This window comes from Glutamicibacter sp. St.4D3 (genome assembly GCF_059728615.1).
Window position 1 is genome coordinate 3,134,508 of the sequence record NZ_AP039380.1, and the last position, 114,803, is coordinate 3,249,310.

At 63.5% G+C, this 114,803-nt stretch carries 100 protein-coding genes, 2 pseudogenes and 1 riboswitch (2 of these 103 cut by a window edge); of the genes and pseudogenes, 56 read left to right on the forward strand and 46 right to left on the reverse strand.

Features of this window, described 5'->3' with window-relative positions; all coding sequences use genetic code 11:
- Positions 1-172, forward strand: the 3' portion of a protein-coding gene (locus AC6I21_RS14435) for a response regulator transcription factor (protein ID WP_497762723.1). Its footprint begins 524 nt before the window's first position; 172 of the gene's 696 nt are visible here — the last part of the coding sequence; its start codon lies beyond the left edge, outside the window; its stop codon occupies positions 170-172.
- Positions 173-188: 16 nt separating this feature from the next.
- Complete coding sequence (locus AC6I21_RS14440) at positions 189-1,241, forward strand: sensor histidine kinase (RefSeq protein ID WP_497762724.1); 1,053 nt, start codon at positions 189-191, stop codon at positions 1,239-1,241.
- 111 nt (positions 1,242-1,352) lie between these two features.
- Here AC6I21_RS14440 and AC6I21_RS14445 read toward each other — a convergent pair whose 3' ends face one another.
- Entirely contained in the window at positions 1,353-2,414 is a 1,062-nt protein-coding gene (locus AC6I21_RS14445) for a 2,3-butanediol dehydrogenase (protein ID WP_497762725.1), read from the reverse strand.
- A 314-nt stretch (positions 2,415-2,728) separates the two neighbouring features.
- On the opposite strand from AC6I21_RS14445, the gene AC6I21_RS14450 reads away from it, so the two are divergent.
- Complete coding sequence (locus AC6I21_RS14450; protein WP_497762726.1) at positions 2,729-3,292, forward strand: very short patch repair endonuclease; 564 nt, start codon at positions 2,729-2,731, stop codon at positions 3,290-3,292.
- Positions 3,293-3,515: 223 nt separating this feature from the next.
- Positions 3,516-5,228 (forward strand): DNA cytosine methyltransferase, encoded by a 1,713-nt coding sequence (locus AC6I21_RS14455; RefSeq protein ID WP_497762727.1) that lies wholly within the window; start codon positions 3,516-3,518, stop codon positions 5,226-5,228.
- 496 nt (positions 5,229-5,724) lie between these two features.
- Here the strand turns inward: AC6I21_RS14455 and AC6I21_RS14460 are convergent, their stop codons facing one another.
- The gene (locus tag AC6I21_RS14460) at positions 5,725-6,054 is read right to left on the reverse strand and encodes a hypothetical protein (RefSeq protein WP_497762728.1); all 330 of its coding nucleotides are present in this window, start codon (positions 6,052-6,054) and stop codon (positions 5,725-5,727) included.
- Between the two features lie 760 nt (positions 6,055-6,814).
- Between AC6I21_RS14460 and AC6I21_RS14465 the strand changes: the two genes are divergently transcribed.
- Genes AC6I21_RS14465 through AC6I21_RS14475 form a run of 3 tightly spaced genes read left to right on the forward strand, consistent with a single transcriptional unit; the run spans position 6,815 to position 10,315 of the window.
- Positions 6,815-8,701, forward strand: coding sequence for a hypothetical protein (locus AC6I21_RS14465; RefSeq protein ID WP_497762729.1), 1,887 nt, complete (start codon positions 6,815-6,817; stop codon positions 8,699-8,701).
- Positions 8,698-9,564, forward strand: coding sequence for a hypothetical protein (locus AC6I21_RS14470; protein WP_497762730.1), 867 nt, complete (start codon positions 8,698-8,700; stop codon positions 9,562-9,564). The genes AC6I21_RS14465 and AC6I21_RS14470 overlap by 4 nt, the downstream gene beginning before the upstream one ends.
- Complete coding sequence (locus tag AC6I21_RS14475) at positions 9,557-10,315, forward strand: DUF6339 family protein (protein WP_497762731.1); 759 nt, start codon at positions 9,557-9,559, stop codon at positions 10,313-10,315. The genes AC6I21_RS14470 and AC6I21_RS14475 overlap by 8 nt, the downstream gene beginning before the upstream one ends.
- Before the next feature lie 97 nt (positions 10,316-10,412).
- Here AC6I21_RS14475 and AC6I21_RS14480 read toward each other — a convergent pair whose 3' ends face one another.
- Complete coding sequence (locus AC6I21_RS14480; RefSeq protein WP_054820681.1) at positions 10,413-10,700, reverse strand: antibiotic biosynthesis monooxygenase; 288 nt, start codon at positions 10,698-10,700, stop codon at positions 10,413-10,415.
- Positions 10,701-10,940: 240 nt separating this feature from the next.
- On the opposite strand from AC6I21_RS14480, the gene AC6I21_RS14485 reads away from it, so the two are divergent.
- Entirely contained in the window at positions 10,941-12,173 is a 1,233-nt protein-coding gene (locus tag AC6I21_RS14485) for an MFS transporter (protein ID WP_497762732.1), read from the forward strand.
- 103 nt (positions 12,174-12,276) lie between these two features.
- Complete coding sequence (locus AC6I21_RS14490; RefSeq protein WP_138176369.1) at positions 12,277-12,831, forward strand: type 1 glutamine amidotransferase domain-containing protein; 555 nt, start codon at positions 12,277-12,279, stop codon at positions 12,829-12,831.
- Between the two features lie 146 nt (positions 12,832-12,977).
- Here AC6I21_RS14490 and AC6I21_RS14495 read toward each other — a convergent pair whose 3' ends face one another.
- Genes AC6I21_RS14495 through AC6I21_RS14505 form a run of 3 tightly spaced genes read right to left on the reverse strand, consistent with a single transcriptional unit; the run spans position 12,978 to position 15,134 of the window.
- A complete protein-coding gene (locus AC6I21_RS14495; RefSeq protein ID WP_346922246.1) occupies positions 12,978-13,469 on the reverse strand; it encodes a hypothetical protein in 492 nt (163 codons plus the stop codon).
- On the reverse strand, positions 13,462-15,009 hold the full coding sequence (locus AC6I21_RS14500; protein ID WP_497762733.1) for a sodium/proline symporter: 1,548 nt from the start codon (positions 15,007-15,009) through the stop codon (positions 13,462-13,464). Before AC6I21_RS14500 ends, AC6I21_RS14495 begins: the two co-directional genes overlap by 8 nt.
- Positions 15,006-15,134 carry a hypothetical protein gene (locus AC6I21_RS14505; RefSeq protein WP_279402284.1) on the reverse strand — a complete coding sequence of 43 codons (129 nt, stop codon included), beginning with the start codon at positions 15,132-15,134 and terminating at the stop codon, positions 15,006-15,008. Before AC6I21_RS14505 ends, AC6I21_RS14500 begins: the two co-directional genes overlap by 4 nt.
- 100 nt (positions 15,135-15,234) lie before the next feature.
- Between AC6I21_RS14505 and AC6I21_RS14510 the strand changes: the two genes are divergently transcribed.
- Complete coding sequence (locus AC6I21_RS14510; RefSeq protein ID WP_497762734.1) at positions 15,235-16,845, forward strand: PucR family transcriptional regulator; 1,611 nt, start codon at positions 15,235-15,237, stop codon at positions 16,843-16,845.
- On the opposite strand, the gene ftsW is transcribed toward AC6I21_RS14510, so the two are convergent.
- Positions 16,842-18,011, reverse strand: a complete 1,170-nt coding sequence (gene ftsW, locus AC6I21_RS14515) for a putative lipid II flippase FtsW (protein ID WP_497762735.1) — start codon at positions 18,009-18,011, stop codon at positions 16,842-16,844. The genes AC6I21_RS14510 and ftsW overlap by 4 nt on opposite strands.
- Before the next feature lie 294 nt (positions 18,012-18,305).
- On the opposite strand from ftsW, the gene AC6I21_RS14520 reads away from it, so the two are divergent.
- The 3 genes from AC6I21_RS14520 to AC6I21_RS14530 all read left to right on the forward strand — a co-directional run bounded on the left by AC6I21_RS14520 (position 18,306) and on the right by AC6I21_RS14530 (position 22,038).
- Complete coding sequence (locus tag AC6I21_RS14520; RefSeq protein WP_175419446.1) at positions 18,306-19,247, forward strand: LysR family transcriptional regulator; 942 nt, start codon at positions 18,306-18,308, stop codon at positions 19,245-19,247.
- Between the two features lie 178 nt (positions 19,248-19,425).
- A complete protein-coding gene (locus AC6I21_RS14525) occupies positions 19,426-20,847 on the forward strand; it encodes an LCP family protein (RefSeq protein WP_175419447.1) in 1,422 nt (473 codons plus the stop codon).
- Positions 20,848-21,294: 447 nt separating this feature from the next.
- Positions 21,295-22,038: an SDR family NAD(P)-dependent oxidoreductase gene (locus AC6I21_RS14530; protein ID WP_497762736.1), complete on the forward strand. Its 744-nt coding sequence runs from the start codon at positions 21,295-21,297 to the stop codon at positions 22,036-22,038.
- A gap of 101 nt (positions 22,039-22,139) precedes the next feature.
- Here AC6I21_RS14530 and AC6I21_RS14535 read toward each other — a convergent pair whose 3' ends face one another.
- Positions 22,140-22,523: a DUF3817 domain-containing protein gene (locus AC6I21_RS14535; protein WP_497762737.1), complete on the reverse strand. Its 384-nt coding sequence runs from the start codon at positions 22,521-22,523 to the stop codon at positions 22,140-22,142.
- A 262-nt stretch (positions 22,524-22,785) separates the two neighbouring features.
- On the opposite strand from AC6I21_RS14535, the gene AC6I21_RS14540 reads away from it, so the two are divergent.
- Together AC6I21_RS14540 and AC6I21_RS14545 are read left to right on the forward strand one after the other, a co-directional pair.
- Positions 22,786-23,385 carry an NADPH-dependent FMN reductase gene (locus AC6I21_RS14540; protein ID WP_497762738.1) on the forward strand — a complete coding sequence of 200 codons (600 nt, stop codon included), beginning with the start codon at positions 22,786-22,788 and terminating at the stop codon, positions 23,383-23,385.
- A gap of 52 nt (positions 23,386-23,437) precedes the next feature.
- Positions 23,438-24,799 carry a cytochrome P450 gene (locus tag AC6I21_RS14545; RefSeq protein WP_497762739.1) on the forward strand — a complete coding sequence of 454 codons (1,362 nt, stop codon included), beginning with the start codon at positions 23,438-23,440 and terminating at the stop codon, positions 24,797-24,799.
- Positions 24,800-24,835: 36 nt separating this feature from the next.
- Here the strand turns inward: AC6I21_RS14545 and AC6I21_RS14550 are convergent, their stop codons facing one another.
- The 3 genes from AC6I21_RS14550 to AC6I21_RS14560 all read right to left on the reverse strand — a co-directional run bounded on the left by AC6I21_RS14550 (position 24,836) and on the right by AC6I21_RS14560 (position 26,530).
- Complete coding sequence (locus AC6I21_RS14550) at positions 24,836-25,231, reverse strand: hypothetical protein (RefSeq protein ID WP_497762740.1); 396 nt, start codon at positions 25,229-25,231, stop codon at positions 24,836-24,838.
- Positions 25,232-25,317: 86 nt separating this feature from the next.
- On the reverse strand, positions 25,318-26,046 hold the full coding sequence (locus tag AC6I21_RS14555) for a glycosyltransferase family A protein (protein ID WP_360027402.1): 729 nt from the start codon (positions 26,044-26,046) through the stop codon (positions 25,318-25,320).
- A complete protein-coding gene (locus AC6I21_RS14560) occupies positions 26,033-26,530 on the reverse strand; it encodes a DUF2238 domain-containing protein (RefSeq protein ID WP_497762741.1) in 498 nt (165 codons plus the stop codon). The genes AC6I21_RS14555 and AC6I21_RS14560 overlap by 14 nt, the downstream gene beginning before the upstream one ends.
- A 383-nt stretch (positions 26,531-26,913) precedes the next feature.
- Here AC6I21_RS14560 and AC6I21_RS14565 point away from each other — a divergent pair, with 383 nt between their 5' ends.
- A complete protein-coding gene (locus tag AC6I21_RS14565; RefSeq protein WP_497762742.1) occupies positions 26,914-28,635 on the forward strand; it encodes a thiamine pyrophosphate-dependent enzyme in 1,722 nt (573 codons plus the stop codon).
- Positions 28,636-28,714: 79 nt separating this feature from the next.
- The gene (locus tag AC6I21_RS14570; protein ID WP_497762743.1) at positions 28,715-29,110 is read left to right on the forward strand and encodes a hypothetical protein; all 396 of its coding nucleotides are present in this window, start codon (positions 28,715-28,717) and stop codon (positions 29,108-29,110) included.
- Positions 29,111-29,557: 447 nt separating this feature from the next.
- On the opposite strand, the gene allB is transcribed toward AC6I21_RS14570, so the two are convergent.
- From allB to AC6I21_RS14600, 6 genes are all read right to left on the reverse strand, one after another.
- Positions 29,558-30,937, reverse strand: a complete 1,380-nt coding sequence (allB, locus tag AC6I21_RS14575) for an allantoinase AllB (protein ID WP_497762744.1) — start codon at positions 30,935-30,937, stop codon at positions 29,558-29,560.
- Between the two features lie 54 nt (positions 30,938-30,991).
- Complete coding sequence (locus AC6I21_RS14580; RefSeq protein WP_497762745.1) at positions 30,992-32,143, reverse strand: glycerate kinase; 1,152 nt, start codon at positions 32,141-32,143, stop codon at positions 30,992-30,994.
- Between the two features lie 214 nt (positions 32,144-32,357).
- Complete coding sequence (gene gcl, locus AC6I21_RS14585; RefSeq protein WP_138176334.1) at positions 32,358-34,151, reverse strand: glyoxylate carboligase; 1,794 nt, start codon at positions 34,149-34,151, stop codon at positions 32,358-32,360.
- 377 nt (positions 34,152-34,528) lie between these two features.
- The gene (locus AC6I21_RS14590; RefSeq protein WP_138176332.1) at positions 34,529-35,413 is read right to left on the reverse strand and encodes a 2-hydroxy-3-oxopropionate reductase; all 885 of its coding nucleotides are present in this window, start codon (positions 35,411-35,413) and stop codon (positions 34,529-34,531) included.
- Positions 35,414-35,478: 65 nt separating this feature from the next.
- A complete protein-coding gene (locus AC6I21_RS14595; RefSeq protein WP_497762746.1) occupies positions 35,479-36,276 on the reverse strand; it encodes a hydroxypyruvate isomerase family protein in 798 nt (265 codons plus the stop codon).
- A 545-nt stretch (positions 36,277-36,821) separates the two neighbouring features.
- Entirely contained in the window at positions 36,822-37,994 is a 1,173-nt protein-coding gene (locus AC6I21_RS14600) for a glutamate--cysteine ligase (RefSeq protein ID WP_138176328.1), read from the reverse strand.
- Positions 37,995-38,356: 362 nt separating this feature from the next.
- On the opposite strand from AC6I21_RS14600, the gene AC6I21_RS14605 reads away from it, so the two are divergent.
- The 4 genes from AC6I21_RS14605 (at position 38,357) to AC6I21_RS14620 (ending at position 42,991) form a co-directional block, all read left to right on the forward strand.
- Positions 38,357-40,045: an HNH endonuclease gene (locus AC6I21_RS14605; protein ID WP_497762747.1), complete on the forward strand. Its 1,689-nt coding sequence runs from the start codon at positions 38,357-38,359 to the stop codon at positions 40,043-40,045.
- A 297-nt stretch (positions 40,046-40,342) separates the two neighbouring features.
- Positions 40,343-40,480, forward strand: coding sequence for a hypothetical protein (locus AC6I21_RS14610; protein ID WP_171021197.1), 138 nt, complete (start codon positions 40,343-40,345; stop codon positions 40,478-40,480).
- A gap of 220 nt (positions 40,481-40,700) precedes the next feature.
- Positions 40,701-42,227: an NCS1 family nucleobase:cation symporter-1 gene (locus tag AC6I21_RS14615; protein WP_138176324.1), complete on the forward strand. Its 1,527-nt coding sequence runs from the start codon at positions 40,701-40,703 to the stop codon at positions 42,225-42,227.
- 17 nt (positions 42,228-42,244) lie between these two features.
- On the forward strand, positions 42,245-42,991 hold the full coding sequence (locus tag AC6I21_RS14620) for an aspartate/glutamate racemase family protein (RefSeq protein WP_138176322.1): 747 nt from the start codon (positions 42,245-42,247) through the stop codon (positions 42,989-42,991).
- 55 nt (positions 42,992-43,046) lie between these two features.
- On the opposite strand, the gene AC6I21_RS14625 is transcribed toward AC6I21_RS14620, so the two are convergent.
- A complete protein-coding gene (locus AC6I21_RS14625) occupies positions 43,047-43,259 on the reverse strand; it encodes a hypothetical protein (RefSeq protein ID WP_138176320.1) in 213 nt (70 codons plus the stop codon).
- A 932-nt stretch (positions 43,260-44,191) separates the two neighbouring features.
- Here AC6I21_RS14625 and AC6I21_RS14630 point away from each other — a divergent pair.
- The 5 genes from AC6I21_RS14630 (at position 44,192) to AC6I21_RS14650 (ending at position 48,966) form a co-directional block, all read left to right on the forward strand.
- Positions 44,192-45,181 carry a siderophore ABC transporter substrate-binding protein gene (locus tag AC6I21_RS14630; protein ID WP_138927061.1) on the forward strand — a complete coding sequence of 330 codons (990 nt, stop codon included), beginning with the start codon at positions 44,192-44,194 and terminating at the stop codon, positions 45,179-45,181.
- Between the two features lie 93 nt (positions 45,182-45,274).
- Positions 45,275-46,255, forward strand: coding sequence for an ABC transporter permease (locus AC6I21_RS14635; protein ID WP_497762748.1), 981 nt, complete (start codon positions 45,275-45,277; stop codon positions 46,253-46,255).
- A 4-nt stretch (positions 46,256-46,259) separates the two neighbouring features.
- Positions 46,260-47,312 carry an iron chelate uptake ABC transporter family permease subunit gene (locus tag AC6I21_RS14640; RefSeq protein WP_138176314.1) on the forward strand — a complete coding sequence of 351 codons (1,053 nt, stop codon included), beginning with the start codon at positions 46,260-46,262 and terminating at the stop codon, positions 47,310-47,312.
- On the forward strand, positions 47,309-48,064 hold the full coding sequence (locus AC6I21_RS14645) for an iron ABC transporter ATP-binding protein (RefSeq protein WP_054821034.1): 756 nt from the start codon (positions 47,309-47,311) through the stop codon (positions 48,062-48,064). Before AC6I21_RS14640 ends, AC6I21_RS14645 begins: the two co-directional genes overlap by 4 nt.
- Positions 48,065-48,114: 50 nt before the next feature.
- Positions 48,115-48,966 (forward strand): ABC transporter permease, encoded by an 852-nt coding sequence (locus AC6I21_RS14650; protein ID WP_138176312.1) that lies wholly within the window; start codon positions 48,115-48,117, stop codon positions 48,964-48,966.
- On the opposite strand, the gene AC6I21_RS14655 is transcribed toward AC6I21_RS14650, so the two are convergent.
- The 5 genes from AC6I21_RS14655 to AC6I21_RS14675 all read right to left on the reverse strand — a co-directional run bounded on the left by AC6I21_RS14655 (position 48,924) and on the right by AC6I21_RS14675 (position 52,997).
- Positions 48,924-49,499 (reverse strand): CDP-alcohol phosphatidyltransferase family protein, encoded by a 576-nt coding sequence (locus AC6I21_RS14655; protein WP_138176310.1) that lies wholly within the window; start codon positions 49,497-49,499, stop codon positions 48,924-48,926. The genes AC6I21_RS14650 and AC6I21_RS14655 overlap by 43 nt on opposite strands.
- 283 nt (positions 49,500-49,782) lie before the next feature.
- Positions 49,783-50,679: a dihydrodipicolinate synthase family protein gene (locus AC6I21_RS14660; protein ID WP_138176308.1), complete on the reverse strand. Its 897-nt coding sequence runs from the start codon at positions 50,677-50,679 to the stop codon at positions 49,783-49,785.
- Positions 50,680-50,758: 79 nt separating this feature from the next.
- Positions 50,759-51,190 (reverse strand): DUF6069 family protein, encoded by a 432-nt coding sequence (locus AC6I21_RS14665; protein WP_346921227.1) that lies wholly within the window; start codon positions 51,188-51,190, stop codon positions 50,759-50,761.
- Between the two features lie 284 nt (positions 51,191-51,474).
- The gene (locus tag AC6I21_RS14670) at positions 51,475-52,167 is read right to left on the reverse strand and encodes a phosphonatase-like hydrolase (RefSeq protein ID WP_497762749.1); all 693 of its coding nucleotides are present in this window, start codon (positions 52,165-52,167) and stop codon (positions 51,475-51,477) included.
- 68 nt (positions 52,168-52,235) lie between these two features.
- Positions 52,236-52,997 carry a GntR family transcriptional regulator gene (locus AC6I21_RS14675; RefSeq protein WP_138927054.1) on the reverse strand — a complete coding sequence of 254 codons (762 nt, stop codon included), beginning with the start codon at positions 52,995-52,997 and terminating at the stop codon, positions 52,236-52,238.
- A 165-nt stretch (positions 52,998-53,162) separates the two neighbouring features.
- Here AC6I21_RS14675 and AC6I21_RS14680 point away from each other — a divergent pair, with 165 nt between their 5' ends.
- The 5 genes from AC6I21_RS14680 to AC6I21_RS14700 all read left to right on the forward strand — a co-directional run bounded on the left by AC6I21_RS14680 (position 53,163) and on the right by AC6I21_RS14700 (position 58,515).
- Positions 53,163-54,347, forward strand: a complete 1,185-nt coding sequence (locus tag AC6I21_RS14680; RefSeq protein ID WP_497762750.1) for a TIGR03364 family FAD-dependent oxidoreductase — start codon at positions 53,163-53,165, stop codon at positions 54,345-54,347.
- 92 nt (positions 54,348-54,439) lie between these two features.
- Positions 54,440-55,360, forward strand: a complete 921-nt coding sequence (locus AC6I21_RS14685; RefSeq protein WP_497762751.1) for a phosphate/phosphite/phosphonate ABC transporter substrate-binding protein — start codon at positions 54,440-54,442, stop codon at positions 55,358-55,360.
- Entirely contained in the window at positions 55,360-56,163 is an 804-nt protein-coding gene (locus tag AC6I21_RS14690) for a phosphonate ABC transporter ATP-binding protein (protein WP_138176296.1), read from the forward strand. The genes AC6I21_RS14685 and AC6I21_RS14690 overlap by 1 nt, the downstream gene beginning before the upstream one ends.
- Positions 56,160-57,035, forward strand: a complete 876-nt coding sequence (gene phnE, locus AC6I21_RS14695) for a phosphonate ABC transporter, permease protein PhnE (RefSeq protein ID WP_249354469.1) — start codon at positions 56,160-56,162, stop codon at positions 57,033-57,035. Before AC6I21_RS14690 ends, phnE begins: the two co-directional genes overlap by 4 nt.
- Positions 57,036-57,231: 196 nt before the next feature.
- Positions 57,232-58,515, forward strand: coding sequence for a dicarboxylate/amino acid:cation symporter (locus AC6I21_RS14700; protein ID WP_497762752.1), 1,284 nt, complete (start codon positions 57,232-57,234; stop codon positions 58,513-58,515).
- Positions 58,516-58,601: 86 nt separating this feature from the next.
- Here the strand turns inward: AC6I21_RS14700 and AC6I21_RS14705 are convergent, their stop codons facing one another.
- The 3 genes from AC6I21_RS14705 to AC6I21_RS14715 all read right to left on the reverse strand — a co-directional run bounded on the left by AC6I21_RS14705 (position 58,602) and on the right by AC6I21_RS14715 (position 61,713).
- Positions 58,602-59,084, reverse strand: a complete 483-nt coding sequence (locus AC6I21_RS14705; RefSeq protein ID WP_175419462.1) for a DUF6069 family protein — start codon at positions 59,082-59,084, stop codon at positions 58,602-58,604.
- Between the two features lie 126 nt (positions 59,085-59,210).
- Entirely contained in the window at positions 59,211-60,488 is a 1,278-nt protein-coding gene (locus tag AC6I21_RS14710) for an acyl-CoA dehydrogenase family protein (protein ID WP_497762753.1), read from the reverse strand.
- Positions 60,489-60,564: 76 nt separating this feature from the next.
- The gene (locus AC6I21_RS14715) at positions 60,565-61,713 is read right to left on the reverse strand and encodes an acyl-CoA dehydrogenase family protein (RefSeq protein ID WP_497762754.1); all 1,149 of its coding nucleotides are present in this window, start codon (positions 61,711-61,713) and stop codon (positions 60,565-60,567) included.
- A gap of 147 nt (positions 61,714-61,860) precedes the next feature.
- Positions 61,861-61,950, reverse strand: a riboswitch (SAM riboswitch).
- Between the two features lie 338 nt (positions 61,951-62,288).
- Here AC6I21_RS14715 and AC6I21_RS14720 point away from each other — a divergent pair.
- Positions 62,289-63,773 (forward strand): FAD-dependent oxidoreductase, encoded by a 1,485-nt coding sequence (locus AC6I21_RS14720; protein ID WP_497762755.1) that lies wholly within the window; start codon positions 62,289-62,291, stop codon positions 63,771-63,773.
- Positions 63,774-63,793: 20 nt separating this feature from the next.
- Here AC6I21_RS14720 and AC6I21_RS14725 read toward each other — a convergent pair whose 3' ends face one another.
- Together AC6I21_RS14725 and purU are read right to left on the reverse strand one after the other, a co-directional pair.
- Positions 63,794-66,319, reverse strand: a complete 2,526-nt coding sequence (locus AC6I21_RS14725; RefSeq protein WP_497762756.1) for a GcvT family protein — start codon at positions 66,317-66,319, stop codon at positions 63,794-63,796.
- 52 nt (positions 66,320-66,371) lie between these two features.
- On the reverse strand, positions 66,372-67,280 hold the full coding sequence (gene purU, locus AC6I21_RS14730) for a formyltetrahydrofolate deformylase (RefSeq protein WP_497762757.1): 909 nt from the start codon (positions 67,278-67,280) through the stop codon (positions 66,372-66,374).
- 121 nt (positions 67,281-67,401) lie between these two features.
- On the opposite strand from purU, the gene AC6I21_RS14735 reads away from it, so the two are divergent.
- Positions 67,402-68,079 carry a GntR family transcriptional regulator gene (locus AC6I21_RS14735; RefSeq protein WP_497762758.1) on the forward strand — a complete coding sequence of 226 codons (678 nt, stop codon included), beginning with the start codon at positions 67,402-67,404 and terminating at the stop codon, positions 68,077-68,079.
- 48 nt (positions 68,080-68,127) lie between these two features.
- Here the strand turns inward: AC6I21_RS14735 and AC6I21_RS14740 are convergent, their stop codons facing one another.
- The 3 genes from AC6I21_RS14740 to AC6I21_RS14750 all read right to left on the reverse strand — a co-directional run bounded on the left by AC6I21_RS14740 (position 68,128) and on the right by AC6I21_RS14750 (position 70,457).
- Positions 68,128-68,676, reverse strand: coding sequence for a hypothetical protein (locus tag AC6I21_RS14740; protein ID WP_497762759.1), 549 nt, complete (start codon positions 68,674-68,676; stop codon positions 68,128-68,130).
- A 315-nt stretch (positions 68,677-68,991) separates the two neighbouring features.
- Positions 68,992-69,963, reverse strand: coding sequence for a cation diffusion facilitator family transporter (locus tag AC6I21_RS14745; protein ID WP_497762760.1), 972 nt, complete (start codon positions 69,961-69,963; stop codon positions 68,992-68,994).
- A complete protein-coding gene (locus AC6I21_RS14750; protein ID WP_138927043.1) occupies positions 69,960-70,457 on the reverse strand; it encodes a transporter substrate-binding domain-containing protein in 498 nt (165 codons plus the stop codon). The genes AC6I21_RS14745 and AC6I21_RS14750 overlap by 4 nt, the downstream gene beginning before the upstream one ends.
- Positions 70,458-71,541: 1,084 nt before the next feature.
- Here AC6I21_RS14750 and AC6I21_RS14755 point away from each other — a divergent pair.
- The 7 genes from AC6I21_RS14755 (at position 71,542) to AC6I21_RS14785 (ending at position 79,067) form a co-directional block, all read left to right on the forward strand.
- Positions 71,542-72,564, forward strand: a complete 1,023-nt coding sequence (locus AC6I21_RS14755; protein WP_497762761.1) for an ABC transporter permease — start codon at positions 71,542-71,544, stop codon at positions 72,562-72,564.
- Entirely contained in the window at positions 72,564-74,276 is a 1,713-nt protein-coding gene (locus AC6I21_RS14760) for a dipeptide/oligopeptide/nickel ABC transporter permease/ATP-binding protein (RefSeq protein ID WP_497762762.1), read from the forward strand. Before AC6I21_RS14755 ends, AC6I21_RS14760 begins: the two co-directional genes overlap by 1 nt.
- Positions 74,273-75,061, forward strand: coding sequence for an ABC transporter ATP-binding protein (locus tag AC6I21_RS14765; RefSeq protein WP_497762763.1), 789 nt, complete (start codon positions 74,273-74,275; stop codon positions 75,059-75,061). Before AC6I21_RS14760 ends, AC6I21_RS14765 begins: the two co-directional genes overlap by 4 nt.
- 20 nt (positions 75,062-75,081) lie before the next feature.
- Complete coding sequence (locus AC6I21_RS14770; RefSeq protein WP_497762764.1) at positions 75,082-76,257, forward strand: serine hydrolase domain-containing protein; 1,176 nt, start codon at positions 75,082-75,084, stop codon at positions 76,255-76,257.
- A 54-nt stretch (positions 76,258-76,311) separates the two neighbouring features.
- Positions 76,312-77,907 carry an ABC transporter substrate-binding protein gene (locus AC6I21_RS14775; protein ID WP_497762765.1) on the forward strand — a complete coding sequence of 532 codons (1,596 nt, stop codon included), beginning with the start codon at positions 76,312-76,314 and terminating at the stop codon, positions 77,905-77,907.
- Positions 77,908-78,236: 329 nt separating this feature from the next.
- On the forward strand, positions 78,237-78,629 hold the full coding sequence (locus AC6I21_RS14780) for a hypothetical protein (RefSeq protein WP_497762766.1): 393 nt from the start codon (positions 78,237-78,239) through the stop codon (positions 78,627-78,629).
- Positions 78,630-78,896: 267 nt separating this feature from the next.
- Entirely contained in the window at positions 78,897-79,067 is a 171-nt protein-coding gene (locus AC6I21_RS14785; protein ID WP_497762767.1) for a hypothetical protein, read from the forward strand.
- 466 nt (positions 79,068-79,533) lie between these two features.
- On the opposite strand, the gene AC6I21_RS14790 is transcribed toward AC6I21_RS14785, so the two are convergent.
- Positions 79,534-80,616 (reverse strand): LacI family DNA-binding transcriptional regulator, encoded by a 1,083-nt coding sequence (locus AC6I21_RS14790; protein ID WP_497762768.1) that lies wholly within the window; start codon positions 80,614-80,616, stop codon positions 79,534-79,536.
- Positions 80,617-80,778: 162 nt separating this feature from the next.
- Between AC6I21_RS14790 and AC6I21_RS14795 the strand changes: the two genes are divergently transcribed.
- The 6 genes and pseudogenes from AC6I21_RS14795 to AC6I21_RS14820 all read left to right on the forward strand — a co-directional run.
- The gene (locus AC6I21_RS14795; protein ID WP_497762769.1) at positions 80,779-81,642 is read left to right on the forward strand and encodes an ABC transporter substrate-binding protein; all 864 of its coding nucleotides are present in this window, start codon (positions 80,779-80,781) and stop codon (positions 81,640-81,642) included.
- 59 nt (positions 81,643-81,701) lie between these two features.
- On the forward strand, positions 81,702-82,481 hold the full coding sequence (locus AC6I21_RS14800) for an amino acid ABC transporter permease (protein WP_497762770.1): 780 nt from the start codon (positions 81,702-81,704) through the stop codon (positions 82,479-82,481).
- Positions 82,478-83,224, forward strand: a complete 747-nt coding sequence (locus AC6I21_RS14805) for an amino acid ABC transporter ATP-binding protein (protein ID WP_497762771.1) — start codon at positions 82,478-82,480, stop codon at positions 83,222-83,224. Before AC6I21_RS14800 ends, AC6I21_RS14805 begins: the two co-directional genes overlap by 4 nt.
- Position 83,225: 1 nt before the next feature.
- The gene (locus tag AC6I21_RS14810; protein ID WP_497762772.1) at positions 83,226-84,263 is read left to right on the forward strand and encodes a Gfo/Idh/MocA family protein; all 1,038 of its coding nucleotides are present in this window, start codon (positions 83,226-83,228) and stop codon (positions 84,261-84,263) included.
- 53 nt (positions 84,264-84,316) lie between these two features.
- Positions 84,317-85,489, forward strand: coding sequence for an NAD(P)/FAD-dependent oxidoreductase (locus AC6I21_RS14815; protein WP_497762773.1), 1,173 nt, complete (start codon positions 84,317-84,319; stop codon positions 85,487-85,489).
- A gap of 105 nt (positions 85,490-85,594) precedes the next feature.
- Positions 85,595-85,828 (forward strand): annotated as a pseudogene (locus AC6I21_RS14820) (IS3-like element ISAar44 family transposase); the annotation flags it as partial.
- Between the two features lie 304 nt (positions 85,829-86,132).
- On the opposite strand, the gene AC6I21_RS14825 reads toward AC6I21_RS14820, so the two are convergent.
- Entirely contained in the window at positions 86,133-87,530 is a 1,398-nt protein-coding gene (locus tag AC6I21_RS14825) for an exonuclease domain-containing protein (protein ID WP_497762774.1), read from the reverse strand.
- Positions 87,531-88,035: 505 nt separating this feature from the next.
- On the reverse strand, positions 88,036-88,848 hold the full coding sequence (locus AC6I21_RS14830; protein ID WP_497762775.1) for a FadR/GntR family transcriptional regulator: 813 nt from the start codon (positions 88,846-88,848) through the stop codon (positions 88,036-88,038).
- A gap of 114 nt (positions 88,849-88,962) precedes the next feature.
- Here AC6I21_RS14830 and AC6I21_RS14835 point away from each other — a divergent pair, with 114 nt between their 5' ends.
- The 4 genes and pseudogenes from AC6I21_RS14835 to AC6I21_RS14850 all read left to right on the forward strand — a co-directional run bounded on the left by AC6I21_RS14835 (position 88,963) and on the right by AC6I21_RS14850 (position 93,561).
- Positions 88,963-89,877, forward strand: coding sequence for a proline iminopeptidase-family hydrolase (locus tag AC6I21_RS14835; protein ID WP_497762776.1), 915 nt, complete (start codon positions 88,963-88,965; stop codon positions 89,875-89,877).
- A gap of 50 nt (positions 89,878-89,927) precedes the next feature.
- On the forward strand, positions 89,928-91,364 hold the full coding sequence (locus AC6I21_RS14840; RefSeq protein WP_497762777.1) for an APC family permease: 1,437 nt from the start codon (positions 89,928-89,930) through the stop codon (positions 91,362-91,364).
- Between the two features lie 2 nt (positions 91,365-91,366).
- Positions 91,367-92,293: an acetamidase/formamidase family protein gene (locus tag AC6I21_RS14845; RefSeq protein WP_497762778.1), complete on the forward strand. Its 927-nt coding sequence runs from the start codon at positions 91,367-91,369 to the stop codon at positions 92,291-92,293.
- A gap of 224 nt (positions 92,294-92,517) precedes the next feature.
- Positions 92,518-93,561 (forward strand): annotated as a pseudogene (locus AC6I21_RS14850) (PDDEXK nuclease domain-containing protein).
- Between the two features lie 135 nt (positions 93,562-93,696).
- On the opposite strand, the gene AC6I21_RS14855 reads toward AC6I21_RS14850, so the two are convergent.
- The 5 genes from AC6I21_RS14855 to AC6I21_RS14875 form a co-directional block, all read right to left on the reverse strand.
- Entirely contained in the window at positions 93,697-93,999 is a 303-nt protein-coding gene (locus tag AC6I21_RS14855) for a hypothetical protein (RefSeq protein ID WP_497762779.1), read from the reverse strand.
- Positions 94,000-94,719: 720 nt separating this feature from the next.
- Positions 94,720-95,871: a dipeptidase gene (locus tag AC6I21_RS14860; RefSeq protein ID WP_497762780.1), complete on the reverse strand. Its 1,152-nt coding sequence runs from the start codon at positions 95,869-95,871 to the stop codon at positions 94,720-94,722.
- A gap of 11 nt (positions 95,872-95,882) precedes the next feature.
- Positions 95,883-96,995 carry an S-methyl thiohydantoin desulfurase family protein gene (locus AC6I21_RS14865; protein ID WP_497762781.1) on the reverse strand — a complete coding sequence of 371 codons (1,113 nt, stop codon included), beginning with the start codon at positions 96,993-96,995 and terminating at the stop codon, positions 95,883-95,885.
- A gap of 31 nt (positions 96,996-97,026) precedes the next feature.
- Entirely contained in the window at positions 97,027-98,580 is a 1,554-nt protein-coding gene (locus tag AC6I21_RS14870; protein ID WP_497762782.1) for a hydantoinase/oxoprolinase N-terminal domain-containing protein, read from the reverse strand.
- Positions 98,577-99,941: a purine-cytosine permease family protein gene (locus AC6I21_RS14875; RefSeq protein ID WP_497762783.1), complete on the reverse strand. Its 1,365-nt coding sequence runs from the start codon at positions 99,939-99,941 to the stop codon at positions 98,577-98,579. The genes AC6I21_RS14870 and AC6I21_RS14875 overlap by 4 nt, the downstream gene beginning before the upstream one ends.
- A 198-nt stretch (positions 99,942-100,139) precedes the next feature.
- Between AC6I21_RS14875 and AC6I21_RS14880 the strand changes: the two genes are divergently transcribed.
- Positions 100,140-101,237, forward strand: coding sequence for a DUF917 domain-containing protein (locus tag AC6I21_RS14880; RefSeq protein WP_497762784.1), 1,098 nt, complete (start codon positions 100,140-100,142; stop codon positions 101,235-101,237).
- Positions 101,234-102,922: a PucR family transcriptional regulator gene (locus AC6I21_RS14885; RefSeq protein WP_497762785.1), complete on the forward strand. Its 1,689-nt coding sequence runs from the start codon at positions 101,234-101,236 to the stop codon at positions 102,920-102,922. The genes AC6I21_RS14880 and AC6I21_RS14885 overlap by 4 nt, the downstream gene beginning before the upstream one ends.
- 626 nt (positions 102,923-103,548) lie before the next feature.
- On the opposite strand, the gene AC6I21_RS14890 is transcribed toward AC6I21_RS14885, so the two are convergent.
- From AC6I21_RS14890 to AC6I21_RS14915, 6 genes are all read right to left on the reverse strand, one after another.
- On the reverse strand, positions 103,549-104,214 hold the full coding sequence (locus AC6I21_RS14890; protein WP_497762786.1) for a pentapeptide repeat-containing protein: 666 nt from the start codon (positions 104,212-104,214) through the stop codon (positions 103,549-103,551).
- Positions 104,215-104,308: 94 nt separating this feature from the next.
- Complete coding sequence (locus AC6I21_RS14895; protein WP_138176248.1) at positions 104,309-105,061, reverse strand: SDR family NAD(P)-dependent oxidoreductase; 753 nt, start codon at positions 105,059-105,061, stop codon at positions 104,309-104,311.
- A gap of 68 nt (positions 105,062-105,129) precedes the next feature.
- Positions 105,130-106,542, reverse strand: a complete 1,413-nt coding sequence (locus tag AC6I21_RS14900) for an MFS transporter (protein WP_497762787.1) — start codon at positions 106,540-106,542, stop codon at positions 105,130-105,132.
- 10 nt (positions 106,543-106,552) lie between these two features.
- On the reverse strand, positions 106,553-107,776 hold the full coding sequence (locus tag AC6I21_RS14905; RefSeq protein ID WP_497762788.1) for a M20 family metallopeptidase: 1,224 nt from the start codon (positions 107,774-107,776) through the stop codon (positions 106,553-106,555).
- A complete protein-coding gene (locus tag AC6I21_RS14910) occupies positions 107,773-109,005 on the reverse strand; it encodes an aminotransferase-like domain-containing protein (RefSeq protein ID WP_497762789.1) in 1,233 nt (410 codons plus the stop codon). Before AC6I21_RS14910 ends, AC6I21_RS14905 begins: the two co-directional genes overlap by 4 nt.
- Positions 108,926-110,215, reverse strand: a complete 1,290-nt coding sequence (locus AC6I21_RS14915; RefSeq protein WP_497762790.1) for a M24 family metallopeptidase — start codon at positions 110,213-110,215, stop codon at positions 108,926-108,928. The genes AC6I21_RS14910 and AC6I21_RS14915 overlap by 80 nt, the downstream gene beginning before the upstream one ends.
- A 161-nt stretch (positions 110,216-110,376) precedes the next feature.
- Here AC6I21_RS14915 and AC6I21_RS14920 point away from each other — a divergent pair, with 161 nt between their 5' ends.
- From AC6I21_RS14920 to AC6I21_RS14930, 3 genes are all read left to right on the forward strand, one after another.
- Positions 110,377-111,273, forward strand: coding sequence for a LysR family transcriptional regulator (locus tag AC6I21_RS14920; protein WP_497762791.1), 897 nt, complete (start codon positions 110,377-110,379; stop codon positions 111,271-111,273).
- Positions 111,274-111,283: 10 nt separating this feature from the next.
- Positions 111,284-112,204 carry a LysR family transcriptional regulator gene (locus AC6I21_RS14925; RefSeq protein WP_497762792.1) on the forward strand — a complete coding sequence of 307 codons (921 nt, stop codon included), beginning with the start codon at positions 111,284-111,286 and terminating at the stop codon, positions 112,202-112,204.
- A 284-nt stretch (positions 112,205-112,488) separates the two neighbouring features.
- Positions 112,489-112,698, forward strand: coding sequence for a hypothetical protein (locus AC6I21_RS14930; protein ID WP_497762793.1), 210 nt, complete (start codon positions 112,489-112,491; stop codon positions 112,696-112,698).
- Between the two features lie 42 nt (positions 112,699-112,740).
- Here AC6I21_RS14930 and AC6I21_RS14935 read toward each other — a convergent pair whose 3' ends face one another.
- Complete coding sequence (locus AC6I21_RS14935) at positions 112,741-113,355, reverse strand: TMEM175 family protein (protein WP_497762794.1); 615 nt, start codon at positions 113,353-113,355, stop codon at positions 112,741-112,743.
- 325 nt (positions 113,356-113,680) lie between these two features.
- On the opposite strand from AC6I21_RS14935, the gene AC6I21_RS14940 reads away from it, so the two are divergent.
- Positions 113,681-114,803: the 5' portion of an aminotransferase family protein gene (locus AC6I21_RS14940; protein WP_138176232.1), read on the forward strand. The gene runs 179 nt beyond the window's last position; the window shows 1,123 of its 1,302 coding nt (coding positions 1-1,123); the start codon lies at positions 113,681-113,683; its stop codon lies beyond the right edge, outside the window.

Sequence of the window (114,803 nt, forward strand, 5' to 3'; positions counted from 1 at the left end):
GGAACGAGCATGGGATGAGAATGCCGATCCCTTCACCAATGCGGTGCGCATTACGGTCTCAGCCTTGCGGAAACGTCTGGGCGAACCGTGGGTGATCGCACCAGTTCCAGGGGTCGGATATTGCATCGAAGCCCCGGACAGTGAAGTACCTATGGTGTTGGACAGTGAATAAGCCAAAAGGGCTGAGCGTGCGACTGAAGCTCACTTTAAGCTACGTCGGTTTTCTGATGTTGGCTGGCGCGCTGCTGCTCACCGCCGTCTGGGTTTTCCTGCTGCGTTATGTTCCCGAGGGGAACATCGACAGCGCTAGAGGTTTCGTCCCGAACCGCTCGGATCTACTTGATGCCTTTGGACCCGCGGCCACCGGCGTGCTGCTCTTCCTGCTGGGTTTTGGGCTCATTGGAGGCTGGTTCCTCGCCGGTCGAATGCTTGCCCCCTTGGATCGCATCACGCAAACCACCCGCGCCGTGGCCGAGGGTGACCTCGCCCGTCGGATTCACCTCCCTGGTCGCAACGATGAATTCGGGGAGCTTGCTGAAGCCTTCGACACCATGCTGGAGGAAGTGGAAGCACACGTCGCGGAGCAGCAACGATTCGCCGCCAATGCGTCCCACGAATTGCGCACCCCATTGGCCATCACCCAAACACTGTTGGATGTCGCCGGCAAAGAGACGGACATAGACACCGGTGAGCTCCTCCAGCGGTTGGGGACAGTCAACAAGCGGGCCATCGAACTGACCGAGTCGTTGCTGTGGCTGACCCGAGCCGGACAGAAGTCCTTTACCCCAGAAATAGTCGACCTGTCGTTGCTGGTCGAAGAAGCCACGGAAACCCTGCTGCCCCTGGCAGAAAAACGCGTCGTTGGTTTGGAAGTCGCCAGTGAGGTTGCGATCGCCCACGGCTCTCCCCCGCTGCTGCAACAGCTGATCATCAACCTGATTCACAACGCAATTGTGCACAATCTGCCTGAGAACGGAACGGTGTGGATCACCACTGGAAACGCGGCAGGAAGGGGCATTTTGACGGTGGAGAATACGGGCGAGCACCTGCCGCCCGAGCTGGTGAACACACTGACAGAGCCATTCCAGCGTAGCGCCAAGCGCGCACGATCAGACGACGAGGCCGGTGTCGGCCTGGGACTGGCGATCGCCGCCAGCATTGTCAAAGCCCACCACGGTTCGTTCTCATTGACGGCGCGTACTTCTGGCGGTCTGCGGATTGTCGTTGAGCTGCCGGATTAGCGTTGCAGAGCCGGTCATTTGAAAGACCGTGTAAGTGCATAAGAGGCGCGGAAGCAAGGAGTTCTTGCTTCCGCGCCTCTCTAAAAGGCCGGCTTAGTTGCCCGGTAGGGACTAGGCCCGGGGGTTCACAATGATCTTCACGTGATGCTCATTGTTGTTGATGAGCTGGTCAAAGCCTTCGGAGACCAGCTCGTCCAGGCCAATGCGTCCGGTAATGAACGGAGCCAGATCAAGCTTGCCGCTGGAGACCAACTCGATGGTGTCCGGGTGATCGTTGGCGTAACCAATGGTTCCGCGTAGATCGATTTCCTTCAGCACCAGGTTCGGCATATCGACCTCGGGCTTGCGACCCCAGATCGAGACGTTCACAATCACGCCGGCTGGCCGCACGGCGTCGATCAGCATGTCCAGCACCACTGGCACCGAGGAGCACTCGAAACCGACGTCAGCACCCTTACCGCCGGTCAGTTCACGGATCTCTTCCGCAACATCCACCTCGCGGGGATCAAAGATCTCATCGGCAACGCCGGTTTCCCGAGCCTTGGCCTTACGGGCTTCGGAGAGCTCGGAAATGTATACGGTCAAGCCTTCGGCCTTCAGCACTGCGGCGGTCAGCAGACCGATCGGACCTGCACCGCCAACGATAGCGACCTGTCCCGCCTTTGCACCTGAACGAACGAACGCGTGATGTCCCACAGAGAGCGGCTCGATCAAGGCTGCTTGATCCAGCGGAATGTCACCGACTGGGTGTACCCAGCGGCGTTCCACCACGATCTTCTCTGCCAGACCACCACCGCGGCCACCCAAGCCAATGAAATTCATGTTCTCGGACAGCTGGTAGGGCTGGCCCTCACTGGTATCTACATCGTCACCGATGATGTAGGGCTCAACAACCACATTCTGTCCCACTTCGAGGTCCGTGACCCCTTCGCCCAGAGCGGCAATCGTTCCCGAGAACTCGTGGCCCAGGGTGACTGGAGCGGATTCGCCGGAAATCGGATGCGGATGTCCTGCGGGAGGAACGAAAATCGGTCCTTCGAGGTACTCATGCAGGTCGGTACCGCAGATGCCGCACCATGCAACATCAATGGCTACAGTCCCCGGTTGCAGCCTCGGTTCATCGATATCCTCGATGCGGATATCCTTGCGGTCGTAGTAGCGCGCGGCCTTCATTCTTAACTCCTTAGGAGCCGGAGGATGGGCGCAGATTCTGTACTGCGTCGCTGTCGTATTAGACACCGTACTCCGTTTTCTACATTTAGAGAAGAAAGCGAGCAAGCCCACAGCTGGGGTTATCGCATTTGGAGAAGAACACGCCTCCCCATGAGAAGCTCCTAGTAAGTCGACCCATAAGCATGAGACATAACTGCCGAGCAGCCTCGTCATCGAATTTTTGCTACCCTGAAATGCCCTTCCTCGCCCATGGAAATTTCCTAACGTAAAGGGAAGCAAAAACGACTGCTTTGTATCTTGAACAGGAGACCCGGATGGATTCTCTAAGCAGAGCTCGGCGATCATACAATATGTCGCAGATCAAAGGGAGGAACACAAAACCAGAGCTCTTGTTGCGCAGCGCTCTATTCGCTAAGGGCTACCGCTTTCGACTGCATGGAGAGATCGGATTGGGCGCGCTTCGTCAGCTTAAAACGCTTCATTCGTCTGTCAAATTTCGAGGCGGGAGGCTGCCGGGACAGCCTGATATCGTCTTCACCGCAAAGAAGCAAGTCCTGTTTGTCCACGGCTGCTTCTGGCACGGCCACGAATGCAGAGTCGGACTTCGACGCCCAACTTCAAACTCACTCTTCTGGTCGAACAAACTCGAAGCAACAAGAGAGCGTGACCACAAAGCGATCGAGTTACTCTACGAAATCGGGTGGCAATACATGGTGATCTGGGAGTGCGAACTTACCGATATGAGCGAAGTTATCGATAGAGTTTCATCATTCCTCGGCCCTCCCCGTTCCTCGAGGACCCGGCGGGCTGTTCGGGAAGGACATACAGATCAAGGCTCCAATATGGCGTGCCATTTGAAGGGTGTCTCAGAAGCATAGCTCTATCCACGCCTAGAGTCGGGGAGTACGCACAAAAGGACATCCTGCGAAAACAACTACAATTTACTAGTACTGTTCTCCGCCGCAGCATCGACTCGAGAAAGTGCACTAGAGCAATGAGGCCGGGGAAGGACTGCGGGCTCCTTAAAAGACCTGCACATCTATATTGTCGGGAATACTTGGTAGCCTGGAGCCATCACAAGAACGGAAGTAGTAGTTGGAAATGATTCCTGTCATCGATGTCTTCGCGGGACCTGGAGGCCTCAACGAGGGGTTCTCCAGCGTCAAAGATGACAACGGCACCCTTGTCTTTGAAACCGTTGCCTCTTTTGAAATGGAATCTTCTGCCGTCCAAACCTTGCGGCTTCGCAGTGCATTCCGACACGCGAGACGTTTCGGGTGCAGTGAAGCACAGCAGGCTCTAGACGACTATCTAAATAAACAGATCACTTTTGAAGTATTAATAAGGGCCACCCCGTTCTCTGCCTCATACCAGCATGCATGCCGAGAAGTCCACGAGCTAGAACTTAGCCCAGAAACAAGAACTAGATCGGACAAAATCATAAGTGAAGCGCTAGGGAAACGCACGGAGCCTTGGGTCCTCATTGGCGGCCCGCCCTGCCAAGCCTATTCTCTGGCGGGTCGCTCTAGAAGAACTCACGATGAGACCTTCGAAGATGATCACAAGCATTTCCTATACCGGGAGTATCTGCACATTATTCAAGAGCACCGGCCGACTGTGTTTGTCATGGAAAATGTCAAAGGACTTCTTTCTTCCGTCAACAGAGGCGTAAGAATGTTTGATCTAATCTGCAAGGACCTCCAGCACCCGACTACCGACCTGGAATACACATTGCATTCGATGGTCGTTCAAAAAGATGACTCGTTCACCCCAGAGGATTACCTCATCCGCGCGGAGGATTACGGGATACCCCAAAAGCGCCACCGCATCATCATCGTGGGTATCCTTAAAGGCTCAGGGATCCCTTCCCCCGGGGTGCTCTCACCAGCACCTCAACTTACAGTCGGCGAAGCTATAAGCGACCTGCCACCGCTTCGCTCACGAGTATCCAGAGAAAACGACCCGTTTGGGCTTTTATGGAAACAAACGCTAAATGTCGTCGACGAATATTTAGATGACGATTCGAGCAAAATATGTTATTATAAAAACTTAACAACACATTCTACTGCAAGCCCGACGAAGCGCCCTATTTCCGACAACCCTTCTGTCACTAAATACTTCAATTTTGTCCGACCAGAAGATTCTGCATATCGGGTAACATGGAACCATGAATCCCGAGCCCATATGTTAACAGATCTTGTACGTTACGGCGTACTAAGCGCAAAATCTAAAATTGCAGGCAAAAGCCTTAAAATCAAAGATCTTGATGATAGACATTGGCCCGCTCATAAGAACATAGACTCTAAAGTCGTACCATTTGCCGATCGATTTCGAGTCCAAGTCGAAAATTCTCCTGCCACGACGATAGTTTCTCATATAGCCAAAGACGGGCATTATTATATTCATCCGGACCCGTCGCAGATGCGCAGCTTAACGGTTCGCGAAGCCGCCCGTCTTCAAACTTTCCCTGACGACTACGTTTTTCTAGGAAGTCGAACTCAACAATTCACACAGGTCGGCAACGCTGTCCCACCTTTGCTAGCTCAGATGATCGGGCGAGAGATCTGCTTAGCTATTAATCGTGCTGAGGAATCTTATATCGATGAGGTCCATCCAGATGAACGTACGCGCAACAAGTGCGCCATCGAGACGTACTGCGATTCGGAATACTTTGAAGTGTCCCTCGCGTCGCAGTTGCCTGCTCGGGCTACACCCACGGGCGAAGCTTCCTCGTGTACGTCTACTCGAGTTCGATTAGCTGAAAACAGCGCAGCAGGACTCAATCCCTCTGAAACGCGAAATTCTGTACTGTAATCGCTTTTCTAACTACAGAGTCAACCAGCTCTCGAAAGTTAAGCGTAGTGCAATATGCTCAGCGCGGGTGTCACCGGCCGTGCACAACAATATCTGTGAGTCTTGAGGTAGCTGGCCTGGGACTAGCGGGCAGGATAAGAACCTGCCATCCCACCCCTGGATGTGACTCAAACAATATCTGACCTGCCACAGCGTCGTGCTTTGGACTTGTCCATCTACCTGGGATGGGTCGGCCGGGAGCAATCCGGCCCATCACGCTAGCTTTATCAGAAGAATGCCCACCCCGCTGGGGCGTGACTCATCACCGTTCTGTTCTGTGATGACCCTTACCCGGACTGGTGCCGGCCGTTCACGGCCGACCACGGAACCCCGGAAAGGAAAGTACGGTGGCCGCCATGTCGATCGTCGCTCATTCTCATCCGTTTGTCCTGGGTGTCTGCACTCACCCACACAATCATTTATACGTCATTACTGACTCCGGCAACGGCGCTTTGCTTCATGCCCAATCGTTTCCAGTAAGCAGTAGTGGGATCAACAGGGCAATTAACTGGGCTGCTCGACGCACCGACGGTAACGCATACACCCTTTGGGGCGTTGAAAGAGCTGCCACATACGGAGCGATTCGTGCTGGCACCATTGCCGACCACGGATCCCCCATCTCTGAAGCGCGACCGTGAACAAGAAGCAGAACCGCGGCGTAGGCAAAACCGATACCTTGGATGGCCACCGAATGGCTATGGCTTCCCTGCCGCTGCCGGTAGACAAGTTGCGCCGTCCGCGGCTGCAAATAGGTATTCGTCAGCGGCGGCATATCCTTGAAGTTCACTGCTCATCTCCTGAACAAGCTTCTGCGAAAGCCGTGTAGTGATTCGAGCACGGTACGGCAGTTGGTCGGTGGTCTGCACGAAGGAACGTCGGGCGCATGCTGATTTCAGTCAGGTCCGGCAGAGCTTGCACCGGCACGTGAAGGAGAATGCTTCCTCTGCCCGGTAACAATAGCCGAATCGCAGGTGCGAGTCATAGGACCGGCAAACATCTCTTAAAGTTGCAGGGCCCTAACCGCTTCATCGCATACTCGCGCCCGCCTTCTTCTGCTGCGCGAACGCTCCCGCTCATTTGCTTCAGAATCGACACTCCCGCCAAAGCGCCCCAGGCTTTAGAGTCCCTCTCGTCACGCAAGTGCGCAAGAGGAGAGCAGCCGTGAGCCTGGCGGCAAAGGCGCGTCCACGGAAACCGCTGCTCCTAGGCTACTGAAGTCGTGTGAGACCAGTAGATCTCGTCACAAAAAAGTTTCTTAAGACGGTGGCGTAACCTACATTCATGGAATATAGTCGAGGTATAGAAGCGCTCCTGGGGAGAAAAATGACACAAGAATCGCGGAACGACAGGTTTCGCAGATTAGCGAAGACGCGCGGAGACCGTCTGATCCGAGAGATTTCGCTGCTCGGCAACCTCGCAAGTCGCAAAAATTACGAGTACACGCCGGAAGAAGTAGCAGCTTTGTTTCGCCCCATTGAGGCGGAGCTTGAAGCTGTCAAAGCCCTTTTTGATCCACAGTCACCTTCAACGAGAAAGGTTTCCTTTAGATGAAGTACGACGGTTATGGGTTTTATTTCGATCGTGCCGGCCTGACAGCAACTCAGGGAGCGATTTCTCCCGCGGAACAGTTTTTCGAGGGTTCTCGCGCGGAGGCTTCCCTAGTTCGAGAAACCGGGCAAAACTCGATCGACGCCTGCGCCGGCGAGGGGCCCGTTATCCTCGAGTTTGAACTGGCGCAGATGCGTACTGCTGATATCCCGGGGATATCTGAGCTACGAGAACATTTGGATGTTGTCGCTAAGGAGACTTTAGGATCTCAAGGACACGCGAGCATGGAACTCGCGCGAAAAACGGCCCTGCAGGAAACGATCCCCGTCTTGCGTATCAGTGACTATGGAACTTCCGGCCTAGGTGGCTCCGAGTCGATCAATGACCCAAAGTCGCCTCTTAGTGCCCTTACACGAGGAGCCGGAGTTTCAGCGGATGACGGGCAAAGAGGTGGATCATTCGGAATTGGTTCTGCAGTCGGTCCGATGGCTTCAAATATGAATACAGTGCTCTACACCACACTGACACCACTTGGTTCTGACGTTGTTTTCGCAGGCTATAGTTGCTTGGCAACACATAAGTTCAGCGACAATGTGTGGCGCTCGGGTGATGGTTTCTTCACTGAGCTGGATTCCGATGACTTTCACTACTTCCGGAACCCCAGCCCCCTCGGACCATTCGAGAAACGCACCACACCTGGAACCGATATTTACATCCTTGGATACCGAAATGCAGAAGAAGACGCTGGACTTGAGCGTATCAAAATAGAAGCCATGCGAAACTTTTTTCTGGCAATTGACCGCGGACAATTGATAGTCACCGGGAAAACTGAGCATGACAGCTGGAGGTTGGACGCTTCAACTCTTGCAGGTGCGACCAAAGAGGACGAAGAATCGAACGCTTACTACATGGCTGCCAAAGACCCAGAACCTATTATTGGGCATGATCCAGACCTAGGTGAAATTCGTTTGTACATCAACATCGACGACAACCTAAGCCGACCACTCCACACGATTACTGTTCGCAGGCCTCTGATGAGAATCGATACTTTTCGCCACACTTCAGTGCAAGTGAAGTATGCGGCCGTACTCGAATGTTCAGACGAAGCAGGAAATACCTTCCTAAGGCAGCTCGAGCCGCCGCAACACCACAAATGGGATCCGGGAAGAGCTGAAGGTGGCCAACGAGTCATCAGGACTTTGAAAAAATTCGTTCTAGAAGGACTCAAGAGCAGGATTAAACAGCAAATCGGAGACCAAATAGAAATTAAGGGTCTGTCAAAGTTCTTACCCGACGATCTGATCTCCAATAGAGATATTCACTCGCACAGTCGAGGAACAACACTTGGTCAAGGTGTTGGGTCCATGATCGAATCAAGCAGAATCCAGGGACGAGAAAACAAGACTCAAACAACCGAAGTTCGACTTGGTAAATCTGTGAAGGTACAGATGAGAAGAGATGCAGATGGCGACGGCAATGAGGAGATTGTCCGCGGCAAAGACCGAGGTGGAGGAGGTAATCGGCACTCGCAGGGAGGTTACCTGCCCGATAGCGGGTCGGAAGGGCCTGGTGGCGGCAAGATCTCGGCCGGGGATGTTTCTTTCCGCAGCTGGTCCGACGCAAAAACTGGAGAAATCATCATTTCCCTTTCAGCATCGGAAGACATCTCAGGTGATTTAACCCTCGTGGCATTGGGGCCGCAGGGGAGCGCTGAAACAGATTATCTCATTCCCATAACTGATGTTTACCGTGTCGAAAACAATACGCGTACTCCTGTCGCGTTCAAAGGAAACAATCTAGTTAATGTCGAACTGAGCGCAGGGTCCACAACCCACTATCGCTTGCGACTCTCTTCCAACAACCGTTACCGCTTAGGAATCAAATGACAAGCTCAGCCAGAGGTTCTTATCCTCATCCAGTTCTCGATGACTCCGATGATGTAGATGCAAAGTTCGAGATAGCGACGGTATCAGTTACTCCCGGCGTAAACGATGTCGAAATCAAATTTAGAGTTCGACTTACAGAACCTTACATTCGCCAGCTGATCACCGAGGGAAAGGCTTCCTACAGTTTTCGCTGGAGTTGCAGTTCCACCATTGCCTTGGGCCTGCTTAACGCTGAGGCTGCATTTCATCACGCCGATGGGACGACCTTTGTGGGTTGGATCGATCAAGAAAGTATTCGCGGCAAAGTTCGCATCGAATTTAAAGTCGTCGCAACTCAGAATATCAACAACTATAGACTAGACACCCAACATCTCGATTACGGGTCAGCATCCTTCAATTTGCTTGCCGGTGATGTGCTGGCTGATGCAGGCTTCACAGAATTTGCCGCAGATAAACTTTACGATCCACTATCCCCTCCCATTGGGTCTTGTTTTCAGTTCAATGCAAAGAACACGATGAAACGGGGTATAGATGTAAATTTTATGAACGAGGACTATGTGATGGTGAATTTTCCACCAAAGCTACTGGAAAAACTGGGAATGCTTCGAGAACGGCAAGATCTCCAAATCGGTCTAGTCGTACTACCAGCCCTAATGGAGACTATTAACTTTATACGTTTACACGATAGCGATCCGGATGCTGGTGATGATCTGACAGATTTCGCGTGGTATCAGACTGTTAAGCGTCTCATGCCCGAGGATGAGAGCCTCCCTGTCCTTGAGGTTGCGCAGAGGATTCTCGATCATCCCATCGACCGTTCCCTAAATGAAGTTTCATTGGAGGAAGAAGCAGACAATGACTAACGCGACGGCTACCATCATCAGTTCACAAGGCTTGTCTGAACTAAAGGAAGCACTCGAGGTCGCAGAGACGCCTGAGGATTTTCTTAGCCATGCAGCTGCCCTTTTTGCTGATGCAAGTTACCTTCTTGCGCTTCCACTATCGCTCGGAACCGCTCAGCCGCTAAGTACGGGCGCTTCAGCAGGTGCCGACCAAGATAACGGGCCTCTAGTGTACGAGTTTTTGGGCGCTCTTGATTTGGCTAATGCAGCCGACGAACGTCTGTGGACCACGTTGGCGTTCACTACCTATCGAGACTACATGGAAGAACGCTGGTCCATTCAAGGACTCCGCACTTGGAAAAAAAGGGTCCGTAGCCGTTGGATTATGGGAAAACCATCACGTGGTCGATTAATACGCCACGGAATTGCACGGCTTTGGTGGGTTACAAATTTAACTTACGAACTTCCAACGCCGGAGACTCGCGATGGTTTCGATCCTTTCCGTTACTCGAGAGAAGTCCTTAGCCGCGAAGACAGATTGAACTCTATTTTCGATCGTGAAGCAGGTGCTATTCCTAATGTTATTAAGGCAGTGCTGGACCTCGCTGCCCAAGGTGGTATTTTCGCTTCTGACAATCATCTTCGAGCTGTAATGAAAGAGATCACTCTAATCTACGGGTACCGCGACATATCGGCTCTTCCCCTGGCCTCAACGCACGATCTGGTCTCTTCTGTGTCTGCGCAGATCCTTGAGGTGAGATCGACAGCATGACTGAGTTTGGCTTATCCCTATAAGTAAAAATAGCATTCGACGCAGCAAGGAAAGCATTCCCGTATAAGTTAGTTTTGAAATTAAAATAATAGCGGGTCTAGAGCTCCACAACCTCAAACTCAAGAAGCGCGTTGTCAGAAGCTACCGGCTTCTGCTTGGAGTGGTCGTGGCCGGCGCGGTTGTCTCGCCAGGTCTCGTAGTCCTCGCGGGTCGCCCACTGGGTGTAAACGAAGTAACGGCTCTCTCCGGCAACTGGACGCAGGAGCTTGAATCCTTCGAAACCCGGAGCGCTATCCACCGAATGCTTGCGTGCCGCGAAGCGCGCTTCGAGTTCCTCTCCGGCACCTTCCGGGACGTTCAAGGCGTTGATGACGACGACAGACATGTCTCTCCTTTCGGCCCCCTTTTTGGGGCAACCAGTGGTAGTTTCAGCCTACTCTTCCTGACTCTTCCTTGGCGGTGAGCCGCTTCACATGGTTCAGTAGGTGACCCAAACCGATTAGGACAGGCCCCCTTTCCTCAATGAACGGGACAGTCATCGGCATCTTGCCGCGCGTATGGAAGAATCCCGTTCGATACGGCCGCGATGGTGAGCCGATTATGCAATGGCGCGAAAGGGTCTTTGGTGGCTGAAACGAAAGAATCGCTGGGCTCCCAGCGATCCGATGTTGCCTGGGTGGTCATCGTCTTCAGTGGGGTGATGGCCGCCCTGCACATCTGGAAACTCCCCTCAGCAATCCCGGTGCTGCAAAACGAACTGGGCATCTCTCTACTCATGTCCGGCGTGCTGCTCGGCGTGGTTCAAGTGGCTGGCATGGTCAGCGGGTTGGCCATGTCTCTTGTCGCAGAACTGATCTCCCAAAGGCACACCATGGTTCTGGGGCTGCTCTTACTGTCCGTGGGATCGGCGGCCGGGTCCTTGTCACAGGACGCGACCCTGCTCTTGATTACCCGCATCATCGAGGGTGCGGGTGTCATCATGGCCAGCGTGATGGGTCCGGGACTGGTGCGTGCCCATGCACCGCTGCACCGCATGAATGTCGCCGTGGGCTGGTGGGCCGCATTCATGGGCATTGCCACCTTTCTGGGCGTACTCGGAACCGCTATCGCACTGCAGTACACCACCTGGCAGACGTGGTGGCTGTTCCTTGCCGCCGCGACACTCATCCCGGTGGCGTTGATTCTCAAGGTCGTAGCACCCGACCATCCCGCTGGCAGCGCCGGAGCGAAGGCAGCCCTGACCCGGATCATCGCGACCGCCTCCTCCGGCCGCGTGTGGCTCAGCGGCCTCATTTTCGGCTGCTACACCGTGCAGTGGATGGCCATCGTTGGGTTCCTGCCCAGCATTTACCGCGAAGACGGACTTTCCCCGGTGATGGGCGGTCTCTTTGCTGCAGTGGTTGGTGGATTGAACGGCATCGGAGCCATCTGCACCGGCAACCTGCTGCAGAAGGGATTCTCGGCCAAGAAGCTGCTCCTCGCCGCGTTCCTCATCATGGCGGTGACTTCCGTGCTGACCTTCGCCATCGACTACCCGCCAGAATTGATGCTGCTCCAAGTGCTCAGTGTCGGCTTGTTCTCCCTGTGCGGGGCCATGGTGCCAGCGACCATGACGCGCATAGCGGTGGATCTGGCGCCCGAGGGCGGTTCGGCACCCGCGGCCATGGGATTGATGCAGCAGATCTTCAACATCGGAAACTTCACCGGCCCGATGCTGGTGGCCTGGCTGGTGGTGGTGACCGGCAGCTGGTCCTCCTCCTGGTGGGTCAGCACGTTCTTTGGGGCGCTGGGCATTGGGGCCACCTTGGTGCTGATGCGCAAGGGTTCCCCGTTGCACCAAATCCAGCACGCCCGCTAGTCCCTACTAAGTGCCACGACCTGAATAGTTGCTGACCCCCTCTTGCGTGCCACGTCCACGAGTGCAATCGTGGCCAGTGGATCCCAACGAAAGGAGCAAGACCATGGCCGATTTGTCAGGCAAGAAGGTTCTCGTGGTGGTATCCAACCGCGGAGTGGAGCAGGATGAGCTGAAGAGCCCGGTGCAGACGCTGAAGGATGCCGGCGCCGAGGTCACCATCGCATCCCAGAAGACCGGTGAGGTGCAGAGCCTCGTCAGCGACTGGGATCTGGGTGAGGCTTTCCAGGCGGACGCTGCACTGTCCGAGGTGAATGAAGCGGACTACGACCTGCTGCTGGTGCCCGGCGGCACGCTGAACGCGGACAACCTGCGACTGGATGAGGACGCCCAGCGCATCGCCAAGTCCTTCGCCTCCGGTGGCCGTCCAATCGCCTCAATCTGCCACGGCCCGTGGCTGCTGGTCGAGACCGGCTTGGTCAAGGGCAAGACCCTGACCTCCTACAAGTCCGTCAAGACCGACGTCATCAACGCCGGCGGCACCTGGAAGGACGTTGAGGTATTCCGTTGCCCGGCTGAGAACTGGGTGCTGATCACCTCGCGCAACCCAGGTGACCTTGACGCATTCAACGAGGCGATTATCAAGGAATTGAGCGCCTAGAACTCTTTTGTTTCCGGCCATGTCGGAAAGAACTCCAAGTGGAGGAGCCACCGTCACGGTGGCTCCTCCACTTGTCTTTATAGGTGTCCTTCCGCTTCCGGAGCCCTTCGCGCCCTAACAAGGGACAGGGAGCTTCGTCCCGTGGACTATCCCCCAATCACGAAGTACCCGCCATTTAGGCCATCCACCATGATCCGGTAGTCCTGGTCGGCAATTCTTGCCTGCAGCATCCAGTTCGGCTTCCAGACCGTCCGCACACAGGACTGCTCCTTGACTCCCCCGCGCCAGGCAAGCTTCGCCTTGCGCATCGATGCGGTGCGCACCAGCGCCGCCGCCTTGTGTCGGGCGGTTTCAAAGTCAATGGTGTTCCACTTCGGGTCCTTGACCTTCGCCAGGTCCAGGCCCGCCGCGTCCTCCAGGCGCCACGGGTCACTCAAGAACGCCTTGCCGGAGTAGTAGTCCACCAGCACGTGGGCGGCGCGCTGCCGCCTGGCCGGCTGCGGGACCTGGAACTGGAACCCGGCGAAGGGGTGGTGCAGCAGGCGCGCGCTGCCGGCGTGCAGCTGCGGCGCCTTGGACTTCAGCACCCGCCAGGCGTCCTGCTCATCCACCAGGGTCGTAAGGACCACTTCACTCATGGCGGGCCGCCACTTCCGCCTGGGCCGCCAGGTAGGCGTCCTGGTTCATCAGCATGCGGGCCGGGATGGGGCCCACCTTGGCGGTCTGCTCCAGGGCACGGGCAATGTGCTCGGGCACCGGATGGTTGCGCTGGCTGGCCAGCGAGCCGACGATCATGGCAATGGTGGAGGCCAGGATGCCGGTGACCATCGGGTCGATGCCGGTTGAATCCGGCAGTCCGGACAGCTGCCAGCCCACCGATACCACGGTGCCGGCAATCATTGAGGAAATCGCGCCCACGGTGTTCGCCTTCTTCCACCACACGGCGCAGACATACGCCGGAACGAAGGCGCTGCCCAACACCGTGGTGGAGAAGATGACCACCGCGGCGACCGCCGGCGGGTCGAAGGCGGCGATCACGTAGCCGATCACGGCCAACAGCAGTACGGTGATGCGCGAAACCCACACCATCTGCCCGTCGGTCATCTTGCGGTTGATGAACCGGGCATAGATGTCCTGCCCGGCAATCGTGCCGGCCTGCAGCAGCAGGGCATCGGCGGTGGACATGATCGCCGCCATGATCGCGGCCATCACGATGCCCACCGCGAAGCTGGGCAGCACCGCGTCGGCGACCTCGAAGATCGCGATCTCCGGGTTGGCCAGGTTCGGCAGCAGCAGCAGCGCGAACATGCCCACCAGGTAGGGGCCGGGGATGAACAGCAGGTTGAAGATCATTGAGTATGCGCCGGCGGTGCGGGCCACCGATGGTTTCTTCATGGCCATGTGGCTGACCACCACGTGCGGCCAGCCCATGTAGCCGATGGAGAAGACCAAGAGCGCGCCGAGGATGACGCCCCACTGTCCCTGGAAGCCGAGGTCCGCACCCCACATGGTCAGCAGGTTCGGATTGATCTGCCCCACGGCCTCGTTGCCGGCGGTGAAGCCGCCGATGGCGATCAAGGTGGCGATCAGGATCCAGACCATGCCGATGACCATGATGATGGCCTGCACGAAGTCGGTGTAGGCCACCGCCAGGTAGCCGCCGAGGAACGTGTAGAGCACGATCACGCCAATGGCGATGGCCAGGGCGAGCGGGAAGGACACCCCGGTCACCATCTCCAGGCCACGCCCGCCGGCAATGAACTGGGCCAGGACATAGAAGAACATGCAGAACAGCGCCACCGGTGCGGCGATCAGCCGGATCCACTTGGATGGGTAGCGGTGTTCCAGGTATTCAATGGAGGTGATCGAGCCCAGGATCTGCGAGAGCTTGCGCATCCTGCGGCCCAGCACGGACAGGTTCAGGATGCCGCCGCCCAAGTCACCCAGGGCGTACCACATGCCGAAGTAGCCCTGCGTATAGCCCAGCGAGCCGGCGCCCATGAACATGTAGCCGGACATGGAGGAGCTTTGCAGGCGCAGTGCGGTGACTCCGGGGCCCAGGCTGCGCCCGCCCAGCAGGTACCCCTCCGAGTCGGACTGCCCGCGCTTCATCGCCCAGAAGCCGATGCCGGCCATGGCGAGGAAGTAGACAACCAGGAAGGCCAGTTCCAGGCTCATTTCTCCCCTCCCAGGTCCTCGCGCTTCCAGTTGCGGCTGAGCCACATGAACGTGGCGGTGTAGATGACCCAGAACGCCGGAACGCCCAGGATCACCACGACGGTGAATGTCGGCAACCCAAACATCAGCAGTATCCTCCTCGGTACAGCACAACCTGTATGGTGTGAAGGGCATCACAAAATACACTGTGACCGCTAGCTTCGCACAGATGGGAAGGAACTGACAGTGACACACGGTGCGGAATTCGCTTCCAGCCGGACACTTTGTCCGGCCGATGGCATGCCGACCGTTGCCCAGGTGCTCCAGCTTCCACCCGTGCTGACCGGGGATCCCCAGGTGTTCGCGGACCAGCAGAATCTGGCCCGGCCCATCCGATGGGCCCACGTTCTGGAGAACATGATGCCGCGCGACCACCTGCGCGGCGGCGAAATGGTGCTGACCACCGGCATTGGCTGGGGCCCGGCCCCGGATTTCACGCGCTATGTCAGGGACCTGGCCCTGTGCGACGTGCCGCTGCTGGTCTTGGAGCTTGGCACCCCGGTCAGCGAGGCACCGCAGGAACTGGTGCAGGCCTGCCGCGAGGCGGGGCTGGCGCTGGTGATCATGCACCGAAAGGTCGCGTTCGTGGAGATCACCGGCGCCCTGCACGAATGGTTGTTCTCCGAGCAGACCCGACGCATTGAAGCCGGCGGCACAGTGACCGTGCTGTTCACCGCCTTGATGCAGCGCGGCGCCCCGACCGATAGCATCCTGTCCACCTGCGCCCAGCTGCTGGGAACACCGGTGATCTTGGAGGATCAGGGGTACCATGTCCTGCGCTACGCCCCGAGTTCCACGGCGCCGCAGCAGATATTCGAGTCCTGGCAGGAGCATTCGGGCCGGGAACACCGTGCCGGAAACCCGGGACGGCATGCGGTGCCGGTGACCCTGCACGGCAAGCATTTCGGTTCCCTGATCTGCTCGCTTCAGGCCCAGCATCCCGCCGGAGTGCACCATGTGCTGACCATGGCGGCCGTGGCCATCGGCGTGGACCTGCTGCAGCGTCCCGGGTCCGCGCGCTGGGAACTGGGCACCGGACAGCAGCTGCTGGATGACCTGCTGGTGCACAAGAAGGTCTCCGCCACCGAACTTGTCCCCCGCTTTGAAGCCTCCGGCCTGCCAATTCGCGGCAGGATCCTGCATGGTTTCGCCGTAGCCCTCACTCCACAGGCGGATCCGGGGCTCGCGGCCGAAAGCCTGCGGGAGGCCTTCGCGCCGCATCAGGCCACGGTGGCCCATCAGGTGGTCAACGGGCGTTCACTGCTCTTCGGCTTGCTGTCGCTGCAGGAGCAGGCCGTGCCTTTCGCGCAGGAAGCCTTCGAACCTGGCGAACAGCTGCGGGGGCCGCTGTATCTGGGCCCCGGCTGCCATGAACTGCAGGCAGCGGCCGATTCTCTGCGCCAGGCGCGGGCCGGTTTCGAACTGCATCTGGGAGCGGACGGCGGCAACGTGGTGCACACGGCCGCCGAACCATTGGCCCTGCTCGCCCACGAGCTGCGCCATGAACCGTCCCTGCAGCGCCTGCCCCGGCAGGTGCTGGCTCCAGTCCTCGACCTGCCGCAGGCGCAGCGCGCGGAATTCCTGCGGATCCTTGAAGCCTGCGTGGCTCATCCGGCGAACCGGTCACTGGCCGCCAGGCACAGCCTGTTCTCCCGCTCGGTGTTCTACCAGCGCCTGTCACGGCTGGAGGAGCTGCTGGGCATCAGCCTTGATGACCCGAGGCTGCTGACGGTGCTCTCCCTGGCGTTGGCGGTGCACCGGCAGAGCCAGCGATCCGGTATGCCACCACACCCTTAAGCCGCACCTGTTTCCTTGGACACCTGGAGTTGCGGGTCCGGCTGGCGGCCGTTGTCCCGGGCCACCGCCAACATCACCCCGATCGCCGCGAGGGAGGTGGCCAGGGAGGACCCACCAAACGAAATGAAGGTGAGCGGCACCCCGGTGACCGGGACCAGCCCGGCCACCATGGCGATATTCAGCACCGCCTGGGCGATCAGCCATATCAAGGTGACCGTACAGAAGGAGCGGGCAAAGACGGAGGTTGAACGCTGCGCAATCCGGTGGATGGACACGGCCAGGAAGGCGAAGATCAGCAAGAAGAACAGCGAACCGATCAGCCCCATCTCCTCGCCGATGACGGCGAAAATGAAGTCGGTGTGGGCTTCTGGGATCCAGTGCCATTTCTGCCGGCTCTGTCCCATGCCCACGCCCCACAGCCCACCGGAGGCCAATGCGTACTGGCCCTGTAGGTTCTGGTGGCACAGATCCATCCCGTCATCGCAGGCCCGGTTCGCCCAACTCATCAGGCGCACCATGCGGTTCGGGCTGATCAGCGCCGCAATGATCACCACAACGCTGACCCCGCCGAGTACCACCAGCAGTTTGCGCAGCTCCACCCCGGCAATGAAGAGCGTGGCCAGGGTGATCAGCATCAGCACGGCGGCGGTGCCCAAGTCCTTCTCCAGCAACACCAGGGCGATAAACAGCCCATTGCCGAGCAGATAAGGGATGGCCAGGTGCTTCCAGTCGTGCAGCAGCCTCCGCTTGGCATCCACAATGTGGGCGGACCACAGCACGCTGGTGAACTTGGCCAGCTCCGAGGGCTGGAAGGTCACCGGCCCCAAACCCAGCCAGCGCCGCGCCCCGTTGACCTCCACCCCCAGCGGTGTCAGCACCAGCACCAGAAGCACCAGGGTCAGCAGGAAGGCCGGCCAGCTCAGCTTGCGCAGCACCCGAACCGGGAAGCGCGACAACACGAGCATGGCCGCAACCCCCAAGCCCGCGGCCACCGCCTGTGTGGTCAGCAGGCGGTATGGCGAGGACCGGGTGCTCACCCCGGACGCGGATAGCACCATGACCAGGCCCATGACCGTGAGCAGCAAGGTCATCCCGATGATGATTTGGGCATCGTGGCGGCTGGCCCGTGAGATCCGGGCCGGGGAAGCGGCGGCCTGCCTACTCATTGGCGCACCTCTTCCCGGGCACGGTGCCAGCGGCTCGCCCTGCCGCTCAGAGGGATCTTCGGGACACTGCCAAACACTGCCGCAACCAGCCGCCAAGGTGAAGTACGCATAACCATTCACCCTACTGAGCCACGGGTTAAGCCACTAATAGCCCCGACGGTATGACGCATGCACTTCCCACATAGATCAGAAAATTATCCACGCGGACCAGGCGCTCAGGACCGGGCAGCGTTCGGCGCCTGCATGATACGGTGAGGCCTTGCTCGCCCCCACTGCCTTGTAGAGGTGCCATCCTTGACCCCCGACCATGAGCCGCTGCTGCTCCCGCCCGGACCGTTGACGGGCCCACGCCTGTCCTCCGGCATCACCATCGCCCAGCTGGATGCGATGATCGCGGTCGTGGATTACGGCTCATTCACCGCGGCGGCCGACATACTGGGCATCTCCCAGCCTTCGTTGTCCCGTCGAATCCGTGCGCTGGAGGATGTCCTGGGGATGGCGGTGTTCATTGCATCGGGCCGGAACATGGTGCTCACCGAACTGGGCCGGGACCTGGTGCCGGCCGGGCGGCGGATTCTTGCGGAGATCGCCTCGATTGACTCCACCATCCACGCCCACCGCAACCTTCTGGCCGGAACACTCAAGGTGGCCGGGCTGCCCTCGCTGATCTCCACGGTGTTGCCGCCCTACCTGGGCCGCTTCCACCATCAGTTCCCCGAGGTGCGGGTGGAAACCTTCACGGTTGAGGATTCGGAGGAGCTGGCCGAGGCCGTGCGGCTTGGCCGGGCCGATTTGGGGTTTGGGGTCAATGAAACCGTCCCGGAGCAGCTGGCTGCCCTGCCGCTGAAGGACCAGAATTTCGCCGCCGTGCTGCCCGAGGCGGCGACCAACGGTTCTGCCGACGTCCTTGACGTGGCGGACCTGCACGGACGCACCCTGGTGACCCTGCCAGAAGGCACCTCCATCCGCGCGGTGACCGAAGGCGTCTATGCCGACTACGGCGTACAACCGGAACAGGTCATCACCACCACTCAACGTGACGCGCTGGTTCAGCTGAGCATCGCGGCCGGCGGCATCACGATTGTGCCCGAGGTGTTGGCTCATTCCGCCTCCTTCCTGGGCGGCCGGGTGGCCCGGCTGCGGACCCCGGCCCGGCGGTCCATCAGCGTGGTCTACCGCGATGAGCGCCACCACGGCCCTGCGCTGACGAATTTCCTGCAGCTGCTGCGGGACTGACTGCTTGTTTCCGGCGTTGATCTGCTCCCCGCGACACTCTGGATGGGATGGGTTTTCCACTCATGCGCGCCACGCATGGAAGCTGCCCCTCCGGCTATTGGTGCCGCCCCGTCCACCCGTGATGCCATGGAAATTCTGACTTTGACCAGAGGTGTGTGGACGGAAGGACCCGGCGAGCGTGAACAACCCGCAAGGCATGAAGCGCGGAAGAGCAGCAGAAGGACGGAACCGGGTTCACGCTCCGCGCCGGCGGCGCGCGTTGATCAGCATCATTGTTGCGGTGCTGTTCTGCGGCCTGGTCGGCACCACCGCGATGGCGGTGCTGCACCTGCAGCGCAACATCACCACCGCTCCCCTGGGGTCCCGCTTCCCGGCCGAGGACCCTGTTCCGGACGGTGAGCGCAATATCCTGCTGCTCGGGTCCGATGCCCGCGACGAGTCCTCCACGGCCTACGGCTCTGATCACGGGTCGCGGCGCAGTGACGCCATGGTGCTGGTACATTTCGCGGCCGAGAACGAGCGCATCGATGCGGTGCAGCTGCCGCGCGACACGCTCATGCAGTTGCCGGCCTGTGAGGATCACGGGCACGGGGCCTATCCGGGCGGCTATGGGATGATCAACTCGGCGTTGAACTATGGCCCGGCCTGTTCGGTGACCGCGGTCGAAGAGCTCAGCGGGGTCAGGATCGATAACTTCATCGAGCTGGATTTCGAGGGATTCATTACCGTCGTTGACGCCTTGGATGGCCTGCCGGTGTGCCTGCCCGAGGCGCTGAAGGACCCGAAGGCGAAGCTGGATCTTCCCGCAGGCCAGCAGACCGTCAACGGCAAAGATGCGCTGGCCCTGGCCCGGACCCGCCACGCCGTCGGGGATGGCAGCGATATCGCCCGCATGGATCACCAGCAGATGGTCATGTCCGCCATCGTGCAGCATGTGACCAGCCGGGAGGTGCTCACGCGCCCCGACCGGCTGTACTCCTTCCTGGATGCCGCCACTTCCGCGATGACCGTAGATCCCGGCCTGGAATCACTGAGCAGTCTGGTTTCCCTGGCCCGGCAGCTGGCCGACGTTCCCACCTCGCAGATCTCGTTCTTGACCATGCCGTGGAGCCCGGCACCGCAGAACCCGAACCGGGTTGTCCCTTCCGCTGAAGCCCAGACGGTTTTTGCGTCGCTGCGCGCTGACCGTCCACTGTCCGGCGAGGAGAAGAACGCAAAGAAGCAGAAAACCAAGCCGGCGCGGTCGGCGCCGGTGAGGATCACGAACGGTGCCGGGCTCAGTGGGCTGGCCGCAGAGTATTCCGCCGAGGTCAGCGCCCTGGGCCACACCGTCAGTGGGATCGACACCGCACGGCAGCTGCAGGCGTCCACGGTCCTGCTGGTTGACGGCAGCGACGCGGCCTTGGTGACGGCGAAGACCCTGGCCAGTGACCTGCATCTGGACCTCACGCCCCAGGTGGGCGCGGCAGCAGGAGTGCAGCTGGTCCTGGGCCAGGACATTGACCAACTGGATCAAAAGACCGCCGCACCGCAGAGGACCCCCGAAGCAAAGGAAGGGCCCACCCCACGCTCGGCCGACGCCGGATTGTGTTCCGGTTAGCAGGTCAATGACCACCGGTGGTAGGCACCCCGAGAGGCAGGAATAGCAGGGTTTCGGGGTTTGCGGAAGGCTTCACGCAGTGAGAATAACCCGGTCCAGAATCGACCCGTAGACAAGATGCGGTGGGTACTGTGGGCAGTACAGGGATACCCGGGATCTGACGTTCCGGGAAGGTTGAAAGTCCCTGTTGCCCGAAGTAGGTGCCATGGTGAAGTTCATCCGCATTCGCCGCGATGTGCGGCGGCCATGCCGTCATGGGTCCCCGGCCGCAGTACGGCTGCTTGGCATGCGACAGGGCACCAGCAGCAGGCACGCTCGCGCCTCTGACCCTTGGGCCGTCTGGCAAGGGTTTCCCGACGCTGCCGCTTCCCCTTCCAGCACGCTGTGCCACCTCACCGTCCACCACCGGGCATCCCGCCATCCATCAGCATCAAGGGAGTAGTACATATGCAGTTCAGCAACCAAGTAGCCCTCGTCACCGCAGCCGGTGCAGGCATCGGCCGCGCCATCGCGCTGCGCCTGGCCAAGGACGGGGCCGCCGTCCTGGTTTCAGATGTCAATGACGCGGCCGGCGCAGAAACCGTGGAACTGATCGAGAACGCCGGGGGACGTGCCTCCTACCTGCACGCGGACGTCTCGGTTCCCGAGGAGGTCAATGCGCTGGTTCCCCGCGCCCTGGAGGTCTTTGGCCGTTTGGACATGGCGGTGAACAACGCCGGGGTGGGTGCCATGCCCAAACCCATTCAGGATGTCACCACCGCTGACTGGGAGCGTTCCATCAACATCACCCTGACCGGCACGTTCCTGGCCATGCAAAGCCAGGTCCGGCACTTTACCGAACAGGGGCAGGGTTCCATTGTGAACATCGCTTCCCTGGCGGGAATCAGCGCCACCCCGCAGCTGACCCCATATGGTGCGGCGAAGCACGGGGTCGTTTCCCTAACCCGCAGTGCCGCGAAGGAAAACGCTGAAGCGGGCATCCGCGTCAATGCGGTGGCCCCCGGCGCCATTGAAACCGCGGCCCTGGCATCCCTGCCGGAGGAGGCGAAGGCCGGATATGCGGCAGAGATCCCCATGAAGCGACTGGGTCAGCCGGAGGACATCGCCAACGCCACCGCGTTCCTGCTTTCCCCGGAAGCCAACTTCATCACCGGTGTGGTGCTGCGCGTGGACGGCGGCACCGAAGCCTAAACCCGGCAGGCGCCAAGCATGGCGCCGGGTGAAAGCAACGGCGGACGGCAGGAAGGATCTTCCCGTCGCCCGCCGTTGTCTTGGTTATGCCCGCTGGGAGGTCAAGCGTCCGCGTTGACCACGAGCCGCCCGGACTTCGCCATCCACCGCTCAAAAGGCAGGGTCAGGAACGGTAGGGTGGAGGCCGCCGCGCCAACAACCAGCACCCAGATCTTCCAGCGGAACGTCACCGCAGTCACCACCGCAGCAGCCAGATAGCACAACCAGGTCACGCCGTGCGCCCATCCGAAGATCGTCACGCCAATGCCGTTGCCGTTGATCAGGTACTTAAAGGCCATGCCGGTCAGCATCCCCACCCAGGTGAAGCACTCGACAATCGAAACCACCTGGAAGAACCGGCGGATCGCCGTTTGCCAGGCAGCCGTACCCAACGGCCGCTTTTGTTCGGCGGCAACAGGGTGGGTCGACGACTCAATGACGGACACGGCGGCTCCTGCATTCAATGATTCAAAAATGGCAATCCCACCCACCCTATCCCTCACCCCAAACCAATACTTGACTTCGTAAGCAACACCACTGGAGCGTCTTAAAAAGCGGATCTGCGTGCAAGTGCGAAATGTTTACTGGTTCATCAACCCTTGCCCTGCATCACCGGAAACCTTTTTCTTCGTCCAGTTCCACTGCGCATTTGCTCAAAATCGCCGCCAACCACTCGATTCCGGGGAGCCCGAGTGATGGACTAGCGCCATGGCTACTTACAACATCGGGTACATCGTTGGTTCGCTCTCCAGCAAGTCCATCAACCGGATTCTTGCCAAAGCCCTGATCAAGCTGGCACCGGACTGCCTGGAATTCACTGAGATCCCCATCGGGGATCTGCCGTTGTACAACCGCGACCTGGACGAGAACTATCCAGAGGCGGCCACCAAGTTCAAGAAGCAGATCGAAGCTTCCGATGGCCTGCTGATCGTTTCCCCGGAATACAACCGCTCCATCCCAGGCGCACTGAAGAACGCCTTGGATTGGGGGTCCCGCCCCTGGGGCACCAACTCCTTCGCAAGCAAGCCCGCAGCCGTCATTGGAGCTTCCACCGGCGCCATTGGCACCGCCCTGATGCAGTCCTCAATGCGCACGGTCCTTGGGTTCCTGGACGCGCCCCAGCTCAATGCCCCAGAGGCCTACATCAGCTTTAAGCCCGAGGCCTACGAGGAGGACGGAACCGTCACCGACGAGTCCACCCGCAAGTTCCTCCAGCACTACGTCGATGAGTACACCGCTTTCATCCAGCGCGTGCTGGATGCAAGCGCCGAAGGCCACATCGGAGATCCGGGGTCGCCGCAAAAGTAGCGTCCACCCGCCGCGCGATTATCCACTCACTTCACCAACCCAGGAGATGTCGTTGACCGAGCCGGAGCTGACCCAGTCTTCACTTAATGCCACACAAAATCCACTGCCGCGTCCCACCTGGCCCGAAACAGCCCAGATCGTGGCGGACATTTTTGCGCCGGTGTTGGCCAAGGGACCAATTCGCCGGCGGCCGAAGGTCATGGCGGTCGCCGAGCGCCTGGACATTGAGCGTCGCGGGGTGAAGCGGATGCAGGCCCTGGTCGACAAATACGGCCCAGGTCCCCTGCAGCTGAAGCTGTTCGGCCGGGAGTTCTCGCTGATCCTGGATCCACAGGACGTGCACCGTGTCCTGGACCAGACACCTGAACCCTTCACCCCCGCCGAATTGCTCAAGCGCAAAGCCCTGGAACACTTCGAACCGCGTTCCTCACTGATCACCCGCGGACCACAACGGGCCGGACGCAGGGAATTCAACGAAAAGGCGCTCGGCTCGGATCACCCGATACACAAGATGGCCAGTACGCTGCTGCCAGCGGTGCGAGAGGAAGCCAAGATCCTCTTGGACGAGGTCGGAGCCGAGAGTGGCACCCTGCGTTGGGATGACTTCAATCGCGCCTGGTTCCGCATGGTTCGCAGGGTCGTGCTCGGGGATTCGGCCAGAAATGACGATCGGCTGATCGAGCTGATCGAGTCGCTGCGGTCCAGGGGCAACCTCGCTTTTCTTCGGCCGCTGGACCGGGTCACCCGTGACGACTTCCACGACACACTCAAGGAGATCCTCGACCGCGCGGAGCCCGGGAGCCTGGCTGCGTTCATGCAGAATATGGGGCCTTCCGATACGGAACCCGCGGATCAGGTTCCACAGTGGCTCTTTGCCTTTGATCCCGCCGGAACCGCCGCATGGGCCGCCATGGCACTGCTCTCCAGCGATGAGCCGAAGATGGACGAGGCCCGTGAGGAGGCATTGGTTCAGGCTTCGGACCCGGCCCCACTGTTGCCAAAGTTGCGCCATGCCGTACTCGATACCCTGCGCCTGTGGCCCACCACGCCCTTCATCCTGCGCCAGGCCACCCGCTCGGTGGAATTCACGCCGGGCATCATGCCCGAGGGCAGCTCGGCGCTGATTTTTGCGCCCTACTTCCACCGGGACGACAGGCACCTGGAGTACGCCAACACGTTCAGCCCACACATCTGGGATGCTGAACGCACCAACACCGACTGGCCGCTGGTGCCCTTCAGTGACGGCTCAGGCATTTGTCCCGGACGACACCTGGTCCTGATGCTGACCAGCAATTTCATCGCCGAGCTCGTCCGCGCGCACGAGGTGCGGCTGCTCCAGCCGAGCCTGGACCCCCGGAATGTAGCCAGCACGTTCAACACCTATGGCGCCGAATTCCGGGTTACCTCTCGTTGAGCCAGCAGCGTGACGGCCTGTCTCGCCTGATCTCGGCTAACGCGACAGCGTGAAGCTGTGCGTCGGTCGGGAGGATCCGGGCCCGGTGAAGTGAACGTTCAGCGACCCGAAACCGGGCAGCACCGTCACCATGATCCGGGGGCTCGACGTTGCGGATGCGGTACAAACGAAACGGTCCGGGCCCAGCCAGCTGTTGCTCTTGCGGCATCCGTCCCCGGCATCCGCCCAACCCCACAACAGGCTGTCGGTGGCGAGCGTGACCTCGAAGGCCTGGCAATCGGGGAGGTTTGAGGTCGTGAGCGCGAATTCGTAGGTCGAAGTCAGTCCGTGAGTCACACTATGCAGGCTGACCTCTACCTGCGGTTCGGTAGTACCAGGTACCGGATCGCTGGGCTCCGGGGCGGGGTCGCTGGCCAACTGCGGGAGCATCATCTTCGCTGTCACCGGTTAAGAGTGGGCGGGCGGTGAATCGTGACGGGGTTGTCGAAAGATTTCCTAAAAGTTTTTCGTGCCCGTTCTTACCGCAGGTTCAGGCGTTCCTTCCACCGGCGGTAGACGGCCCGCCGCCCACCATGGGCGGCGAAGGTTCGCCACGCCATGCTCACCACCCGCAGGTGGCTGCGCGGGCTGGACAGGCTGCGGCCCGCCACTCCCACGACCAGCCCAAAATCCAGCCGGACTTTTGCTTTTGACGGCAGCACACAGGAAAGATCCATGTCATCATGCAGTTCGGGGGCCTGGCGGTGCACCCGGGGTGAGGCGTACTGCCAAACACGCTGGCGCATCGCCATGTTCGAGCCCCACAGCGGCACCCTGGCCAGCGCGGCGCCGATGGCAGCATAGTAGGCCCCGAAATAGTACGCGGCTGCCACGGTCCGAGCCCACTGCGGCAGGTCATAGAAGACGCCCAGCCCGGTGACTGCGTCCAGGCCCGGGTTGCGGGAGAAGTTTTCAAGGATGCGCGACACCCACCGGGCGTCGGGCCGGCTGTCCGCGTCGCAGCGGGCAATGATGTCCCCTTCGGCGGCGTCGTAGCCGGCGGCCGCGGCGGCGGGAATCCCGCGGCGCGGCTCGCTGATGACCCGCACCCCGGCGGCCTGGGCGAGCTGCCGGCTGTTGTCCGTGGACCCGTTGTCCACGATGATGATTTCAAAGGGCTTATCCCGCTGCTTCTTGAGCAGTTCAAGCAGCACCGCCAGGTGCTGCTCATCGTTCAGGACCGGCACGACAACGCTAACCCGGTTCATTCTCACCCCGCCCTGCGCCGCGCAAAGCGCGATCGGTCCGGAAGACGCCTGAGGCTGCCAGCGCGGAGCCGGCGAGCCCGGCCAGCAGGTCCCCCATGGTGTCGTCGTAGCCTACCCCGATGCGTGGGTCCAGCAGCCGATAACCGGCCCATTCGCCGATTTCCCACAGCACCGCCAGCAGGGCACCGAGCGCCAAGAGGATTACAAAGCGCCACCACGCTCCCCCGGGATTTATCCCGTTCATCAAACCCGTTGTGCGCAGTGCGCCGTGGAGCAGGCCGACCACAACGCCCATCAGCAGCCCGTGAACCGCAAGGTCGAGCCACTCGATGAGCTCGTAGGCCCCCAGGGCACTGAAAATCGTGGCGCCCAGCAGGACGAGTTGGCCCAGCGCATCCCACCAGCGGGTGGACGCGAAGTAGCGAAGCGCCCATTGCCCGCCCCAGGACAACGCGGCCGCCAGGAAGGCGGCAGACCCGGCCACGGCATAGGCCCAGGGCAACAGCAGCAGGCCGATCCCGCGCAGCAGGTCGGTGGCGTGGGGAACAAAGGAGTCCTCATAGGCGGCGGCCCTGGGTTGACGTTCGATCGTGACCTCCTTTTCGCTAGAGGATACAGCGCCAAACCCTCATTCCACGGCCGCGGTCACTCTCCGCACAGGATCAAGCATGCTAGCGCTCCCCCGTGCCCGTCTCCGGTGGGCCGCCTAGGTTCGTCCGTCTTCAATTCTCAGCACCTGAGCGCTGGCTGAAGGGCCCGGATTTCGCCCCGGCGGCGTGCCATCATGGGCACAGACCTGAAGGACAAGCACGCCTGGTGCTCCGGCAGCGATGCGCCGGGCCGTGGCGCCGTCGAAAGGAGTCCCGCATGAAAACCGTCAGCAAGCTGATCGTCGAATCCCTGGCAGAGTACGGGGTCACCCACGCCTGGGGCGTGGTGGGAGACGCCCTGAACCCCATTACGGATGCGATCCGGCAGGAGCCGGGCATGGAATGGATCGGGGTGCGCCACGAGGAGGTCGCCGCGTTCGCCGCCGGCGCCCAGGCGCAGCTGACGGGGAAGCTGGGATTGTGCATGGGAACGGTGGGCCCGGGCTCGATTCACCTGCTCAACGGGCTGTACGACGCGAAGAAGTCCCACGCCCCGGTGCTGGCCATCTGCGGCCAGGTGCCCTCCTCGGAGATCGGCAGCAGCTTCTTCCAGGAAGTCAACAACGATGTGCTGTTCAGCGACGTGGCCGTGTTCGCGCACACCGTCACCTCCGCCGACCAGATGCCGCAGCTGCTGGAGCAGGCGGTGAACGCGGCCGTCTCCCGCAAGGGGGTTGCGGTGCTGACCGTGCCCGGGGACGTGGGCGGCATGGAGCTGGAGAAGAACGTGCGCCGCGCCCGATTCGTTCCCGAGGCCGCGCAGTCCGCCGCCCCGCGGGCGCAGATCGAGGCGGCGGCCAAGGTGCTGCAGGACGCCGCGAAGGTCACCCTGCTGGTGGGCGTAGGCGCCCGGGAAGCACGTCCCGAGGTACTCGAGCTGGCCGAGCGGCTGCAGGCCCCGATGGTGCTGACCCTCAAGGCCAAGGAAGGCCTGGAAGAGCAGAACCCCTACCAGGTGGGGCAGACCGGGCTGATCGGCAACCCGGCGGCGGCCAAGGCGCTGGATGAGGCCGAGGTGCTGTTCCTGGTGGGCACCGACTTCCCCTACCGGGACTGGTACCCCACCGGCAAGACGGTGATCCAGCTGGACATGCGCGCCGAGCACATTGGCCGGCGCACCCAGGTGGCCCATTCCCTGGTCGGGCACGTGCAGCCCACCCTGGCCGAGCTGCTGCCGCTGCTGAACACCTCGCGCGAGGGCAAGCACCTGAGCGCCATGCGCAAGGACTACGAGCACTGGATGCAGCGTCAAATGAAGATCACCGACCCGCAGCGGGACCGCGGTCTGATCGGCAAGGTGCGCAGCCTGGTGGACAACCCGGATGAGCTGATCCGCCCGGAGGCGGTGGCCGCCGCCCTGGACGCCCAGGCGGACCAGGACGCGATCTTCACCAGCGACACCGGCATGTCCACCGTCTGGCTTTCCCGGTTCATCACGATGAGCGGGACCCGGCGGCTGCTGGGCTCCTACAACCTGGGCTCCATGGCCAACGCCATGCCCCAGGCGCTGGGCGCCCAGGCCCTGGACCGCACCCGTCAGGTGATCGCCAACTGCGGGGACGGCGGGCTGATGATGCTGCTCGGGGATTTGCGCACCGCGGTGACCTACAACCTGCCGGTGAAGTTCGTGGTGTACAACAACGGGCGGCTGGGCATGGTGAAGCTGGAGCAGGAGCAGGGCGGGCTGCAGGAGTTCGGCACCGAGCTGGACAACCCCGACATTTCCGCGGTGGCCCAGGCCATGGGCCTGAAGGTGCAGCGGGTCACCGACCCCCAGCAGCTGGATGCCGCCGTCGCGGCCGCCCTGGCCAGCGAAGGCCCCTACCTGTTGGACATCCAGACCAACCCGCAGGAGATTTCGCTGCCGCCCAAGGCCACCGTCTCGGACGCGTGGGGCTTTGCGATCGCCAAGTCCAAGGAGGCCCTGGAAAGCGCCTAGCTGCAGCAGCATATACCAGACGAATAGCGCTCACCGATTGTATGACGAGGACCCCATGGAAAGGACGTGGACTGATTAAGTGGCAGCACGCGCAACGAGTCGACACCAACAAGGCATGAAGTGGGGCCCTGCGCTAACCGAGCTGCTGGTCGGATTGATTTGCCTGGGAATCGCGGCATTGGCCCTGCTCTGGGTTAGCGGCGTCGTTCAGCCGCCTGAGGAGCTTCCCGGCGTTCGGCGGCCGTGGCATTTCACGTCCTTCACTGTACTGGAGCAGTGGCTCTGGCTTGCATTTTGGACGGCGCTTTCCGTCATGGTGCTCTCCGATGCGATCCGGCGAACCATCGCCACCGTCTGCAAGCGACGGAACCGGGAGTGGGAAGAGCAGGAAACGGATACCGGGTCTGCCTCGGGACGCAAGCGGATAAAGGCAGAAGCGCCACTTCTGCATTCAAAGCACAGGCGTCGACGCTAAGTGTAGTGCTCGGTGAGGCGCGTTGAATTGCTCGGCGGATGAAGACCTCCTGACATGGTGTGGAGCTGTCCAAGTAGCCGCTTCGCAATTGGAAGGCCGCCATTGCCGAACTAACGCAGCGCTGATCCTAAGGCGCGTTTGCCGCTGACCTTGCTCGTCGCCGTCCGCGGCAGGAGCACGAGCGCAGGAATCTCCTTCTCGCCCCTGTACACCCTGGCCTTCATCGCCCTGCCGGGCACCTGCCTGAGTGTTGCCGGGCGCACCTGGGGGGGCGCACCACAACCAGGAGCTAGGCAAGGCATCACGAGCCTTCTTAGCATCGCCGTGCGGGTAACGGTTTACCTCGATTTGAGAAGCACTGACCTAGCTCGCGGGAAAAGTAACAGCGCCTCCCCTCACTTCGAAGTTATCTCGTGAGGGGAGGCGCTGGCTGCTGCGGCAGGCTTCCTACGCCTCGCCGCGGCGGATCAGCTTGCCCTTCGGCGTCTGGAAGTCCACGTCCACCCCGCCGACCATGGCCGAGCGGATGACCCCGGCCAGGGTCTTGCCCTCGTAGGGGCAGATCGGGTTCTTGTGGTGCAGCTTCTTCACGTCCACCACGAACGCCTCATCCGGGGCGAAGAGCGCGAAGTCGGCGTCGTTGCCCAGGGCGATGGCGCCCTTGTTCTTCAGCCCGGCCAGTTCGGCCGGCTTGGTGGACATCCACGCAATGACCTGTTCCAGGCCGATGCCGCGCTGCTTGGCCTCGGACCAGATCAGCGGCAGGCCCAGCTGCAGGGAGGCGACCCCGCCCCAGGCGACGCCGAAGTCCCCGTTTTCCACGTCCTTCAGGTCGATGGTGGAGGGCGAGTGGTCCGAGACGATGCAGTCGATGACCCCTTCCTCCAGGCCCTTCCACAGCAGTTCGCGGTTGGAGGCCTCACGGATCGGCGGGCAGCACTTGTAGGCGGTGGCGCCGTTGGGGATTTCCTCGGCCAGCAGGGTCAGGTAGTGCGGGCAGGTTTCCACGGTCAGCTTCACGCCGTCCGCCTTGGCGCTCTTGATCATGGCCAGCGCGTCCGAGCTGGACAGGTGCAGCACGTGGGCGCGGGCCCCGGTCCAGCGGGCGCGCTCGATCACCTGGGCGATGGCCACGTTTTCCGCGCCGCGCGGGCGGGATTTGAGGAACCGCTCGTACTGGTCGCCCTCGGCGTCCGGGGCGCGGTCGATGGCGTGGGAGTCCTCGGCGTGCACGATCATCAGCGAGTCGAAGGACTTCAGCTCCTCCATGTCCTCCTCCATCTCCTCAACGGTGAGGGAGGGGAACTCGTCCACGCCGGAGTGCAGCAGGAAGCACTTGAAGCCGAACACCCCGGCGTCGTGCAGTTCGCGCAGGTCCTTCTTGTTCCCCGGGATGGCCCCGCCCCAGAACCCGACGTTGACGTACGCCTTGGTGCTGGCGGCCTCGCGCTTGATTTCCAGCGCCTGAAGGTTCACGGTGGGCGGGATGGAGTTCAGCGGCATGTCCACGATGGTGGTCACCCCGCCGGCGGCGGCGGCCTTGGTGGCCGATTCGAAGCCTTCCCATTCGGTGCGGCCCGGCTCGTTGACGTGGACGTGGGTGTCCACCAGACCCGGCAGCAGCACCTCATCGGCGCCGACCTCGATGACCCGTTCGCCGCGCAGGTTGTTGCCCAGCGGTTCGATGGCCACGATCTTCCCGTCCTTCACGCCCACTTCGCGGGCGGTGATTCCGGCCGTGGTCAGGATGCGTTCGCCGCGCAGCACCAAGTCGAACTCGGTGGTCGTCTCGGTGCCGGTGGCGGCCTGGGTGGTTTCGGTGCTCACAGTTCGTGCTCCTGATTCCTGATGTGTGATTCCTTGGGTGCGGGTGCCGGTTGCCTACCGGCGGCCCACGGTGGTGCTCGCGGCATGCTCTTGCGCGATGGTCTTGGCCAGCCGGGTGCCGGCCTCGGTGACCAGTTCGGCCGAGCGGGTCATGGCCTCGCTCGGATCCTTCACCAGGTCCACCAGCGCCACGGTGTGGCGGATGCCGGCGTTGGCCAGCTGTTCGGGGTCCAGCGTGGTGCGCCCGCACACGGCGTAGACAGGGATGCGGTGCGCAGCGGCGGCCTGGGCCACCCCGATGGGGGTCTTGCCCTCCAGGGACTGGCTGTCCAGGCTGCCTTCGCCGGTGATGACCGCGTCAGCGTCGGCCAGGGCCTGGTCCAGCCCGGTCAGCTCAAGCACCACGTCGATGCCGCGGCGGCGTTCGGCCCCCAGCAGCGCGATGGCCGCGTAGCCCATGCCCCCGGCCGCCCCGGCGCCGGGCTGCTGGCGGTATGCGGTGCCCAGTTCGGCCTCGAGCAGGTCGGCGAAGTGGGTCAGCGCCGCATCCAGTTCGGCCACCTGTTCGGCGCTGGCCCCCTTTTGCGGCCCGAAGACCGCCGCGGCCCCGTTGGCCCCGGTCAGCGGGTTCTCCACGTCGGCGGCGAGCACCACGGTGGTGTGCCGCAGGCGCTCATCCAGTCCGGTCAAATCCGCGGTGGCCAGCTGCGCCAGGGCGGCGCCGCCGCCGGGCAGTTCCCGGCCCTGCGCATCGCGCAGGGAGGCGCCCAGCGCCTGGAGCATCCCGGCCCCGGCGTCGGTGGTGGCCGAGCCGCCCACGCCCAGCACGATCCGGGTGGCCCCGGCCGCCAGCGCGTCGCTGATCAGTTCGCCGGTGCCGTAGCTGGTGGCGGTCAGCGGCTGTCGGGTGCCGCCGGGCAGCAGGTCCAGTCCGGAGGCGGCGGCCATTTCGATCACGGCGGTCCCCTCGTGCAGCGCGTAGCTGGCCTCCAGCCGCTGGCCGGTGGGCCCGGTGACCTGGGTGCGGCGTTCGGTGAACCCGGCGGCCAGGGCCGCGTCCACGGTCCCCTCCCCGCCGTCGGCCACCGGCACGGTGACGCTTTGCAGCGGGTCGATCACCCGGGATAGCCCGGTGTGCAGGGCGGCGGCCACCTCGGCCCCGGTCAGGGTGCCCTTGAACTTGTCGGAGGCGATGACGATCTTCATCCCGCGGCCCGCCTTTCCCTCATGGTCCTGCTGACGTTGTTGTTCTTGGCCCGTCCCCGGCGCCGGTGGGGCCCGGGGATGGGTGTGGCCCGCCGGGTGGCGGGCCGTGCCGCCAAGGCGCGCAAGGCGTGCGGCGGATCACAGTCTCCTGTATCCATTGTGCACGCTTTGCGCACCTCGGGGTGTTCCGGTTGGGTGAGTGTGACGACTGACCCTAGCCGAGTACTGCGGTCCGCTCGCTCAGCGGCACCAGGGCGGTCGGCGCGTCCCCGGCCTCAAGGGCCAGGTCCTCGAACTCGTTGACCGCGTCGAGCCCGGCGCCCATCGAGATGTTGGTGACCCGCTCCAGGATGACCTCCACGACCACCGGCACCTGGTGCTCGTCGGCCAGGCGGTTCGCCTCGGCGAAGCCGGCGGCCAGCTGGGAGGGGTCCTCCACGCGCACGGCCTTGCAGCCCAGGCCCTCGGCGACCTTCACGTGGTCCACGCCGTAGCCGTTCATCTCCGGGGAGTTGATGTTCTCAAAGGCCAGGGAGACGTGGTAGTCCATCTCGAAGCCGCGCTGGGACTGGCGGATCAGGCCCAGGTAGGAGTTGTTGACCACCACGTGCACGTAGGGCAGCTTGAACTGCGCGCCCACGGCCAGTTCCTCGATCATGAACTGGAAGTCGTAGTCCCCGGAGAGGGCCACGACCTTCTCGCCCGGCTTGCCGCGCACCACGCCCAGCGCCGCCGGCCCGGTCCAGCCCAGCGGGCCGGCCTGTCCGGCGTTGATCCACTTGCGCGGGCCGAACACGTGCAGCATCTGCGCGCCGGCGATCTGGCTCAGGCCGATGGTGGACACGTAGGTGGTGTCCTGGCCGAAGGCGGCGTTCATCTCCTGGTAGACGCGCTGCGGCTTGATCGGGATGTTCTCGAAGTTGGTCTTGCGGTGCCCGGTGCCCTTGCGCTCGGTGCACTCGGCCGACCACTGGGAGTAGTCCGGCACCCGGCCGGCGGCCTTGCGCTCGCGCACCACCTCAAGGATGGCCTCAAGCGCGGCCCCGGCGTCGGAGGTGATCCCCAGGTCCGGGGAGAACACGCGCCCGATCTGGGTCGGCTCGATGTCCACGTGCACGAACTTGCGTCCGGCGCGGTAGGTGGCCAGGTCCCCGGTGTGGCGGTTGGCCCAGCGGTTGCCGATGCCCAGCACGAAGTCGGAGGCCAGGAACGTGTCGTTGCCGTACTTGGTGTGGGTCTGGATCCCGACCATGCCCGACTGCAGGCGGTGGTCGTCCGGGATCGCGCCCCAGCCCATCAGGGTCGGGGAGACCGGGATGTCCAGTTCCTCGGCCAGCTGAACCAGCGCGGCGCTGGCGTTCGCGTTGATCACCCCGCCGCCGGCGATGATGATCGGGCGCTCATGGCCGGTGAGCAGGTCCACGACCTTCTCCGCCTGGGCGCGGGACATCTGCGGGTTCTGCACCGGCAGCGGCTCGTAGGCATCGATGTCGAAGTCGATCTCGGCCATCTGCACGTTGATCGGCAGGTCGATCAGCGCCGGGCCGGGACGGTTCGAGCGCATGATCTGGAAGGCCTTAGCGAAGGTGCCCGGCACCAGGCCCGGCTCCAGCACGGTCACCGCGTACTTGGTGACCGGCTTGGCGATGGACTCGATGTCCACGGCCTGGAAGTCCTCCTTGTGCAGCACGTTGGTCGGCGCCTGGCCGGTGATGCACAGCATCGGGATGGAGTCGGCGATCGCGGCGTACAGCCCGGTGATCATGTCGGTGCCGGCCGGGCCGGAGGTGCCCAGGCACAGCCCGATCTTGCCGGTGGCCCGCGAGTAGCCGTCCGCGGCGTGGCTGGCGCCCTCCACGTGGCGGTGCAGGGTGTGGCGGATCCCGCCATGGTCCTTCATGGCCGAGTACAGCGGGTTGATCGCGGCCCCGGGCAGGCCGAACGCCTCGGTGGCGCCTTCCTTCTCCAGGATCTGCACGATGGCATCTACGGTGCGCATCTTAGGCATGGGAATCACACTTCCTTGCTGGTCCGGCCGCTGGCCGGGGTCTTTCGAGAAAAGTTTGGATCCAGCCGGCGTTGGTCCGGCTGGGGTGGATAGACCTGCGACGGGACCCGCGGCTGGCACCACACGGAGCAATCACGTGGTCCTTTGCGTGGGGTCCTCGGCTCATCACACCGGCCATCCTGGCTTCCATGAGCACGTGGGGGCCCGGGCAGTCGAAGACTTCGAGCTTCGGGACGATCTGTCAGGGAATCACTGATGTCGCTTCGACCCGGGCGCCCCTGGAGCAGGACGGCTGCGGATCCCAGGACCGCTGCGTGCGGTCTGCGGATCCCGTCACAGGAATCTTTGGGCCAGGCCGGTGTTCCCGGCCCGGGCGGCTACTCGGACTTGCCCGACAGGCGCTGTACGCCGCGGAAGAGTCCGGAGTGGTCCAGCGAGCCGTCGCCGCTGGCCACGGTGGAGCTGACCAGCTGGGCCACCAGGGCGCCCAGCGGCAGGATGACCCCGGCCTCGCGGGCGGCGGAGGTGACGATGCCCATGTCCTTGTTGTGCAGCGCCAGGCGGAAGCCCGGACCGAATTCGCGGTCCAGGATCTTCTGGCCCTTCTGGTCCAGCACCTTCGAGCCGGCCAGCCCGCCACCGAGCACCTGCAGCGCCGAGTCGGTGTCCACGCCGTAGGCCTCCAGGAAGACCACGGCCTCGGACAGCGCCTGGATGTTGGAGGCGACGATCAGCTGGTTCGCGGCCTTCACGGTCTGCCCGGAGCCCGAGGGGCCGACCAGCACGATGGTCTTGCCCACGGCCTCCAGCACGTCCTTGGCCTCGGAGAAGTCCGCCGGCTCGCCGCCGACCATGATGGACAGCACCCCGTCGATCGCGCCCTGCTCGCCGCCGGAGACCGGGGCGTCCAGCGGGCGCAGCCCGGCTTCGCGGGCGGCGTCGGACAGGCGCACGGCCACGTCCGGGCGGATCGAGGAGTTGTCGATCCACAGGGCGCCGGACTTCGCGTTGGCGAAGACGCCGTCCTCTCCGGTGACCACGGCTTCCACGTCCGGGGAGTCCGGCACCATGGTGATCACCACGTCGGCGTCCTTGACCGCCTCGGCGATGGTCTTGGCCGCGGTGCCGCCGGCGGCGGCCAGTTCCTCGGCCTTGGCGGCGCTGCGGTTGTAGCCGGTGACCTTGAAGCCGGCGTTGACCAGGTTCTTGGCCATGGGCAGGCCCATGATGCCCAGTCCGATGAAGGCGATGTTCTTGCTCATTTGTCCTGTTCTTTCAAAGCTGTCGAAGGCGGTGCCGGCGGGGCCGGCCTCGTGCGGGAGGTGCGCTAGGCGGAGGTGCTGGCGGTTTCCAGCCAGTTGAACGCGGTCTCGCGCTCCTGCTTGTACTCCAGGGCGACCTTGCCGGTGTAGCCCAGTTCGCGGGAGCGGTCGATCCAGTCGAACAGCGGCAGGTTGCCGGTGCCCGGTGCGCCACGGCCCGGGTTGTCCGCGATCTGGATGTGGCCGAAGTCCTTGGCGTGCTGCTCGATCACCGCGGCGACGTCATCCCCGTTCACGGCCAGGTGGTAGAAGTCGGCCAGCAGGGCGATGTTCTGGTTGCCGGTGGCCTTGACCTTGTTGATGACCTCCAGCGCGTCGGCGGCGGTCTTCAGCGGGTAGGCCGCGGTGCCGGAGACCGGCTCGATCAGCACGGTGCCGCCGATGGGGGCCACGCCCTCGGTGGCGGCGACCAAGTTCTTCAGGCCCAGCTCGTCCTGCTCGGCCGGGGTGTATTCCTCCTGGCGGTTGCCGTAGAGCGCGTTGAAGGCCTTGCAGCCGGTGGCCTCGCCGATCGCGGCGACCACTTCCACGTTCGCCTTGAACTCGGAGCAGCGGCCCTTCCAGGACACCAGCCCGCGGTCGCCACCGGGCATGTCACCGGCGTAGAAGTTCAGTCCGTCCAGCTGCACGCCGGCGTCCTTGAGGGAGGCGACGAACTTATCCACGTCCTTGTCGCCCGGCACGGCCTCGGCGAACGGCCACCAGAATTCCACGCTGTCGAAGCCCGCGGCCTTGGCGGCGGCTGCGCGTTCCAGGATCGGCAGTTCGGTCAGCAAGATCGAGCAGTTCAGTGTGTAGGACACGTCGTTCCCTCCTTGAAGTCTTTCCATAATTTCAACATGTGGAAACTATGTTTTGGTTTATGGAAACTTTATGGCGAGATCTGGGTCACTGTCAAGGGGGTTGCGTAACGCGGCGAACATCTGGGGGCGGGGCCGGGAAATTCCGTGGCGAACCCGCCGGCGACCGGTCAAGGACAGGGCGAACGGCGGCTTGCCTTGAGGTATCCGGCCCGTGAAGCCCGCCGGATCACGCGGCAACGGGACGACCATCGCGCGCACCGCGGGCACCACGGCACCCCTTCACCCGCCCTGTGGCATTGCGGAGTATTTTTCCGCATCGCAGAAGGCAGACACTCCGCCTGACGGAAAACCAGTGGTCAATAGTTATCGGCATCCGGAGAAATTCGCCCCGTGGGACGTTGCGGTACCCCGCTGCTGTCCAGGGTGGGGACCGCGGCGATATTCAGGCGATCCTGTCCGAACGCATGAAGCCATACCGGAACCGTGAACTACCACCGCAGCAAGGTTGAAGCCGGCCGCATGCCGCCCTCACCGCCCAGCCGCGCTCAGGCCAACCAGCGCTGGGCTTGGTCCGGCGCCGAAGGGCCGCCGCCCTCGGGGCGCAGCACCGGCAGCACCCCGGGCGGCACCGGCTGGTGGACGTGGGTGCGCTGCAGGGCTGCGGCCACCACGTCGTACACCGAATGCCGGCGTGCGTACGCCTGGCGCTGGAAATGAGCGCCGCTGCCGTGGCGCAGGATCCCCTGCACCCCCTGGCGCACCGGATCCAGCTCACCGAGCTCCTCCAGCACCGGGCGCACCGCGCGCAGCAGCCCGGCCACCACCTCGGTGGCCGGGGCCGGCGCGCCGCTGGCCGGGTCGACCAGCGCACCGCTCACCCCTGCCCGGCTGGCCTGAAAGCTCCACAGCCGCAGTTCGGCGGCCGGAACCTGCACCGGCGGCCGCTGGGTGTCGCGGGCCGCGGTTTCCACCAGGGCGCGCACGAGGGTGGCGATCACCGCCGCGTGGGCCGGGTCAAGGCAGACGTCGGTGATGCGCACCTCCACGGTGGGCTGGTGCTCGCACACCCGCACGTCGAAGTACAGCATCCCGGCATCCAGCGGCACCCCGGTCCTCAGCAGCGCCTGCTGGTGGCGTTCATAGCCCTGCACGGAGCCGAACAGCTCGCTGGGCCCGGAGGTGGGCCAGCGCGACCACACCTGGTAGCGGTAGGAGCCGTACCCCGAGTCCCGGCCCGCCCAGAACGGGGAGTTCGCGCTCAGCGCCAGCAGGGTGGGCAGCCAGATGCGGATCCGGTCCACCACCGCCACGGCCTCCTCGGGCGAATCGATCTCCACGTGCACGTGGAAGCCGTTGGTCAGCTGCTCGTCGGCGGTGATGCCGAACAATTCCTCCATCTTACGGAAGCGGGGCTTGGGCACCAGGTGGGAGACCAGGCGTTGCGGCGGCACCGGCAGCGCCACCACCTGCCCGCCCACATTCGCGGCGGCGCTGGCCGCCAGGGCGCGTCCGGTGCGGATCGCCTCCAGCTGCCCGGCCAGGCTCGTCTGCGGCGGACACACGATCTCCAGCTGTTCCTGCTTCAGCTCCACGGTCAACTGGTGTCCCGTTGCGGCCGTGCCGGGCGCCGAAGCCACGGCCTGCTCGGCCGCCGCCAGCGGCTCCAGCGTGAGCCCGTCGACCAGCAGCAGTTCTTCCTCCACACCAAATGTGCGCATCAGCCGGCCCTCCCCGTCTTGCTTGACGATGCCGCCCGGCTCCCCGCGCCGTGCGGATCCGAACCGTCCGGAAGGCCATGGCCTTGGCCTGCCGCGTCCTTGGCCGGCAACCGGCACGACCAGCAGGAGACCTGGTGGCATCTTGGTGCAGTGAACACTAATAGCGGCCCCGACATCCGTGGGGTTTTCCCCAAAAGTCTCAGGTCACATCCAGCCGACTGGCCTTGCGCATCGCTCACCGCCTACCGCTGAAGGCAGCCTTCCCCGCTGCCGGAAGCACACGTGAAGAACGACCTCCCACGGCTTTCCCCATCTGGTTGTGGTCGGGGTCATAGTGTCGGTGGGGGTTGGGATGATGGGGTATGGGCAGAAAAGAGATCTTCGATTCCGGGGATGACGTCCACCGGTTACCGATCCTGGCCAGCGGTTTTCGGGACCACTGGGGCATCGACGGGGTGCTGTATGCCGGGATCGATTACAAGCTTGCGTGCCAGCCCCTGACCTCGGCCGTGACCGATGAGTTACTGGCGGCCGCGCCGGGGTCCCCGGGTGAGGTGCTGGAGCGGTTGGGAACGGTGGGGCGGCTGCGTTCGATGCTCGATGCCGTTGAGGCGGTGTTGCTGGCCGAGGGGCTGGAGCTGTCGTATTTGCAGGACCGGCAGAAGGGCATCACTGATCCGCTGCAGTTGGCCAGTATCCAGAAGTACGGGGTGAAGCCGGGCTCGGAGCAGGTGATCCGGCAGAATTTCGTGGCCGAGGCGTCCTTGGCCACCCGCACCACTGAGTACTCGACCAATGCGCGCCTGTTGGTGGCCGAGGGGTTGCGTCAGTTGTGTCCGCGCACCTTGGAGGCGTTGCGGCAGGGGCAGATCACTACCCGCAGCGCGATCACGGTGATTCGTTCCAGTCAGGATCTGCAGCCGGAGCAGGTGGGACAGTTGGAGCAGAACCTGTTGCCGGTGGCCCGGCGGGATACTGATGCGCAGGTGAGTAAGCGGGCGAAGAAGCTGCGCACCCAGATGCTGCCCGAGGCCCCGGCCACCCGGCGTGAACGCCGGGTGGAGGAGCGCTATGTGCGGTGGTGGGCCGAGCCTGATGGGATGGCCGCGTTGCAGGCGTGCCTGCCGGCGGAGGACATCATGGCGATCATGAAGAACATCACCGCGCACGCCAATGAGCACCGGGAGCCGGATGAGCAGCGCAGCGACGCGCAGCTGCATGCCGATGTTTTCCGGGACGTGCTGATCCAGGGGTGGCCGGAGAGGCCCGGGCCGGGGGTGCGGGTGAAGCTGCACGTGTTGTTGCCGGCCCTTCAGTTGTTGGCCGCCCCGGGGACCGCGTTGGCCGAGTTGCAGGGGTACGGGCCGATCCCGGCCGGGGTGGCGTTGGCGTTGGCCCGGCACGCCCCGTCCTTTGCCCGGGTGCTTACCGATCCGTGGGACGGGGCCCCGATCGATGTGGGCCGTACCCGGTACCGGCCTCCGGCGGCGTTGCAGGAGCTGGTGCAGTTGCGTGATGAGCATTGCCAGTTCCCTGGGTGCCGGCGCCCGGCGGAGCGGTGCGAGATCGATCATGTCAAGGACTGGGCCAAGGGCGGGACCACCACCCGGGATAACACCAAATTGTTGTGTACCCGGCATCAGATGTTCAAACACGCGTTGCGGTGGCAGAGCCAGTTCCTGCCTGATGGGTCGGTGCGCTGGGAATCCCCGAACGGGTTGGTGCACTTTTCCGATCCGGGCAGCCTGACCACCGTGAATGGCCGCTCCAACTACACGATGAGCGCTCCTTCACGACAGGCGGTGTATGTGGATGAGAAGCTGCGTGAGGTGTTGGCGTTGCATGAGATACCGCCGGGCACTCCGGGGTATTGGCATGATCCCAGCGACCCGGACCTGACCTCGCAAATCCCCGGGGACCCGCCACCGGGCGCCGGGAACCGGGCACCACCCGGCCCACCGGGCGACGACCTCGACCCGCCGGGCGATGACCCGGAACCGCCGGATGCCACCTTGCCCTGGCATGCCGGGGATGAGCTGGAACCTGGCTAATCCCATCGGTCCGTGATGCGCCGTCGGCCTGTGGCCGCCCCACCCCGGGACGGCCACAGGCGCCAGCGATGTTTGTTCAGACCGCGACCCTGATTCCCTTGGCTCAAGTTCCACCTCGCAAGCTTGTTTCCAGCCTCTATTCCGCTGGACAGAATGAATTCATTCCGCAGGGCAAGAGGAATCCCTTCCGTATGCTGGAAGCGAATTATTTGCTTGCGGAATCAGCATGGCACCACTACAGTAAGAGCACCATTAGTGATGTGGCACACATCTCGGAGTTCTTTCTCAGGAGCAGCCATGATCAGTCTCGATCTGATTCTCTGCAGCGCCCATATGGGCCGGCAGTGGATTCGCCGTTCGCACTACGCCGCGAAACGCAACGCGGCGCTGGCCGGCCACTATGCCGGCTACAAAGATACTTTTCTGCGCGTCTGAGATTTCCTTTTTCCTCCGCACGCCCCGCCCATGATTTTGGCGCTGGCGTTTCCGGAGAGGCACCCTTTGCCTGCGGCCCCTGTCGCTCTGACCACTTCGCCGCAACCTTCCATACCGAATCAGCTCATTTGCCCTCGGTTCTCCTTAACTTTTGCAGTCCGCTTTGCGCTGCCCGCAGCCGCTGCCTTGGCCTGCCATAAATCTCAGAGGATCCTGACCAATGTCTATCCCCAACGCCGTAACGGCGCCTCAAAGCACCCCAACCACTGATGTCCCATTGGGCATCGACCCCTCCAATCCGCACCAGCTGTCCGCTTCGCTCTACAACGAAGACCTGGCACCGACCGCCCAAAAGGGCAGAACGTGGAACGCCTACAGCATCTTCACCCTCTGGGCCAACGATGTGCACTCACTGGGCAACTACACATTTGCCATCGGCCTCTTTGCCCTGGGCATGAGCGGATGGCAGATTCTAGGCGCGTTGGGAATCGGAGCCATCTTGCTCTTTGCCCTGTTGACCCTCTCCGGATTCATGGGAGAGAAGACCGGCGTTCCCTTCCCGGTCATGAGCCGCATTGCGTTTGGCATCACCGGCGCGCAGCTTCCGGCGCTCCTTCGCGGCGCGGTCGCCATCGCCTGGTTCGGCATCCAAACCTTCCTGGCCTCCCAGGTCCTCAGCGTCATGGTGATCGCCTTGGCCCCGGGGGCTGCTTCCCTGCAGGAAACCAGCTTCCTCGGTCTCGACGTGCTGGGCTGGATCTGCTTTGTTTCCCTGTGGATCCTGCAGCTGGTCATCGTCAGTTATGGGATGGAGATGATCCGCAAGTATGAGGCCTTCGCCGGTCCGGTCATCCTTGTCACGTTCCTTGCCCTGGCCGTGTGGATGCTGTTCGAATCCGGGTTCAACATCGCGCTGGATGCCGGCACTCCCCGCAGTGGGCTGGACATGTGGATCGGCGTGTTCGGCGCAGCAGCGCTGTGGGTCTCCATCTACGGCACCTTCGTGTTGAACTTCTGCGATTTCACCCGCGGCGCGATCTCTAAGAAGGCAATCGTGCGCGGCAACTTCTTTGGAATCCCGCTGAACATGCTGTTCTTCGGTGCGATTGTGGTGGTGCTGACCGGCACCCAGTTCTCCATCAACGGAACCATCATTGACTCCCCGTCAGATGTCGTTCAGGCCATTCCGAACACGGCGTTGCTGTTGCTGGCATCCGGCGCCCTGTTGGTGCTGACCATCGCGGTGAACCTGATGGCGAACTTCGTCGCACCCACGTACGCCCTGAACAACCTGTTCCCCAAGCACCTGAACTTCCGCCGGGCTGCGCTGATCTCTGGGGTAATCGGGTTGGTCATCCTGCCGTGGAACCTGTACAACTCACCGGAAATCATCAACTACTTCCTGGGCGGCCTGGGCGCGCTGCTCGGCCCGCTGTTCGGGATCATCATGGCCGACTACTGGCTGGTGCGCCGGGCACGCATCAACGTCGTGGACCTCTACCGCACCTCCCCCAACGGCACCTACTACTTCACGCGTGGCGTGAACTACCGTGCCGTGGCAGCGCTGGCCATCAGCTCCGTGGTGGCCCTGCTGCTTGCTTTCCTTCCTGCCCTGCATATTGTCGGTCCGTTCGCCTGGTTCCTGGGCTCGGGCAGCGGCGCACTGGTATACCTGCTGCTCGCCAAGCGACAGCATGACCTGGCGGATATCGATGGCGAAGCCATCGCCGTAGTGGCAAAGCACTAGAGGGAAGGGAAAAGACCATGCGAATTCTCGTCCTGAACGTGAACACCACTGCCTCAATGACCACCGCCATCGGAGACTCCGCGCGCGAAGTGGCCTCCCCCGGGACGCAGATTATTGAGCTCACCCCCGATTTCGGCGCCGACAGCTGCGAAGGAAACTTCGAAAGCTACTTGGCGGCGATCGCCGTCATCGACAAAGTGGTCAACTATCCTGAGCCGTTCGATGCGGTAATCCAGGCTGGCTACGGGGAGCACGGCCGTGAAGGCCTGCAGGAATTGCTGGAAGTGCCGGTCGTGGACATCACCGAGGCGGCGGCGTCCACGGCCCAGTTCCTCGGGCACAAGTACTCGGTGGTGACTACGCTGGATCGGACGGTTCCGCTGATCGAGGACCGGCTGAAGTTGGCCGGGCTGACCGACCGGCTCGCCTCGGTGCGGGCCAGCGGACTGGGGGTCCTGGAATTGGAGTCGGATCCGCAACGCGCCATCAAAGCCATCGTCGATCAGTCCCGGCGTGCGGTGCAGGAGGACAAGGCCGAGGTGATCTGCCTGGGCTGCGGCGGCATGGCCGAGCTCGAGCACCAGGTCCGCGAAGCCACCGGCGTTCCGATCGTTGACGGCGTGCGCGCTGCGGTCACCATCGCTGAGTCAATGGTCCGAATGGGCCTGTCCACCTCAAAGGTGCGCACCTACGCCCCACCGCGGCCCAAGCGGGTCATTGGCTGGCCCCTGACGAGGTTGACGGAAGTCAACGCCGCGTCCTGATAGAAACTCACTGCGGGGCGGTCCAAAGTGCCGGACCGCCCCGCAGTGAGTGCCTTCAGGTGATTTCTTTGCCGCGGGCCTTCAGGAGCATCTCCCTTAAGCCTTGAATCTCATTCGCCCGGGATTCCCAATAGTCGGCATCGAGCCCGAAACCCATGGAGGCTTCTTGAGCTTGCGCCTTGAAATAGTCTCTGTAGTCTTCCAAAGCGTCGTTCAGATCGGCTAACTGGTCATCGCTTAGTTCAAGGAGCAGCGTCCTCACTTCCATAAGCAACCTCCTTCAGCACTGTAGGTGGCGGGCCCAAGGCTCTCAAGGCTAGCGCTTGCAGTTTGAAACTCCCAGCCCCGCGTCCAGCCCTTTGCGCAATCTCTAACGTGGTGCCCTGCTGGCTCTCGTGATTCGGCACCCGCCAGTACATCATTAGTGCACCCCAAGCGCTCCCTAAGCCGATCCAGGACATGGCGGAAGCACGCCGCCTAAATCACCGAGCCCAGCTCAATGTCCTTTCCGCCGTAGGCTCAGCGGTGACCAAAGTGGCCGCCGATGGAGTGAGGTCGGCAGGGAATTCTTGAGCAGCCAGCTCCTGGTTCAGCACAAGGCAGACGGCACTTCTGTCCGGCGTTCGGAAGCCGGGCACCGCGCCGCCCTTGCACAATGACTTCAATGTCAGCGTCACCCAAAACTACCGACGGGGCCTTTCCGCCGCGGTGGCGGCGCTCCCCATTCGGGGGCAACGGCCTCGCCACTGACCGGGTGCCAACTAACCACTCTGCGTCCCCCTCGCAACTGCTTCGGGCTGGAAGCCGGGCGCGAAAGTGCCGCCCGGGCCCACCAAGAACTAATTCTCCAAGGGGCCGGCGTGAAGCACGACGGAAGGTAGCCCGCCCCCGGCGGCCAAGTGAATGTCGGGAGTCGAAAGCCGGGCACAATACCAGCCGCCAGGAGCCTTCGCCAACGAAAATGTCCCGGAATTCTCTTTTTCTCGGATTCCGGAAACAATTTGGTTCGTTATTCAGGCAGGCGCGCCTTGTTGTGCGCGGAAAAATCCTTGAAAACCCGCACTTTCGGACTTTGTACCCCATTAGGTGTGATTTGAATAACCATATCTGCGGAGTGCAGAGCACATGGAGCTTAGGCTAAGCTAATTTCAGATCAACCTCGCTGGCCGCCGCTCGGTGGCCCCGGAACGATAGGAAATCATGGCCTCTGTGAAACTGCGCGCCGCTGCGCTGCTTGGCATCGCCGCTCTGTCCCTGACCGCCTGCGGTTCGAACGCCTCGACCCCAGAGTCGAGCGCTTCGTCCTCCGAGGGCGCCTCGACCGTCACGTTCGAGGACAACAACGGCGAGCACACCATCGATGTCCCGGCAAAGTCCGTGGTCGCCACCGACAACCGCACCTTCGAGACCCTGGACTCCTGGGGCGTGGAGCTCTCGGCCGCAGCGGTTTCGCTGATGCCGGACACCATCGGCTACACCAAGGACAAGGACCTGATCGACCTGGGCAGCCACCGCGAGCCTGACCTGGAATCGGTCGTCGCCGTGGAACCGGACCTGATCATCAACGGCCAGCGCTTCACCCAGTACGAGAAGGACTTCAAGAAGCTGGCCCCTGAGGCCACCATCGTCTCCCTGGACCCGCGCGAGGACAAGCCGTTCGGCGAGGAACTCAAGCGCCAGACCACCGTGCTGGGCCAGATCTTCCAGAAGGAAGACGAAGCCAAGAAACTGACCGACGAGTTCGACAAGGCCGTCGAACGCGCCAAGGCCGCCTACAACAAGGACCAGAAGGTGATGGGCGTCATCACCTCCGGCGGCAACATCAACTACTCGGCACCGTCCACCGGCCGCACCCTTGGCCCGCTGTTCGACCTGCTGGATCTGACCCCGGCCCTTGAGGTTGACGAGTCCTCCACCGACCACCAGGGTGATGACATCTCCGTTGAGGCCATCGCCAAGTCCAACCCGGACTGGATCCTGGTCATGGACCGCGATGCCGCAGTGGCCGCCGATGAGCCGGACTACAAGCCGGCCGCCGACCTGCTGAAGAACTCGGATGCGCTGAAGAACGTCACCGCCGCCAAGGAAGGCAACGTCCTGGTGATGCCGGCTGACACCTACACCAACGAGGGCATCCAGACCTACACCGAATTCATCAATGACTTCGCTGATGCGCTCGAAGGCAAGTAGCCCCAACGCGCACTGACCCAGTGGTGGACGCAGCCAACCGGCGGCGTCCACCACTGTGGCGTCTCACCACACCTTCGCAGTAACGGCAGGACCATGACCAGCACCGTCACCACACAGCCGCCCCGGGGCAGGCTCTTCGAACCCAAGCTGCTGCTTGGGATCCTTGGAGTCCTGATCCTGCTGGGCTTTTCGCTTTTTACCGGCGTCTACGACATTTTCGGCGCCGAGGATGGTGGGGACATGTTCGCCATCACCCGCATCCCGCGCACCATCGCCCTGGTTCTGGCTGGCGCGGCCATGGCCATGAGCGGGCTGGTGATGCAGCTGCTGACCCAGAACCGGTTCGTGGAGCCCACCACCACCGGCACCACCGAATGGGCGGGCCTGGGCCTGCTCACGGTGATGATCCTTGCCCCGAACGCCGGGATCCTGACCAAGATGAGCGTGGCAGTATTATTCGCGTTCATCGGCACCATGCTCTTCTTCCTGTTCCTGCAGCGGGTTTCACTCAAGGCCTCGCTGACCGTGCCGATCGTGGGCATCATGCTCGGCGCCGTGGTCGGGGCGGTCTCCACGTTCCTGGCGCTGACCACCGACATGCTCCAGTCCCTGGGGATCTGGTTCGCCGGGTCCTTCACCTCCGTGCTGCGCGGACAGTACGAGGTGCTGTGGATCGTGGCCCTGGTGGCGGTGGCGATCTTCCTGGTCGCGGATCGCTTCACCGTGGCCGGGCTGGGTGAGGAGATCGCCACCAATGTGGGGCTGAACTACCGCCAGGTGATGCTCATCGGCACCGGGCTGATCGCAATCGCCACCGGTGTGGTGACCGTGGTGGTGGGCAACCTGCCGTTCCTGGGGCTGATCGTGCCGAACATCGTCTCCATGTTCCGCGGCGATGACCTGCGCAGCAACCTGCCGTGGGTGTGCCTGCTGGGCATCGCGATCGTGACCGTCTGCGACCTGATCGGGCGCACCATCATCATGCCCTTCGAGATCCCGGTCTCGCTGATCCTGGGTGTGGTCGGTGCGGTGGTCTTCATCGCCCTGTTGTTGAGGCAGCGTCGAAATGGCTAGTCTGATGAGTGAGAACCCGACGATGTCCCAATCCATGCCCCCAAACTTCGCCCCGCTGCGCCAGTCCGGCGCGCTGCCCTCCAAGAAGGTGCGCACCCGCTACTGGGTGATCCTCTCGCTGCTGATCCTGGCGGCCCTGGGCTTCAGCTACGGCTTTTTGGCCCTGGACAACCCGATGCCGGTGGGCAGTGAGGGCTTCTGGCGGATCGCCGAACTGCGCGCCACGTCGCTGACCACCATGGTGATCGTGTCGATCTGCCAGGCGGTGGCCACCGTCAGCTTCCAGACGGTCACCAACAACCGGATCATCACCCCCTCGATCATGGGCTTTGAATCCCTGTTCGTGGCGGTGCAGACCTCCTCGGTGTTCTTCATGGGCGCGGCCGGGATCGTGGCGCTGCAGGGGGTGACCCAGTTCGTGCTGCAGGTGGCGATCATGGTCGCCCTGTCGGTGGCGCTGTACGGTTGGCTGCTCTCGGGCAAGTTCGGCAACATCCAGATCATGCTGCTGATTGGCATCATCATCGGTGCGGGCCTGGGCTCGGTGTCCACGTTCATGCAGCGCATGCTCGCCCCCAGCGAGTTCGACATCCTCACCGCCCGGCTCTTCGGCTCGATCTCCAACGCGGACGTGAGCTACTTCCCGGTGGCGATCCCGCTGATGGCGGTCTCCGCGCTGTTCCTGATCCTGTCCTCCAAGCGGCTGAACGTGGTCGCCCTGGGCCGGGACACCACCATGAACCTGGGCATCAACCACCGCGGCGAGGTGATGCGCACCCTGTTCTTCGTCTCGATCCTGATGGCCGTGTCCACCGCGCTGGTGGGCCCGCTGACCTTCTTCGGCTTCTTGGCCGCGATGCTCTCCTACCAGCTGGCCGACACCTACGACCACCGCTACATCTTCCCGATGGCCGCGCTGACCGGGTTCGTGATCCTGGCCGGGGCCTACTTCATCATGAAGAACGTCTTCTACGCCCAGGGCGTGGTGGGCATCATCATTGAACTGGTTGGCGGCACCGCATTCCTCATCTTCGTCCTCAGAAAGGGCCGGCTGTGATTACCCTCAAAGACGTCCGCAAGCAGTACAGCAGCGAAGTGGCCATCGGGCCGGTGACGCTGCAGATCCCGGCCGGGGGCATCACCGCGCTGGTGGGCCCGAACGGCGCGGGCAAGTCCACCATGCTGACCATGGTCGGGCGCCTGCTCGGCCTGGATGAGGGCACCATCGAGGTGGCCGGCTACGACGTGGCCTCCACCGCCTCGAAGGACCTGGCCAAGATCGTCTCGATCCTGCGCCAGGAGAACCACTTCGTCACCCGCCTGACCGTGCGCCAGCTGGTCGGCTTTGGCCGCTTCCCACACTCCAAGGGGCGGCTGACCCGCAAGGATGAGGAGATCATCTCCCAGGCGATCGACTTCCTGAACCTGAACGACCTGGAGGACCGCTACCTGGACCAGCTCTCCGGCGGTCAGCGTCAGCGCGCCTACGTGGCCATGGTGCTGGCCCAGGACACCGACTACGTGCTGCTGGATGAGCCGCTGAACAACCTGGACATGAAGCACTCGGTGCAGATGATGAAGCACCTGCGCAAGGCCGCCCAGGAGCTGGGGCGCACGATCGTGATCGTGTTGCACGACATCAACTTCGCCGGGCACTACTCGGACTACATCTGCGCCATGAAGAAGGGCCAGGTCGTGGAGTTCGGCTCCCCCGAGGCGATCATGCGCGATGAGGTGCTCTCCGCCGTGTTCGACACCCCGGTACGCGTCATCGAGGGCCCGGAGGGCCCGCTGGCGGTCTACTACTAAATCCCCGCATGGGGCCGCAGCGGCCCCCTTGGATCCCGAAAGGCCGACCGATGAGCCAGGACTCAACCCTGCTGCACACCGGCTGGCCGATGTGGGTGATGCTGGTGCTGGTGACGGGGATCGCCGCCCTCTTCGCCCAGCGCTTTCTGCTGCTGCCGGCCCGCCAGATCCTCACCGCGGTGTTGCGCGCCCTGGCGCAGATGCTGGTGGTGGCGCTGGCGATCTCCCAGCTCTCCCGGTCCTGGTGGCTGACCGTCCTGTTCCTGCTGCTGATGTTCGCGGTGGCCGCATTGACCAGTACCCGGCGGATCGGCGCCTTGGCCTGGTGGGGGCCGGGCATCGCCATTGGCGCGGGCGTGCTGCCGGTGGTGGGCGTCATGCTGGCCTTTGGGGTGCTGCCGTTCTCCTCCCTGGCCCTGGTGGCGGTGGTCGGGCAACTGATCGGCGGGGCCATGAGCGCCACCTCGCTGGCCGGACGCCGCATCCGGCAGGAGCTCAAGCAGCGGCACGGCGAAGTGGAGGCGGCGCTCGCCCTGGGTCTGCCTCCGGCTCAGGCCCGCAGTCTGGTGGGCCGTCCCGTGGCTGCCGAGGCGCTGTTTCCCGGGCTGGATCAGACCCGCACCGTGGGCACCGTGACACTGCCCGGGGCCTTCGTCGGTTTGGTGCTGGGCGGAGCCAGCCCCCTGGATGCCGGGCTGGTGCAGCTGATCATGCTGATCAACCTGCTCGCGGTGCAGGCGGTGGCGGTCACCGTGGTGGCGGTGCTGGTTGAACGCGGGACCGCGGACCGGCCGGAACGGACACCGGGCGCCAAGCGAGCCGTAGCAGCCCACGAAGACCGGCCAGTTTCCGCCGCGGCTCAGCCGGCTTCCCCGCGCGGGGCCCGGGCCAGCAGCCGGTAGATGTAGCCCAGCCCCGCCAGCGCATGCAGCACGGCCCCGAGCCCGGTCAACAGCACCGCCGGCTCGGCCAGCGCCTGCCACTGCGGCACCCGGGCGATGAGCACCAGGACCAGCCCCACCATCAGCACCGCGGTGCGCACCTTGCCGATGATGCTCACCGAAAGGCTGCCGGGATCCTTGGCGAAAAACAGGCTGACCGTCACGGCAAGATCCATCAGCAACGTCAGGACCGCAATCCACCAGGGCAGCAGACCGCCAATGGTCAGGGCCACCAGGATCAGGGCCACCCCGATGCGGTCCGCGATGGGGTCCAGGATCTGGCCGAAGCGGCTGGTCTGATTCAGGCGCCGGGCCAAGAAGCCGTCGACCCAGTCGGTGGTGCCAAAAATGGCCGCGAGCACCAGGGTGAGGACCGGCTGCCCGCCACTGATGATGAACCCGCAGATGGGAAGAATCAGCAGCAAGCGCAGCAGCGTCACCAGGTTCGGGATGGTGCGCCAGTCTCCGGGGCGCAGCTGAAGGATCTCGCTCATCACGCTGCCCTGCCGTCAGGGGAAATTCTTGGCCACGGCGCCCGGGGGCCGGTGAAGCGTGGGGGCAGGGCAGATGCAGCCTGTGCGCGGTATGGTGCTCGGCTCATCTCCAGCGCCTTCCTCTGGTTCCAGCGGCCCCTCCCGCCGCGGCAGCGACACGGAAGGCCTCTTGCCTATGAGCGTAGTGAACCGGGTGCCGCAAGTACACGGGTGCCCGGCATCAGGGCATCCAAGGTTCGCCCGGGCACCCATTTGCCCAAGCCAGCACTATATGCCGTTGCGGTTATACATCGTCCTCGAGCCGCGCAGCGGCCAGGAACTCCCGCAGCCGCTGGCGGGCTGGGCCGGGAACGCCCTGCAGGGGCAGCGGCAGGCTCGGCGCGGAGACCAGACCGAGTTCCTCGGCCAGCGCGCTGACCACACGCAGGCTGCCCAGGCTCCGGAAAAGATCCCACAGCGGCTCCAGGCGGCGCGAGAGGTCCAGCGCCTCGGCGTGCCCTCCGGCCTGCGCGGCCCGGGTGATCCGCAGTGCGGTGCCGGGCAGTACGCCGGCGATCACCGAGTACCAGGTGTCGCACCCGGCGCCCAGTCCCTCGGCGGCCATCCAGTCGCCGCTGATGCCAACCCCGTAGCCGCTTGGGACCACGCGGCGCAGCTCGGCGATGCGCCGGCGAGCGCCATCTGCGGCCGGCGGCGGAATCTTCACCCCGCTCACCCCTTCCAGCCCGGCGATGCGCCCGTGCAGCTCATCGCTGAAGCTGAACCCGGTGGTGCCCGGGTTGTCGTAGACGATGATGGGCAGATCACTGGCCCGGCTGACAGTGCGGTAGAGGTCGAAGACCTCCTGGTCGGTCAGCTTCTGGTAGGACACCGGGGCCAGCAACAGGCCCTGGACGCCGGCGGCCTGCGCGTCAGCCACATGGCCCAGCACATCCCGGGTCCGCAGCGCCCCAACCCCGGCCAGCACCGGTGTCCCCTGGGCGGCGGAGATGCTGGCGGCCAGGACCTCCCGGCGTTCCCCCGGATCAAGGTAGGCGTAGTTGCCGGTGGATCCCAGCACGCCCAGGCAGTCCACCCCGACGCCGGCCGAGCGGGCCACCAGACGGGCCACGGCGTCAATGTCGACCCGTTCCCCCGCCATCGGCACCAATGGAAAAGCGGAAAGTCCCGCGAACTTCATTGTCTCCCCCTCGCTGTGCGCGTTCTGGGGTCTACGTTAACTGAAGCCGCGGGGCTGCCCGCTGTTTATGGCCGGCTGGTTACCGCAACGCGTAGGCCGGGACCGGCTGGTTGTTGTTCGTGCGGCGTACCGCCACGAACCAGGCTGCCGCCACGACCAGGTGCATCAGGGCCAGGGCAATGCCGGTGGCCGCGTCGGTGGCGTGCAGGATCGGGTTGATGATGGAGACGACGGCCACGATCGCGCCAAGCCACTGGGCGATGCGGCAGAAGCCGGGCTTGGCGCTGCCGATGGCGAAGGTGAGCAGCCCCAGGATCATGATCGGTGCGAGGGTGAAGCCCAGAACCTGCGCGAACTGCACGTGGTCCACCAGCCCGCCGTTGAACACCATGGAACCGCCGGCGGATTCACTGACGAAGAAGACGATGACGTTCAGGTAGGCGGCACCCAGGGCCAAGATCAGGACCTGGACGAAGTTGAAGGGGCTTTTGTACTGGATTTCAGCGCCCATCGGCTGAATTCCTCCTCGGATAGTTGAAGATTGACAACTGATTCTACGTCCAGTAGAAGCCCACAGGAAATACGGGAAGCACGTGAAATAAGCGACATTTTTGCGCCTTCAGCGAGACAACGCGGTGCTTTCTGCACGGATGCGCCCGAGGATTCGTCGCTTTGGCGCCGGCCGGCGGGACGGGACGCCCCCGGCACCATGGCCCGCCCGCACCCGGCACGACAAAGCCGGCGGGTTCCCATGAAGGTCACCCACCGGCTCGGCCGCGGCGTCGGAAGTGTTGTCTAGACGCTGACCGCATCCAGCGAGGCGAGGTACTTGGGCAGGTCCTTGACCCCCTCCAGCACGGCATCATGCGGCTGCTCTTCCAGCTCGGCGCGCTGCAGCTTGCCGGTCAGCACACCCACCGCGTGCACGCCGGCGTTGCGGGCGGCCAGCAGGTCGTTGACGGTGTCCCCGGCAGCCAGCACCCGGGCCACGTTCTGGACCCCGGTCTGCTCCATGGCGCGGTGGATCATGTACGGCGCCGGGCGGCCGGCGGCCACCTCGTCGGCGGGCACCGCCGCGTCCAGCAGTTCGCCCTCCCCGACGTTCCAGCCCAGCACGCCCAGCAGCACCTCCATCACGTCGCGGGAAAACCCGGTGCTCAGGGCCACCTTCACGCCGCGGGCGGAGAGCTCGCGCAGCGCCTGCTCCACGCCGGGCAGCGCGGTGGGCGGGTTCTGGGTGTAGTAGCCCAGCAGCAGCTCACGGAAGCGCTCAAAGGCCTTGTCCACCTTCCGGGGCTCCGGTTCCCCGCCGCCCAGGCGGATCAGCTCGGTGATCGCCTCACGCTTTTCCGCGCCCATCCAGGTCTGCAGGTCGTCGGCGGCAACCTCCACCCCGGTTTCGCGCACCGCGTTCTCCAGGGCACGGTAGACATCCCCGTGCTCATCAACGGTGGTTCCGGCCATATCGCAGACGATCAGTTCAATCATGTCCATCCCTCTTATCTGTCGTGGTTCTTGAGTCTAGGTTGTGGTTCGTGGTGTGGGGCGGCGCGGGGCTAGGCGGCCGAGATCGGCACACGGACCAGGGCGGCGCGGTGCGCGCTGGTGTTCTCGATGCTGAAGTTCGCCAGCTGCGGCAGGTAGCGGTCATCGGAGTACTCCAGCAGCTGGCCGGCGTGGGAGGTGGTCAGCCGGCGCTCGCGCAGCAGCGGGGCACCCAGCGGCACCTGCAGCAGCTGGGCATCGCGCTCATCGGCGGCCACCGCGTCGATGGTGTGCCGCCCGCGGTCCAGAGCGATCCCCTGCTCGCGCAGGTAGCCGAAGATCGAGCCGGAGTCGGTGTCGAAGTCAAAGAGCAGGCGCCCGACCGGCAGGGTGAAGCTGGTGCGTTCGACCATGGCCGGCACCCGGTCCAGCAGGCGCAGGCGCAGCACCTGGATGACCGGCGCCCCCTCCTCCAGATCCAGCTGCCCGGCGACCTCGGCGTCCGCCGGACGCTTGGCCAGCTCCAGGGTCTGCTGGCCCGGGACGCGGCCGGTGGAGCGCGCCCATTCGGTGAACGACATGAACGTGGTGAACGGCTGGGAGGCCACGGCGCCGGCGACCACCGGCGGCTTGCCCTGTCCCCCGGTGATCAGCCCCTCAGCGCGCAGCGCGGCCAGCGCGTGACGCACCGTGCCGCGCGAGGCTCCGGCCTGTTCGCACAGCTGCGCCTCGCTGGGCAGGCGGTCGCCCTGGCTCCATTGGCCCGAAGTGATCCGCTCCCGCAGTTCCCCGGCCAGCCACTCATGCTTGGGTTGGTTGTTCTTCTGGTTCACAACTTGATCATACAAGTGGGATTTCCCGGAAAATCAACGTTCCGGGGCCTTTGAGGTGAACATCAGGTGAAGTGAAAACCACCGAGTTGAACAGTGGGGAAACTTGTCCACACAAGTGCCATTTTGGCTTGAACCACGGTCGGACGACGGGCAATGATCGATGCCGTGAACAACGAATTTGAAGCGGAAAACACCACTGGAACCCACAGCGACGTCCTGGTCGTCGGCGCCGGCATCATCGGCCTGGCCCACGCGGCCCGGGCGCTGGACCGGGGCCTGACGGTCACCGTCATCGACCGCGACCACCGCGCGGTGGGGGCCTCGGTGCGCAACTTCGGCCACTGCTGCATCACCGCCCAGTCCGGTGAACTCTACGACCTGGCCCAGGGCGGGCGCGAGCTGTGGCTGCACTACGCCGAGCAGGCCGGCTTCTGGGCCGCGGAAACCGGCGCCGTGGTCGTGGCCCGCACCCAGACCGAACTGGATGTGCTCACCGAACTGGCTGCGGTGCGCGAGCCGGGTCAGATCGTGCTGCTGAACCCGGACCAGCTGGCCCAGCGGCTCGGCCGGCAGGACGTCTCGGGCCTGGTCGGCGGGGCGTGGCTGCGCGATGACCTGCGCGTGGATCCGCGCACCACCGTCGCCCGGCTGGCCGCCTGGGTGGACGAGCAGCCGGCCGGGCGGGTGCGCTGGAACACCAGCGCCCTGCAGGTCCAGGCCGGCACCACCCGCCGCGCCGCCGTGCGCACCTCCCGCGGCACCTACGAGGCCGATGAGGTGTTCATCTGCGTGGGCCACGACGTGGACTACCTCTTCCCCCGGCTGGCCGAAACCCACCGGATCCAGCGCTGCGCGCTGCAGATGGCCCGGGTCAAGGCGCCCGGCCAGCTGGAGCTGACCCCGGCGGTGCTCACCGCCAGCTCGATGCTGCGCTACCACGCGTTCACCGAGGTCCCCTCGGCCGCGCGGCTGCGCGAGGAACTGGGCGCCAGCCACCCGCAGCTGCTGGAGATCGACGCGAACCTGATGTTCACCCAGCGCCCGGACGGGAGCGTGCTGATGGGCGACTCGCACAGCTACGCCGCCACGCAGGACCCGTTCCTGGCCGAAACCACCTCCCAGACCCTGCTGGAGGCCGGCGGCCAGGTGCTGGGCACCGAGGCGCTGCAGGTGGTCGAACGCTGGCAGGGCGTCTACGCCTCCAGCGAGCTCGGACCGCTGCTGGTCGCCCCGATCCGCGAGGGCGTGCAGGTGGTCTCGGTGACCGCCGGGGTGGGCATGACCGTGTGCTTCGGGCTGGCCGAACGCAACACCGCCCACCTTCCCGTGCGTGAGCTCGCCACCCGCTAACCCCGCTGCCGCCGCCTGCGGCGCCGTCCCCACTCATCATCCACTGTTCCTCCCCGCTCCAACCGGAGCCCACCGCAAAGGACACACCGCTCATGAAGCACACTCGCCCACTGACCCTGCTGGCCACCGCCGGCGCCCTGCTCGCCCTGACCGCCTGCGGTTCGGCCACCGCAGACACCGGGGCCAACCCCGAGGCCCCGGCCTTCTGCGCCGACGGGCCGATCAAGTTCGGCATCGAACCCTTCGAGGACCCGGCCAAGCTGGAGCCGGCCTACGGGGTGCTGGCCGATGCGCTGGAACGCGAACTGGGCTGCGAGGTTGAGGTCCAGGTGGTGGAGGACTACTCCGCCGAGGTGCTGGCCATGCGCAACGGGAAGCTGGACCTGGGCCAGTTCGGCCCGGTCGGCTTCGTGTTCGCCAGCCAGCAGGCCGGCGCCGAACCGCTGGTCTCCTTCGGCACCGCGGACGGCAAGCTGAGCTCCTACACCGCCGGGATCTGGGTGCCCAAGGATTCGCAGATCAAGACCGTGCAGGACCTGCGCGGCAAGGACCTGGCCCTGGGCGGGGTGGGCTCCACCTCCGGGGACGTGCTGCCGCGCTACGCGCTGAAGACCGCCGGGGTCCCCGAGTCCGAGCTGAACCTGAACTACGCCGGCGGGCACCCAGAGGCGCTGCTGGCGCTGACCAACGGCACGGTGGACGCCGCGCAGATCAATTCGCAGGCCATGGCCACCGCCATCGAGGAGGGCACCTTCAACCCGCAGGACTACCGCCAGGTGTGGAAGTCGGACCCGATCCCGAACGACCCGATCACCATCCGCCCGGACGCGGACCCGCAGCTGAAGAGCGCGGTGAAGCAGGCGCTGGTGAACCTGCCGGCCGATGACATCGCCGAGGTCGGCAAGTTCCTGGACGTCACCCCGCCCGGCCCGCTGCTGGAAGTCAGCAAGGAAACCTACCAGCCCCTGTTCGACCTGGCTCAGAAGATGGGCCTGACCGAGGAAGACGCGTAATGCTCAAGCACAGCACACCGGCACCGGCCCGGGATGACCGGCACGAAACCGCCGCACTGAACGTGAACGCACTGGCCAAGTCCTACAACGGGCGCACCGTGCTGGACGGGGTGGACTTCAGCGTGCACCGCGGGGAACTGGTCGCGTTCCTGGGCGCGAACGGTTCGGGCAAGTCCACCACCCTGAAATGCGTGGCCGGGCTGGCCGAACCGGATGCCGGGCAGATCGAACTGAACGGGGTGTCCCTGGCCGGGCTGCACGGCAAGGCGCTGGCCACCGCCCGCAGCCAGGCGGCCATGGTGTTCCAGAAGATCCACCTGGTCCCGCGGCGCACCGCCCTGGACAACGTCTGCGCCGGGGCGCTGGCCCGCCTGGGCGGGGCCGCCTCCCTCTCCCCGCTGTTCTTCTCCCGCGCGGTGCGCCAGGAGGCGATGGACTGCCTGGAGCGGGTGGGGATGGCCGAGCGCGCCCTGGAGAAGGTGGGCCGGCTTTCGGGCGGGCAGCAGCAGCGGGTCGCCGTGGCCCGGGCACTGTGCCAGCGCGCCAGCGTGCTGCTGGCCGATGAGCCGGTCTCCGCCCTGGACCCGAACGCCGCCGAACACATCATGGCGCTGCTGGCCGAGCTGGCCCACGAGCAGAACCTGGCCGTGGCCGCGGTGCTGCACCAGCCGGACCTGGCGGTGCGCCACGCCGACCGGGCGATCGGCCTGCTGGGCGGGCGGATCGTCTTCGACGGCCCCACCCACCTGGTCACCAGCAGCGTCCAGGAACAGCTCTACTCCCCCGAAAGGACCGCGGCATGAGCCTGCAAACCCGCCCACCCATGACCGAGGTGGACCTGAAGACCGCCACCGGGGACGCCCCGTCCCCGCGCAGCCGCCCGGTGCCCCAGGACCCGTTCCGGCACCGCAAGCGGGCCATGTGGGCCCTGGCGGCGCTGATCATCCTGGCCCTGCACGGACTGGCCCTGGCCGGCACCGGCTTCGAGCCGGTGCTGCTGGTGGAGGGCTGGGAGGGCATGGCCCGCTTCGTCTCCGACGCGTTCCCGCCCTCCCTGGACTGGGAGAAGGTCATCGCCCCGGGACTGAAGGCCACGCTGGTCACGCTGTGGATCGGCCTGCTCGGGACCACGCTGTCCATCCCCAGCGCCCTGCTGCTGGCGGTGCTGGCCGCCCGCACCACCACCCCGCACCCGCTGGCCTACCAGTGCTCCCGCGCCATCCTGTCCTTCTTCCGCGCCGTGCCCGACATCGTGTTCGCCCTGATTTTCGTCACCGCCGTGGGCCTGGGCCCGTTCGCCGGCGTGCTGGCGCTGATCTGCCACAACACCGGGGTGATGGGCAAGCTGTGGGCCGAGTCCATGGAGGAGACCGACCAGGGCCCGCAGCAGGCGCTGTCCACCACCGGCGCCTCGCGGCTGCAGCAGATCAGCCACGGCGCGCTGCCGCTGGTGATCCCGCAGTTCGTGGGACTGCTGCTCTACCGCTTCGACGTGAACGTGCGCTCCTCGCTGGTCCTGGGACTGGTGGGGGCCGGGGGCATCGGGCTGCTGATCAACCAGTCCATCAAGTCCTTCCAGTTCGATGCGATGCTCACCCACATCATCATCGTGCTGGTGCTGATCATCGTGGTCGACCAGGCCTCGGGCTTCATCCGCAAGAAGCTGAGCCAGTAACCGGCACCACCACACCGCAAGGCAAGGGGGCCCGCGCAACCGCGCGGGCCCCCTTGCCCGTGTTAGGCGCCGCCACCGCGCGGGCTGCCGGCTTTCAAGCAGAGGCCCTGACGCTATAGCATGACTGGGGCGTGGGCTGCACCACAACCTGCAGTCCAACGCTGCGCGCCGCGATCATCACGACCGAAGGATCCCCATGAAGATACTGAAATCGATCCCCCTGCTGGGCTGGATCATCATCGCCATCATCCTTGGCGTGGTGACCGGACCGATCATGCCCGAATGGCTGGGTGGGCTGTTTCTGACCTACAACTCGATCTTCTCCGGGTTCCTGGGCTTCATTGTTCCGCTGATCATCCTGGGCCTGGTCATGCCGGCCATCGCCGAGCTGGGCAAGGGGGCCGGCAAATGGCTGGGCATCACCGCGATGATCGCCTACGGTTCGACCGTCATTGCCGGGCTGCTGGCCTACTTCGTCAGCCGCTGGCTGTTCACCCCGGCGCTTTCCGGCGGCGGGCTGGAGGAGTTCGGGGAGGAGTCCGGTTCCGGGTTCACCCCCTTCATCACCGTGGTCGCCAGCGCCGGCGACTCGGCCACCGAGATCGTCCTGCCCCCGGTCATCGACGTGATGAGCGCACTGGTGCTCGCGTTCGTCATCGGCGTGGGCCTGACCGCCTTCCACTCCAAGGTGCTCTTCCGCGGGGCGGTCGAGTTCCGCACCATCATTGAGTCCGTCATCCGGCGCATCATCGTCCCGGCGCTGCCGCTGTTCATCTTCGGCATCTTCATGGACCTGTCGGCCAGCGGGTCGGCGGTCACCGTGATCACCAAGTTCCTGCTGGTCGCCCTGGTCTCCTTCGGGCTGACCCTGGTCATCCTGATCCTGCAGTACACCATCGCCGGCTCGGTCGCCGGACGCAACCCGTTCAAGGCGCTGTGGAACATGCGCGACGCCTACTTCACCGCCCTGGGCACCTCCTCCTCGGCCGCCACCATCCCGGTGACCCTGGATTCGACGAAGAAGAACGGCGTGAACGATTCCGTGGCCGGGTTCGTGGTGCCGCTGTGCGCCACCATCCACCTGTCCGGTTCGATGATCAAGATCACCTGCTTCTCCATTGCGGTGCTGCTGCTGACCGGCGGGAACGTCTCCTTCGGCGCCTACCTGCCCTTCATCCTGATGCTCGGCGTCATGATGATCGCCGCCCCGGGCGTCCCGGGCGGGGCGATCGCCGCGGCCGCCGGCCTGCTGGCCCAGATGCTCGGCTTCGGCGAGGTCGAGGTCGGCCTGATGTTCGCCGCCTACATCGCCCTGGACAGTTTCGGCACCGCCACCAACGTCACCGGTGACGGCGCGATCGCGATGATCATGAACAAGCTGACCCGCGGCAACCTGGGCGCGCAGCCGCAGGACCTGGCCGACACCGAGGTCGAGGCGCTGCCGGGCACCGCCGCGCACTCGCACACCCGGCCCGAGTAGCCGCCGCCTTCGGGCCCGGTCCGCAAACACACCCCAGGCCATGGCGCTGCAACCCGCAGCACCATGGCCTGGGCCGTATTCAAGGGCTAGCGCCGGGTGGCCCCGTAGTGGCTGGCCGTGGCCGGCACCAGGGCCTGGGCGGCCTCCTTGTCGTTGTACTTCTTGTTGGAGTTGTTCACCGCCAGGTACCAGGAGGCACCCACGATCAGGTGCATCAGCGCCAACGCGATCCCGCTGAGCACATCTTCGGCAAAGAGGATCGGGACGATGATGGACACCACCGCGACCGCCACGCCCAGCCACTGCGCAATGCGGCAGAAGCGGGGTGCGGCGCGGCCGATGACGAAGGTCAACAGCCCCAGGATCAGGATCGGCGGGGCGGTGAACCGCAGGATATGGATGAAGTCCAGGTTCTGGAACAGTCCGCCCGAGAACCTCATGGACGCGCCAGCGGCCTCGCTGACGAAAAACACGAACCCGCACAACACTGCCGCACCAAACGCGGCGATGATGACCTGGGCGAAATTGAACGGCATCCTGTATCTGACAGGCATAGCGTAGGCGCTCATGACTGATCATCTCCTCGATCACTCGAATCGCTTGAGCCCTGTCAATTCACTGTACGCCGCATCACACCGCAAGAGAACAGGTGCGGGCTGCCCGGGTGGGAACCCCCTGTCCAAAGCCGGCGGGATCTACTTCGATGCGCCAATCGCCCAGACCCGCGGCAGCTGCGTCCCGTTGACCGCCAAGTCTCCAATCAGCCGGGCCTTGAACACCCACGGATTGTGGTTCCCGGCGGTCCGCGCATTGCGCCAGTGCCGGTCAAGGTTCTTCGAAACACTGGTCGCCGAGGCCGCCAGCGCGTCAAAGGCGTGGGTGATCGCGTTCAGCGTCAGGGGCGTGAGGGTCACCTGCGCCTGCGCGGAGGCCAGCTCGGCGGCGTCATTGGCCGCCAGGTCCTCGGCCTGGGTAACCGTGCCCGCGTGCAGCCCCACCGCCGTGTCATGGGCCTCCTGCAGGGCCCGGGAGACCCGCTGCACCGCGGCGGTGGCCACATAGGCGGCGGAGGAAACCTCACCGATCACCTGCAGCAGCTGCGGATCCTGGCTGGCAAGGTTCGCGGCCGCATGACTGAAGGTGCGTTTGCGCTGCTTCAGTTCGGCGGCAAAGTCGCGTTCAGCCGCGCGGGCGCTGCCGGCCAGCACCACCAGCAGCACCTGCTGGTAGAAGGCCGTCTGGTAGCGGAACCTGGTGTCGAAGTCGATCAGGTCCTCCTCGTGGACCACCGCGTCGGTGAAGGTCGAGGTCCCGGTGCCGGTGGTGCGCTGGCCAAAGCCGTCCCAGTCATCGGCCAGGGCGATCCCCGCCTGATCCGCCCGCACCGCGGCGATGACGCGTTGGCCCGTGTCGGTGCGCTCGGCGTAGGTGTCCAGCCAGTCCGCGAAGATCGAACCGGTCGAATAGTACTTGGTGCCGTTGATGCGAAAACCCCCGTGGCCGTCCGGAGTGACCTTGGTGATCACGTCCCCGACCGTCACTGCGCCAACCTCCGTCCAGCAGTTGCCCACCAGCTCGCCCCCGGCAAAGCGGCGCAGCCATTGGTCACGCCCCGGCCCGGGGGCGGCCACCAGCCGGTCCTCGACGAACGCGAAGTGGGTGCGCAGCGCCTGGGCGATGTTGGAATCGGCGGCCGCCAGGTCGGTGAGCAGTTCGAACAGCTCGCCCAGATCCGCTCCGGCGCCGCCGTGGCTCTCGGGCACGCGCACCGCCCCGAACCCGGCGTCGGCCAGTTGCCTGATCTCGGCGAAGGGCAGCTGGCCGGTGCGGTCGCGTTCGACCGCCCCGGCGGCAATGGACTCGAAGATTGGCGCGAAGCGGGCTCGCAGGCGCTGCAGGCGGTTGGCACTTTGGCGCGCGGCACCCGGAGCGTCAGCTGAAGCGGTGCTGTGGGTGGTTGCCACTGTGGTCATGGTGTTTTCCTTTGGGTCTGTCGGTGGGGAAGCTGCTGTGCAAGGTAGGCGGGGCGGGCGCTGGCGGCCACGCCGCCTAGGTGTACAGCGAAATCGGCTGCGGTTCACCGTGCAGGAAGTACTGGCCGACCTCGATCTTCTTGTAGTCCACCGGGTCGTGCAGCGTGTGGGTGCGCACATTGCGCCAGTACAGATCCAGGCCCACATCGTTCTTCGTGGAGGAGGAACCGGTCACCTCGTAGATGCGGTGGGCGGTTTCCAGGCCCACCTCGGTGGACACCACCTTCACCTCGGCGATCGCCACGGCAAGTTCGGCCCGCTCATCGGCACTGACCTCCCCGGCGAGCGCAATCAGGGCGTCGTAGCGGCGTGCGAGCTTCTCGGTGAGCGCCTCGGCCGCCGCGGTGCGGGCCTTCAGTTCGCCGATGATGCGCTGGAACACCACGTCCCGTGAGTAGGTCTGCACCCCGGAGAGGAACCAGGCGTTCTGCCGCTCCAGCAGGATGCGCCGCCCCTGGGCCAGTGCCCCCTGGGCAATGCCCACGTAGAAGTGCGCGAAGGCCAGCTGCAGGCCGGGGATGAGCAGGGTGGCGACCGGTTCCTCGGTCACCTCACCGAGGATGTCCTGCGCGGTGACACGCACATTCTTGTAGTGCACGGTGTTCGAGGCGCTCAGCCGCTGGCCCAGATGGTCCCAGTCGTCGACGAGTTCCAGGCCCTGCCGGGTGGTTTCCAGCACGAAGGCCAGCGCCTTTGAGGCCAGCGGGCCGTCCTCGACCACCGCGTTGACGATGATGACCTCCCCGACCCCGGAGCCGGTGGAGAACCGTTTGGTTCCGTTCAGCAGGTAGCCGCCCTGCCCGTCGGAGCGCAGGGTCAATGAGGGGTCCACCGGGTTCATCGAGTCGCCCCACAGCCAGCCGCCCTCCACGGTGCGCCGCCACCAGTCGGCCTGCTTCTCGGGCGGGGCGTAGAACGCGATCCCCGTCTGGTTGAAGTAGTGGTAGGCCAACAGCTGGGCGATCGAGCCGTCGGCGGTGGCCAGGATGCGCACCACCGCGAAGGCCGTCTCAAAGTGGGCTCCGGAGCCCCCGTACTGGGCGGGCACCAGCAGGTTCAGCAGCCCTGCGCTGCGCAGCAGCTGGACTTCCTGGACCGGCTGCTGGTTGGCGCGGTCGCGGGCCAGTGCGTCCCTGGCCAACGTGTCGGCCACCTGGCTCGCCACGGCGGATCAGTGGGAGAGTTCGGCGGTGTCGGCCTGCCCGGCAAACGGGGTGCGGGGCAGCCGGCTAGTGGTGGCGGTGGTGGTCATTGTTTTCCTCCCGTAGAGACGTTGCTCCGAAGGATGCCGAGCGCGGAATGTGGCGCTGCGGTTCCATCGAACCTGGCGGAAGCACTATTCACGGTCGTGAACTTGCTGCGGCGTCGTTGAGCCAGGTCTCTCGGCCGCTCTGGATGGTGAGCTTCGATTGCACCACCGGTCGCCGGGGCCCGGCCAGTGGTGCCGTCACCGCCGGACTCACAACGTCATGTCACGTCGCACTGGACGTCCGCCGGCCCGAACATGACGTGCTTGGCGGCCCGGATGACGAACAAAAGACGGGTTGTGAACCGGCTGTTTCCCGGGGCTTGCCGCGCAGACCGGAGCGCTGCTACCGTTCGGGGCTTTCCTCCCGCCCCCATGGTCCGCCATCCGCAGCTTCAAAGTCCCTTGGACGGGTTGGGTGCTGGTGCGTGCGTGGCTACGGTCAGGGCATCGACATGTGGCGGCCCGAGCAACCCAATCCTTCAGGAGGGATCATGACCTCGACATGGCAGCGCACCAGCGCGCCGATCAACACCGATGACTTTGAATCCGATGGACGCTACGACGTGGTGGTCGTGGGGGCCGGGCTGACCGGGCTGACCACGGCGGTGCTGCTCAGCCGGGCGCGGCTGCAGGTGGCGGTGATCGAGGCGCAGACGGTGGGCGCCGGAACCACCGGGCACAGCACCGCCAAGCTGAGCCTGCTGCAGGGCGGCACGCTGCAGCAGATCCGCCGCCGCCAGTCGATTCCGGCGCTGCGGGCCTATGTGGAGGCGAACCGGGAGGGGCAGTCTTGGCTGCTGCGCTATCTGGAGGAGAACTCGGTGCAGGTGGAGCACCAGGACGCGTACACCTTCGCACTGCGCCGCGCATCACTGCCCCGGCTGCGAGCCGAGGCGGCGGCCAGCGGTGAGGCCGGGGTGATGGTGGAGGAACTGCCCGGTGGCCAGGTGTCGCTGCCGTTCGAGGTGGCCGGGGCGCTGCGCCTGCCCGAACAGGCGCAGCTGGATCCGATGCGGGTGCTGGGCCTGCTGGCCGAGGAACTGCGCAGCCGCGGCGGGAAGATCTTTGAGCACACCCGGATGCTCAAGGCCGGGCAGGGGGCGCCGATCCGGGTGCAGACCCCCACCGGGAACCTGTACGCGGATCAGTTGGTGCTGGCCACCGGCACCCCGGTGCTGGACCGTGGCGGGCACTTCGCCCGGCTGGAGCCGAACCGCTCCTACGCCCTGGCCTACCGGGTGCGGGACGGGGCACAGGCCCCCGAGGGCATGTTCCTGGCCATCGACTCGGCCGGGTACTCCATCCGCACCGCCCGGGACATGACCGGCCCGCTGCTGCTGGTCGGTGGCCACGGCCACCGGGTGGGCCGCGGGGACCCGGCCGCGGCGGAACGCGAGCTGGACCGGTGGGCGCGCGACCAGCTGCCGGTCACCGAACGCACCGACAGCTGGTCCGCGCAGGACTACCGGGCGGCCGGGGCGCTGCCGATCGTGGGCACCATGCCCGGCAGCGGCGGGCAGATCCATGTGGCCACCGGGTTCAACAAGTGGGGCATGACCAATGCGGTGGCCGCCGCCCTGCGCCTGTCCTCCGACATCCTGGGCGGGAACCTGCCCTGGGCCCGGCAGCTAAGCTCCGGCAACCGGTCCCCCGGCGCGTGGCTGGACGCGGTCAGCATGAACGCCACCGTGGCCCGGCTGCTGCTCACCGACTGGGCGCGCATGCTTGCGGCCCCCACCAACCCGCAGCAGACCCGGGACCGCCCCGGCGTGCACCGCCAGGGGCGCCAGGTGGTGGCCGAGAACCCGCAGGACCCGGATGCCTGCCGGCTTTCCGGGGTCTGCACCCACCTGGGCGGGATCCTGCAGTGGAATGCCGCGCAGAACACCTGGGACTGCCCGCTGCACGGGTCGCGGTTCAGCGCCCAGGGCCGGCGGCTGGAGGGTCCGGCCACCCGTGACCTGAAACGGCTGTAGCGCCCGCCCCCGCCGGTGCGCTACCCGGCGCCGACCGGGGCGCCGGCGGGGGAAGCCTGCGGCTCCAGGCCGCGCAGCCGCTTCATCTGCGGGTCGTAGACGGGGTCCTGGGTGATCGTGGCGTTGATCCGCCGGCCGAAGTACTCCACCTGCACCTGCTGCCCGAACGTGAGCTCGGCCGGCAGCCAGGCCAGCGCGATGGGCCGTCCCACGGTGTGCGCGAACCCGGCACTGGTGACATAGCCGACCGCGCGCCCCTGATGGAACACCGGCTCCTTGCCCAGCACCAGATCCCCGGCGTTCTCGATCAGCAGGCAGCGCAGGCTGCGGGTGGGCGGTGCCTCGCGCAGCCGCTGCACCGCGGCCTTGCCCACGAAGTCCTGCTCCTTCTTGGCGCTGACCGCGAATCCGAGCCCGGCCTCAAACGGGTTGTGCTCGGTGCTCATGTCCACGCCCCAGGAGCGATAGCCCTTTTCCAGGCGCAGGGAGGCGAAAGCGGCCCGCCCGGCGGCGATGATGCCGTGCCTCTGCCCGGCCTGCCACAGCACCTCCCACAGGCGCTGGCCGTTCTCCGCGCTGGTGTAGATCTCCCAGCCCAGCTCCCCCACATAGGACAGGCGCAGCGCGGTGACCGGCACCCCGCCCAGGTGGGCGGCGCGGGCCCGGAAGTAGCGCAGCCCCTCATTGGAGAAGTCATCGTCGCTGACCAGCTCGATGACCTCCCGGGCCAGCGGACCCCACAACCCGATGCAGCAGGTGCCGCCGGTGATGTCCCGCACCTGCACCCAGCCGCCGGGCACCAGGGCCTCGTTCTGCCGGCGGGCCTCCACCTGAAAGTAGGCGGTGTCAATGTTCCCGTTGATCCCCACCTGGAAGGTGTGCTGTCCCAACCGGGCGACGGTGATGTCGCTGCGGATCCCGCCGGCCTCATCCAGCAGCAGTGTGTAGGTCACCGCCCCGACGCTCTTGGCCATGTTCCCGGTGCTCAGCCGCTGCAGCAGGGCCAGTGCCCCGGGCCCGGAAACCTCCAGGCGCTTGAGTGGGGTCATGTCGTACATGGCCACCGCGGTGCGGGTCTTGTACGCCTCCACCGCCGCCAGCGGGGAATGGTGCAGCGCGGACCAGGTGTCCCGGATCGGCGGGCGCCAGTCCCAGGGCAGCTCATCGAGGTGGCGGGCGTTGGACTCGTACCAGTAGGGGCGTTCCCACCCGCCGCCTTCCATGAAGTGGGCGCCCAGTTCCCGCTGCCGGGCGTGGAACGGGCTGACCCGCAGGTTGCGGGCGCCCAGCCGGGGCTCCAGGGGGTGGCGCACATCGTAGATTTCCACGAAGTTCTGCTGGGCGGTCTGCCGAACGAAGCTGGGCGCCAGTTCGACCTCCTCGAAGCGGTTGACGTCGCAGTCGGACAGGTCGGTGCCGCTGCGCCCGGTGCTCAACAGCTCGGCCACCGCCTTGGCGATCCCGGCCGAATGGGTGACCCACACGGCCTCGGCCAGGTAGAAGCCCTCCACCTGCGGGCACTGGCCGACCAGTGAGCCGCCGTCGGGGGTGAAGGAGAAGATCCCGTTGAAGCCGCTGGCGATCTCCGCCTCGGCCAGCTCCGGCAGCAGCGTCTTGGAGGCCTGCCAGGCCGGCAGGAAGTCCTCGACGGTGAACTGCAGGCTGGAGGGCATGTTCTCCGGGGTGTGGTCCTGCGGGTCCATCCGGGGCAGGTCCTCGATCAGCGCGGGCATCGGGCGGTGCGCGTAGGAGCCGATCCCGTAGCGGTCCCCGTGCTCGCGGAAGTACAGGTCCTGATCCTGGTAGCGCAGGATGGGCAGGCTGGCGCCGTTCGGTTCGCTGTTGCGCCCCCGCAGGCCCTTGACGCTGGTGGTCTTCACGTACTGGTGGGCCAGCGGCAGCAGCGGCACCCGCACCCCCACCATGGCCCCGACCTTCGCGCCCCAGAAGCCCGCGCAGCACACCACGATGTCCGCGGCCAGGAACTCCTCGCCCACCCACACCCCGGTGACCCGGTTCTCCTGCTGCCCCACACCGGTGACCTCGGTGCGGTCCCGGTAGACAACCCCGGCGGCGCGGGTGCGTTCGATCAGCTTCTCCACCGCCACCCCGGCCAGGGCCAGCCCGTCGGAGGGGACGTAGAGCCCGCCGTAGACGACCTGTTCATCCAGCAGCGGGTAGCGCCGCTTGCATTGCCCGGCATCCAGCAGCTGGGCCTCCACGCCCCAGGAGGTGGCCCAGCCGTGCTTGCGGTGCAGGTCCCGCCAGCGGGTTTCGGTGGTGGCGACCTCCAGGCCGCCCACCGGGTTGAAGGCCCCCAAATCGGTCAGCTTCTGCACCGTGTAGCTGGCGAATTCGGTCATGGTCTTGGACGGGTTGGTCTGGAACACCAGCCCCGGGGCGTGGGAGGTGGAACCGCCGGGCAGTTCCAATGGCCCCTGTTCGATGACGGTGATGTCCTTCCAGCCGCGCTGGACGAGTTCGTCGGCCAGGTTCGCGCCGACGATGCCGGCGCCGATGATGATGACGCGTGAGGTGGGTGACATGGTCTTTCTCCTACTGCTGGGCTCAAGTCTGGGATGTGCGGGGGGATGCGGGCTAGCGGAAGACGATGGTGCCCGAGCCCTCCAGCAGCACCCGGTGTTCGCAGTGCCACTGCACGGCACGCGAAAGCGCCTGGCATTCGGCGCCCTGCCCGGCCTGGGCCAGCGCGCGGGGATCATGGGAGTGATCCACCCGGATCACCTTCTGCTCGATGATTGGCCCCTCATCCAGGTCGGCGGTGACGTAGTGGGCGGTGGCGCCGATCAGCTTCACGCCGCGGGCGTGGGCCTGATGGTAGGGCCGGGCCCCCTTGAACCCGGGCAGGAACGAATGGTGGATGTTGATCACCCGGCCCTGCAGCCCGGCGGCGAGCTCATCGGAGAAGATCTGCATGTACCGGGCCAGCACCACCAGCTCGATGCGGTGCTCCTGGATCAGCTCCAGCAGCCGGGCCTCGGCCGCGGCGCGGTTGCCGGCGTTCACCGGCAGGTGCAGGTAGGGGATCCCGGCGGCCTCGGCCATGGGGCGCAGGTCCTCATGGTTGGAGACCACCAGCGGGATCTGGGCGTTCAGGGTGCCGGTGCGCCAGCGGAAGATCAGGTCGTTCAGGCAGTGCCCGGACTTGGAGACCATCAGCAGGGTGCGGGTGGGTTTGGAGTCGCGGATCTGGAAGCCCATGTTGAAGCGCTCGGCAACGGGCCGGAACTGCTCGCGCAGCTGTGCGGCGCGCAGCGGGGTGTCGCTGTGGAACGCGGTGCGCAGGTGCACCTTGGCGTTGACGGTGTCGTCAAACTGCTGGTGCTCGCGGATGTTCAGCCCCCGCCCGGCAAGGAACTGGCTGACCGCGTGGATGATTCCCACCCGGTCCCGGCAGCTGGCCGTGAACACGAAGTCGTGGGAGGTTTCTTCCGTCCTGGCGGCGTGGGCGGCGGGGTGGGAAGCAGGCAAATCGATCAGGGACATCGTTTCGCTCCGATGAAATACGGGATTTGTATCCAACTTATATACTAGGGTGTCCTGTAGCCTAGATCACACAAAGTTCAGGGGTCAAGGGTTAATTGGCAACGAACGCGAAAGAGGGAAAATGGCGCAGGCAGTCACCGCACAACTGCACCCACGAGGTGCCTCCAAAGCCGAGGAGGCCTACGAGCGGATCCTGCAGATGCTGGTGACCCTGCAGATCCAGCCCGGGGACCCGATCCACGATGAGGAGCTGATGCGTGAACTGGGCATCGGGCGCACCCCGGTGCGCGAGGCGCTCAAGCGCCTGGAGGTGGACAAGCTGGTCATCACCTTCCCCAAGCGCGGCACCTTCGCCACCCGGGTGGAGATCAGCGACCTGGCCTATGTTTCGGAGATCCGCCAGCAGCTCGAGCCAATGGCCGCGGCCCGCGCGGCCCGCACCGCCTCCGAATCCACCCGCGCCGCCCTACGGGAGACCTCCCGGCAAATCGAGCGCTTCGACGCCGCCAACGCCTCGACCACCGATCTGCTGACCTTCGACGCGGCCGTGCACCGCAACATCTACCGCGCCTCGGGCAACCCCTACCTGGAGGACGTGCTGATCCGCCACAGCAACCTGGCCACCCGGATCTGGTGCACGGTCATCGACAGGCTGCCACGGGTGAGCACCCATGTGAAGGAGCACCTGGCGCTGCTGCAGGCCATCATTGACGGGGATGAAGCCGAAGCGGCCCGCCTGGCCGGCCTGCACGTGGGACAGTTCGAGCAGGCGGTGCGCACCGCACTACTGGACCTCTAGAAAAGATGCACGCCCGGCCAGCCAGACGGCTGGAGGGGCCGTGACGGTCTATGAATCCCGGTCGTTCGTGCTGCGTTCGCGCAGCACGCTGTCGGCGATCTGCTGCTGGTCGGGGGCGAACCCATAGAGCTTGCCTTCGGACTCGTGCACCCACCAGCGGCCGCACAAGTCCGTGGTCTGCTTTTCGGCATCCTTGGGCCACCAGTCCGCGTCCAGGGTGCGCACGGTGGCGACCTCGGAGACCTGCAGATCCCTGGTGCGCCGGTCCGCGGCATAGGCCTTGGCCAGCTCCGACTCGTTCGGTTCCCCCACGGTGGAAAGGCTCAGGCATTCCTGCCTGGGCAGCGGGCCGCCATAGTCCATGACGAAGATGCGCTCGGCCCCGGTGGTGCGCTGCTCCAGCTTCACGTCCCTGCCACCGGCCGGGACCCAATCGGCCAGCAGCCCGGACTTCACGCCATCCTCGGAGGTGGCCGCGCTCTTCGATTCAGCCTTGTCATAGGTTTCGCCGCTCAAATCCCCGACGCTGCACCCAGCGAGCAGCAGGGAGGCGGGAATGGCGAGGGCGGTGAATGCGAGGTACTTCTTTTTCATCATGCTTTTAGCCTATGAAGCCTAGCCCGGCGGGCACCTCGGGCGGGAGAGGGAAAAACCGCATCCCCTTCTCACACCACGGGAGGAGTCGGCGAGCGCTGGCGGGATGAGGCCGACCAGGCCGGTTGGGCGAGCGTGGCGGCCCGGTAATCCCCGGTGAGCCCGAAGCCTGCGCTCAGCTGCGACACAAAAACGGCCACTAATGTTGAAAACACCTCATTGAAGGTGCGAGTGATGATCTGGAAAGCTCCCGCAGGGTTACGGCCCGCGGGAGCTTTCTGGTTAAGCGATGCCGGTTCCACCGGCCCCAGATCCGCGTTATGCCGTGGTGGGCTCCACGAAGCAGTCTGGCAGTTCCGGCACAGGAATGATGACGATGTCATACGCCTTCCAGTCCAGCTCCTCCAGCGCCTTGCGGGCGGCGTCCATCTCCTCCACACCCACCATTGGCGAATGCGGTACCACGAAGGCCTCCGCATGCAGGACGGCGCCCAGTTCGCGTACGCGAACCCCGACCCGGTCCACCCATCCCATGGACTTCAGGCGACTCTCAAACTCCGGGATCAGCGGGTGCGGGTCCTCGCCCTCCACGCTGGTGGCCCGGCGGTCCAGCAGGTCAACCACCGCGGCCTTCGTGCTGGTCCAGCCATCCTTGAGGATGCCCGCGGAGATCACCGCGGCGGCCACGCTGTCCAGCCACCACAGGCCGATGGCGATGCCTGCGACGCCCACGATGGAGGCGGCATTGGTCTGCCAATCCGCCTTGGCCATATAGGAGTCGGCGTAGAGCAGCTTGTTGTTCAGCGGCTTGGCGACCTTCACCTTCAGCCGCCCCAGAATCACGGCCGGGGCGGCGATCACGGTCATCACCGCGATCATGATCCACCCCTGCCAGATCGTGTGCCCGAAGACGTTCATGGTGCCGATGGTCGGGTATTCCTGGGCAATCAGCGCGGAGACCGATTCGTAGGCCAGCATGCCGCCCACCACCAGCAGCGCCACTCCGGCCACCAGATGTCCGGCGCTCATGGCCCGGTGGTAACCATAGGGGTGGGTGGGGCGCCGGGTTCTGCGCGTGTAGAACAGGGCCACCAGGAAGGCCAGCTGCGGCAGCACGGAGAGCATGTCCTCCACCCATGCCGTGCGCATGGCCTGGGAATTGCCCACCACCAAGGCCACCAGGGTAATGGTGCAGGCGGCATAGCCGACGCTGATCCATTCAAGTTTCGCTGCCCGACGCAACATGTCGCGCTGCTGTTTGGGCAGGCCGGTTCCGGCTTTCAGGTTCATGGCATCTCCTGGGTTTGGTCCAGAAAGTACTCAAGCTCCCCTAGGAAGGCGTTCTCCCCGGGCGGCACCAGCAGAACCAGTTGGGCCTGCTTGCCGTCCTCCTCCGTCACGGTGCGATAGGGCCGGGTGATCCCAACTTCCTTGCTCCACGGGGTCTTGGCGGTGATTCCGCCGGCCACCATGTCAAGCTTGCCCTCCTTCAGCTGCTTGACCAGGTGCTCCTCCCCGCCGAGCGTCCACTGCACCTCGGCGTCCAGGCCCTTGGCGAAGTCCTTGACCAGCTCCACTTCGTCCCCGGTGTACTGGCCGTCGCGCACATCCACGAATTCACGGTTGGGCGAGATCCCCACGCGCAGCGTGTCGTGGCGAACATCCTGCAGCGTGCCCTTGGGGTCCACCGGAATCTGGGCCGCACACCCGGCGAGCAGGCTGGATCCAAGCAGCGCTGCACCCGCAGCACGGAGGAACAACCGCGTTCTTTTCGATGGCGACATCTGTTTCTCCTCCCGCCGCTTCTGACACTCTCGGCTATGGATTCTCACCTGCAACGTACGACAGATCCCTGTGGCCCGCAGGTCGGTGCACCGAAATCCCTGCCAATCTTCAGGCTTCCTTCACGAAGCAGCACGCCGCACACTGACGCTCCGCGGCTTCGCGGCGCCACGGTCGGCAGACTGGAAGCCGAAGCTCAGCGCGGACACAGAAAGCGGTCTTATTGTTTTAAATACCTCCTTGAAGGTGCGAGTGATGATCGAAAGAACTCCCGTTGGTATCCAACGGGAGTTCTTTCGTTAACTGGCGATTCCCTGCATCGCTTCGGCGGCCGATCGGCTCCGAGTCCACGACCATCTTCGGCTGCCCCCGCGCACCGGCTCGTGCATTGCCGTCTGCGAACAGCCTCCTCTGTCCAACTATTAGACGAGCCGTCTAGAAGGTAGAGCCTCAAGTTCTAAGGGGTGAAAATCGCGCATCGTCCACGCCACCCGCGAAGCGCGCTTCGTACTTCGTTCAGATAACCAGGAATACTCAGCCCAATAGGCACACCTCCTCGCCATCTCCCAAGCCGAGGGAACGCCTCCCTGTCCGCGAATCCTCCGCGGCATTACCGCCTCTGCCCGTCCTCTTGATTGCGCCAGAAGGACCAAGTGGCCCAATGTCGTCACATGCACCGCAAAACCACAAAAGGTTGCGTGATGTGCATCACTGGCATACCTTGGTTCTAACAACTTTATTGGACAGACTGTCCATGAACTCGCAATGGGAGGGGTACCGACATGTCCGCACATGCATCGCTTCACCGAGGCTGCTCCCAAATTCGGGCCTGGACCCCCGCCTGGGGACCCTCCGGACAGCGCTAGCTGCCCGGAGGCAGCGGGCAATCCTCCGGCCCCGTCCGCACCCGGCGCCCCACCACGGCACGGAACAGGGGCATCCAACGCTTCGTGCCACACACTTCGCAACCAAAGGAAAGACCACCGCCATGTACCGCTTCCCACCCAGATCCCCCATTTCGGCCCCGCGCCGCAGTGCCGCGGATCTTGGCGGCGCACCAGCCACCACCCTGCCGGATGTGGCGTCATGACCACCGTCGGCGTCACCGATCCGCAACTGGAGCCACGCCGGACCCGGGCCTCGCTGCGCCAGCGCACCAGCCATCCGTGGTCCGCCTTCCTCCTGCGCCGCCTGGGTGGGCTGGTGCTCTCCTTCGTCATCCTGGTCATTGTCACCTTCCTGATCGTTCCGCTGCTGCCCGGTGACCCGGCCGTGGTGGCCGCCGGGGACGGGGCGACGGTGGAGCAGATTGAAAGCACCCGCACCGCACTGGGCCTGGACCAGCCGTTCCTGGCCCAGTTCTGGCAGTACGTGGTCGGGGTATTCACCCTGGACATGGGCGACTCCTTCGCCTCGGGCACCACGGTGACCGCAGCGATCCTGGCCCGGCTGCCGTTCACCGCGGAAATCGCACTGCTGGCCATCAGCTGCATGCTGGTGATCGGCGTGCCGCTGGGCATGGGCACCGCGCTGCTCACCCGCGGCGGACGCCGGGCCTGGGCCGATCACCTGTTCAACGGGATCACCAGCTTCATCTTCGCGGTGCCCAACTACGTGCTGGCCACACTGCTGATCTTCGTCTTCGCGATCCGCCTGGGCTGGTTCCCGGCCAGTGGGGCCGCGACCCTGGGTTCGCTGGTGCTGCCCACAGCGGCGGTGATGATCGGTCCGACCTGCGTGATCGCGCGGATCGTGCGGCGCGAGGCGGCCGGGATCCTGGAACAGGACTATGTGCGCACCGCCCGCGGCTGGCGATTGAGCACCTGGCATGTGAACAGCCGCTACGTGCTGCCGAACCTGCTGACCACCACGCTGACCCTGGCCGGGCTGCTGCTGGCCGGGATGCTCGGGGGCACCGTCGTGGTGGAAACCGTGTTCGGCTGGCCCGGGGTGGGCAAGGGGATCGTGGATGCGATCATTTCCCGGGACTACCCGATGATCCGGGCCACCATCCTGCTGCTGGGGATGCTGGCCACCGTGCTGGTGCTGGTGGTGGACATCATCCTGGCGCTGATTGATCCGCGCAACCTGAAGGCGGGAGCCGAGTAATGTCCAAGACCCAACATTCCACCCGCAGCATCTGGCGCCCGGGGATGGTCATCGGCGTGGTGCTGATGGCGCTGCTGGTGCTCACCGCGATCATCGCCCCGCTGTTCTTGACCGATGCGGCCAATGAGCTGAGCGAAAACCGGGCTTTGGCCCCCAGCTCCGAGCACCTGCTGGGCACCAATGACTTCGGGCAGGACAACCTGGCCCGGGTGCTGGTGGCGACCCGGCTGACCCTGGTCATGACGGTGCTGGCCACGCTGCTCTCGGTGGCCGGCGGGCTGGTGGCCGGGGTGGCGATCTGGCTGGCCCCGGCCAAGGTGCGCCAGTGGTGCCTGCGTCTGCTGGAGACTGCGGTGGCCTACCCGACGCTGATCACCGCACTGGTGATCGCGGCGATCCTGCTGCCCGGCGCGGGCACCGCTGTGATTGCCCTGGGGGTGGCCGGGATGCCCGGGTTCGCCCGCGTGACGGCGAACCTGGCCCAGCAGGTGACCAACAGCGAATACTTCACCACCGCAAAGTTCCTGGGGGTCGGCCCGCTGCGCTTGGCCACCCGGCACATGATCCCGGGGATGGCCGAACCGCTGCTGATCCTGTCCACCACGCTGTTCTCCTCCACCCTGATGGAGATCTCGGCGCTGTCCTTCGTGGGCCTGGGCGTGCAGCCCCCGCAGTATGACCTGGGTTCGCTGCTCAACGACAGCCTCGATGCGTTGTACACCCAGCCGATTGAGGCGCTGGGCCCGGCGGTGATGATCATCCTGGCGGCGGTCGGCGCGATGCTGATCGGCGATGCGTTGGCCGCGCACGCCAACCCGCGCACCGGACGCGCCTGGCGGCGCAGCCGCCGCGGGGCCAAGAGCGCCCCGGCCAACGCGCAGACCGACACCGCGCTGGTGCGGGTGGAGGATCTGCGGGTGAACTACCTCAGCCAGGGCCAGCCGACCGAGCTGGTGCACGGCATCGACCTGCACATCCAGCCCGGGGAGATCCTGGGGATCGTGGGCGAGTCCGGTTCGGGCAAGTCGCTGACCGCGATGTCGATTGCCGGGCTGGCGGCCGATGACCTGTCCGTGCAGGCCCGGGCGCTGACGGTGGCGCAGCTGGACATGCTCGGCAGCCCGCCGGCGGCCCGGCTGGCCCAGCAGATCGGGATCGTCTACCAGGACCCGGGCTCCACGTTCACCCCCTCGCGCACCATGGGCCCGCAGCTGACCGAGGTGCTGCGCACCCACCAGGGGGCCTCGCGTGCCCAGGCACGTGAGGCGATCATCCAGGCGCTGGGCAAGGTGGGGATCACCCGCCCGGCCGCCCGGCTGCGCCAGTACCCGCACGAGCTCTCCGGGGGCATGCGCCAGCGGGCGATGATCGCCTCCACCCTGGCCACCGGCCCGGCGCTGCTGATCGCCGATGAGCCGACCACCGCGCTGGATGTGACCGTGCAGATCGAGGTGCTGCGCCAGTTCCGCCGGCTGCGCGAGGAGTACGGCACCGCGATCCTGTTCATCTCCCACGACATCGGAGTGGTGCAGGAGCTGTGCGACCGGGTGCTGGTGATGCGCAAGGGCAGCATCGTGGAGGAGCTGAGCCCGCAGCAGATCTCCAGCCGCCAGGTCAGCCACCCGTACACCCGCCAGCTGCTGGACGCGGTCCCGGTGCTGCGTACCGGCAGCGGCCTGGTGCTGAATGAAGAGGAAGGAATCCGCACATGAGCGCCCCCGCCATCCCGGCTCCGATCGTGGCCACCAAGGACCTCAGCCTGGGGTTCGGCGCCGTACAGGTGCTGCACGAGGTGAGCATCGACGTCCCGCAGGGACGCACCGTGGCCCTGGTGGGCGAATCCGGGTCCGGCAAGTCCACCCTGGCCAAGGCGATCGTGGGCATGCACCGGATCAGTTCGGGCCGGCTGCAGGTGGCCGGGCAGGACATTTCCCGGCCCACCCGCTCCCAGCAGCGCCGGCTGTTCCGCCAGGTGCAGTACATCCCGCAGGACCCGTACGCCTCCCTGAACCCGCGGCGCACCATCGGCCAGACCCTGGCCGAGGCGATCGACCCGGTGCGCGCCAACCCGGCCGCCCACCGCCAGGCGATCAGCCAGGCACTGGACACCATGCAGCTGGAGGAGCAGATTGCCCGGCGCTACCCGCATGAGCTCTCCGGCGGGCAGCGCCAGCGGGTGGCGATCGCCCGGGCGCTGGCGGTGCAGCCGCAGCTGATCGTGGCCGATGAGATCACCTCCGCGCTGGACGTGTCCGTGCAGGCCGAGGTGATCGGGCTGCTGGCCCGGCTGCGTGCCCAGCACCGGGAGCAGTCGATGCTGTTCATCACCCACAACCTGGCCGTGGCCCAGCAGGTCTGCGACGAGGTGGTGGTGATGCTGCACGGGCGGGTGGTGGAATCCGGGCCGATCGATGAGGTCTTTGGCAACCCGCGCGAAAACTACACCCGCACCCTGCTGGACTCGGTGCCCGGGGCACCGGGCTTCACCCTGGCCTAGGCCCGCACCGGAGGAAAACCATGAACACCCAGACCCTGCAGCGCCTGGCGGACCCGCAGGTCCTGCGCCAGCACTTCATCAACGACCGGCAGACCATGCCCACCCGCCGCATCTGGCGCGGCACCACGCCTCCGGCGCTGCCGCCGCACACCGCGGGCGCCCTGGCGGGCATGCAGGTGCCCGGCCCCCGGCCCGGCGTGCTGCAGCCGCTGGAGCACTTCCTGTCCCGGGCCGAGAGCAACGCCCTGCTGGTGCTGCACCGCGGGGCGCTCGTGCACGAACAGTACCTGCACTCGATGGCGGCACACGACACCCACCTGAGCGCCTCGATCTCCAAGTCCGTGGTCTCCCTGGTGGCCGGGGTGCTGCTGCGCGACGGGCTGCTGCAGCGCGAGCAGCGGCTGGGGCACTACGTGCCGGAACTGGCCGGCACCGCCTTTGGCGAGGCGAACCTGGATCAGCTGCTGCACATGGGCACCGCCGTGAGCTATGGCGGGCGGGCCTTCAACAAGGAGCAGGAGGCCCGCAGGTTCTTTGAGGCGGTGGGCATGTTCGAGCGAGCCGCGGACTACACCGGGCCGCGCACGCTGCTCGAGCGCCTGGCCACCGCGGGTGCCGAGCAGCCGCCCGGGCAGATCTTCCGCTACGAAAACGGCAACACCGAAGCGCTGGGCGAGGCGATCCGCCGGGTCACCGGGCAAAGCCTGGCGCAGCTGGTCTCCGAGCTGCTGTGGGTGCATCTGGGCGCCGGGGAGGACGCCCACTTCGGGCTGGACTCCACGGGGCGGGAGCTGGCCAGCGGCCGGTTCTCCGCCACCGCCCGGGACCTGGCGCTGCTGGGCGAACTGCTGCGCTGCGGCGGCAGCCGGCAGGGCGTCCAGGTGCTCGATGAGGCGCTGGTCGCGGACATCACCCGCATCCCCGACGGGCCGGCCGCGGACGTGCTGGGCACCGGGGACACGCGCGCCAACGGCCCGGTGCTGGCCTATCACGACTTCTGGTGGCTGCCGCTGGGCGAGCCGGGCAGCTTCGTGGCGCGCGGCCGTTCCGGCCAGCGGCTCTACGTGGACCCGCGCCGCGAACTGGTCATCGTCCACTTTGGCGCCCAGCCGGTGCGGGCGGATGTGCCGGTGCCCGACTTCGAGCAGGTGTTCGCCCACATCGGCCGGCAGCTTACCGCCACGCCCGCCGGCTAGCCGCCCCCACAGACCCCCGCAAAACCCCAACCATCACAACCTTCAGGAGCCATCATGCCAACACCGACCGCATCCACCTCATCCGGTGGGACCCCGTCCCGCCTGCGCCGCCGCGGCGCCGCCCTGCTGGCCGGGGCCACCGGCCTGGCGCTGGCGGTCACCGGGTGCACCACCGGGAACAGCGCCGACGGCGGGGCCGAGGGCAAGACCGACACCATCCGCTCCACCATGATCGCCAACCCGAACAGCTTCAACCCGCTGACCTCCTCCGGGGTGCCGGCCACCATGGCCAACTCCCTGCTCTACGCCACCCTGCTGGTGCAGGATGACAACCACACCTTTGCCGGGGACCTGGCCAGCGAATGGGAGCTGAGCCCCACCCGGGGCGAGTTCACGCTGCGCGAGGGCGCCACCTGCGCGGACGGCACCCAGATCACCGCCAGCGTAGTCAAGGCGTCGCTGGACGCGTTCGCCCAGAAGTCCAACAACAAGGATCTGGTCTTCGGCCCCTCCGAACCGAAAATCAGCGCGGACGACGCCGCCGGCAAGGTCACCATTGAGCTGGACACCGCATGGGCGGACATGGGCCAGGGCCTGAGCATGCCCGAATCCGGGATCATCTGTCCGGCCGGGCTGAAGGACCCGGAGGGCACCACGGCCGGCAAGGTCGAGGGCGCGTTCTCCGGCCCCTACACCCTGGCCGACTACCAGCCGGGGGTGAACGTGGAGTTCGCGCTGCGCGACGAGGGCTACACCTGGCCCGAATACGCCCAGCCCTTCGAGGGCCGGGTGGCCAAGACCATCAAGTACAGCGTCAGCTCGGACTACAACAGCATCGCCAACGGCCTGCTGACCAACCAGATCGACATCGCCACCGTGCTGGGTGAACCGATGGAACGCTTCAAGGACGATGAGAAGTTCGGCACCGAACGCTTCTCCACCGCGAACCTGTTCATGGTGTTCAACGAACGCAAGGGCAAGCCGTTCGCGGATCCCGAGGCCCGGCGCGCGGTCGCCAAGGCCGTGGACCAGAAGGCGTTCGTGCAGGCGGCCACGAACGGGCTGGGCGCCCCGGCCACCAGCTTCGTCTCCGAGTCCGTGCAGTGCGCCAACACCGACGCCGCGCTGCTCAGCCCGAAGGACGCGGACCTGGCGGACATCAAGGGACAGGCCGCCACCCTGGTCGGCACCCCGGCGGTGGGCAAGGGCGCGGGCAACACCTACATCGCCCAGGCCCTGAATGAGGCCGGCGCCGACGTGAAGCTGCGCAGCGTGGACACCGCCTCGCTGTTCACCGAGCTGAGCACCAAGCCGGACTCCTGGGACATGACCGTGGTGAACCTGGTGAACATCTCCTCCACCCTCTACGCCGGGCTCTCCCGCTTCACCGGGCCGACCACCGAGGACGGTGGACGGAACATCACCGGGGCGAAGCATGAGAAGTTCCTGGCCCAGGTCGGCCAGGCGATGGCCGAAACCGATGAGGACAAGCGCTGCGCGATCTACCAGGACCTGCAGGCGGGGCTCTTCCAGGACGCCCACGTGGTGCCGCTGGGTGACGTGTCCGCACAGCTGACCACCGCCCAGGGCTTCTCGGCGCGGGTCATCAACGGCATCAGCTCGGCGCGCACCATGCGCATCACCGACTAACTGACAGGGCGGGATCACCGGTAAACACCGGGTTCCCGCCCAGCCCGGGCACAGAAACCCCGATTAGTGTTGTCAACAACCTCATTGAGGGTGCGAGTGATGATCTGAATTGGTTCCGCTGTCCATCTGGACGGCGGGACCATTCGGTTTAACCGGGACGGTCCGGCAATGGCAAACCGGCCCTTCAGCATTGAGAGTGCATCCCCTCAACTCAACACCCTGAATCCCTGGCGTGTCAGCACAACGTAAAAGCCGAGGCCTCCGAAGAAGAGTAATGTCCTTACTATTTTGCATAAGGTTCCAAGCGCAGTCGAGGCATCAGCTCCCGAGTGGATCACCTGGCCAAGGAGATGGGCCACGCCAAAGACTTCAAGGCCCTGGAAGAGCCAGCAGCCCAGACGGATGCTAAACGCCTCGGAGCGACCAAAGCCGGCACCCGGGTGCTGGCCAAACTCGTCAGCAATCACGAGCCCTTGTACGGCTCCTACGAGTGGGTGCAGATTTGGTTGATGGGGCCACGCGCGGGCAAAATCTCCTGTGTCTGCGTCCCGCAGGTCCTAGAAACCGGCGGGCCGACACTGGCCACCTCCAACAAACGCGACATTGTCGATATGACCCGTGGCCCCCGTTCCCGGGTGGGTACCGTACGGGTGCATGACGTGCAGGGCATGATCCTGAGGATTTCACGGTCCGTGACCTGCTCAAAGCCTGTGGGCATCTGACTTTGGCCCAGTCCTTGGAACAGATTCAAAAGCTCACCCCTAAGCAGCGCGATGGCGTGTATGGCACGATGCGCCCGTGGGTAAACGTGCTCTCCTACGATGAGGTAACCGTGGATCACCTCGCTCCGCCAAGACCGTGGATCACCTCGCCCAATGCAAGTGCAACGTACGTTGGCTTGGTAACCTGACCTCACTACGCTGGAAAGATTAAACCTTCACCGGAGCGGCACCGCTGAAACGGCGCAACTTTACTGGAAGGCGCGAGTCATGAGTCACGCAACAGACCGGATTCTTGAACAGCTTCAAACGCAAGACGACTTACGCATGCAAGCCGCGAACGAAATTGCCCAAGTAATTGCTGCCCACATCGAAGCCGAACAGTATTTGGAGGAGGCCAAGGCCGCAGAGAGGAAAGCTTTTGCCGCTGCCCCGAAGTAGGGATGGACACAAACCGAGCTGAACAAAATCGCCTCTCCGAGCCGCCGTCTTCCACGCAAAAAGAGCAACAAGTCCAGCGGCTCGGACGAAGTCTAAGAACGCACAAAGTTATGGGCCGGTATTCACCTTTCGATGAGTACCGGCCCATTGCCTTAGCCGTGGTGGCGCATGTGGCCTCCTGCTCACTTGTGCACAGCAAAAGCCCTCCCCGCTCCGCTGCTTTTCCTGCACACACGTGGACAGCAGGAACCAATCGATCGCCCGCGCACAGGCCACAAGCTACGGTATCTGAGTTAACTCACCACAGCGATCTTGGCCTATGCACGGGCTCTGAAAAGTGGAAACGCCAAGGAACAAGACCCCTACATCCTTTTCCGGTTCTCCCGGTTCCCGCCTATGCCGTTGCGCAGCCGAATAAGCGCTCACTCGATCCGAGGGCCCTGAATCATTCCGCCAGACAAAGACTCTATCTATCTAGTTCACGCCAACCTGGGGGGGGTGCCACCGAGGATCGATGAACCAAATTCGGAGTCAGCCAAATTCTGCGCCCGCCAGTAGTCCCCTCAATGCGCTCAAAGAGAGCACCCGCCGCCTGCTCCCCCAGATCATAAGCTGGCTGAAATACCGACGTAATAGGCGGCTCCACCAACTCGGCCCAGGGCTGGTCGTCCAGCATCACCACAGAAATATCTGTTGGAACCCGAAGGTCTCGGCGCCTAAGGACACTTAATAGATCAAGCGCCACAAGCGAGTCAGAAGCAACCAACGCTGTAGGCGGCGAAGATAGATGCATTAGCTCTTCTACGAGCTGCTGCATAGCCTCACGGTCCGTGGCCCCAAAACGGAAGAGCTCAGGATCTATTTCGATCCCAGATCTCTTAAGAGCCAGGCAGATACCATCCACACGCTGAGTCACTGTCGAGAGATCAAGTTCCTGCCCAGGTACAAACTTCCGAGTAGAAAGTTTCAATGTGGAAATATAAGCGATGCGACGATGTCCAGCGTCAATCAGTGAGTCTATGACTTGGCTGGTCACCTCAGCGATACTCATCTGCACCACATCAAGAGCGGGAACCGAAATATCTCGGTCAAAAAGTACGACCGGACGTCCGGCTCGTTCAGCATCGAGTATATGACTATGCGCGGAGCGCGACGTCGGGCATATCAACAATCCGTCCACCCGTTTATCGAGCAGCACCTTCACAGCCTTCTCTTCGTCTTGAAGAGATTCGCCGGTATTAGCCAGAACCACATCGTAATCATGATGACGCGCGACATCACTGATGCCACGGATCACCTGTCCGAAATACGGGTTTTCAACGTCTCCAACAACCACACCTATTGATTGAGACTTACCAGTATTGATACTGCGCGCCAAAGCGTTGGGGCGATAACGGAGCTCCTGAGCGGCCTGCATGACGAGTTGCTTGACCTCGCTGCTGACTGACCCATAGCCGCCCATGGCGCGAGCCGCCTGAGCTTTAGATACGCCGGCACGCCGCGCCACATCGGAAATGGTAACCTCGCCGGTTCCTTGTCGTCGAGCCATTTAACTTTTCCTTAACCTCTTGACCTCACTTCAAATTGAAGTGTAACTTACATCATAATGAGATTGAGACCGGTCTCATATAGCTCATAGAGACCGGTCTCTGAGTCTCGATCAAAATCTTTGGGTGGCCTGTAATCGCCCAACACCGAATGGAGAATCCATATGAAAAATCGGCTCGGTTTCCGCGCTGTTGCGGCCACGGCAGTATTGGCCCTCAGCGCCTTGACCATGACCGCCTGCGGTTCTGGCAACGCCTCCGCTACGCAGGACAATCCCTACAACCTCATCCAACCCGACACTATCCGCGTGGCTAGCATCGGCGACAGTAAGCCATACACTTTCACTGATGCCCAAGGTGAGTTCACAGGCTTCGACGTAGAACTATTCACCGACGTAGCCCACCGCATCGGTGTGGAGAACGTCGTCTTTACTGGACAAGACTTCTCGGCTCTACTCTCGGCCGTAGCCAATGGTCAGTTCGACGTGGGTGTTGCTGCAATAGGAATCACCGAAGAGCGCAAGCAGACCGTTGAGTTCTCCGATGGTTACCTCGCCGGGTATTTAACCGTCTTGGCCACCCCGCAGATGAACATCAACTCCAAGGAGGACCTCGACGGCAAACGCCTCGGCGTCGTGCAGGGCAGTCTTCAGGAAGCATACGCAGTCAAGACCTTCACCAACACCGACATCGTTCGGTTCCCAGACAATAACACCGCAGTCTCTGGACTGAACGCCGGATCAGTCGATGCGCACTTCCTCGACTACGAAGCAGCCAAGGACTACACCAAACAGTATGACCTGGAAAATGCCTTGAACGAACCCTCCTTTGACGCACCGGCCGGATTTGCCGTTGCTCCCGAAAACGATGCGCTGCGCGAAGCGTTGAACCAGGCCCTGTCCGAGGCCATGGAAGACGGTACCTGGAAGGAGCTCTACCAGAAGTGGTTCCCGGGCTCCCCAATGCCCGAGCAATACCTGCCCAAGGCCGAGCAGACCGGCGCCGAGTCCAGCAACAACGACTCCTAGTTACCACTTTTGGTGGGCCAGCTCAAGCGCCGGACCCCGCCAAAGGGCAAGGAATATCTATGGAATTCTTCGACAGTATCGCCAAAGCATTTCTTGACTTCGACTCAATGCTCGAGGTCCTCCCCCAGCTACTCAAAACCGGGCTAACCAACACCCTGATCATTTCGATCAGTGCAACCATCATCGGCACCGTGCTCGGCATGATCATTGCCATTATGGGCATCGCTCAAACGCGTTGGCTTCGGATTCCGGCACGCATCTACACCGACCTCTTCCGCGGGCTGCCAGCCATCCTCACCATCTTGTTGATTGGACGCGGCTTTACCGGGATTTCTCAGAACATATTCGGTCCTTCACCGTACCCACTAGGGATTATTGCGCTCAGTCTCATTGCCAGCGCCTACATCGGCGAGATTTTCCGTTCAGGCATCCAAGCAGTAGAAAAGGGCCAGCTAGAGGCCTGCCGTGCACTGGGGATGTCCTATGGACGGGCTATGCTACTGGTCGTTATTCCGCAAGGCATCCGCCGCGTGCTGCCGGCACTGGTCAACCAGTTCATCGCCATCGTAAAAGACTCCTCTCTGGTGTACTTCCTGGGACTGCTGCCCCTGGAACGCGAACTGTTCCGCGTCGGCCAGGACGCCGCCGTACTTACCGGTAACCTCTCGCCATTGGTCGCTGCGGGTATGTTCTACCTGATCATCACCGTCCCGCTGACCCACCTAGTGAATTACATCGATCAAAAATTCCGCACAGGACGTCGCAAAGCGACTCCCCCGACCAGCGGGTTGAACGAAGTCACGGAACTGGAAGTCTCAACGCAAGGAGGCCGAGCATGAGCGCGACCAAGGAATTTCAGGGGTCCTCACTGAAACTGACCGATGTGACCATGGCCTACGGCGACATTGAGATTCTGCACAATATCAATCTGGAGGTCGCACCAGGCACCACCACTTGCATTATCGGGCCCTCCGGATCGGGTAAATCCACGCTGCTGCGCGGTATCAACCGACTGCATGAGCCCAAGCACGGCGACGTGCTCGTCAACGGCTCCTCAATTCTTGGAGATCGCCCCGACGAAGTGCGCAAACGCATCGGTATGGTGTTCCAGCACTTCAATCTCTTCCCGGATCACACGGCCTTACAGAATGTCGCGCTGGCCCCCTGGAAAGTCAAGGGAATGAACCGGAAAAAGGCCGAAGACCTGGCCGCTAGACGATTGAACGAAGTTGGTCTAGCTGAACGCAGTGACCACCGGCCAAGAGATCTGTCCGGCGGTCAGCAACAGCGTGTAGCTATCGCCAGGGCTCTAGCCATGGAACCGGAAATCATGCTCTTCGACGAAGCCACTAGCGCACTAGACCCAGAACTTGTCAAAGGCGTACTCAAGCTCATGGCTGATCTGTGCCAACGCGGCATGACTATGGTCGTGGTCACTCACGAAATGGGCTTTGCCCGCAAGGTGGCAGACCAGGTGGTGTTCATGGATGAAGGAGAAGTCATCGAATCAGGGTCCCCTGAAGACCTGTTCAATTACCCAAAATCCGACCGCCTGCGCCGTTTCCTAGACGAGGTACTTTAAAATGACACCTACCATCCGTACCGCCATCATCGGTTATGGCGTCTCCGGTAAGATCTTCCATGCGCCGTTGCTGGCAGCCAACCCAGACTTCGAGATCTCGGTCATCGCAACATCTGATCCCGAACGTCAGAAGCAAGCTGCCCAAGAATACCCACACGCCACCATTGTGCCCAGCTACCGGGAGGTGCTGAATGCAGCGGACCAGCTGGATCTACTGATCATCGGTACCCCTCCGCAGACTCATTTCGATATCGCCCGGGCGGCACTCGAACACGACCTGAACGTGGTCATCGACAAACCCTTCGTCGTGCACAGCGCACAGGGTGAAGGACTCCTAGACCTAGCCGCCGAGCGAGGACTGACTCTCACGGTCTACCAAAACCGTCGGTGGGACGGTGACTTCCTCACCGTCAAAAAACTACTTGCGGACCAAGCGCTGGGCACCGTCCACACCTTCGAGTCACGTTTTGAATGGTTCAAACCCCAAGGAATGCGTGGCTGGAAGGCCGAGCTGCCCCCTCAGGAAGGCGGGGGCATTCTCTACGACCTAGGAACCCATCTGATTGACCAGGCAATAGAGCTGTTCGGCCCGGTTGAAAAGGTACAAGCCTCCCTACGCGCGCTGACCGATCAGGCCAACGCCGAAGAAGACGCGTACCTCCTGCTCCACCACAGCTCGGGCACTCAGTCCCGACTGACCATGAGCAGCCTGAACGCCGCCGCCGGCGCGCGATTCCAACTGGCCGGAAACGATGGCGCCTACACCAGCTATGGCCTTGACCCGCAGGAACCGCAGCTGGCCTCCGGCATGAGCCCAACACACGCCGAGTACGGAAGAAAGCCGGAAGAAAACTGGGGTCAGCTGGTGGATAACCATGCCCCTCGTCCAGTGCCCACACTGCCCGGGGACTACCCGCAGTTCTATCGCGTTTTAGCAACGTGCTTGCGCCAGGCCGGGCCGATCCCGGTTGATCCGCGGGACAGCTTAAGCGTCTTGCGCCTCATTGAAACCATCCACCGCGATACGGCCATCGAATAGTCCCTGACCGTCTGGACCACAGAACCACTTAACTCTGAAGAAAGCACAACCTCATGCCCTCATCTTCCTCTGCAAAGCACGTAGCGATTATCGGCGGCGGTATCCTCGGCATCTCCACAGCCATGCACCTGGTACGCTCCGGCGCCGAAGTCACACTGGCCACCTCAGGTCTCCTAGCCGACGGCGCTAGCAGCCGATCCATTGCGTGGCTCAACTCCTCCGGAGCCCGCTCACCCGAGTACCACTACCTGCGCATGCTAGCCATGGACCGCTACCGCACCTGGAGCTACCGACACCCCGAAAGCCGCGAATACCTCCGCTTCGACGGGGCCCTGAAATGGGCCGCCCCAGGTGAAAGCTTCCGCGACACCTACGCCTTTGAACGCTCCGGCGGCTACGACTCCCGATGGGTCACACGCGAGCAAATCACCCAGTTCGCACCCGATGTTAATGCTGCAGCCGTCGCCGATGAAGGCGCGATCTATAACCCTGGCGAAGGATGGGTGAACCTGCCCGACTTCGTTCCCGCGCTGGCGGCCGAAGCCGTGGCCCAAGGGGCGAAAATCATCGAGAACACAGGCCTCGCAACAGTCACCGTCCGCGACGGGCGCGCCGTAGGAATCACCCTCGCTGACGGCAGCACCATCGACGCCGACGAGGTGGTGCTTGCCACCGGTGGTCAGGTACCGATCCAACTCGCGGAACTCGGAGTCAGCATCCCGGATGCCACCCCAGCAGCCTTCGTGCTTTTTACCGACCCTGTCGATCTAAAGGTACACACCGTATTGAATACCCCACGGGTTGCGGTGCGCCCCACTCCCGATGGACGCCTCGTACTCGACGCCGACTGGTCTGAGCAAGCTCTGGTGGTCGAGCCGGATGGTAACTTCACAGTCCCAGAAGACGTGGTGCAGGGCCTGCTAGAGGAAGCCTCGAAGGTACTGGCCGGAAACCCCGTACTAACTGCCCAAAGCGTCGGAGCCGGACTCAAGCCGATCCCTGGTGATGGCGAACCGGTAATCGGTTCCGTCCCCTCAATCCACGGACTACACACCCTCTTCACCCACTCCGGAGCGACCCTAGGATTGATCCTCGGTGAGCTACTTGCGGAGGAAATCGTCACCGGCGAAGCCCACCCGATCTTGCGCACTTTCCACCTCAACCGTTTTCAAGAACATACATCTGAACGCACCGTCGGAACCGGCGCCTGGGAACCAGTCAAATAGTAATTCTGCCGCTACTAATATCGGGCCCCGCGCTCCCACCGGGGCCCGACCCGCGGATATACTCGGACGACGCTTTCCACCGCCGCACCAAACGAGTCGTACCGTAGAGCCTTTAGCGGCCGAGCTATTTTTCGTCACAGTCCCGCATTCCACACGCCGGCGGACGTGCATTTCGGGATCACTGGGCAAGTTGATGACCAACGGCTGGCCGCACCGCACAAAGCGTTGCAGGAGCACCCCGAACGGTTGGGGCAGCATCGTTTCCCGAAGAAGCTGCAGCTGCCCCCGACCGCTTGGATCAACCAACCGGTGAAGCAGGAAGAAGGTGAAGAAATGTAGGCCGCTTAGCACCCACTGGTCTCACTTGAATTGAAAATTCGCGACCTCACGGTGAGTGCAAGCTCTTGTTTTCCACCCGGGTTGCATGCCTGAGCCTCCTGCCCACATGGGCACGAAAAAAGCCCTCCCGCTCCGCTGCTTTTCCGTACCCATGATGGACAGCCGGAACCAATCGACCGCCCGCACACAAGCCACAAGCCGCGCACCCCGAGGTCACTCACTAGAGGAGATCGTGGCCCGTGCACGGCCTAAGATCGTTGCTGATGACTTGCCACGCGTTCTATTCAAACTAGCCGAGACTCGGCTAGATTTTCTTTCTTCTCATAAGAAATACACCACCGACCGCGCATCCCACCGCGAGGAAAAATGAAAAGACAGCTGCCGCAACTTCTGTCCCGGACAAACCAATCCCAGCAATAAGGAAAAGTGCAGCCCCCAGAAACAAGATCACCGCTAGACTCACACGCAGAAAACGCCTCGCAACGCGCCAAACATGCCGTGGTTTCTCCCGTTTGAACCGCTGAACGCTCTCTGCTTCCTCCTTCGAGAACCTCCCCTGATCGACGGAAGAAAGAATTGCCCCCGCTGATGTTGATCTCCCCGTTTCAACAAGCGAAGTTTCCTCAGACGCAACGTCCTCAAACATCCCCTGGGCAGAAACATCGCTCGTTACCTTGATGGACTCGGGGCTCTGTTCCCTCTTCGGCTGCAAAAGCTCCGGTGTCTCTGGCAATGTGTCCGCGATTAATGGCTCACTGGGCAACTGGTCTTCTACTTTTTCTACACGTGCCTCTAGAACTTCATAGAACTCCTCAGCACTGAGTATCTCAATTCGCTGACCACGACGGGTGATGTACTCATGCGCTTTACGTGCCTTAGTCGAGCCTTTGCTCAGATCAAAACCAGGGGCCCGAGGGTCCCCATCAGCAACCACAAGCATGGTTGTTCGCAAGGTGGTTCCCAACTCAATTGCAGCCCCAAGATCCGCAGCAAGACGAAAAGCTTCCATCCGGTCATAACGCTGGAATTCGCCCGTCACCGTGACGTGCTGACCAAAAAGAGGATGGCCCGGATCAGCATCCTTGTTGGGTAGAGGAAGGTCAGCCTTCTTGATCGATCCAGCAGCAAAGGAACTAGATCTCTTTGGCTTCCCTTGAACCAGCTCAGGCCACAGCTCGTCCACTGAGTGCAGCGACTCACGCCGCGCAATCGCCAGGATGACATTAGCGCAAGCTACAGCATCCGAACCTGCATCATGATGCTTCAACCCACGAACCTTCAATTCGCGAACAACCGACGGCAAATCATATCTAGGAAGCTCCAAATGCTTCTTGGCCAAACGCCACGCGCAACGCCATTCCCAGTTCTCGGGAGAAACACCCTCCAGCTTCGAGGCCGCGCGAAAAACTGACGCATCAAAACCAGAATTAAAAGCAACCAACGGATCAGAACCCACAATCTCAAGGATCTTTCGATGCGACTCCTCCCAGCCAACCGCATCAAGAACATCGCTCTGACGAATACCATGAACGGCCATATTCGCCGGGGCAAACTCCGCAACCTCGGCCGCCGGCCTCACCAACCACGAAAGCTGCTCCACGATCTGACCATCCCGAACCCTAGCAATTCCAACTGCACACACCGAAGCCCGCCGAGCATTCGCAGTCTCGAAATCTATCGCCGTGAAATTAAGCCCCACCACAAACGCCCCACCATCTACCGGATCTCAAGATCACCAAATTATTTCATCCTCTTCCTAGCGATCGTATCTGCTACTACCGACAGCTGACGGCACACCACCACTAGGCACCCTCCACCCCGAGACGGACTACCGGTGCATCTACGATGCATTGGAGGCCTACAGTACCTTTGTTGCCCAGACTGGTTAAGAAGTATCGCGACATCCCAAGTGGGGAGCCATGTACGCTGCCGGACTGGTAGTGCGAGAAATCGCTGACCGATGCCAACAGAATGTCGTCACAGTCAGCCTCCATCTCCGCGTCCCGGAGAAACACTTCCCCCGTCTTCGCGCAAGACAGCAAGTAGCGCTAGCTTCCCTAGATACGGATTGTCCGAAGACCTTGTGGCGCGACCGTCTCCAGGAAGAATTTGAGTTTCATACGAACCATCACCGTCTTCCCCGTACCGATGCGAACGAAACCGGGCGTTCAATTGCCCGATGGATAGCGATCGAGGAAGTTTCTAGTTCATGCCTTCGGCGGCTGAGTTTTTCCCGGCTGGTTTCGGTCGGCTTTTTGCAATGCCTCCTCGAACAATTCCAGGTCAATTCGAGCGTGTTCGGATCCGAGGGCGCCAGCCTGCTCCAGTTGCTGATCGTTGATTGCCTGCACCAGCTGTTCGTGGTCGGCTAGCGCGCGAAGTTCCATCTCCCGCATACCCTCGGCTGACCCCCATAAGTGCGCCGGCGCGGTCAAACTGATCTTGGATTCCAGCTGGAAAAGCACCTCTTGCAAAGTGGCGTTATGCGCAGCCTTGCCGATAGCCAGGTGGAAGCGTTCATCAGCTCTCTGGGATTCCAAACCCGTGTCCGCCTGGCGGTAATCCTCCAACCGGGCATGGAGCTCATGCATATCGTCTTCCGTCCGGTTCTCGGCCGCCGCCCGTGCAATCGTTCCGTGCAGCAAACGTACCGCCTCGAAGACGTCCAGGATTTCGTCCCAACGAGCCGCGAGGGCCCGATGAACTGATTCACCGGACGTGGCACCCCACTGTTCCCGGACAAATGAACCGCCTCCTCGTCCACGGACGGTTTCCAGCAGACCCTGCTGCGCAAGCCGAGCCAAGGCGGTACGAATCGTAACCCTCCCCACTTGAAGGGACGCGGCCAAATCACGCTCGGGCGGAAGGCGGCTGCCGGGGAGATATTCACCTACGGCAATGGCGGTGACCAGCCTGTCGACCACCATGTCCACAACACTAGAACGCGGTTCCAAAGCACTGTCCAAGCCTGAACCCCCGTCACGTCCGATCATGGATGGTGCAGGGATGTTGCCTTTCATGGAACTAGAAATATCCTTCATCTCCGTAAAGGTCTTGTAATGGGACCTTTAATAGTCCATTCTATTATCTGTTCGATCAGTGGTCTCCCTCACACGCAGGCAAAGGAAACGCATATGCCCAAGGTTACCGAGTCAAGAATCCCATTCGGAAAACACGAGACCTGGATCCGTGCCACTGAGCCGGATGCTCCCCAGGATGACGCCCTTCCCCTGATTGTCCTCCACGGTGGTCCAGGAATGGCCCACAACTACCTTCGCAACCTCGCCGAGCTGGTCGAGACCGGGCGTACCGTGATCCTGTATGACCAGATCGGCTGCGGCAACAGCACGCACCTGCCCGAAGCGCCTGCCGATTTTTGGACCCCGCAGCTCTTCGTCGACGAGTTCGCCAACCTCGTCCAGGAATTAGGCCTCGACGAATACCACCTGCTGGGCCAGTCATGGGGTGGGATGCTGGGTGCCGAAATCGCCGTGCGCCGGCCTCCGGGCCTCAGGAGTCTGGCCATCTGCAATTCCCCGGCCTCTATGGGGCTCTGGGCCGAAGCCGCGACGGAACTTCGTTCCCGGCTGCCTAAGACGACCCAACAGATCCTGGCGCTGCATGAAGCCGCGGGGACGATGGCGGACCCAGAGTACCTAGCTGCAGCAAAAGAGTTCTACCTCCGTCATGTCTGCCGTCTCGATCCCACACCTCAGGATTTCCAGGAAAGCGAGGAGCAGATGGAAGCCGAGCCAACCGTTTACCACACCATGAACGGGCCCAATGAATTCCACGTGATCGGCACCCTGCGCGATTGGAGCATCATCGACCGCCTCGGAGCTATCGAGGTCCCGACTCTGGTCCTGGCCGGGGAATACGACGAGGCCACCCCTGCCACTTGGCAGCCTTACGTGGACGGCATCAAGGACGTCCGAGCTTACGTATATCCGGATGCAAGCCATTGCGTGCACCTGGAACACCCCGAAGGGTTCCGCAAGGTCATCGGCGACTTCCTGGCCAATCACGACGAACTGAACTCCATCGCGTAAAACCGCAGCACTTCCATATCCTCCCCTTTAGTGAAAGCGAGCAATGGCAGATGCCTTCGCCCCATAACTCATCCGAGTTAAGTCCTCAGCAACAGCTAGAAGCCTATGGCTACAAACAGGAACTCAAGCGATCCCTGTCCACCACCGACCTGCTGATCTACGGGTTGATCTTCATGGTCCCGATTGCCCCTTGGGCGATCTTCGGAGTCGTCTACAACGCCGCGAGCGGCATGGTTCCACTGGTCTACCTCATCGGGCTCGTTGCCATGGTCTTCACCGCCCTGGCCTACCAGCAAATGGCCAAGACTATCCCGTTGGCCGGTTCGGTCTTCTCCTACGTCGGCCGCGGTATCCACCCAAATGTAGGGTTCTTTGCCGGATGGGCCATACTCCTGGACTACCTGCTGGTCCCGACATTGCTCTACGTCTTCGCCGCCGAATCTATGGTCGGGCTCTTCCCGGGCTCACCACGCTGGATCTGGGCACTCATCTTCGTTGCGATCAACATGGTCATCAACATGATGGGAGTCAGCTCCATGAAGCTGGTCAACCGGGTGTTCCTGGCCATAGAACTGGTCTTCGTGGTCGCGTTCATCGTCATCGCCGTCAAAGCGCTAAACAACGAGACCATTCCCGGCGCGTTCTTTACCACCGACCCGATCTGGGACGCCAGCAAGGTCACCGGGCCCCTGATCGCTGCGGCACTGTCCATCGCGGTCCTAAGTTTCCTGGGCTTCGACGGCATCGCCACCCTCTCCGAGGAAGCCTCCGGAGGCCGTAAAGCCACCGGCCGGGCCATGGTGGCAGCATTGTTCATCGTGGCTTTCCTGTTCATCATCCAGACCTGGCTGGCCAGTTCCCTGGCCGGTGGACGGGATGCCTTCGACCCTGAAGCCGAGGGGAACGCTTTCTTCACCATCGTCCAAGCCGCGGCCAGCACGGGCTGGATGAATGCCTTCTTCGTTGTCAACGTCCTAGCCGTTGGTATCGCCAACGCCATGGCAGCCCAAGCAGCCACCTCACGCCTGCTGTATTCCATGAGCCGCGACGGGCAGCTCCCCCGCTTCTTGCACACTCTGAACCACCGCCGTGTACCCCGAAACGCCATCATCTTGGTCTCGATCCTCTCGGCCATCCTCGTTCTATTCTTCGTTGGGCAGATCGACCTAATCTCATCCCTGGTGAACTTCGGAGCCCTGTTCGGGTTCATGCTGCTGCACGTCTCCGTCGTCGTGTATTTCATGGGCAAGAAGAAATCCAAGAACTTCCTGTTGCACCTCATCGTGCCGATCATTGGCTTCCTGATCATCGGTTACGTCTTGTGGAATGCGAACATCGAAGCGAAGGTGGGAGGCGTCGTCTGGCTGGCCGTCGGCGCGTTGGTCTTCACCTACTACCGCATCACCGGTAAGAAGACCGACCTCTCAGGCGAATCAGAACTAGAGGCAGATCAGATCCCGGCTACGGGAGAAAGAGGAGGACTCTAAACATGGAGCACTTTCTGGATAACACCCACGGAAAATTCGGATTCTCGGCCACCGAAATGCCAGCTTTGCGCATCACCCCCGGCACCGGGGAACGCATTGGTTTTGAAACCAGCGACGAGGTCTACCGCCAACTCAACGAGTACGGCGACATGGATAAGCTCACCGTGGGAATCAATCCCGTCACCGGTCCCGTCTACGTTGAAGGCGCCGAACCAGGAGACGCGCTGGCCGTGAGAATCCACGACATCCAACTGATTGATTGTGGGTGGTCGGTTAGCCTTCCCGGCTCGGGAGCGCTTCAGGACAAGATGGGAGAAGAAGTCTTCGCCCGCCGCGTTCCCATCGATCAGGATGGCGTACACGTGACTGACAGGCACACGTTCGAAGCTCGTCCGATGATCGGATGCCTCGGCACCGCTCCCGCGGAAGGCACCAACTCCACGATCATGCCTACCTACAGCCAGGGCGGGAACATGGACCTGACCGAATGTCGGCCCGGGGCTATCGTCTACCTGCCGGTCATGGTCCCAGGGGCATACCTGTCTATCGGCGACATCCATGCCATCATGGCCGAAGGTGAATCCTCTTTCGTGGCTATCGAAGCCCAGGGGACCGCCGTAGTATCAGTAGACTTGGTGAAATCCATGTCTCTGCGGGCACCGCGAATTGAGCTCGACGATGAATGGATCTTCGTCGGCCTCGGCGATCCCGTTCAGGAAAGCATTAAACGCGGCTATGAGGACATGTTCGAATTTCTGACCGGCGAGCATGGATGGAATGCAGGAGATGCCTACGCGGTCATGAGTGCGGTGGCGCACTCCCGCCTCGGCGGCCCAACAGGTGCATCCGATCCGGACCCGCTGCACCCAATGGCTCCCATCGGAGCCGTCACCACGCACCGACTCCCTAAGCGGGTCTTGCACGCGTAACCCGTCCACGACAGCGAGGCTAGGGACGAGTTCTTGTGTGTTGTCCCCGGCCTCGTTTTCCGGGTATCTCTTCGAGGCGGATTATAGTGGCTCTTCAGGTCACGTTTACACCCTCAATCCTGAAGAGCCACTTATAACGTTGATTGTCTAGGCCTTTACTGCGCTACAGCGTCCTACCCCGGTACTCTGCCACGCTTGTCGTGGTCGTCGATAGACTGAGTACTATGCCCCCACAAGATTCTCTGATTCCTGACGGCTATGCGCAGTTCCTCGCCGATCTTAAAACCCATGTAACTGCCGCAAAATTACAGGCCCAGCGCGTCCTCAACACAGCTCTGGTGGATCTTTACTGGAACATCGGGAACCGGATTCTAGAGGAGCAAGAACGACAAGGGTGGGCAGTGCCGTGATCACACGCCTGGCTGAGGACTTGCATCGCGAATTCCCCGACATGACAGGACTATCCCGCAGCAATTTGCACTACATGCGCGCCTTCGCCGCAGCATGGTCACAGTGGGATCCAAATGTCCCACAACCTGTGGGACATTTACCCTGGGGCCACATCCGAGTCCTACTCGACAAGAAGCTCACCCCCCAAAGCGCGAGAATGGTACGCCGCAGCAGCAGTACAACACGGATGGTCCCGCAACGTACTCATGAACATGATCATGAACAAAACCCTGGAACGCACCGGCGCCGCGCCTTCCAACTTCATTCAACACCTGTCCTCCTCGGACTCCGAGCTCGTCCAGCAAATGGCTAAGGATCCCTACGCGCTCGAATTTCTTGGCCTGACCGGGGAGGTAGCTGAACGAGATCAAGAACAAGCTCTCATGGATCGCATCGTAGAAACCCTCAGGGAACTCGGTCACGGATTCGCCTTCGTTGGACGACAAGTCCACTTCGACGTCGACGGCGACGATTTCTACCTAGACCTGCTCTTCTTCCACGTTGAACAACTCCGCTACGTGGTCGTCGAACTCAAAACCGGTAAGTTTCAGCCAGAATACGCAGGTAAGCTCCAGTTCTACATCGCCCTCGTAGACGACAAACTACGCAGACCCGCACATTCCCCCACCGTAGGAATCCTTATCTGTGGAAGTCGCAACGATCACACCGTGCGATACGCGCTGAACCAGTCCAATACCCCTATGGCTGTATCGACCTACACCTACGAATCATTACCGGCCTCAGAACAGGAAGCATTGCCTGACGCTGAAGACATCGTCGCCGCCTTAGACTGGGCCACTCCCGAGGAGCCCCGCTAAGCCATTCGTTCATATTGAAAAGGACTCAGTCCCATCGCGGACACCGCGATAACCAATTGTCCAGACACTGGCTGGACAATTACCCTCGGGGCAAAATTCCCTAGCCTCACGGATTCGTCAGCCCGGTCTTCGCGCTCATGGGACGAGCGATGAACCCGGCAGCAACGGCATATCGTCACCGGTTGGCTCCTGCCCGCGTAGTCGGCACATTCCGGTTTCACCTTCATGGCGATATTCAACCCAGATCACCGCCCGCCGCCTCCCCTTATTGGCTTCCGCCCAGGCCAACACGTCGTCCACGCACGCTGCATTCTCGAGCCGATGCTCGCTGCTGCCGCCGTTCTCATTCCAGAAATCCACGCGGTACACCGGAGTGAGGTCTTCTTCGGTCACATAGCGCGGATCAACGAGAGTCGCCTTAATGCTTTCTACGCCCATGGTCACAATCTATCGCGCTCGCGGCGAATCGTACACGAGTCCTCGACCTGCCCGGTGAGCGCGGCGCCAACCGGGATAGGCATCGAGATGATGGCGCTAAAACGTTCGTTTTTGAAATACTCGGCGTGACGCATGAGGAAGTATCCTCGACCATTAAAAGGTCAGCCGAGTGTGGAGGATATTTTGCGTCAAACAGCAACAGCACCTAAGCGGCACGGTCATCTTGTCAGCGGGACCTTGGCTTCGACGATGTACGTAAATGAAACGGGTCGAATCTCATCCCAGGATCGCCAAACGGATTGAGGAAGCCTAGTACTTGTCGCAGCGCGACTGCAGTATTCTGCTGCTGGGGTGGGAACCGACACCGAGAAGGCACAGATTAGCCATGGAGAACAAATGGGTTTGAAATTGTGGTTCAGCAGGAAGGAAAAACCTGCCAAAGCCGAGGCCGAACCCGCCATAACCCGACTGCTTTGCTACCAGGCGAGGTGCACAGCCTCCACCCGCTGCACACACCAAGAGGAAGCAAGGAAGGGTGCTGTACCCCGCTCCCTTCGAGCTGGGGACAGCACCCTTCGCCATTGCTTTAGTAGCCGATTCCCTCGCTCTTCCGTTCCCGCTGCGGGTGTGTATGAGCCTTCGCGTCTACGAGAACCTAACGGCCGAGGTTTCTTGCCATCATGCCGAGGATGGTGAAAGACATGATTATGTTGCGCCGGACTAAACCATACGCGCTCCCGAGTCGTACCTCGCCACCTCTTCGGCTTCCTCGAGAACCCGCAGCACGTTTCCTTGGGTCAAAGCTGCGAGATCGCCGTCGGTCCAGCCGCGCTCTGCAAGCGCCTCCAAAAGCGGGCGGTATCCAGCTACCCCATCCATTCCTTGAGGTAGTTCCACGATCCCGTCAAAGTCCCCGCCCAATCCCAGATGCCGGGGGCCGACAACGTTACGGGCATGCTCAAGGTGCTGGATGACATCATCAATCGTCGCAGTCGGCGAAGGATGCGCACTTTCCCACCTTGAGAATTCCGCGGCCGCAGCGGGGTCTTCCCCAAGGGTGCCATCGTGGAATCCAATAGGAAGACCCAGCTCCAAGCGCTTCGCCTCCGCTCTTGACTGATACTCCCTGCATTCCTCAGCGACGAACGCAGGAACGAAGGTCACCATCAATACCCCACCATTAGCGGGTAACCGCTCGAGTACAGCATCGGGAACGTTACGTGAATGCCCACAAATCGCCCGACAAGAGGAATGAGAAAAGATAACCGGCGACTCTGTACACTCAAGAGCATCCAACATGGTCTGTTCGGCTACGTGAGACAGGTCGACGAGCATCCCTATCCTGTTCATCTCCGCGACCACTTCCCTGCCGAAGTCAGTAAGCCCGTACGCTACTTCCAAACCTGTCGCAGAACGAGCCCAAGGCGTGTTGTCGTTGTGTGTGAGAGTCATGTAGCGCACTCCGAGATCTCGCATCATGCGCAGTACGCCAAGAGATCCGGCAATGCTATGCCCGCCCTCCATTCCCATTAGCGAGGCTATTTTGCCTCTGCCGATTGCGGCACGCACCTGCGCAGCAGTGTCAACGAGTTCGAACTCGTCCGGGTGGGCGCAGACTATCCGACGCACGCAATCTATTTGCTCCAACGTGGCAATTACGGATTCGCCCAAGCCAAGGTTGGAAGGCACGAAAACGGACCAGAATTGGGCACCCACTCCCCCGCGCCTCAACCGAGGGAGATCGGTTTGCAGGAGCGGTTGTCCCGATTCAAGATTGGCGGCCTCTACGCTGTTTCCGAATTTCTGGCGCAATGCCCAAGGCAGGTCGTTATGCCCGTCGAAAACGGGCCATTCCAACAGGACATTGTCCACGCAGGTCCCGCTCATACAGACGCCTTCGCCGCGCATAGGTCCTCAATGGGCGTCCAAGGCTCTTCCAGCCCAAAGGCTTGCGGGCCGAAGACGGCGAGGGCCGCCTCTGTGCGCATGATCTTCGGGGTCGCAATTCCGAAGACAGCTACGCGCTGTCCGTAACGCAGGGCTTCCGAGTTAATCGGAGACCCGAGGTCTATATCGGTAACCGTGATGAGATCGGGGACGATGGCGACCACCTCGCCGTTTCGGTAGGCAACGACATTTTCATTGCAGAAGCGGATGGTCATTTCCTCACTGCCATCGAAGGAGGAGATCTTCGCCTGGCCTTGGGTGAAGCCGTCCTTAATGAAGCGTTCCACATCAACGACTTTCCCCCGCATCAGCACGGTGCCGAATCCATAGATGGTGTCCTTGAGGAATGAGGAAAGTTCCGCTAACGGATCTCGGTGGTTCTCCTTGGCCTGACGAAGCGTTCGACCAATGTTGAGTGCGAGGGACAACGTGTTCGGGATTGCCGTGCGTTTTACGTCTTCACCGGACATGGGGTACTCCGCTATATACGCCGAACCGCCCATCCTTATGGCCACTGCCCGAGCAAACGACTCCATACGCTTGTTGTCCGTTCCGGTATCCACGATGCAGCTACGCCCCGCCTCATCGGAAACGACTAGGGGTGACCCGGAAACACCGTAAACACCGAAAGTCTCCATTTGCAGCTCAGGGAACGCCCGGCCCATACCATCTCCGTCTACGACGGGAATACCAGCATGGGCCGCTACTACGAGTGGAACCATCGAGTTCAGCCCGCCGCACTCCATCGGGATCGTCGCGTCCGCTCGTTTACCGAGGTGCGCCTCCAGCACACGGAGGGAATTCAACGCCTCTACCCCCGAGGGAGTCTTCTCCACCACAACAGTGGGAGCACCCATCATGGCGGTAGAAATGATGAAGTCTTCGTCGCGAAGATCCTGAGGATCTATGACCTCGATGCGTTTCCCATTCCGAAGACATTCCTCGACCAGCAGACGCCCAATGAGCGGATCGCCACCACCTCCGGTCCCGAGAACAGCCGCGCCACGTGCTAGGTCGGGTAGATCCTGTGGTTTAAGGAAAAAACTCATTCTTACTCCTAGGTTATGAAAAATATTGGGGTCACCGAACAGAGGGCAGGTCGCCCACGGCTTTGATCCGCAGGCGGGATGCATTGCCAGGCAGATAGGCGAGGGGCAGTTCATCGATGTCGACAATTTCCACGGTGCTCGCCTCCGCTCCGGCGGCCACGGCACGGTTGATAGCTTCTTCTTTCGCTTCGCCCATAACCTGTTCGCGCTGTCCAGGAGCGATCGCGAAGATCCGGTCAACCTCTCCACCTACTTGGGCGATCGCGGCGCCGATTGCATTGGCCACACCCGGGTTCTCCGGCCGTGCCACTTCACTGGCGCAATCCATATTGTCTGGGACGAGGAATGCCCCGCCGCCTACGGCCACCACAGGTACAGGATCCGAGCTTGTGCGCATGCGGTCCACAGTCTCGGCAATTCTTCCGCCTATTACCGCGCGTGCCGCCGCAACGAGTTCCCGGTCGAGGTGCGCAACAAGCCTGGGGTCACCAATTTCGGCAACGCCGGCGGCAACCATGATGTCCGTTGCGGTCAGAGTATTCCCCCCGAAAACCAGAGCCTCCTCTACGACCTTGTAACCAACACTGTCCGGGCCCACGGTGACGCCGCCATCATCAGCAACTCGGACACGGCTTCCCCCACCGATTCCTACGGAGAGGACGTCCGGCATACGGAAATTGGTTCTGATCCCGGCTACCTCGATCTCTGTGGCCGCCTCCCGGGGGAAGCCTCCTTGGAGGACACCAACATCAGTTGTGGTCCCGCCGACGTCCACCACGACGCAGTCCTTCAGTCCTGAGAGGTGTGCAGCACCCCGCATCGAGTTGGTGGGCCCTGAGGCGAAAGTGGCCACTGGATACTGGCGAGCGGAATCGAGGTCCATGAGCGTCCCGTCGTTCTGACTCAAGAACACCGGCGCATCGATGCCCTGGGCACCCAGCGAATCATCGAGGGAACCGCACACGTGCTGCGAAAGCTCACGTAGGGCTGCATTAATAATGGTCGCGTTTTCCCGTTCAAGGAGACCAACACGTCCTATCTCGCTCGAAAGACTGACCGGTAACTCCGGGAATGCATCGAGAATGATCTTCGCAGCACTCCGTTCAATCTCCGGGTTCACCGGAGAAAACACTGAAGACACCGCAAAGCTCCGTGCACCGTTCGCCTGGGCATCGCGAACTGCGTCGAGCACCTCCACTGGATCGAACGCCGAAATTTCCCTGCCGTCGAACTCATGCCCTCCATGGCAGAGGTAAGGCAACGCCTGCACGGCGTCACGTATCCTGTCCGGCCAACCTACGAATGGCGGCAGTCCAGAAGTGGCCGGTAGGCCCAGCCTAATGGCTGCTGTGGGAGCAAGCCGATCGGCCTCGACCAGAGCATTGATGAACTGAGTGGTGCCAATCATCACGGCGTCCACGTCCTCGGCAGCGAACGGAAAGGCGGCCTGCAGCTGGCTCACAGAATCAGCGATCCCCTTGGCTACATTGCTCATCGTGGGGCTCTTGACTGCTGCTAATACCTTGTTTCCCTGCACAAGCACGGCATCGGTGTTCGTACCGCCAACGTCAATTCCGATTTTCACTTGCTCTCCTCGATTTTGGATTCCGAATTGGATGGATACTGATCTAATGGGTCCTGGACGACGTCATGTTCGGTGGTTCCTTTAATGAGCCCGAGTTTTCCCGCCACCACGTAGAGGATGACGGAAACCAAGAGCGAATTCACAGAGGGAATTCCCCAAGGCAATACCAGAGCCACTAAAATCGCGATGCTCCAGACCACCAAGGTGCCGATGACCCAAGTCGGCTCCTTGGAAGGCAACTGAGGAGTGGAACCTGAAAGCTCAGCGCGCCATTTCTTCACGATGTAGTATTCCGCGGCCATAATTCCCGCCACAGGCGGAAACACAATGCCAAGTACGGTCAGGAAACCCACGAAATAATCGAGGATGCCAGCCGCTGCGATAACGCTCCCGATGACACCGACTACAACTGTGACGAAACCTCGACCAACACGCTTATGGAACACAGTTTCAATGAAATTCACCACTCCGAGCGAGGCCGAATAAAGATTCCAGTCGTTCATTTTCAGCGTTCCTGCGACGATAATGATCGTCCCCACAACGCCGCTACTAGAAGTGACGATGGCGATGACGTCGTTTGTCTTCAGCGCGTGAGCCAGCAACACACCAGCGAGGGCGACCGTGAATTCACCCAGGGTGACACCTAATAGGGTTTGCTTGACAACGTCGGAGGCCTTTCGATTGAAACGTGTCATGTCCGGTGTGATGACCATGCCGGCAATGAAGCCTCCAGCAACCAGAGTTGCCCCAGCGGCCAGGCTAAGAGTTGGGCCAGGCGGAGCCGAATTGACCAGTGAGGCAAGGTCGTGCCGCTGGAGTTCCGAGAACACCGACCATCCTGCAAGAAGAAGGAATGCGGGAACCGTTACGTAGGCGGTCCATGCCATACTCCTAAACCCATAGACAACAATCGCCGTCACGGCGAGACCGATAACAAGCGACCAAACCCAAGCTGGTAGTGCAGGCATGAGTTCCACCAGGCCATTTGCCGCTACCGCACTTTGGACACCGAACCAGCCGATGAGGCTGAGAGCTATCAGAAGAGCGATAAGACTAGCCCCGTACTTGCCGAAGCCTGTCCACCGTGCCAGGACCGACGTTGAAAGACCTTCGCGTTGGCCGATGATACCGGTCAAAATGGCCACCACCTCCAGAATCACCGACCCCAAGACAAGAGCCAAGACTGCGTTCCAGAAGCTCATGCCGAACCCGATGGCAGCCCCAAGGAGGAACTGCGACAGAGCGGACACCTGACCAAACCGCTGGAGGGCGACGACTCCCCATCCGTAGCGGGCCTCCTGCGGGACTCTCACCAACGCGTAGTCGTCACTCCCCGCGCTATCTGCTGCGTTCTTTGCCATCAGGGCTCCTTAGCCGATGTTGGTTCACTTTTCAAGGGCCACCATCCTCCGAAGGACAGTTCAACTAAAAATGACACTATAAGCTTCATCACATAGCGACAATGTTCCCTCCAACCACAATTCAGGTATTAAATAGCCATAATGCCTATGATGGGGGTACTTCCAACTCCTCCATGCTCAGAAGGGGCTGATGATTTCATGCCATGGAAGTTCAGCGTTGAGAATTTGGATGCATTCGAATTCGGGGCGCGACTCTGTGCTTCCGGTGGAGCGGGAGACACTTTTGCAATGTCGCTGCTGACTCGGACACTCCTGGAACGTTCAGGAGGGGTAACGATCATAGAGGCGGAGGTTCTCCGCCCTGGAGACGTCGTCATCCCTGCTGGCTTGGTGGGGTCAGTTATGGCCTTCGCGGAAAAGCCAGGTCCGGTCGAATGTTTCCTGCGAGCCTTCCGACATGTCGCTGCCTGCTTTCCGGGGCGTCGGCTCCTGGTTAGCGCCTACGAAATGGCCGGGATTAATGCTTACGCCCCACTCCTCATTGGAGCTGCCCTCGGGATCCCGATTGCCGATCTTGATGGGATGGGGCGGGCCGCCCCTGGGCTAGACCTGACAACCTTCGCTCTCGGAGGCATTTCCATGAGTCCGTGCGTGCTCGTTGACAGCTCCCTCCGTTTGGTGCGCCTTGAAGGAATGGGACCTACAGACGCTGAGCATTCCCTGCGATTGCTCATGGAGGTGTTTGGGGGGTGGGCAGCTTTTGCTGGATACGGGATGGACGGCGATCAAGCTTATGCCCATGGCATCCCGGGTAGCCTTGCCCGGACCCTCTCTCTCGGCCGGCAGTTCGAGCGATCTCAGGCCCATCCGGGCTCAGAATCGGAGATTATCCAACGTTTCTGTGCCTCTGCGGAGGGAGTCGAGTATGCCGGACGCGGGCGCGTTATCGACGTTCGATGGGAGGAGCCAACACCAAGGCTGGGACCAGCGACCCATGCACGCGGCACTATCCTCATACAGATGCAAGGTTCCTCCGAGGGTATTTTTCGGATAGAAGCACAAAGTGAGTTTCTTCTTTTAATCGAAGACGGGGCAGTTCGCGCAGCTGTCCCCACAGGTATCTGTCTCCTCGATAGCCACACGGGAAGAGCGCTGTTGACTGAGAGTATCGTCCCCGGCTATAGCGTTGACGTTGTGCTTGTGGAAGCACCCCCACAGTGGCGGACCAGGGCGGGGAGAAATATGCTGAATCCCATTATGTTTGGTTACCGATTTCCCCAAGTGGAATCCCAATGAACGCCGCAGGAATGCCCTTGTCAGCGTTGCTGCGTAGCCCTGTACTGCAAGCCAATGCAAAGTCGTTGCCCGCAGTTTTCGGCGGCGTTGCCATCGACCATCAGTGCACTTTCCTTTGCGTGAATGAGCGAGACCAGGATGGCCATAGCCGCATCGAACGAATTGACCAAGGCCTCGAAGGTCGTGTTTTCGTCCCCCGCGGCGAAATCCCTGCCAGAGGTGGCGTTTGTGTAAGCCCTGCTCTTGCCTCCTACGAGTTGGAGATGACGCTCCCCCTTCTTAAGCGCCAAGGCATCAGCGTTGCCATTCTCCTTCGCGCCCCGGGGACCAGACCCCTAAGCGAGACAATAACAGCCTCAACTGTTGCCTTGGCTGCGAAGCTCGACATCACTTTCGTCGACGTCGAGGGCACAACTTCCGTGACAGCGACAGCTGCCGCCCTTCACGCCTTCCTTCATTCCGACGCCCTTCGCCGCTCCGCCAACCTTCTGACGCTCAACGAGCGTTTGGCACAACAGGAAGTTACGCCAGAGCGGTGTCAACATGCGCTTGGTCCTCTAATCCAAGCCGAACTCGCCGTCATCGATTCAATGGGGCTCGTCCTAGCTGGATCCGTGAGCGAACAGGCGCGGACTCCTCTGCAGGCCTCCCTTGCCGCTTATTTATCCAACAGCTCTAGCGGTTCAATGGAAGAGAAAATCGACCACGCCGGCCCGCACCTTCGCATCCTCGCCGTGCCCGTACCGTCTGCAACCAGAAATGAGACGACAGACCTCTGGGTTGTTGCAACTTTTCATGGTTCAGTTGCTGACTCGGAATTAGAGGGAGCCCGCGAGCTTCTCACGCTGAGCAGTCTTGCCCTGTCGGGATGGAACGCTCGAAGGAGGATAGAAGGTGACTTCTTCGCTTCAGCCCGAGGGGCGATCCTCGCTCAGTTGGCTACCACCCCAGCACGAGTGCCAGACCACCTGGCTTCTCAAGCCCTCAGCGTCGGCTGGAATCTTTCTGGATGGCATACGGTAATCAGTTCTCGCGCGACCACGGGAATGGAATCGGCGGACATCGGTCTTCATTTGAAGGTGGCTCTAAAAGCTCAAGGCTATGACGTCGAAGCAAACCGCTTTGCCGAACACTGGCTCGTGTGGGAGACGCGCAAGTCACAACCGAGCAAAGATGAGTATGCGAGACTGGTCGACGCTATCGAACGGACGCGTGGAACAGAAGGTTCGCATGTCGTATTCGGTATCGCCCGGCCCCGGTTCGGCCCGGAAGGTTTCGTCGCGAGCCTCCTCGAAGCGGAGGCATTTGGCCGGCAAGCGGGAACAGCCCGCGGTCGCAGGGCAGTGGTTGACGCACGGGAGTCTGAAGCGTCTCGGTTGATCCGATCCACTCTTGCAGACCCGGAATTAGGCAGGATGGCGACCCGTTACCTCGCGGGCCTTGCGGCCCCGAAGAACGAGCACCTCCGCTTGACCCTTTTTCAGTATCTTCGCTGCGAATCACGAATCGCAGAAACAGCAAGAGCGCTACAACTACACCGAAACACAGTCATCCAACGATTGGGGCGCATAGAGCAGCTCTTCGGCTTCTCACTCGAGGAACCGGACGTTAGATTCGCTTTGCGCATTGCGTTACAAGTGACGGAGCACCAAAGCGACGTACAGCAGATCGAGGAATTCTTTTGACCCTGATAGTGGGATTCATCCGGCCCCAAAAAACAACAACTCGTGACCTCAAATCCCGTCTCCCAAACGATAGGTTGCAAGACGTCTCATCGATGCCCACTCCCGTGGTGAACAATCCTCGGAAAATCAGTCGACTGACATTCTCATAACTATGTGCCGCAGCTAACGGCATAGAATCGGGTCTGCACCATTAGTTGCGAGACACTTTTGAAGGGCCGATGCCCAAATAGGTCGGATACGCCAGCACATCTACTCATGTCCAACACATCGAACGCCAGATTCAGGCGCTCATCACCGCTGGCGTCCGACGTCATGACCTCTACATCGACCACGGCCAAACGGCCAGGACTGGCCAAGACATTTGACCCGCTACGTCCGTCACCGGTTAGCAGCGGTCAAAGAGTTCGTGGACTCCACCGATTTGCTGCCGTGGTACAGGAAATTCGAGAGTGAACGCGCTTTCTCCGGCTCTGCTTACACAATCAGCACCAGCATGGAGCTGGTCTATTGTTGTAGACAATCTCATTGAGGGTGCGAGTGATGATCTGATCAGGTCCCGTCGTCCAACCGGATGGCGGGACCTTTTCAGTGCCCGCAGGTTCGTGCGCCGGCTGCGGGGGGAGCGCCTAGTCCCGGACGGTGATCCCAAAGTGCACGGCGAACAGTTCGGCCAGCGACTGCAGCTGGGACGGGTTCACCACGGTGCCGCGCAGGCTCTCCAGCCCGCTCAGGCTCTGCAGCTGGGCTCCGCGCAGATCCACCTGGCGCATTTTTGCCCCGGCACAGTGCATGGTGCCGACCTTGACGTTCTCAAAGGCCAGGCGCTCGATCCGGCACTGGCTCAAATCCAGCTCCTCGATCACGCAGTCCCGCAGCAGCACGTCGCGCAGCCGGGCCCGCTGCAGACTGAGCCAGGTGAACTTTGACCCGCTGATCACCAAGTTGTCCAGCTGCGCCTCGGCCAGGTCGGCGCCCCCGAACCGGCAGGCGTCCAGGCGCACCTGCCGCATCCCAATCCGGTGGGCGTTCAGGGCGGGGATCTGCAGGTTCCCGGCCTCGGTCCGCAGCCAGTGGGCCGCCTGCAGGTTGGCCTCGGAGATGCCCAGCCGCTGCAGTTCGCACTCCTCGAACGTGCTGCCCGACAGGTCCAGCCCACTCAGGTCCAGGCCGCAGAACCGCACCCGTTCCTGCAGTCCGCGCGCGGCCAGGTCCGACGCCGTGCCTTCCCGCAGCACCGGAGGCAATGACCAGCCCCCGGTTTTCGGCGCAGCAACCGTGCGTGGAGCACCCATGACCATCCCTCTTCCCTCACCGTCCGGCAGGCCGCTCGGCCCGCCGTCCCTTCCACTGGGGAGGGTATCAAAACAGCGGCGCCGGGGCGGGGGGCTACTTGGCCAGGTACCCGCCGTCCACGGGCAGGGAGACGCCGGTGACGTAGGTGTTCTGCGCATTGGCGAAGTAGGCCACCGCCCCGGCCACGTCCTCGGGCAGGGCCACCCGGCCCAGCGGGATCGCCGCGGAGACCTCGCGTTCGGTGGCGGCCGCGTCCTCCTGCCCGGCCAGCCAGTCCTCGAACATCTGGGTGCGGGTCATGCCCGGGGCGACGGCGTTGACCCGGATGTTGTGTTCGGCCAGTTCCACGGCCGCGGCGCGGGTCAGGGCGAGCATGGCCCCCTTGCTGGCGCTGTACAGCCCCATGGTGGGCACCCCGATGCTGGCCAGCCGGGAGGTGATGTTGATGATCGCCCCTCCCCCGGCCTCCCGCATCACCCGGCCGGCGGCCTGCAGGCAGAAGATCGCGGCGAACGTGTTGATTTCGAAGGCCTCACGGATCTCATTCTCCGGGGTGTCCAGCATCCGGTTGATGTGGTCGATGGCGGCGTTGTTCACCAGCACGTCCAGCCTCCCGGCCCGGGAGACCACCTCATCGATCAGTCGCTGCGGCGCCCCCGGTGCGGTCAGTTCGGCCTGGATGAAGAAGACCGCCTCGCCCAGTTCGGCGGCCACCTTCTGCCCGCGTTCCGCGGAGCGTCCCGAGATCGCCACCCGCATCCCGTCGGCCACCAGCCGCCGGGCGATTTCCACCCCGATGCCGGAGGTCGCCCCGGTCACCAGTGCCACGCGCTGCGCTTCGCTCACGAAATCCAACTCCTTCTTGTTGCCGTGTTCTTCGTTCTGGGTATTGTCGGTGGCTGCGCCCCGGGCGCCTAGCGGCGCCCGGCCCCGACCAGGGTTTCACCCTGTTCGATGCGTTCCCTGTCATCGCTGCCCGGGATCACGTTGCCGCGCAGCGACCGCCCGGCCGTCTCGCGGAAGGTGAGCACCGAGACCAGGCCGATCACGCCGGCCCCCACCAGGTACCAGCCCGGGACCAGGGAGCTGCCGGTGAGTTCGATCAGCGCCTCGTTGGCCACCGCGGCGGTGCCGCCAAAGATGGCGGTGGACAGGTTGTAGCCGATCGCGAAACCGGAGTAGCGCACCGCGGTGGGGAACAGGGCCGGCAGGGTGGAGGAGATCGTGGACAGCAGCACCACCAGCAGCAGGCCCAGTACGCCGATGCCGATGATCTGCCCCACCAGTCCCCCGGTCTGCATCAGCTGCACCGCCGGGACCGGCAGCAGCACGAACCCGGCGCTGGCGGTGATCAGCAGCGGCTTGCGTCCGATCCGGTCGCTGAGCGCCCCCAGCGGCACGATCAGCGCGATCATCAGCAGCTGGATGAACACCAGGGTCAGGTTGGACTCGGTGGCCCCGTGGCCCAGCGTGGCCGTGAGGTAGCTGGGCATGTAGGTGAGCACCAGGTAGAACGCCACGTTCACCAGCACGATGAACCCGAAGAGCTTGAACAGCTGGGCCGGGTAGTGCTTGAGCAGCATTCCCAGCACCTTGGTCGCCGATTCGACTTCCTCATGCTTGGCGGTGTCCTGGGTGAAGGTCTCCGGTTCCTCCAGGTGGCGGCGCATCCACAGCGCGATGCCGCCCAGCAGCAGGGTCAGTGCGAAGGGCAGGCGCCACCAGCCGGCCATCATCCCGTCGGTGCCCACGATCAAAGTCAGCACGGTGCACAGGATCGCGGCGCCGCTGAAGCCGGCCAGGGTGCCGAACTCCAGGAAGGAACCGTACTTGCCGCGCTTGTCGTCCGGGGCGTGTTCGCTCATGAACACCGCCGCCCCGGCGTACTCGCCGCCGGCGGAGAAGCCCTGGATCATGCGCAGCAGCACCAGCATCAGCGGGGCCAGGAAGCCGACCTGGTCAAAGGTGGGCAGCGCGGCGATGCAGGCGGTGGACACGCTGATCATCACGATGGTGAAGATCAGGATCTTGCGCCGCCCGATCCGGTCGCCCAGCGGCCCCAGCACGGTGCCGCCCAGCGGGCGCACGATGAAGGAGATCGCGAAGGTGGAGAAGGCCAGGATGCGCGGCAGCGCCCCGGCGTCCTCCCCGAAGGTGAAGAACAGCTCGGAGATGTAGACGATCAGGTATCCGTAGATGCCGTAGTCGAACCATTCGATCGCGTTGCCGATCGCCGACCCGGCCACCGACTTGCGGGCCAGTTTCTTCTCTTCGGCCGTGAAATCCGCTTCCCTGCGGATCGCCGGCAGCTGTGCTGGGCTGGACATTGTCTTCTCCTTAGTCCCACTGATGGTGATGATGGCGCAGCGCGATGAGTGCGTAGGCCCGCGCCGCGGTGCACAAGTCCTGGATGGAAACGCTTTCGTTGGGCTGGTGGGCCTGGGTGTTGATTTCCCCGGGCCCCAGCACGAGGGTGGGCACCTGGTGGTGTTCGGCCAGGAACCCGCCCTCGCAGGAGGCGGTCCAGATCCCGGTCTCCGCGCTGGCCCCGGCATCCGCCAGCGCCTGGCAGACCCGGCGGGTGAAGGGGTGCCCGGGCTCGGTGAGGAATCCGGGCATCTGCATCTGGACTTCCCCGGTGATCTGGATCAGCTCCCGGTGGGGGATCGCACTGTCCGCGATGAGCAGGCGCAGCCGGCGCAGCAGCTGCTCCAGGATTTGCTGCGGGTCCTGCCCGGGCAGCAGCCGGCGGTCCACGCCCAGTTCGGCGGTGTCCGGCACGATCGAGGTGCCGTGCCCGGCGTGCAGGGTTCCCACATTCCAGGTCGCCGCCCCCAGCACCGGGTGGCCGGTGTCGGCCAGGCGGGCCGCGTCGGCGCGCAGCCAGCTGACCACCTCGGCCGCGGCCTGGATGGCGCTGGCCCCGTCGCTGGGCCGGCCGGCGTGGGCGCTGGCCCCGGTGATCCGCAGCCGCAGGTTGGCCGCTCCCCGGCAGCCGATGATCCCCACCAGGTCGGTGGGTTCGGCGACCACGCAGCCGGTGTAGTCGCCGGCCGGTGCGGTGGCCACATAGTGCCCGACCCCCAGCGCGTCGGCCTCCTCGTCCACCGTGCACACCAGGGTCAGCGGGATCTGCGGGGCGACCGCATTCACGGCGGCCATGGCGACGACTACTGCCGCCAGCCCGCCCTTCATGTCGCTCGCGCCCCGGCCGGTGAGCCGGTCCCCGTCCACCCGTGGGGTGAACGGGTCTCCGTGCCATCCCGCTCCCGCCGGGACCACGTCACTGTGGCCCAAAAAGAGCAGGCCCCCGCCGGTGGCGTCCCCGCCCAGGTGGGCGACGAGGTTCGGGCGTTGTGGGGCCACCGAGTCAAGGCTCACGCGGGCGCCCAGCCGTTCCAGGGCCGCTGCCAGCACCGCCACGGTGCCCTGCTCGGTGCCGCCGGGGTTCTCTCCCCCAGCGGCGATCAGCTCACCGGCCAATTCGACGATCCGCTGCCGCTCGATCCGCTGCAGGGCCGCCCGTTCGTGGTGCTGCACGTCAAAGGCCTGTAGGCTCACGGCTGCTCCCCGCCGGCCATCTCCTCCAGGGCCGCGTGCAGCCGGGCCACGCCCTGGCCGATGCGTTCGGGGGTAGAGGTGGCAAAGCACAGCCGCAGCGCGTCGCTGAACGCCCCCGCATCGGAGAATGCCGAACCGGGAATATACGCCACCCCGTGGCGCAGCGCGACCTCGAACAATGCCTCCGTGTCGATGCCCGCGTAGCGTCCGCGCAGGGTCAGCCACAGGAAGAACCCGCCCTGCGGGTCGGTGGCGATGACCTGCTCGCCGAAGGCGTCGGCCAGGGCGGTGCGCATCGCCTGCTTGCGCTCCCGGTACACGCTGCGCAGGGTGTCCAGGTGCGCATCCAGCCGGCCGTCGGCCAGGTAGTCCGCCACCAGCTGCTGCATGGGCGCGTTGGTGCAGGTGTCCATGGACTGCTTGGCGCTGATCGCCAGGGCGCGCAGCGCCGGATCCAGCTCCATCCACCCCACCCGCAGCCCCGGGGCCAGCACCTTGGAGAAGGTGCGCACCGAGATCAGCCGGGGGTTGTCCGGGCTCAGCTGGGCGAAGCCGGGGACCTGCTGGCCCTCGAAGCGCAGCGCCCCGTACGGGTCATCGTCGATGATGAACGCCTCCCACTGTGCGGCCAGCTCCAGCAGGCGCAGCCGGCGGGCCTCGCTCAGGGTGCGCCCGGAGGGGTTCTGGAAGTTCGGGATCACGTAGATCGCCTTGGGCGTCTTGCCGGTGGCGGCCACCAGCTCGGGCAGCCGCTCCACCACCAGGCCCTGGTCATCCACCGGGGCCTCCAGGACCTGGCCCTGGTAGCTGAGCACGGTGGCGATCCCGTTGGTGTAGGTCGGCGATTCGACGATCACCAGGTCCTCCGGATCCACCAGCAGCTTGAACGCGATGTCCAGGCCCTGCATGCCCCCGGTGGTCACCAGCAGCCGGGCCGGATCCACCGGCTGCCCCAGGCGCTGGTGGTAGGCCACGATCTGCTCGATCAGCTGCGGGTTGCCCTCGGTGGCCGCATAGTCGTAGCGTCCCTCGGCCGGCCTGGTGTACAGCCCGGCCAGCTCGGCCTCCGGGATCAGCTCGGCATTCGGCGCCCCCATGGCGAACCGCACGATGTCGTGGGTCTGGCTGGCCAGCAGGGAGGTGGAGGAGTCAATGACCGATCCCTTGAGTTGGCTGGCCCGCGAGGCCAGTCGCGTAGGTACGGCGGTCAGCAGCGATTCGGTGGCCATGAGTGGTGTTCCTTACGTTGATGGTTGTCAGTTCGCGCGGCACGTCCGCGAGGAATTCAATGCCGGTGGCGCTCACCCGCACCGGCTCGGAAACTTCGAAGCCCGACCCGTCCAGCCACATGCCGGCGATCAGGTGGAAGGTCATGTTCTCCTGCAGCTCGGTGGTGTCCCCCACCCGGAAGCTGACGGTGCGCTCACCCCAGTCCGGCGGGTAGCCGATGCCGATGGAGTAGCCCAGCCGGGATTCCTTCTCATACCCGGCCGCCCGGATCACCCTGGTGAAGGCGGCGGTGACCTCCGCGGGGGTAGCCCCGGGTTTCACCTGGTCAAAGGCGGCCTCGATGCCGGCAATGGTGGCGGAGGCGACCCGCTGCAGCGCCGCGGCGGGCCGGCCGAGCACCGCGGTGCGCGCCATCGGCGCGTGGTAGCGCCGGTGCACCCCGGCCAGTTCAATGGAGATCGGCGAATCCACCGGCAGCGGCGCTTCGGTCCAGGTCAAATGCGGGGTGTCCGCCCCCTTGCCGGTGGGCAGCATCGGCACGATCGAGGGGTAGTCCCCGGGGGTGCCGGGCACCCCGCGGGCCTGGGCCGCCATGACCTCGGCGGCAACTTCGTTCTGCGGGCGGTGCGGGGCCAGGGCCTCCAGTGCGGTGCGCATCGCCTGGGAGCAGACCCGGCCGGCGGCGCGCATCAGTTCGACTTCAAAGGAGGACTTGACCAGGCGGACCCAGTTGACCAGCTCCCGGGACTCCTGCAACTGCCATTCGGGCAGGGTCGCGGACAGGGCCATGAACATCCGGATGGAGAAGAAATGCGAATCGCCCTCGTAGCCCACGCGCAGCGCCCGGCCGTAGCCGGCATCCCGCAGGTGCCTGGCCACCCAGTCGCCGGGGTGGATCGCCGGGCGGTGCACAATCTGCTCCGGGTAGCCGATGACCCGCTCGGCGCGGATGCCGATCGCGGTGCGGTGCGCCCCGTGGGCGTCCATGTGGCGCATGTACATCAGCGGCTCGCCTTCGCAGGGCAGCACCAGGATCTGCGCGGTGTAGAAGGACCAGGCGTTGTAGCCGGTCAGGTAGTACAGGTTGGCGGGATCGGTGACCAGCAGGACGTCCAGTCCCTGCTGGGCCATGCGCCGGCGGACGCGCTGTTGGCGAGCTGCGTACTCGCTGCATTCCAGGTCACGGTGACCTTCCGGGGTGAACACCATTGTCGTTGTCTTTGTCCTATCACTTCCACGAATTCACGAACTTTGTGATCTACACCATAGTTCCGCGCTCCCATCAGATAAAGTGGGTGCATCTTGTTTGTTCCGTTAAGCAGAACTTATGGGTGGGAACATCCGCCGACGACCGATGCCAGGAGGTCCAAATGCTTGATTTCAAGCGGCTGACGCTGCTGCGCGAACTGCAATTGCGCGGCAGCATCGCGGCCACCGCCCGGGTGCTGGGCATCAGCGCCTCGGCCGTCTCCCAACAGCTGGCCAAGCTGGAGGCGGAGGCCGGGCTGCCGCTGCTGGAGCAGGTGGGGCGCAACACCCGCCTCACCCCGGCCGGACGCCAGCTGGTCTCCCGGGTCGATGAGGCGGTCACCGTACTGGAGGGGGCGACCGCCGAACTTGAGGCCCGGCGCAGCCGGGTCCAGGGCGTCATCCGCTTTGCCGCCTTCAGCACCTTCGCCCGGACCTTCCTGCCCGAGACGCTGCGGCGGATGAGCCAGGTGCACCCGGATGTGGTCATTGAATTCACCCAGCTCGAACCGCACGAGGCGTTGGACGCGGTCGCCAGCCGGCGGGCCGACGTGGCCATGGTGGACGAGTTCACCCACATTCCCCGGCGCGCCGACGCCGGGTTTGTGCGCACCGCCATCACCCGGGACCGGATGGAGATCCACCTGCCCCACCCGGTCGCCTCCGTGGCCGAACTGGCCGAACTGCCCTGGGCCTTTGAGCCTCGCGGCACCGACGCCTATGCCTGGTCCCACCGCTTCTGCCGTGACCTGGGCTTTGAACCGAAGGTGCTCTTCGATTCCCCGGATCCGCGCCTGCACTACGAACTGGTCGCCGCCGGGGTGGCGGCCGCCTTCCTGCCGCGCATGGTGTTTCACGGGCTGGACACCGCCACCGGGTCGGTGGTGCGCTGGGAACCGGAGGAGGGCAGGCAGCGCGAGGCCATGTTCCGGGACATCTACGCGGTGGGCCGGCGCGGCAGCCACCTGCGCCCGGCCACCAAGAGCTTTTTGCAGATCCTGCGCGAAGTCGCTTCCTGAGAGGAGAACGATGCTTGACATCCATCGCCTGCGCCTGCTGCGCGAGGTCAGGCTCCACGGCAGCATGAGCGCAGCAGCGCGCAGCATGTCCTACAGCCATTCGGCCATCTCCCAGCAGCTGGCGCTGCTGGAGCGTGAAACCGGGGTGCAGCTGCTGGAACGGGTGGGGCGCAACGTGCGCCTGACCGCCGCCGGCCTGGAACTGGTGCACAACACCGAGGTGATCCTCGCCGCGCTGGAAAAGGCCGAAGCGGACCTGGCCACGTCCCACGAACGGGCCCGGGGCAGCATCACGGTCGCGGCCTTCGCCAGCATCAGCCGGACCGTGCTGCCCACCGCACTGGCCGACCTGGCCCGCGAGCACCCGGCACTGCAGGTGAACATCCACCGCTACGAACCGGAGGAAGCCATGCTGAAGCTGGCCTCCCGCCAGGTTGACGCGGTGCTCACCGATTCGTTCCCGGGCGCGGCCCCCGACGGCTCCACCAGCCTGCACACCACGATCCTGGCCCAGGACCCGGTGCGCGGCTACCTTCCGGTGGGGGTGCAGTTGGATGATGCGCAGGCCGTGCGCCAGGTGCCCTGGGTCATGGAACCGGCCGGATCCGCCGCCTCACAATGGGCGCTTCGGGTGTGCCGCGAACGCGGCTTCGAACCGCGGATCGCCCACCTGTCCTCCGATGTGCTCTTCCACCTGCGCCTGGTGGAGCACGGACTGGCCGCGGCCTTCCTGCCGGACATGGTGATGCAGGAGGCCTCCAGCGCCCTGACGCCCAGCAGTTGGCTGCCGGCCGACCAGCGGCGCACCATCCTGTTCGTCACCCGCAAGGGCGCGGAATCCAATCCGGCCCTCGGCGCGGTGCGCGAGGCGGTGGCCCGGGTGTTCCGCCAGCCGGACGGGCGGAACACCACGCACCCCAGCGCTTCCTAGATTCTGCCTGCTCCGCGCAGACACCTGCACCACGCTTCTTGGCTGGGGCTTGTGATGCACCAGGTAGACCAGCATGGCGATGCACTTGTGGACCACGACCAGGCCGAAAATGGCCAGGCCTTGAAGGTCGGGGCCCTTCCTCGTTGCCTTGAAAACCAAGCCCCAGGAGGCTCACGACGCTGTCGACCACCATCAACAGGCCAGGATCAGGATCCTGACCGGATGACGACCTCCCATTAGAATCGCCCTGAGACCAGCTGCGAGCACCATCCCAGGAGCCGACCGTGAGCGACACCCAATTCCTGATCGAGACCCCCGAACAATCCCGTATCTTCCTCGCTGCCGGAAGCGCCGCGGACTTCCTGCTCGCCGGGGGGTTCGCGAATGCCAGCAGGGAACCGCACTGGCACCTGCGCTGGTGCCTGGAGCGGATGCAGCCCGAGGAGTTCATGGAGGTCGGCCAGGCCCGGGTCTTCTGCCAGCACCAGGAATGAGGTCGCCTGTCCGACCCGAAGCGGCGCCAGGCCCCTCAGCCGTTACTCATCGCCGCCGTGCTGCTCCAGGGTGTTTTCAATGCGCCGGTCAGGGATGACCCACACCACCGCAACGGCCACGAAACAGGCCAGCGCGAGGTAGATGAAGACCGGGGCCTCGGGCTTGATGAAGGCCGCACTGGCGATCCCGGCCAGGTAGAGCACCAGTGAGGCCTTGCCCTTCTTGTCCCTGCCCAACGCGCGCTGCATGCGGGAGTCCGGGCCTTCGGAGCGGGCGATGGTGCGTTGCAGCAGCACGAAGGCCAGGGCCGCGAGCAGCAGGACGGCACCGTAGGACATCACCGGTGCCCGCGCAAAGCCGGTGTAGTCCATCCATGCGGTGGCCAGCGGCAGCAGGGAGAGCCAAAACAGCAGGTGCAGGTTGGCCCACAACACCCCGCCGGTCACCCGGTTGGTCAGCTGGAACACGTGATGGTGGTTGTTCCAGTAGATGCCCACGTACGTGAAGCTCAGGGCATAGGTGAGCAGAGCGGTGCCCACGGCATTCCACAGTTCGGTGAACCCCGTGCCCTTGGGCACGGGCAGCGCCAGCAGCATGACGGTGATGATGATCGCCAGCACCCCGTCGCTAAACGCCTCCAGACGCCCGGTCTTCACTGTTCCGGCCCGTTCACCGAGACCGCTGGAGCACCCTTGTGCCCACCGCTGTGATTCACTGCCCTGCTGTGCATCCGAGTCCCCTTCGCGTTTCCGCCCTGCCGGCGTTCTTCGATTATTGTGCACCGCCATCAGTGCGGCGGCCGGCCGCCACCCCGCCGGCATTCCCGCCCAACACATGATGTGTAAGCAGGGCTAACAGGAATCTGTTGTTTTTATTCGCTTTTCTTTACGCATCGCTGTTCCTAGATTGGAAGCACGGCCCCCGCGCTGCACTGCGGACTCGGGCGCGCATCCCAGTTCTTCTCGAAAGGAGCGATCCGGCATGACCATCAACGACGTGGCTCATTCGGCGCCTGCCACCCCCTCCCTCATCGACGGCCCGGCCCTGTGGCCGGCGCAAGCGCATACGCCCAGCGTGCTGGGCCGACAGCTGGTCGTTGAACGCGGCGAGGGCTGCTGGCTCTACACCACCGACGGCCGGAAGCTTTTTGACGGCACCGCCGGGCTGTGGCATGCGAACGTCGGTCACGGCCACCCGGAACTGGCTCAGGCCGCCTACGAGCAGATGCTGCAGCTGGAGACCTACCACATCTTCGCGCGCTACTCGAATGACAAGGCGCTGCAGCTGGGTGAAAAGCTGGCCGCGATCAGCCCGATCGAACGAGCCAAGGTCATCCTGAACTCCGGCGGTTCCGACGCCATCGATGTGGCCTGCAAGCTGGCCCGCCGCCACTGGCAGCGCGAGGGACGCACCTCCAAGAAGGTGATCCTCTCCCGCGAGTTCGCCTATCACGGCCTGCACGCCTATGGCACCTCGATTGCCGGACTGGAGTTCAACCGCGAGGGCTACGGCAGTGAATCGCTGGTCCCGGAAACCGCGCGGATCTCCTTCAACGACCCGGCCCAGGTTGAGGAAGTCATCCAGCGCATCGGGGCGGAGAACATCGCCGCCCTGGTGACCGAGGCGGTACAGGGCACCGGCGGGGTCAATCCCCCGACCCCCGGCTACCTGGAAACCATTGCCCGGCTCTGCCGGGAGAACGACATCCTGCTGATCCTTGATGAGGTCATCACCGGCTTCGGACGCATGGGCACCATGTTCGCCGCCGAATACTACGGCCTGGAGCCGGACATGATCACCTTCGCCAAGGGCGTGACCAGCGGCTACGCCCCGCTGGGCGGGGTCATGGTGGCCCCCCGATTATGGGAGCCGTTCTACGTTGACGCCCCTGACACCCCGATCTTCCGCCACGGCGCCACCTACGCCGGGCACGCCACCGCCTGCGCGGTCGCGCTGAAGCACCTGGAGATCCTGGAGCGCGAACAGCTGGTGCCGCGCGTGGCCGAGCTGGAGTCGGTGCTGCGCCAGGCGCTGGAGGACCTGGCCGCCCGCGTGGAAGCGGTCACCGAAGTGCGCAGCGCCGGACTGCTTGGCGGGGTCACCC

What these genes read in the sequence shown, in the direction of transcription:
- AC6I21_RS14445 (WP_497762725.1), bottom strand. Translation starts at nt 2,414, where the DNA reads ATGAAGGCCGCGCGCTACTACGACCGCAAGGATATCCGCATCGAGGAT.
- AC6I21_RS14450 (WP_497762726.1), top strand. Translation starts at nt 2,729, where the DNA reads ATGGATTCTCTAAGCAGAGCTCGGCGATCATACAATATGTCGCAGATC.
- AC6I21_RS14455 (WP_497762727.1), top strand. Translation starts at nt 3,516, where the DNA reads ATGATTCCTGTCATCGATGTCTTCGCGGGACCTGGAGGCCTCAACGAG.
- AC6I21_RS14465 (WP_497762729.1), top strand. Translation starts at nt 6,815, where the DNA reads ATGAAGTACGACGGTTATGGGTTTTATTTCGATCGTGCCGGCCTGACA.
- AC6I21_RS14470 (WP_497762730.1), top strand. Translation starts at nt 8,698, where the DNA reads ATGACAAGCTCAGCCAGAGGTTCTTATCCTCATCCAGTTCTCGATGAC.
- AC6I21_RS14475 (WP_497762731.1), top strand. Translation starts at nt 9,557, where the DNA reads ATGACTAACGCGACGGCTACCATCATCAGTTCACAAGGCTTGTCTGAA.
- AC6I21_RS14480 (WP_054820681.1), bottom strand. Translation starts at nt 10,700, where the DNA reads ATGTCTGTCGTCGTCATCAACGCCTTGAACGTCCCGGAAGGTGCCGGA.
- AC6I21_RS14490 (WP_138176369.1), top strand. Translation starts at nt 12,277, where the DNA reads ATGGCCGATTTGTCAGGCAAGAAGGTTCTCGTGGTGGTATCCAACCGC.
- AC6I21_RS14495 (WP_346922246.1), bottom strand. Translation starts at nt 13,469, where the DNA reads ATGAGTGAAGTGGTCCTTACGACCCTGGTGGATGAGCAGGACGCCTGG.
- AC6I21_RS14500 (WP_497762733.1), bottom strand. Translation starts at nt 15,009, where the DNA reads ATGAGCCTGGAACTGGCCTTCCTGGTTGTCTACTTCCTCGCCATGGCC.
- AC6I21_RS14505 (WP_279402284.1), bottom strand. Translation starts at nt 15,134, where the DNA reads ATGTTTGGGTTGCCGACATTCACCGTCGTGGTGATCCTGGGCGTTCCG.
- ftsW (WP_497762735.1), bottom strand. Translation starts at nt 18,011, where the DNA reads ATGAGTAGGCAGGCCGCCGCTTCCCCGGCCCGGATCTCACGGGCCAGC.
- AC6I21_RS14530 (WP_497762736.1), top strand. Translation starts at nt 21,295, where the DNA reads ATGCAGTTCAGCAACCAAGTAGCCCTCGTCACCGCAGCCGGTGCAGGC.
- AC6I21_RS14540 (WP_497762738.1), top strand. Translation starts at nt 22,786, where the DNA reads ATGGCTACTTACAACATCGGGTACATCGTTGGTTCGCTCTCCAGCAAG.
- AC6I21_RS14550 (WP_497762740.1), bottom strand. Translation starts at nt 25,231, where the DNA reads ATGATGCTCCCGCAGTTGGCCAGCGACCCCGCCCCGGAGCCCAGCGAT.
- AC6I21_RS14555 (WP_360027402.1), bottom strand. Translation starts at nt 26,046, where the DNA reads ATGAACCGGGTTAGCGTTGTCGTGCCGGTCCTGAACGATGAGCAGCAC.
- AC6I21_RS14565 (WP_497762742.1), top strand. Translation starts at nt 26,914, where the DNA reads ATGAAAACCGTCAGCAAGCTGATCGTCGAATCCCTGGCAGAGTACGGG.
- AC6I21_RS14580 (WP_497762745.1), bottom strand. Translation starts at nt 32,143, where the DNA reads ATGAAGATCGTCATCGCCTCCGACAAGTTCAAGGGCACCCTGACCGGG.
- gcl (WP_138176334.1), bottom strand. Translation starts at nt 34,151, where the DNA reads ATGCCTAAGATGCGCACCGTAGATGCCATCGTGCAGATCCTGGAGAAG.
- AC6I21_RS14590 (WP_138176332.1), bottom strand. Translation starts at nt 35,413, where the DNA reads ATGAGCAAGAACATCGCCTTCATCGGACTGGGCATCATGGGCCTGCCC.
- AC6I21_RS14600 (WP_138176328.1), bottom strand. Translation starts at nt 37,994, where the DNA reads ATGCGCACATTTGGTGTGGAGGAAGAACTGCTGCTGGTCGACGGGCTC.
- AC6I21_RS14605 (WP_497762747.1), top strand. Translation starts at nt 38,357, where the DNA reads ATGGGCAGAAAAGAGATCTTCGATTCCGGGGATGACGTCCACCGGTTA.
- AC6I21_RS14610 (WP_171021197.1), top strand. Translation starts at nt 40,343, where the DNA reads ATGATCAGTCTCGATCTGATTCTCTGCAGCGCCCATATGGGCCGGCAG.
- AC6I21_RS14615 (WP_138176324.1), top strand. Translation starts at nt 40,701, where the DNA reads ATGTCTATCCCCAACGCCGTAACGGCGCCTCAAAGCACCCCAACCACT.
- AC6I21_RS14620 (WP_138176322.1), top strand. Translation starts at nt 42,245, where the DNA reads ATGCGAATTCTCGTCCTGAACGTGAACACCACTGCCTCAATGACCACC.
- AC6I21_RS14625 (WP_138176320.1), bottom strand. Translation starts at nt 43,259, where the DNA reads ATGGAAGTGAGGACGCTGCTCCTTGAACTAAGCGATGACCAGTTAGCC.
- AC6I21_RS14630 (WP_138927061.1), top strand. Translation starts at nt 44,192, where the DNA reads ATGGCCTCTGTGAAACTGCGCGCCGCTGCGCTGCTTGGCATCGCCGCT.
- AC6I21_RS14635 (WP_497762748.1), top strand. Translation starts at nt 45,275, where the DNA reads ATGACCAGCACCGTCACCACACAGCCGCCCCGGGGCAGGCTCTTCGAA.
- AC6I21_RS14640 (WP_138176314.1), top strand. Translation starts at nt 46,260, where the DNA reads ATGAGTGAGAACCCGACGATGTCCCAATCCATGCCCCCAAACTTCGCC.
- AC6I21_RS14650 (WP_138176312.1), top strand. Translation starts at nt 48,115, where the DNA reads ATGAGCCAGGACTCAACCCTGCTGCACACCGGCTGGCCGATGTGGGTG.
- AC6I21_RS14655 (WP_138176310.1), bottom strand. Translation starts at nt 49,499, where the DNA reads ATGAGCGAGATCCTTCAGCTGCGCCCCGGAGACTGGCGCACCATCCCG.
- AC6I21_RS14660 (WP_138176308.1), bottom strand. Translation starts at nt 50,679, where the DNA reads ATGAAGTTCGCGGGACTTTCCGCTTTTCCATTGGTGCCGATGGCGGGG.
- AC6I21_RS14665 (WP_346921227.1), bottom strand. Translation starts at nt 51,190, where the DNA reads ATGGGCGCTGAAATCCAGTACAAAAGCCCCTTCAACTTCGTCCAGGTC.
- AC6I21_RS14670 (WP_497762749.1), bottom strand. Translation starts at nt 52,167, where the DNA reads ATGATTGAACTGATCGTCTGCGATATGGCCGGAACCACCGTTGATGAG.
- AC6I21_RS14685 (WP_497762751.1), top strand. Translation starts at nt 54,440, where the DNA reads ATGAAGCACACTCGCCCACTGACCCTGCTGGCCACCGCCGGCGCCCTG.
- AC6I21_RS14690 (WP_138176296.1), top strand. Translation starts at nt 55,360, where the DNA reads ATGCTCAAGCACAGCACACCGGCACCGGCCCGGGATGACCGGCACGAA.
- phnE (WP_249354469.1), top strand. Translation starts at nt 56,160, where the DNA reads ATGAGCCTGCAAACCCGCCCACCCATGACCGAGGTGGACCTGAAGACC.
- AC6I21_RS14700 (WP_497762752.1), top strand. Translation starts at nt 57,232, where the DNA reads ATGAAGATACTGAAATCGATCCCCCTGCTGGGCTGGATCATCATCGCC.
- AC6I21_RS14705 (WP_175419462.1), bottom strand. Translation starts at nt 59,084, where the DNA reads ATGAGCGCCTACGCTATGCCTGTCAGATACAGGATGCCGTTCAATTTC.
- AC6I21_RS14710 (WP_497762753.1), bottom strand. Translation starts at nt 60,488, where the DNA reads ATGACCACAGTGGCAACCACCCACAGCACCGCTTCAGCTGACGCTCCG.
- AC6I21_RS14720 (WP_497762755.1), top strand. Translation starts at nt 62,289, where the DNA reads ATGACCTCGACATGGCAGCGCACCAGCGCGCCGATCAACACCGATGAC.
- AC6I21_RS14725 (WP_497762756.1), bottom strand. Translation starts at nt 66,319, where the DNA reads ATGTCACCCACCTCACGCGTCATCATCATCGGCGCCGGCATCGTCGGC.
- purU (WP_497762757.1), bottom strand. Translation starts at nt 67,280, where the DNA reads ATGTCCCTGATCGATTTGCCTGCTTCCCACCCCGCCGCCCACGCCGCC.
- AC6I21_RS14735 (WP_497762758.1), top strand. Translation starts at nt 67,402, where the DNA reads ATGGCGCAGGCAGTCACCGCACAACTGCACCCACGAGGTGCCTCCAAA.
- AC6I21_RS14740 (WP_497762759.1), bottom strand. Translation starts at nt 68,676, where the DNA reads ATGATGAAAAAGAAGTACCTCGCATTCACCGCCCTCGCCATTCCCGCC.
- AC6I21_RS14745 (WP_497762760.1), bottom strand. Translation starts at nt 69,963, where the DNA reads ATGAACCTGAAAGCCGGAACCGGCCTGCCCAAACAGCAGCGCGACATG.
- AC6I21_RS14750 (WP_138927043.1), bottom strand. Translation starts at nt 70,457, where the DNA reads ATGTCGCCATCGAAAAGAACGCGGTTGTTCCTCCGTGCTGCGGGTGCA.
- AC6I21_RS14755 (WP_497762761.1), top strand. Translation starts at nt 71,542, where the DNA reads ATGACCACCGTCGGCGTCACCGATCCGCAACTGGAGCCACGCCGGACC.
- AC6I21_RS14760 (WP_497762762.1), top strand. Translation starts at nt 72,564, where the DNA reads ATGTCCAAGACCCAACATTCCACCCGCAGCATCTGGCGCCCGGGGATG.
- AC6I21_RS14765 (WP_497762763.1), top strand. Translation starts at nt 74,273, where the DNA reads ATGAGCGCCCCCGCCATCCCGGCTCCGATCGTGGCCACCAAGGACCTC.
- AC6I21_RS14770 (WP_497762764.1), top strand. Translation starts at nt 75,082, where the DNA reads ATGAACACCCAGACCCTGCAGCGCCTGGCGGACCCGCAGGTCCTGCGC.
- AC6I21_RS14775 (WP_497762765.1), top strand. Translation starts at nt 76,312, where the DNA reads ATGCCAACACCGACCGCATCCACCTCATCCGGTGGGACCCCGTCCCGC.
- AC6I21_RS14785 (WP_497762767.1), top strand. Translation starts at nt 78,897, where the DNA reads ATGAGTCACGCAACAGACCGGATTCTTGAACAGCTTCAAACGCAAGAC.
- AC6I21_RS14790 (WP_497762768.1), bottom strand. Translation starts at nt 80,616, where the DNA reads ATGGCTCGACGACAAGGAACCGGCGAGGTTACCATTTCCGATGTGGCG.
- AC6I21_RS14795 (WP_497762769.1), top strand. Translation starts at nt 80,779, where the DNA reads ATGAAAAATCGGCTCGGTTTCCGCGCTGTTGCGGCCACGGCAGTATTG.
- AC6I21_RS14800 (WP_497762770.1), top strand. Translation starts at nt 81,702, where the DNA reads ATGGAATTCTTCGACAGTATCGCCAAAGCATTTCTTGACTTCGACTCA.
- AC6I21_RS14805 (WP_497762771.1), top strand. Translation starts at nt 82,478, where the DNA reads ATGAGCGCGACCAAGGAATTTCAGGGGTCCTCACTGAAACTGACCGAT.
- AC6I21_RS14810 (WP_497762772.1), top strand. Translation starts at nt 83,226, where the DNA reads ATGACACCTACCATCCGTACCGCCATCATCGGTTATGGCGTCTCCGGT.
- AC6I21_RS14815 (WP_497762773.1), top strand. Translation starts at nt 84,317, where the DNA reads ATGCCCTCATCTTCCTCTGCAAAGCACGTAGCGATTATCGGCGGCGGT.
- AC6I21_RS14830 (WP_497762775.1), bottom strand. Translation starts at nt 88,848, where the DNA reads ATGAAAGGCAACATCCCTGCACCATCCATGATCGGACGTGACGGGGGT.
- AC6I21_RS14835 (WP_497762776.1), top strand. Translation starts at nt 88,963, where the DNA reads ATGCCCAAGGTTACCGAGTCAAGAATCCCATTCGGAAAACACGAGACC.
- AC6I21_RS14840 (WP_497762777.1), top strand. Translation starts at nt 89,928, where the DNA reads ATGCCTTCGCCCCATAACTCATCCGAGTTAAGTCCTCAGCAACAGCTA.
- AC6I21_RS14845 (WP_497762778.1), top strand. Translation starts at nt 91,367, where the DNA reads ATGGAGCACTTTCTGGATAACACCCACGGAAAATTCGGATTCTCGGCC.
- AC6I21_RS14855 (WP_497762779.1), bottom strand. Translation starts at nt 93,999, where the DNA reads ATGGGCGTAGAAAGCATTAAGGCGACTCTCGTTGATCCGCGCTATGTG.
- AC6I21_RS14865 (WP_497762781.1), bottom strand. Translation starts at nt 96,995, where the DNA reads ATGAGTTTTTTCCTTAAACCACAGGATCTACCCGACCTAGCACGTGGC.
- AC6I21_RS14875 (WP_497762783.1), bottom strand. Translation starts at nt 99,941, where the DNA reads ATGGCAAAGAACGCAGCAGATAGCGCGGGGAGTGACGACTACGCGTTG.
- AC6I21_RS14880 (WP_497762784.1), top strand. Translation starts at nt 100,140, where the DNA reads ATGCCATGGAAGTTCAGCGTTGAGAATTTGGATGCATTCGAATTCGGG.
- AC6I21_RS14885 (WP_497762785.1), top strand. Translation starts at nt 101,234, where the DNA reads ATGAACGCCGCAGGAATGCCCTTGTCAGCGTTGCTGCGTAGCCCTGTA.
- AC6I21_RS14890 (WP_497762786.1), bottom strand. Translation starts at nt 104,214, where the DNA reads ATGGGTGCTCCACGCACGGTTGCTGCGCCGAAAACCGGGGGCTGGTCA.
- AC6I21_RS14900 (WP_497762787.1), bottom strand. Translation starts at nt 106,542, where the DNA reads ATGTCCAGCCCAGCACAGCTGCCGGCGATCCGCAGGGAAGCGGATTTC.
- AC6I21_RS14910 (WP_497762789.1), bottom strand. Translation starts at nt 109,005, where the DNA reads ATGGCCACCGAATCGCTGCTGACCGCCGTACCTACGCGACTGGCCTCG.
- AC6I21_RS14915 (WP_497762790.1), bottom strand. Translation starts at nt 110,215, where the DNA reads ATGGTGTTCACCCCGGAAGGTCACCGTGACCTGGAATGCAGCGAGTAC.
- AC6I21_RS14920 (WP_497762791.1), top strand. Translation starts at nt 110,377, where the DNA reads ATGCTTGATTTCAAGCGGCTGACGCTGCTGCGCGAACTGCAATTGCGC.
- AC6I21_RS14925 (WP_497762792.1), top strand. Translation starts at nt 111,284, where the DNA reads ATGCTTGACATCCATCGCCTGCGCCTGCTGCGCGAGGTCAGGCTCCAC.